General features: G+C 69.9%; 81 protein-coding genes, 3 tRNA genes and 3 pseudogenes. 54 read left to right on the top strand and 33 right to left on the bottom strand.

What is annotated here, in order from left to right; genetic code table 11:
* Positions 1–116 precede the first annotated feature (116 nt).
* Positions 117–1,463 (bottom strand): UDP-N-acetylglucosamine 1-carboxyvinyltransferase, encoded by a 1,347-nt coding sequence (gene murA / locus ACZ69M_RS41680; protein WP_067379861.1) that lies wholly within the window; start codon positions 1,461–1,463, stop codon positions 117–119.
* Positions 1,464–1,743: 280 nt separating this feature from the next.
* On the opposite strand from murA, the gene ACZ69M_RS41675 reads away from it, so the two are divergent.
* From ACZ69M_RS41675 to ACZ69M_RS41610, 14 genes are all read left to right on the top strand, one after another.
* The gene (locus ACZ69M_RS41675; protein ID WP_054229660.1) at positions 1,744–2,319 is read left to right on the top strand and encodes a YqgE/AlgH family protein; all 576 of its coding nucleotides are present in this window, start codon (positions 1,744–1,746) and stop codon (positions 2,317–2,319) included.
* A 30-nt stretch (positions 2,320–2,349) separates the two neighbouring features.
* Positions 2,350–2,646 carry a DUF3039 domain-containing protein gene (locus ACZ69M_RS41670; protein ID WP_075029065.1) on the top strand — a complete coding sequence of 99 codons (297 nt, stop codon included), beginning with the start codon at positions 2,350–2,352 and terminating at the stop codon, positions 2,644–2,646.
* A 253-nt stretch (positions 2,647–2,899) separates the two neighbouring features.
* The gene (locus ACZ69M_RS41665; RefSeq protein WP_470058333.1) at positions 2,900–4,219 is read left to right on the top strand and encodes an extracellular solute-binding protein; all 1,320 of its coding nucleotides are present in this window, start codon (positions 2,900–2,902) and stop codon (positions 4,217–4,219) included.
* Between the two features lie 4 nt (positions 4,220–4,223).
* Positions 4,224–5,168, top strand: a complete 945-nt coding sequence (locus tag ACZ69M_RS41660; RefSeq protein ID WP_470058331.1) for a carbohydrate ABC transporter permease — start codon at positions 4,224–4,226, stop codon at positions 5,166–5,168.
* Positions 5,169–5,170: 2 nt separating this feature from the next.
* Entirely contained in the window at positions 5,171–6,019 is an 849-nt protein-coding gene (locus tag ACZ69M_RS41655; RefSeq protein WP_373559073.1) for a carbohydrate ABC transporter permease, read from the top strand.
* Between the two features lies 1 nt (position 6,020).
* Entirely contained in the window at positions 6,021–7,697 is a 1,677-nt protein-coding gene (locus tag ACZ69M_RS41650) for a beta-N-acetylhexosaminidase (RefSeq protein ID WP_470058329.1), read from the top strand.
* A 280-nt stretch (positions 7,698–7,977) separates the two neighbouring features.
* Positions 7,978–8,871, top strand: a complete 894-nt coding sequence (locus ACZ69M_RS41645) for an FAD binding domain-containing protein (protein ID WP_352049009.1) — start codon at positions 7,978–7,980, stop codon at positions 8,869–8,871.
* Positions 8,868–10,487 carry a (2Fe-2S)-binding protein gene (locus tag ACZ69M_RS41640; RefSeq protein WP_470058327.1) on the top strand — a complete coding sequence of 540 codons (1,620 nt, stop codon included), beginning with the start codon at positions 8,868–8,870 and terminating at the stop codon, positions 10,485–10,487. The genes ACZ69M_RS41645 and ACZ69M_RS41640 overlap by 4 nt, the downstream gene beginning before the upstream one ends.
* The gene (locus tag ACZ69M_RS41635; RefSeq protein WP_470058325.1) at positions 10,484–12,790 is read left to right on the top strand and encodes a xanthine dehydrogenase family protein molybdopterin-binding subunit; all 2,307 of its coding nucleotides are present in this window, start codon (positions 10,484–10,486) and stop codon (positions 12,788–12,790) included. Before ACZ69M_RS41640 ends, ACZ69M_RS41635 begins: the two co-directional genes overlap by 4 nt.
* Positions 12,787–12,951 (top strand): hypothetical protein, encoded by a 165-nt coding sequence (locus tag ACZ69M_RS41630; RefSeq protein WP_470058323.1) that lies wholly within the window; start codon positions 12,787–12,789, stop codon positions 12,949–12,951. Before ACZ69M_RS41635 ends, ACZ69M_RS41630 begins: the two co-directional genes overlap by 4 nt.
* A gap of 194 nt (positions 12,952–13,145) precedes the next feature.
* On the top strand, positions 13,146–14,324 hold the full coding sequence (locus tag ACZ69M_RS41625) for an SUKH-4 family immunity protein (RefSeq protein WP_470058321.1): 1,179 nt from the start codon (positions 13,146–13,148) through the stop codon (positions 14,322–14,324).
* Positions 14,325–14,811: 487 nt separating this feature from the next.
* A complete protein-coding gene (locus ACZ69M_RS41620) occupies positions 14,812–15,420 on the top strand; it encodes a hypothetical protein (protein WP_470058319.1) in 609 nt (202 codons plus the stop codon).
* Between the two features lie 441 nt (positions 15,421–15,861).
* Entirely contained in the window at positions 15,862–16,320 is a 459-nt protein-coding gene (locus tag ACZ69M_RS41615) for a RusA family crossover junction endodeoxyribonuclease (protein ID WP_470058317.1), read from the top strand.
* Entirely contained in the window at positions 16,296–16,976 is a 681-nt protein-coding gene (locus tag ACZ69M_RS41610) for a hypothetical protein (protein WP_470058316.1), read from the top strand. The genes ACZ69M_RS41615 and ACZ69M_RS41610 overlap by 25 nt, the downstream gene beginning before the upstream one ends.
* 79 nt (positions 16,977–17,055) lie before the next feature.
* Here ACZ69M_RS41610 and ACZ69M_RS41605 read toward each other — a convergent pair whose 3' ends face one another.
* Positions 17,056–17,472 (bottom strand): hypothetical protein, encoded by a 417-nt coding sequence (locus ACZ69M_RS41605; protein ID WP_470058314.1) that lies wholly within the window; start codon positions 17,470–17,472, stop codon positions 17,056–17,058.
* Positions 17,473–17,540: 68 nt separating this feature from the next.
* Between ACZ69M_RS41605 and ACZ69M_RS41600 the strand changes: the two genes are divergently transcribed.
* The 4 genes and pseudogenes from ACZ69M_RS41600 (at position 17,541) to ACZ69M_RS41585 (ending at position 21,391) form a co-directional block, all read left to right on the top strand.
* On the top strand, positions 17,541–18,593 hold the full coding sequence (locus ACZ69M_RS41600; protein WP_470058312.1) for a YfjI family protein: 1,053 nt from the start codon (positions 17,541–17,543) through the stop codon (positions 18,591–18,593).
* A 289-nt stretch (positions 18,594–18,882) separates the two neighbouring features.
* The gene (locus ACZ69M_RS41595) at positions 18,883–19,101 is read left to right on the top strand and encodes an excisionase family DNA-binding protein (RefSeq protein WP_470058310.1); all 219 of its coding nucleotides are present in this window, start codon (positions 18,883–18,885) and stop codon (positions 19,099–19,101) included.
* A gap of 85 nt (positions 19,102–19,186) precedes the next feature.
* Positions 19,187–20,441, top strand: a pseudogene (locus tag ACZ69M_RS41590) (tyrosine-type recombinase/integrase).
* A gap of 101 nt (positions 20,442–20,542) precedes the next feature.
* Positions 20,543–21,391, top strand: a complete 849-nt coding sequence (locus tag ACZ69M_RS41585) for a competence protein CoiA (RefSeq protein WP_470058308.1) — start codon at positions 20,543–20,545, stop codon at positions 21,389–21,391.
* 197 nt (positions 21,392–21,588) lie between these two features.
* On the opposite strand, the gene ACZ69M_RS41580 is transcribed toward ACZ69M_RS41585, so the two are convergent.
* A tRNA-Cys gene (locus tag ACZ69M_RS41580) sits at positions 21,589–21,660 on the bottom strand.
* A 9-nt stretch (positions 21,661–21,669) separates the two neighbouring features.
* Positions 21,670–21,767, bottom strand: a tRNA-OTHER gene (locus ACZ69M_RS41575).
* A 218-nt stretch (positions 21,768–21,985) separates the two neighbouring features.
* Between ACZ69M_RS41575 and ACZ69M_RS41570 the strand changes: the two genes are divergently transcribed.
* From ACZ69M_RS41570 to dapE, 5 genes are all read left to right on the top strand, one after another.
* A complete protein-coding gene (locus tag ACZ69M_RS41570; RefSeq protein WP_470058306.1) occupies positions 21,986–23,428 on the top strand; it encodes an MFS transporter in 1,443 nt (480 codons plus the stop codon).
* A 256-nt stretch (positions 23,429–23,684) separates the two neighbouring features.
* A complete protein-coding gene (locus tag ACZ69M_RS41565) occupies positions 23,685–25,484 on the top strand; it encodes a DEAD/DEAH box helicase (protein ID WP_075029269.1) in 1,800 nt (599 codons plus the stop codon).
* Positions 25,485–25,923: 439 nt separating this feature from the next.
* Positions 25,924–26,568 carry an IclR family transcriptional regulator gene (locus ACZ69M_RS41560; protein ID WP_470058304.1) on the top strand — a complete coding sequence of 215 codons (645 nt, stop codon included), beginning with the start codon at positions 25,924–25,926 and terminating at the stop codon, positions 26,566–26,568.
* 202 nt (positions 26,569–26,770) lie between these two features.
* Positions 26,771–28,273, top strand: a complete 1,503-nt coding sequence (locus ACZ69M_RS41555) for an amino acid permease (RefSeq protein ID WP_470058302.1) — start codon at positions 26,771–26,773, stop codon at positions 28,271–28,273.
* On the top strand, positions 28,270–29,370 hold the full coding sequence (dapE, locus tag ACZ69M_RS41550; protein WP_470058301.1) for a succinyl-diaminopimelate desuccinylase: 1,101 nt from the start codon (positions 28,270–28,272) through the stop codon (positions 29,368–29,370). The genes ACZ69M_RS41555 and dapE overlap by 4 nt, the downstream gene beginning before the upstream one ends.
* Positions 29,371–29,533: 163 nt before the next feature.
* On the opposite strand, the gene ACZ69M_RS41545 is transcribed toward dapE, so the two are convergent.
* Positions 29,534–31,111 carry a PucR family transcriptional regulator gene (locus ACZ69M_RS41545; protein WP_470058299.1) on the bottom strand — a complete coding sequence of 526 codons (1,578 nt, stop codon included), beginning with the start codon at positions 31,109–31,111 and terminating at the stop codon, positions 29,534–29,536.
* A 111-nt stretch (positions 31,112–31,222) separates the two neighbouring features.
* Here ACZ69M_RS41545 and ACZ69M_RS41540 point away from each other — a divergent pair, with 111 nt between their 5' ends.
* Genes ACZ69M_RS41540 through ACZ69M_RS41530 form a run of 3 tightly spaced genes read left to right on the top strand, consistent with a single transcriptional unit; the run spans position 31,223 to position 33,918 of the window.
* Positions 31,223–31,996 (top strand): chorismate synthase, encoded by a 774-nt coding sequence (locus tag ACZ69M_RS41540; protein WP_470058297.1) that lies wholly within the window; start codon positions 31,223–31,225, stop codon positions 31,994–31,996.
* Positions 31,993–33,114: an o-succinylbenzoate synthase gene (gene menC / locus ACZ69M_RS41535; protein WP_470058296.1), complete on the top strand. Its 1,122-nt coding sequence runs from the start codon at positions 31,993–31,995 to the stop codon at positions 33,112–33,114. The genes ACZ69M_RS41540 and menC overlap by 4 nt, the downstream gene beginning before the upstream one ends.
* Before the next feature lie 15 nt (positions 33,115–33,129).
* Positions 33,130–33,918, top strand: coding sequence for a S16 family serine protease (locus ACZ69M_RS41530; RefSeq protein WP_470058294.1), 789 nt, complete (start codon positions 33,130–33,132; stop codon positions 33,916–33,918).
* Here the strand turns inward: ACZ69M_RS41530 and ACZ69M_RS41525 are convergent.
* From ACZ69M_RS41525 to ACZ69M_RS41495, 7 genes are all read right to left on the bottom strand, one after another.
* Positions 33,915–34,100, bottom strand: coding sequence for a hypothetical protein (locus tag ACZ69M_RS41525; protein ID WP_470058292.1), 186 nt, complete (start codon positions 34,098–34,100; stop codon positions 33,915–33,917). The two genes, ACZ69M_RS41530 and ACZ69M_RS41525, sit on opposite strands and share 4 nt — an antisense overlap.
* On the bottom strand, positions 34,097–34,699 hold the full coding sequence (locus ACZ69M_RS41520; RefSeq protein ID WP_470058291.1) for an ArsR/SmtB family transcription factor: 603 nt from the start codon (positions 34,697–34,699) through the stop codon (positions 34,097–34,099). The genes ACZ69M_RS41525 and ACZ69M_RS41520 overlap by 4 nt, the downstream gene beginning before the upstream one ends.
* Positions 34,700–34,776: 77 nt before the next feature.
* The gene (locus ACZ69M_RS41515; RefSeq protein WP_470058450.1) at positions 34,777–35,664 is read right to left on the bottom strand and encodes a glycine betaine ABC transporter substrate-binding protein; all 888 of its coding nucleotides are present in this window, start codon (positions 35,662–35,664) and stop codon (positions 34,777–34,779) included.
* A gap of 152 nt (positions 35,665–35,816) precedes the next feature.
* Positions 35,817–36,695, bottom strand: a complete 879-nt coding sequence (locus ACZ69M_RS41510; RefSeq protein ID WP_470058448.1) for an ABC transporter permease — start codon at positions 36,693–36,695, stop codon at positions 35,817–35,819.
* 101 nt (positions 36,696–36,796) lie between these two features.
* Positions 36,797–38,101: a betaine/proline/choline family ABC transporter ATP-binding protein gene (locus ACZ69M_RS41505; protein WP_470058290.1), complete on the bottom strand. Its 1,305-nt coding sequence runs from the start codon at positions 38,099–38,101 to the stop codon at positions 36,797–36,799.
* Positions 38,094–38,741 carry an ABC transporter permease gene (locus ACZ69M_RS41500; RefSeq protein WP_470058288.1) on the bottom strand — a complete coding sequence of 216 codons (648 nt, stop codon included), beginning with the start codon at positions 38,739–38,741 and terminating at the stop codon, positions 38,094–38,096. Before ACZ69M_RS41500 ends, ACZ69M_RS41505 begins: the two co-directional genes overlap by 8 nt.
* Before the next feature lie 19 nt (positions 38,742–38,760).
* A complete protein-coding gene (locus tag ACZ69M_RS41495) occupies positions 38,761–39,231 on the bottom strand; it encodes an Lrp/AsnC family transcriptional regulator (protein WP_470058286.1) in 471 nt (156 codons plus the stop codon).
* Positions 39,232–39,353: 122 nt separating this feature from the next.
* Here ACZ69M_RS41495 and hppD point away from each other — a divergent pair, with 122 nt between their 5' ends.
* Positions 39,354–40,499 (top strand): 4-hydroxyphenylpyruvate dioxygenase, encoded by a 1,146-nt coding sequence (hppD, locus tag ACZ69M_RS41490; protein ID WP_470058285.1) that lies wholly within the window; start codon positions 39,354–39,356, stop codon positions 40,497–40,499.
* 167 nt (positions 40,500–40,666) lie between these two features.
* Here the strand turns inward: hppD and ACZ69M_RS41485 are convergent, their stop codons facing one another.
* Entirely contained in the window at positions 40,667–42,250 is a 1,584-nt protein-coding gene (locus tag ACZ69M_RS41485; RefSeq protein ID WP_470058284.1) for a tetratricopeptide repeat protein, read from the bottom strand.
* 92 nt (positions 42,251–42,342) lie between these two features.
* On the opposite strand from ACZ69M_RS41485, the gene ACZ69M_RS41480 reads away from it, so the two are divergent.
* Positions 42,343–43,749: an FAD-binding oxidoreductase gene (locus tag ACZ69M_RS41480; protein ID WP_470058282.1), complete on the top strand. Its 1,407-nt coding sequence runs from the start codon at positions 42,343–42,345 to the stop codon at positions 43,747–43,749.
* On the opposite strand, the gene ACZ69M_RS41475 is transcribed toward ACZ69M_RS41480, so the two are convergent.
* Positions 43,746–43,982, bottom strand: coding sequence for a hypothetical protein (locus ACZ69M_RS41475; RefSeq protein ID WP_470058281.1), 237 nt, complete (start codon positions 43,980–43,982; stop codon positions 43,746–43,748). The genes ACZ69M_RS41480 and ACZ69M_RS41475 overlap by 4 nt on opposite strands.
* A gap of 227 nt (positions 43,983–44,209) precedes the next feature.
* On the bottom strand, positions 44,210–44,683 hold the full coding sequence (locus ACZ69M_RS41470) for an SsgA family sporulation/cell division regulator (RefSeq protein WP_470058279.1): 474 nt from the start codon (positions 44,681–44,683) through the stop codon (positions 44,210–44,212).
* Between the two features lie 255 nt (positions 44,684–44,938).
* Between ACZ69M_RS41470 and ACZ69M_RS41465 the strand changes: the two genes are divergently transcribed.
* Positions 44,939–46,522: an RDD family protein gene (locus ACZ69M_RS41465; RefSeq protein WP_470058278.1), complete on the top strand. Its 1,584-nt coding sequence runs from the start codon at positions 44,939–44,941 to the stop codon at positions 46,520–46,522.
* Between the two features lie 122 nt (positions 46,523–46,644).
* Entirely contained in the window at positions 46,645–47,322 is a 678-nt protein-coding gene (locus ACZ69M_RS41460; RefSeq protein ID WP_470058277.1) for an RDD family protein, read from the top strand.
* Positions 47,323–47,385: 63 nt separating this feature from the next.
* On the opposite strand, the gene ACZ69M_RS41455 is transcribed toward ACZ69M_RS41460, so the two are convergent.
* On the bottom strand, positions 47,386–47,715 hold the full coding sequence (locus ACZ69M_RS41455) for a hypothetical protein (protein WP_470058275.1): 330 nt from the start codon (positions 47,713–47,715) through the stop codon (positions 47,386–47,388).
* A 508-nt stretch (positions 47,716–48,223) separates the two neighbouring features.
* Here ACZ69M_RS41455 and ACZ69M_RS41450 point away from each other — a divergent pair.
* Together ACZ69M_RS41450 and ACZ69M_RS41445 are read left to right on the top strand one after the other, a co-directional pair.
* Positions 48,224–50,569: an immune inhibitor A domain-containing protein gene (locus tag ACZ69M_RS41450; protein WP_470058274.1), complete on the top strand. Its 2,346-nt coding sequence runs from the start codon at positions 48,224–48,226 to the stop codon at positions 50,567–50,569.
* Positions 50,570–50,690: 121 nt separating this feature from the next.
* Positions 50,691–51,032 (top strand): hypothetical protein, encoded by a 342-nt coding sequence (locus tag ACZ69M_RS41445; RefSeq protein ID WP_470058272.1) that lies wholly within the window; start codon positions 50,691–50,693, stop codon positions 51,030–51,032.
* 31 nt (positions 51,033–51,063) lie between these two features.
* Here ACZ69M_RS41445 and ACZ69M_RS41440 read toward each other — a convergent pair whose 3' ends face one another.
* Positions 51,064–51,648 carry an isochorismatase family protein gene (locus ACZ69M_RS41440; RefSeq protein ID WP_095854393.1) on the bottom strand — a complete coding sequence of 195 codons (585 nt, stop codon included), beginning with the start codon at positions 51,646–51,648 and terminating at the stop codon, positions 51,064–51,066.
* Positions 51,649–51,922: 274 nt separating this feature from the next.
* Entirely contained in the window at positions 51,923–53,251 is a 1,329-nt protein-coding gene (locus tag ACZ69M_RS41435; protein WP_470058270.1) for a nicotinate phosphoribosyltransferase, read from the bottom strand.
* Positions 53,252–53,370: 119 nt separating this feature from the next.
* Between ACZ69M_RS41435 and clpS the strand changes: the two genes are divergently transcribed.
* The 7 genes from clpS to ACZ69M_RS41400 all read left to right on the top strand — a co-directional run bounded on the left by clpS (position 53,371) and on the right by ACZ69M_RS41400 (position 58,414).
* Positions 53,371–53,688, top strand: coding sequence for an ATP-dependent Clp protease adapter ClpS (gene clpS, locus ACZ69M_RS41430; protein ID WP_054229692.1), 318 nt, complete (start codon positions 53,371–53,373; stop codon positions 53,686–53,688).
* Between the two features lie 97 nt (positions 53,689–53,785).
* Entirely contained in the window at positions 53,786–54,391 is a 606-nt protein-coding gene (locus ACZ69M_RS41425; RefSeq protein ID WP_470058268.1) for a DUF2017 domain-containing protein, read from the top strand.
* A 466-nt stretch (positions 54,392–54,857) separates the two neighbouring features.
* Positions 54,858–56,318, top strand: coding sequence for an amino acid permease (locus ACZ69M_RS41420; RefSeq protein WP_470058266.1), 1,461 nt, complete (start codon positions 54,858–54,860; stop codon positions 56,316–56,318).
* A gap of 77 nt (positions 56,319–56,395) precedes the next feature.
* Entirely contained in the window at positions 56,396–56,818 is a 423-nt protein-coding gene (locus ACZ69M_RS41415) for a M67 family metallopeptidase (protein ID WP_470058264.1), read from the top strand.
* Between the two features lie 125 nt (positions 56,819–56,943).
* The gene (locus tag ACZ69M_RS41410; RefSeq protein WP_312638615.1) at positions 56,944–57,045 is read left to right on the top strand and encodes a putative leader peptide; all 102 of its coding nucleotides are present in this window, start codon (positions 56,944–56,946) and stop codon (positions 57,043–57,045) included.
* 122 nt (positions 57,046–57,167) lie between these two features.
* A complete protein-coding gene (locus ACZ69M_RS41405; protein ID WP_381944211.1) occupies positions 57,168–57,446 on the top strand; it encodes a MoaD/ThiS family protein in 279 nt (92 codons plus the stop codon).
* A gap of 17 nt (positions 57,447–57,463) precedes the next feature.
* The gene (locus ACZ69M_RS41400; protein WP_470058262.1) at positions 57,464–58,414 is read left to right on the top strand and encodes a PLP-dependent cysteine synthase family protein; all 951 of its coding nucleotides are present in this window, start codon (positions 57,464–57,466) and stop codon (positions 58,412–58,414) included.
* A gap of 169 nt (positions 58,415–58,583) precedes the next feature.
* On the opposite strand, the gene ACZ69M_RS41395 is transcribed toward ACZ69M_RS41400, so the two are convergent.
* A complete protein-coding gene (locus ACZ69M_RS41395; RefSeq protein ID WP_470058260.1) occupies positions 58,584–59,054 on the bottom strand; it encodes a type II toxin-antitoxin system PemK/MazF family toxin in 471 nt (156 codons plus the stop codon).
* 260 nt (positions 59,055–59,314) lie between these two features.
* Here ACZ69M_RS41395 and ACZ69M_RS41390 point away from each other — a divergent pair, with 260 nt between their 5' ends.
* The gene (locus ACZ69M_RS41390) at positions 59,315–60,067 is read left to right on the top strand and encodes an MBL fold metallo-hydrolase (protein WP_470058259.1); all 753 of its coding nucleotides are present in this window, start codon (positions 59,315–59,317) and stop codon (positions 60,065–60,067) included.
* A gap of 79 nt (positions 60,068–60,146) precedes the next feature.
* Here ACZ69M_RS41390 and ACZ69M_RS41385 read toward each other — a convergent pair whose 3' ends face one another.
* Positions 60,147–60,308, bottom strand: coding sequence for a hypothetical protein (locus ACZ69M_RS41385; protein WP_470058257.1), 162 nt, complete (start codon positions 60,306–60,308; stop codon positions 60,147–60,149).
* Positions 60,309–60,382: 74 nt separating this feature from the next.
* On the opposite strand from ACZ69M_RS41385, the pseudogene ACZ69M_RS41380 reads away from it, so the two are divergent.
* Positions 60,383–60,484 (top strand): annotated as a pseudogene (locus ACZ69M_RS41380) (SDR family oxidoreductase); the annotation flags it as partial.
* A gap of 74 nt (positions 60,485–60,558) precedes the next feature.
* Here ACZ69M_RS41380 and ACZ69M_RS41375 read toward each other — a convergent pair.
* Complete coding sequence (locus ACZ69M_RS41375; RefSeq protein ID WP_054229704.1) at positions 60,559–61,824, bottom strand: PTS transporter subunit EIIC; 1,266 nt, start codon at positions 61,822–61,824, stop codon at positions 60,559–60,561.
* A gap of 221 nt (positions 61,825–62,045) precedes the next feature.
* Entirely contained in the window at positions 62,046–63,335 is a 1,290-nt protein-coding gene (locus tag ACZ69M_RS41370; RefSeq protein ID WP_470058255.1) for a PTS transporter subunit EIIC, read from the bottom strand.
* 174 nt (positions 63,336–63,509) lie between these two features.
* Between ACZ69M_RS41370 and ACZ69M_RS41365 the strand changes: the two genes are divergently transcribed.
* The 4 genes from ACZ69M_RS41365 (at position 63,510) to rdgB (ending at position 65,739) form a co-directional block, all read left to right on the top strand.
* Positions 63,510–63,743 (top strand): PTS sugar transporter subunit IIB, encoded by a 234-nt coding sequence (locus ACZ69M_RS41365; RefSeq protein ID WP_030569190.1) that lies wholly within the window; start codon positions 63,510–63,512, stop codon positions 63,741–63,743.
* Positions 63,744–63,850: 107 nt separating this feature from the next.
* Positions 63,851–64,585: a ribonuclease PH gene (gene rph / locus ACZ69M_RS41360; protein WP_470058254.1), complete on the top strand. Its 735-nt coding sequence runs from the start codon at positions 63,851–63,853 to the stop codon at positions 64,583–64,585.
* 124 nt (positions 64,586–64,709) lie between these two features.
* Complete coding sequence (locus ACZ69M_RS41355) at positions 64,710–65,102, top strand: hypothetical protein (RefSeq protein ID WP_099922434.1); 393 nt, start codon at positions 64,710–64,712, stop codon at positions 65,100–65,102.
* A gap of 34 nt (positions 65,103–65,136) precedes the next feature.
* Positions 65,137–65,739 (top strand): RdgB/HAM1 family non-canonical purine NTP pyrophosphatase, encoded by a 603-nt coding sequence (gene rdgB / locus ACZ69M_RS41350; RefSeq protein ID WP_470058252.1) that lies wholly within the window; start codon positions 65,137–65,139, stop codon positions 65,737–65,739.
* A 48-nt stretch (positions 65,740–65,787) separates the two neighbouring features.
* On the opposite strand, the gene ACZ69M_RS41345 is transcribed toward rdgB, so the two are convergent.
* From ACZ69M_RS41345 to ACZ69M_RS41330, 4 genes are all read right to left on the bottom strand, one after another.
* Positions 65,788–65,874 (bottom strand) — tRNA-Leu (locus ACZ69M_RS41345).
* A 457-nt stretch (positions 65,875–66,331) separates the two neighbouring features.
* On the bottom strand, positions 66,332–66,652 hold the full coding sequence (gene sugE / locus ACZ69M_RS41340) for a quaternary ammonium compound efflux SMR transporter SugE (RefSeq protein WP_470058251.1): 321 nt from the start codon (positions 66,650–66,652) through the stop codon (positions 66,332–66,334).
* 177 nt (positions 66,653–66,829) lie between these two features.
* Positions 66,830–67,132 carry a GroES family chaperonin gene (locus ACZ69M_RS41335; protein WP_187285621.1) on the bottom strand — a complete coding sequence of 101 codons (303 nt, stop codon included), beginning with the start codon at positions 67,130–67,132 and terminating at the stop codon, positions 66,830–66,832.
* Between the two features lie 84 nt (positions 67,133–67,216).
* Positions 67,217–67,555 (bottom strand): DUF3618 domain-containing protein, encoded by a 339-nt coding sequence (locus ACZ69M_RS41330; protein ID WP_470058249.1) that lies wholly within the window; start codon positions 67,553–67,555, stop codon positions 67,217–67,219.
* A gap of 145 nt (positions 67,556–67,700) precedes the next feature.
* Here ACZ69M_RS41330 and bcp point away from each other — a divergent pair, with 145 nt between their 5' ends.
* The gene (gene bcp / locus ACZ69M_RS41325) at positions 67,701–68,168 is read left to right on the top strand and encodes a thioredoxin-dependent thiol peroxidase (RefSeq protein ID WP_067379715.1); all 468 of its coding nucleotides are present in this window, start codon (positions 67,701–67,703) and stop codon (positions 68,166–68,168) included.
* 25 nt (positions 68,169–68,193) lie between these two features.
* Here bcp and ACZ69M_RS41320 read toward each other — a convergent pair whose 3' ends face one another.
* Complete coding sequence (locus ACZ69M_RS41320; RefSeq protein ID WP_470058247.1) at positions 68,194–70,689, bottom strand: transglycosylase domain-containing protein; 2,496 nt, start codon at positions 70,687–70,689, stop codon at positions 68,194–68,196.
* Between the two features lie 210 nt (positions 70,690–70,899).
* Between ACZ69M_RS41320 and ACZ69M_RS41315 the strand changes: the two genes are divergently transcribed.
* From ACZ69M_RS41315 to ACZ69M_RS41300, 4 genes are all read left to right on the top strand, one after another.
* Positions 70,900–71,700: an ABC transporter permease gene (locus tag ACZ69M_RS41315; protein WP_470058246.1), complete on the top strand. Its 801-nt coding sequence runs from the start codon at positions 70,900–70,902 to the stop codon at positions 71,698–71,700.
* Positions 71,701–71,806: 106 nt separating this feature from the next.
* Positions 71,807–72,610 (top strand): ABC transporter permease, encoded by an 804-nt coding sequence (locus ACZ69M_RS41310; RefSeq protein ID WP_470058244.1) that lies wholly within the window; start codon positions 71,807–71,809, stop codon positions 72,608–72,610.
* Between the two features lie 6 nt (positions 72,611–72,616).
* Positions 72,617–73,618, top strand: a complete 1,002-nt coding sequence (locus ACZ69M_RS41305) for an ABC transporter ATP-binding protein (protein ID WP_470058242.1) — start codon at positions 72,617–72,619, stop codon at positions 73,616–73,618.
* 10 nt (positions 73,619–73,628) lie between these two features.
* Positions 73,629–74,534, top strand: a complete 906-nt coding sequence (locus ACZ69M_RS41300; RefSeq protein WP_470058240.1) for a DUF1707 SHOCT-like domain-containing protein — start codon at positions 73,629–73,631, stop codon at positions 74,532–74,534.
* Between the two features lie 14 nt (positions 74,535–74,548).
* Here the strand turns inward: ACZ69M_RS41300 and ACZ69M_RS41295 are convergent, their stop codons facing one another.
* Positions 74,549–75,883 carry an SGNH/GDSL hydrolase family protein gene (locus ACZ69M_RS41295; RefSeq protein WP_470058238.1) on the bottom strand — a complete coding sequence of 445 codons (1,335 nt, stop codon included), beginning with the start codon at positions 75,881–75,883 and terminating at the stop codon, positions 74,549–74,551.
* Positions 75,884–76,179: 296 nt separating this feature from the next.
* Here ACZ69M_RS41295 and ACZ69M_RS41290 point away from each other — a divergent pair, with 296 nt between their 5' ends.
* From ACZ69M_RS41290 to ACZ69M_RS41280, 3 genes are all read left to right on the top strand, one after another.
* A complete protein-coding gene (locus ACZ69M_RS41290; RefSeq protein WP_470058236.1) occupies positions 76,180–77,607 on the top strand; it encodes a DUF445 domain-containing protein in 1,428 nt (475 codons plus the stop codon).
* A 94-nt stretch (positions 77,608–77,701) separates the two neighbouring features.
* Complete coding sequence (locus tag ACZ69M_RS41285) at positions 77,702–79,198, top strand: MFS transporter (RefSeq protein ID WP_470058234.1); 1,497 nt, start codon at positions 77,702–77,704, stop codon at positions 79,196–79,198.
* A gap of 112 nt (positions 79,199–79,310) precedes the next feature.
* The gene (locus tag ACZ69M_RS41280; RefSeq protein WP_470058232.1) at positions 79,311–79,817 is read left to right on the top strand and encodes a hypothetical protein; all 507 of its coding nucleotides are present in this window, start codon (positions 79,311–79,313) and stop codon (positions 79,815–79,817) included.
* A 19-nt stretch (positions 79,818–79,836) separates the two neighbouring features.
* Here the strand turns inward: ACZ69M_RS41280 and ACZ69M_RS41275 are convergent, their stop codons facing one another.
* Both ACZ69M_RS41275 and ACZ69M_RS41270 read right to left on the bottom strand, forming a co-directional pair.
* The gene (locus ACZ69M_RS41275; RefSeq protein WP_470058231.1) at positions 79,837–80,367 is read right to left on the bottom strand and encodes a levansucrase; all 531 of its coding nucleotides are present in this window, start codon (positions 80,365–80,367) and stop codon (positions 79,837–79,839) included.
* A 16-nt stretch (positions 80,368–80,383) separates the two neighbouring features.
* Positions 80,384–80,851, bottom strand: a complete 468-nt coding sequence (locus tag ACZ69M_RS41270; protein ID WP_470058229.1) for a hypothetical protein — start codon at positions 80,849–80,851, stop codon at positions 80,384–80,386.
* 277 nt (positions 80,852–81,128) lie between these two features.
* Here ACZ69M_RS41270 and ACZ69M_RS41265 point away from each other — a divergent pair, with 277 nt between their 5' ends.
* Entirely contained in the window at positions 81,129–82,148 is a 1,020-nt protein-coding gene (locus tag ACZ69M_RS41265) for a GlxA family transcriptional regulator (RefSeq protein ID WP_470058227.1), read from the top strand.
* A gap of 64 nt (positions 82,149–82,212) precedes the next feature.
* Here the strand turns inward: ACZ69M_RS41265 and ACZ69M_RS41260 are convergent, their stop codons facing one another.
* The 3 genes and pseudogenes from ACZ69M_RS41260 to ACZ69M_RS41250 all read right to left on the bottom strand — a co-directional run.
* Positions 82,213–82,515: a hypothetical protein gene (locus ACZ69M_RS41260; RefSeq protein ID WP_470058226.1), complete on the bottom strand. Its 303-nt coding sequence runs from the start codon at positions 82,513–82,515 to the stop codon at positions 82,213–82,215.
* Positions 82,516–82,613: 98 nt separating this feature from the next.
* Positions 82,614–86,732 carry a discoidin domain-containing protein gene (locus tag ACZ69M_RS41255; RefSeq protein ID WP_470058224.1) on the bottom strand — a complete coding sequence of 1,373 codons (4,119 nt, stop codon included), beginning with the start codon at positions 86,730–86,732 and terminating at the stop codon, positions 82,614–82,616.
* 321 nt (positions 86,733–87,053) lie between these two features.
* Positions 87,054–87,462 (bottom strand): annotated as a pseudogene (locus ACZ69M_RS41250) (hypothetical protein); the annotation flags it as partial.

The following is an 87,462-nucleotide window of genomic DNA, read 5'->3' as shown; positions in this document are numbered from 1 at the left end:
GGAGTTCGGCCTTCGCGTCGAGTTCCACGAGCTTCTTCATGCTGTGTCTGTCCGGGGGGTGACCCCTGGACCCCCAGCCGGGGGCAGCTGCCCGGGCCGGAGGGGAGAGGCTGAGGTCAGCCGAGCGCCTTGCCCGGGAGTTCGACCTTCGCGCCGAGCTCCACGAGCTTCTCCATGAAGTTCTCGTAGCCGCGGTTGATCAGGTCGATGCCGTGGACGCGGGAGGTGCCCTGGGCCGCGAGGGCGGCGATCAGGTACGAGAAGCCGCCGCGGAGGTCGGGGATGACCAGGTCGGCGCCCTGGAGCTTGGTCGGGCCCGAAACGACGGCCGAGTGCAGGAAGTTGCGCTGGCCGAAGCGGCAGTTCGAGCCGCCGAGGCACTCGCGGTAGAGCTGGATGTGCGCGCCCATCTGGTTCAGCGCGGAGGTGAAGCCGAGGCGGGACTCGTACACCGTCTCGTGGATGATCGACAGCCCCGTGGCCTGCGTCAGGGCGACCACCAGCGGCTGCTGCCAGTCGGTCTGGAAACCGGGGTGGACGTCCGTCTCCAGGGCGATGGACTTGAGCTGCGAGCCCGGGTGCCAGAAGCGGATGCCCTCGTCGTCGATCTCGAACGCGCCACCCACCTTGCGGTAGGTGTTCAGGAACGTCATCATCGAGCGCTGCTGGGCGCCGCGGACGTAGATGTTGCCCTCGGTCGCCAGCGCCGCGGAAGCCCAGGAGGCGGCCTCCAGGCGGTCCGGGAGGGCCGCGTGGGTGTAGCCGCCGAGCGAGTCCACACCGGTGATGCGGATCGTCCGGTCGGTGTCCATGGCGATGATCGCGCCCATCTTCTGCAGTACGCAGATGAGGTCCTCGATCTCGGGCTCCACGGCGGCGTTGGACAGCTCGGTGACGCCCTCCGCGAGCACCGCCGTCAGCAGCACCTGCTCGGTCGCGCCGACGGACGGGTACGGCAGCTGGATCTTCGTGCCGCGCAGCCGCTGCGGAGCCTCCAGGTACTGGCCGTCCGCCCGCTTCTCGATCCGCGCGCCGAACTGCCGCAGTACCTCGAAGTGGAAGTCGATCGGCCGGCCGCCGATGTCACAGCCGCCGAGACCCGGGATGAACGCGTGCCCCAGACGGTGCAGCAGCGGGCCGCAGAAGAGGATCGGGATGCGCGACGAGCCCGCGTGGGCGTCGATGTCGGCGACGTTCGCGCTCTCCACGTGCGACGGGTCGAGGATCAGCTCGCCCGGCTCCTCACCCGGACGGACCGTCACGCCGTGCAGCTGCAGCAGCCCGCGCACGACGCGCACGTCGCGAATGTCGGGGACATTGCGCAGTCGGCTCGGAGCGCTGCCCAGCAGGGCGGCGACCATGGCCTTCGGTACGAGGTTCTTCGCACCGCGGACACGGATCTCGCCCTCGAGCGGGGTTCCGCCGTGGACAAGCAGTACATCGTCAGAGCCGTTGACGGTCATGTATCTCGCGTTCCGATGAGTTGGGCAGGAGTATGCGTCGGCAGGCCGGTTGGGCGGGAGCCGAAGAGCAAGGGTAATCGCCGCCCACCCCCCTTAAGTAAGCCCAAGGACCACCCAGCAACGTCATAGCTTTGCCACAACACGAACCGTTCCGAATCGGGCACACGGGGTCACCGGAGACGGTGTGCGCGGGGGACGCTCCTCTGCGCCCTGAGCTGCATTCACCCGGGTACGGGTATTGGGTCCCCCTACCCGGGGAAGATGCGGGATCATGTCTGGCATGACCGAGGTGTCCTCGCTCACAGGGCGGCTGCTCGTGGCCACGCCCGCCCTGGCGGACCCGAACTTCGACCGCGCGGTGGTGCTGCTCCTCGACCACGACGAGGAGGGCTCGCTCGGTGTCGTCCTCAACCGGCCGACCCCGGTGGACGTCAGCGACATCCTGGAGGCCTGGGCCGACCTGGCCGGGGAGCCCGGCGTCGTCTTCCAGGGCGGCCCGGTGTCGCTGGACTCGGCGCTGGGCGTGGCGGTGATCCCGGGCGGCGTCGCCTCCGGGGAGCGCGCGCCACTCGGCTGGCGGCGGGTGCACGGCGCGATCGGCCTCGTCGATCTGGAAGCCCCACCGGAACTTCTCGCCTCGGCCCTCGGCTCCCTGAGAATCTTCGCCGGGTACGCGGGCTGGGGCCCCGGCCAGCTGGAGGACGAACTGACCGAGGGTGCCTGGTACGTGGTGGAATCCGAACCGGGAGACGTCTCCTCCCCGTCCCCGGAGCGCCTCTGGCGCGAGGTTCTGCGCCGCCAGCGCAACGAACTCGCGATGGTGGCGACGTATCCGGACGACCCTTCACTCAACTGATGTCCGTGACCTTCAGTACCCTTGGCTTTCATGAGCACTCTTGAGCCTGAGACCCAGCCCCAGCGAGGCACTGGGACGGGGACCCTCGTAGAGCCGACGCCGCAGGTGTCGCACGGCGACGGGGACCACGAGCGCTTCGCCCACTATGTCCAGAAGGACAAGATCATGGCGAGCGCCCTCGACGGCACGCCCGTCGTGGCCCTCTGCGGCAAGGTGTGGGTCCCGGGCCGCGACCCGAAGAAGTACCCCGTGTGTCCCATGTGCAAGGAGATCTACGAGTCCATGGGCGCCGGTGGCGACAAGGGCAAGGGCGGCCAGGACAAGTAACGGGCGCCGCCGAGCACCGGCGGCCCGACGATCACAAGGCCCTCGGGGCGCGTTCCGGCGCGCCCCGAGGGCCTTTGCGTCGTGTGTGCCGGCGGTCTTCGCGCCGGTTGCCGTTGCACAGGGTGCGCCCCGTGGTCACAGAGTGGTTGAGACCTCTTGTGGGCATGTCCATGTAGTCCATAGCCTCCGGTGTGTTGTGCAGAGCGAAACCGCCATTGCGTATGTTGCAACGCCCCCCATCGGAGGATGCTCGATGAAGCTCTCTGTGAAGCTGCCCGTGAAGCTCCCCGCCCGAACGGCCGTCGCCCTCGCCGCCCTTGTCGTCGCCACCGCCTGCGCCCCCCAGACCTCCGGCAACTCCTCCTCCGGAAAGGACGAGAAGACCGGCACGCTGCGGGTCTGGCTCTTCCAGGAGGTCAGCAACGGGCCCAAGGAGAAGGTCGTCGACGCGGCCGTCAGCACCTTCAAGAAGGCCCACAAGGACACCAAGGTCACCATCGAGTACATCCCCGTGGAGACCCGCGCCCAGCGCATGAAGGCCGCCTTCAACGACCCGAAGAGCGCCCCCGACGTCATCGAGTACGGCAACACGGACACGGCGGGCTACGTCAAGGACGGCGGACTCGCCGACGTCACCAGGGAGTTCGCCGACTGGAGCGAGGCCAAGGACACCGACCCGACCGCCAAGCAGTCCGTGACGGTGGACGGGAAGATCTACGGCGCCCCGTTCTTCGTCGGCGTCCGCGCCCTTTACTACCGCACCGACATCCTCAAGGGCCTCGGCCTCGAAGCCCCCAGGACCCAGGCCGAGTTGATCTCCACCGCCAAGAAGATCCGCGCGGCCGATCCCGGCCTCTACGGACTCGTGGTCGGCGGCGCCTACACATACGGCGCGATGCCCTTCATCTGGTCCCAGGGCGGCGAGATCGCCCAGGGCAAGGGCGGCTCCTACGCCGCGACCATCGACAGCGAGGCCGCCCGGAAGGGCATCAAGGCCTACACCTCGCTGTTCGGCGCCGACAACTGTCCCGCCGCCAAGTGCGCGGGCATGACCGGCAACGACACCGTCACCGCGTTCTCCTCCGGCAGGGCGGGCATGGCCATCGGCGGCGACTTCAGCCACGCCGCGATCGAGGCCGGGAAGATCAAGGGCAAGTACGCGGTCGTGCCGTTGCCGGGTGTGAAGCCGGGCTCGGTGGCCCCGGCGTTCGCGGGCGGCAACAACATCGGCGTCCTGAAGAGCACCTCGCACCGCGCCCTCTCCGTCGACCTGATGGAGCAGCTGGCGAGCAAGAAGACCCAGAGCGAGCTCTTCGACGCCATGGGGTTCCTGCCCACGTACAGCGACGTGCGGGACGCGGTCGCGAAGAAGCAGCCGTTCGTCGCGCCCTTCGTGAAGACCCTCGCCTCGGGCGCCAGGTTCGTGCCCGCCTCGGCCGCCTGGTCCCAGATCGACGCCTCGCTCGTCCTGCCGACGATGTTCCAGGAGGTCATCAGCGGCAAGAAGGACGTCGCGGCGGCCTCGAAGGACGCGGCGAAGAAGATGAACGACGCGTTCAGCTCCGTGGGGTGAGCGGATGACCACGCGAGAGGCCGTCGCCCGACCGGTCACGGTCGCGAAGGCCGCGGCCGGCGTCCCCGGCAGCCGGCGCGCCCGCTGGACCCCCTGGCTCCACCTCGCCCCCGCCCTCGTCGTCCTCGGCGCCCTGCTCGTCTACCCCATCTACCAGCTCGGCCTGATCTCGCTCCTGAAGTACACCCAGGCACAGGTCAGCGGCGGCGAACCGACCGCCTTCGAAGGGTTCGGCAACTACACCACCCTCTTCGCCGACGACCAGTTCTGGCAGGTCCTGATCGCCACGCTGGTGTTCGCGGCGGCCTGCGTGCTCTCCACCCTGGCCGTCGGCTGTGCCCTCGCCGTGCTCCTCACCCGCGTACGGGCCCTGCCGAGGCTCGCGCTGATGCTGGCCGCGCTCGGCGCGTGGGCGACTCCGGCGGTCACCGGGTCCACGGTCTGGCTGTTCCTGTTCGACCCCGACTTCGGGCCCGTCAACCGGGTCCTGGGAATCGGCGACCACTCCTGGACGTACGGGCGCTACAGCGCCTTCGCCCTCGTCCTGCTCGAAGTGGTCTGGTGCTCCTTCCCGTTCGTGATGGTGACGGTCTACGCGGGGATCCGGGCCGTACCCTCCGAAGTGCTGGAGGCGGCCGCCCTGGACGGCGCCTCGCAGTGGCGGATCTGGCGCTCGGTCCTCGCACCGCTGCTCCGCCCGATCCTGGTGGTCGTCACCATCCAGTCGGTCATCTGGGACTTCAAGGTCTTCACGCAGATCTACGTGATGACGAACGGCGGCGGCATCGCCGGCCAGAACCTCGTGCTGAACGTGTACGCCTACCAGAAGGCCTTCGCCTCCTCGCAGTACGGCCTCGGCTCGGCGATCGGCGTGGTCATGCTGGCAATCCTGCTGGCGGTCACGCTGGTGTACCTGCGGCTGCTGCGCAGGCAGGGGGAGGAACTGTGAGCCTGATACCCGGCTTCGTACGGCGTCCCCGGCGCCCCTGGCGGCTCGCCGCCGAGGCGTCCGCGCTGCTGATCGCGGTGGTCGTCGCCTTCCCCCTCTACTGGATGGTGCTCGGCGCCTTCAAACCGGCCGGGGAGATCGAGTCCACCGAGCCCCGGCCGTGGACGCTTTCGCCCTCCCTGGATTCCTTCCGGCGCGTCTTCGGGCAGCAGGAATTCGGCCGCTACTTCGTCAACAGCCTTGTGGTGGCGGGGTCCGTGGTCGTCGTCTCGGCGCTGATCGCGTTTCTCGCGGCGACCGCGGTCACCCGATTCCGCTTCCGTTTCCGGACCACCCTGTTGATCATGTTCCTGGTCGCGCAGATGGTGCCCGTCGAAGCGCTGACGATCCCCCTCTTCTTCCTGATGCGGGACTTCGGCCAGCTGAACACGCTGGGCTCGCTGATCCTGCCGCACATCGCCTTCTCGCTGCCGTTCGCGATCTGGATGCTGAGGGGTTTTGTGAAGGCGGTTCCCGAGGCGCTGGAGGAGGCCGCGTACATCGACGGGGCGAGCCGTACGCGATTCCTCTGGCAGATCCTTTTCCCGCTCGTCTTCCCGGGGCTGGTGGCCACGAGCGTCTTTTCCTTCATCTCGGCCTGGAACGACTTCCTGTTCGCCAAGTCCTTCATCATCAGCGACACCTCGCAGTCCACCTTGCCGATGGCCCTCCTCGTCTTCTACAAGCCCGACGAGCCGGACTGGGGCGGCGTGATGGCGGCGTCCACGGTGATGACGATTCCGGTGCTCATCTTCTTCGTACTCGTACAGCGACGCCTGGTCTCCGGCCTGGGCGGAGCGGTGAAGGACTGACGTGAACCATGTGATTCCGGCGCCCCGCGCCATCGAGGGCCCCATGCGTTGCGGGGTCGAACTCGACGCGGAGACCACCCTGTGGGCCGCTCCCGGCACGGACGCCACGGAGCGCTGGCTGCGCGCCGCGCTCGGCGCCGCGCTCGGCCTGCCGCTGCGACCAGGACCGCAGGACGCCCGCAACGCCGTACGGCTGCTCCTCGACGACACCCTGGAGCCGGAGGCGTACAAACTCAGCGTCGTCGTCAACTGGGGCATCGAGATCCGGGGCGGCGGCGCGGCCGGGGTCTTCTGGGGCGCGCAGACCCTGCGTCAACTCCTCGGCCCCGATGCCTTCCGCCGCGCCCCCGTCCGGCCGGGCAGGACGTACGGAATCGCGCACCAGATCATCGAGGACGCCCCTCGATTCCCCTGGCGCGGACTCATGCTCGACGTCTCCCGGCACTTCATGCCCAAGGACGGCGTCCTGCGTCACCTCGACCTCATGGCCGCCCACAAACTCAATGTCTTCCACTTCCACCTCACCGACGACCAAGGCTGGCGTGTCCAGATCAAGCGGTATCCGAAGCTGACGGAGGTCGGATCCTGGCGGGCGCGCACGAAATTCGGCCATCGTGCCTCGCCCCGGTGGGAGGAGAAGCCGCACGGGGGCTTCTACACGCAGGACGACATCCGCGAGATCGTCGCGTACGCGGCCGAGCGGCATATCAGTGTCGTCCCCGAGATAGACATCCCCGGGCACTCGCAGGCCGCCATCGCCGCGTACCCGGAACTGGGCAACACCGACGTCATCGACACGACCTCCCTGACCGTCTGGGACACCTGGGGCGTTTCCAAAAACGTACTCGCCCCCACTGACAACACCCTGCGCTTCTACGAGGGGGTGTTCGAGGAACTCCTGGAGCTCTTCCCGGCGGACGCCGGCCCGATCACGCGGTTCTCGCCGTTCTCGGGGTTCTCGGGCTTCTCGGGGTTTGTGCACATCGGCGGCGACGAGTGCGCCAAGGACCAGTGGAAGCAGTCGCCGACCGCGCAGGCGCGCATCAGGGAACTGGGGCTCGCGGACGAGGACGAGCTGCAGTCCTGGTTCGTCCGGCACTTCGACAACTGGCTCTCCGCGCGCGGGCGTCGGCTGATCGGCTGGGACGAGATCCTGGAGGGCGGGCTGGCCGAGGGTGCGGCGGTGTCCTCGTGGCGCGGCTACCAGGGCGGCATCAGGGCCGCCCGCGCCGGCCACGACGTGGTCATGTGCCCCGAGCAGCAGGTGTACTTGGACCACCGCCAGGCCGCGGGTCCGGACGAGCCGGTGCCGATCGGATATGTCCGCACCCTGGAGGACGTCTACCGCTTCGAACCCGTTCCGCCCGAGCTCACCGAGGCGGAGGCACGGCATGTGCTGGGCACTCAGGCGAACGTGTGGACCGAGGTGATGGAGGACCCCGCACGCGTGGACTACCAGACCTTCCCCCGGCTCGCGGCCTTCGCCGAGGTCGCCTGGAGCGCCCTGCCCGCCCCCGCCGAGCGGGACTTCGCCGACTTCGAGCGCCGGATGGCCGCCCACTACGGGCGACTTGACGCCCTGGGCGTGGCCTACCGCCCGCCCACGGGCCCCCTTCCGTGGCAGCGGCGCCCGGGTGTGCTCGGACGTCCGATCGAGGGGGCGCCCCCAAACGTGTGAGGTGACCCCCGACCGGCGTGTCCCGGCCCGTTCGCCCCGACGCAGTGGCCCCACAAGGCAAAAGACACCCAAGGGCCACCGAAGAGTGGCAATTCGTACTGACCGGCGATGCCGTAGGAAAACGGACCATCTCCCTGGTGAGGGGGCGAATGCCTCCTAGCGGACCCCCGCGTCGAGGGCCGGGGAAGATGTGCCAGAGTTGCCACGTCCGCCCTGTCAGCACGTACCGTACGCGCAACACAGGTGGGACCAGGTGGGGCAGCGGGAAGGGGCAGCCGGTTTGACCACGCACGCACCGCAGGCGGCGCAGGCCGTGACGCTGCCCGCCTCGCTGGACGAGGCAGTGGCGGCGCTGGCCGCCATGCCCGCCGCCGTCCCCGTGGCCGGCGGCACCGACCTCATGGCCGCCGTCAACTCCGGACAGCTGCGGCCCGCCGCACTTGTCGGCCTCGGCCGGATCAGCGAGATCCGCGGCTGGCAGTACCAGGACGGCCACGCGCTGCTCGGCGCCGGCCTCACCCACGCCCGCATGGGGCGCCCCGACTTCGCGGCCCTCATCCCGGCGCTCGCCGCCGCCGCGCGCGCCGCGGGACCGCCGCAGATCCGCAACGCGGGCACCCTGGGCGGCAACATCGCCTCGGCGGCCCCCACGGGGGACGCGCTGCCCGTGCTGGCCGCCCTGGAAGCCACGCTGATCATCGCGGGCCAGGGCGGAGCCCGCCGTGAGATCCCGGTGTCGCACCTGCTGGCGGGCATGGAGATGCTCCGCGGCGGCGAACTCATCGGCTACGTGCGGGTGCCGCTGCTGCACGCGCCGCAGGTCTTCCTGAAGGCGACCGGACGCACCGGACCCGGGCGCGCCATCGCGTCCGTCGCGCTCGTGCTGGACCCGGCGCGGCGCGGTGTGCGGTGCGCCGTTGGCGCCATAGCGCCGATGCCGCTGCGGCCCCTGGACGCGGAGGCGTGGGTCGCCCAGCTGATCGACTGGGACAACAGCCGGACGATCGTGCCGGAGGCGCTGAACGCCTTCGGGGAGTACGTCGCCGCGGCCTGCATCCCCGATCCCGTCCCGGCCGAGGACGGCTCCGTGCAACAGCTTCCGCCCGCCGTACTGCACCTGCGGCGCACCGTCGCCGCGCTGGCCCGACGAGCACTGGGGAGGGCACTGTCGTGACCGACGACCAGCACAGAGAGGGCACTCCGCGGACCAGCGGCAGGTGGGACCCCCTCCCGCAGGGGGACTACGACGACGGCGCCACCGCCTTCGTCAAGCTCCCCGAGGGCGGAATCGACGCTCTTTTGGCGGAACGTGAGACGCCTCTCGCGGCCCCCGGCCACGGCTATGTGCCCCCCCGGATCACCACGGCGCCCCCGGCGGCCGACCCCGGGGCCACGGGCACCTGGGCCACGCCGGCCGAGGCCGTCCAGTGGCCGGACCCCAACGCCGCGCACCAGGAAGCCGTACGCCACGAGTCCGGGCATCAGCAGGCCGCGCACGACGGGTTCTCGTACCACCCCGGCGCCACGGGGCAGTGGGACTTCGGCGAGGTCGCCCGGGAGGGCGCCCCCTCCGGTCATCACCCGGCCGACGCGCCCGGACACGACGTCACCGGACAGTGGTCGATTCCGGTCGCCGGAGGTGATCTTCCGGACGAATCGGGCGAGTTCACCACGTCGGCCCTCGTCGAGCAGTGGGGCGGCACGCCGCCCGCCACACTCCCGGGCGGTGCGGCAGCGCCCTGGGCGACCTCGGAGATCGGCGAGCCGTGGTCCGCCGCACCGCGCGCGGCGACCCCCGAGGCCCCGCAGGCCTCTGAGGGCCCGGTGGAGCCCGCGCGGCACATGCATGCGGAATCGGCCGCCGAGGCCGCCCAGACGGCCGCGCAGGCCGCTCACGAGGCTCCTGAGCCGGCCGCCGGGCCCACGCACGCGACGGCCGAGGCGTACGGGACCCCGGACGGGGCGGGACCGGACCACGACCCGGCCATGCGGACTGCTCCGGCAGCGGTCCCGGAGGACTCCTCGGAATACCTTTCGGAGCAGCTTCCCGAGCACCCTTCGGAGTACCCCGAGACCCCGGCGCCGGACGCCCCCGCCGCGGAGGCGGGCGACCCGGACACCTCGGCGCCGCCCCCGCACGACGAACACCCCCTGGCCTCCTACGTCCTGCGCGTCAACGGCGCCGACCGCCCCGTGACCGACGCCTGGATCGGCGAGTCGCTGCTCTACGTCCTGCGCGAGCGCCTCGGCCTCGCGGGCGCCAAGGACGGCTGCTCGCAGGGCGAGTGCGGAGCCTGCAACGTGCAGGTGGACGGGCGGCTCGTGGCGTCCTGCCTGGTGCCCGCCGTCACCGCCGCGAGCAGTGAGGTGCGTACGGTCGAAGGCCTCGCCGCCGAAGGACAGCCCTCGGACGTGCAGCGCGCCCTCGCCAAGTGCGGCGCGGTGCAGTGCGGATTCTGCGTCCCGGGCATGGCCATGACCGTGCACGACCTCCTCGAGGGCAACCCGGCCCCCACCGAACTCGAGACCCGCCAGGCACTGTGCGGCAACCTGTGCCGCTGCTCCGGCTACCGCGGAGTCCTGGACGCCGTACGCGAGGTCGTCGCCGAACGCCAGGCGCACAACGCGGCCGCCGCCGAGGCCACACCGGACGCGGACGAGCCGCGCATCCCGCACCAGGCGGGGCCCGGCGCGGGCGGCGTCAACCCCTCGGCGTTCGAGGACCCTTCTCCGTACGACTCCCAGGCGCCGCATGAGCAGCCGTACGGCCAGGACGGAGGCCAGGCGTGAGCAACGAGACCGCGACCGCGACTCCCGCGGCACCCGACACCGGCCCCGAGCCGCTGCCCCACGGGCTCGGCGTGTCGCTGCCCGCCGCGGAGGCCCGCGCCAAGACGGAGGGCACCTTCCCGTACGCGGCCGACCTGTGGGCCGAGGGCCTGCTGTGGGCGGCCGTGCTGCGCTCGCCGCACCCGCACGCGCGCATCGTGTCCATCGACACCAGCCACGCGCGCGAGATGCCCGGCGTACGGGCGGTCATCACCCACGAGGACGTGCCCGGCTCCGCCCTGCACGGCCGCGGCCGCGCGGACCGCCCGGTGTTCGCCTCCGAGGTCGTACGCCACCACGGCGAGCCCATCGCGGCCGTCGCCGCCGATCACCCGGACACCGCGCGGATGGCCGCCGCGGCCGTCATCGTCGAGTACGAAGTACTCGACCCGGTGACCGACCCTGAGCAGGCGTTCGAGGCCGAACCCCTGCACCCCGACGGCAACCTGATCCGGCACATCCCGCTGCGCCACGGCGACCCGGACGCGGTCGGCGAGATCGTCGTCGAGGGCCTGTACCGCATCGGCCGCCAGGACCCGGCCCCGATCGGCGCCGAGGCCGGACTCGCCGTGCCCCGCCCGGACGGCGGCGTCGAGCTCTACGTCGCCTCCACCGACCCGCACACCGACCGCGACACCGCCGCCGCCTGCTACGGCCTGGAGCCCGAGCGGGTGAAGGTCGTCGTCACCGGAGTGCCCGGCGCCACCGCCGACCGCGAGGACCAGGGCTTCCAGCTCCCGCTCGGCCTGCTGGCCCTGCGGACCGGCTGCCCGGTGAAGATCACCGCGACCCGCGAGGAGTCCTTCCTCGGCCACGCCCACCGGCACCCCACCCTCCTGCGCTACCGCCACCACGCGGACACCGAGGGCAGGCTGGTGAAGGTCGAGGCACAGATCCTGCTCGACGCGGGCGCCTACGCCGACACGTCCGCCGAGTCGCTGGCCGCCGCGGTCTCCTTCGCCTGCGGTCCCTACGTCGTCCCGAACGCCTTCATCGAGGGCTGGGCCGTGCGCACCAACAACCCGCCCTCCGGCCATGTGCGCGGCGAGGGCGCCATGCAGGTCTGCGCCGCCTACGAGGCGCAGATGGACAAGCTCGCCAAGAAGCTCGCCATCGACCCCGCCGAACTGCGCCTGCAGAACGCGATGGCCACCGGGGACGTGCTTCCGACGGGCCAGACGGTGACCTGCCCGGCCCCGGTCGCCGAACTGCTCCAGGCCGTACGCGACTACCCCCTGCCCGCGCTCCCCAAGGACACCCCCGAGGACGAGTGGCTGCTCCCGGGCGGCCCCGAGGGCGCGGGCGAACCCGGTGCCGTACGCCGCGGGGTCGGCTACGGCCTCGGCATGGTCCACATGCTCGGCGCCGAGGGCGCGGACGAGGTCTCCACGGCCACGGTCAAGGTCCACGACGGCGTCGCCACGGTGCTGTGCGCGGCCGTCGAGACCGGCCAGGGCTTCACCACCCTGGCCCGCCAGATCGTCCAGGAGACCCTCGGCATCGACGAGGTGCACGTGGCGCCGGTCGACACCGACCAGCCGCCCGCGGGCCCCAGCTGCCGGGGCCGCCACACCTGGGTGTCGGGCGGAGCGGTCGAACGCGCCGCGAAGATGGTCCGTACGCAGCTCCTGCAGCCCCTGGCGCACAAGTTCGGCATGTCCACGGAGCTCCTCCAGATCACCGACGGCAAGATCACCTCCTACGACGGTGTGCTCTCGACCACCGTCACGGAGGCGATGGACGGCAAGGAGCTGTGGGCCACCGCGCAGTGCCGCCCGCACCCGACCGAGCCGCTGGACGAGGCGGGCCAGGGCGACGCCTTCGTGGGCCTGGCCTTCTGCGCGATCCGCGCGGTGGTGGACGTGGACATCGAACTGGGCTCGGTGCGGGTGGTGGAGCTCGCGCTCGCCCAGGACGTCGGCCGGATCCTCAACCCCGCCCAGCTCACGGCCCGCATCGAGGCGGGCGTCACCCAGGGCGTCGGTGCCGCGCTCACGGAGAACCTCCGCACCGCCCGCGGTCTGGTCCGCCACCCCGACCTCACCGGTTACGCCCTCCCGACGTCCCTGGACGCCCCCGACATCCGCATCGTCAAGCTCGTCGAGGAGCGCGACGTCGTCGCCCCCTTCGGCGCGAAGGCGGCCAGCGCGGTGCCGGTCGTGACGTCCCCGGCGGCCGTCGCGTCCGCCGTACGGGCGGCGACGGGCCGCCCCGTCAACCGTCTCCCGATCCGTCCGCAGGCCGCCGTGGTGACCACGTCATGAGTACCCCCGAGCCGACGACCCACGACCCCGAGCCGTCGGCCCACCTTCCCGAGCAGCCGCGCTACGAGCCCCCGCCGAGTGTCGGGAAGCTGGCGCTGTGGGTATTGCTGTTCGTCGTGGCGGCCGTGGTGGTCGTCCTGGGCGGCGTGTACTTCACCTGAGACGGCTGACGGCCGCGGCAAGGCGCCCCGATGGCTTGAACCCGCGTGTTTCCGGGCCGTACGTCCTGCGTGCCTGCGGGTTTCCGGCGTTGTCAGTGGGGCGGCGTATGGTTCTCGGTCAGTGGGGAATTGCCGCTGGGCGGCGGCGAGTTCCCCACGGGAAGCACATATGCGTTCACATGCGCGGGGGAGCCATGAGCACGACTGACACCGATGTCGTCGGCGCGATCACGCTGACCGAGGACGAGCTGGATCCATACATCACGCACACGGACACACGGCAGTGGCTGACGGGGCCCGGGCTGCCGGCCGAGGGCACGCTGCTGGCCTTCGGCGCACTGCGGGAGCACGGGCTGCGCAGGGTCGCCGACCTGGCCGGTGACGCCGACAAACTCGCCACGGAGCTCCAGGACCAGCTGGTCGTGGGAGCCCTGCGGACCTTCGACCGGGACCTGGAGTCGATCGTCCTGGACGGGGTGACGGGGCAGGTCGCCACGACGTACTTCTTCTCCGACCCGGCTCTGATGGACCTCGCGCCACTGGCCCCCTCCCTGGAAGCCCTGGTGCGTTTCTCGGCGGCGACGGAGGAACTGACGGCGTCCCGCGGACGGTTCGCCTCCCACGAGGGCCGGTTCGGCCCCAAGGCGGTCACGGAGGCCTCCGAGTCCCTCGCCGCGGTCTTCGCGGCGGGCGCGGGCGGCGAGGTGGCGCCGTACTGGCGGATGGCCGCCCTGATCCGCCCCCTCGCCCGGATCGCGGGCCCCGGCGAGGGCCTCGTCCTCGACCTGCCCAAGCGACTGCTGGACGAGGAGTTCGGCGCGGGCGCGATCATGCGCTTCGAGGACGTCGACTTCCCGCCCGCGCTCGTGCACGAGCCGACCCGTCGCTTCCTGCGCGAGACCGGCCTGCCCGAGGACGGCTTCCTCTTCCAGCTGGACACGGAAGTGCCCCTGCCGGCCCTCGCCGACTACTACGCGGACCAGCGCCCCGACGACTTCTCCGCCGACGAACTCCCCCCGACGGCCGACCGCCTGATACGCCTCGGCTACCTCATCGAGGACACCAGCCTCGTGGTGGACGGCACCACGGGCGCGGTCCTCGCCTGGAGCGAGCCGGACATCACCCTGCGCCCCCTCAACGCCGACATCTCCACCCTCGCCTTCACCCTCTGGCTGCTCCACCGCGAGAGGGCCCTCGACGCGACCCACGACCTCACCGACTCCTACGAACAACTGGCCGCGACCATGGCCCAGACCCTCGCCACGGTCGACCCGATCGCCTGCGACCCCACGCCCACGCTGGAGGGTGACGACGGCTGGCGCTACTGGCCGGAGATATTCGAGGACGAGGCGGGCGGCACCCTCCACGGCTAGCCACCGGCCGACGACACCGCCCACACCGCCCACACCTCCCGCACAGACAGATCGGCCGCCCCCGGTCACGGGGACGGCCGACCGATCTCACCAGAGGCCGTGGCGGGAATTGAACCCGCGTAACTCGCTCTGCAGGTTTGTCTGTGCTGGTCAGAGCATGGTCCGCACGTGTTCGACGGCGTTCGTCGCCGTACATGCACAGTGATCGCCCGAGCCACATGAATAGCTCTGGACCGCCGCGTACGGCCATGAACGAGACGGAAAATGAGACGGGCGGTGTGGACGTGGCCAAGGCGTACTCAGGTCCTCAGGGGCCAGAGAACTCAACATCCTTCCCTGACGTATCGATGGCACCTGGGGGCGCTCAGCACAGGACCGAGCCCTCAACACGTGTCGCAGGGGCCGAGCGGGCGACCGGGCCGGGGCATACGGGCGAATCGGGCGCGTCTCGCAGTCATCATCGGGCGGTTGCTGGCATCTAGTACTTATGGAAGACGACCAAACGGGCGAGACCAGTGGACAGCGGCGCAGGACGCTATCCCGGCAAGTCGCTGGATGGATCGGCGTTGCCGCGGGTCTGGCAGGTATTTTGGCGGCGGTGTTCTTCATCAAGGATCGTTATTTTCCGCCAAGCTTCACGCTCACGAAATGGACAACGCGGGCCAACTCGGTTTGCGACGAGCATTATACCGACCTAATGGCTGCGATAAATAAAGCAAACGAGTCCATGGATACTCTACTTTCCGCTGCTGGCAAAATCGGGAAGCCGTCGGCGCCCACTTCCGATGAATTGAATACTCTTCTGCATGCTGCTGCGGACGACTTGGATGTTTTGGTGGGTCGTGAGCGCGGGATTGAACAGGATTTCGATAAGATTGAGCGCCCCGTGGGGTATCAAAAAAAGGTGGACACTCTGATCCTTGATATTCATCAGGTGAGCCAGACGGATGCCGATTTCGCGCAGGATACGCGCGATGCCGTGAGTAGATCAGGGAACGGTAAAACCTACAAGGAATATACCGGTCAACGTAATAAGCAGATGGGCAAGGTGAGAAAGGATCTCCAGGCCTTGGGTGTTACCAAATGCCTTTCTTAGCTCAAGTTCCTACGGTCTCCCTTCAAGCGGATAGTAGCCAGGCATCCGTGCTGCCCACTCTGGGGACCGCCCGGCGTGGGCCGAGGAGCCGACTGGGAGGGAAACTGAGACGGGTGGGGGCCGGAGAATACGAGATTCGAACTCGTGAGGGGTCCCCCCCACGCTTTCCAAATGTCCGCGCGGCCGTCCGGGGGCGTTCGTAGGGGTTCACCGGGCAGGTCCGAGCGGGTGCGCGTACTACGGTGAACGGTGGCGGCCGTCGGCGCACTAGACAAAGACCAGGACAACGAGCGGTGCCAAAACCCTCAGCTCAGACGCGAGGGGAGACGCCGTCCACCGCATGCGTAGTCTCCGAGGGTGCGCTGTGAGCCTGGACCCCTGCGCGGTGAGCCGTCTCCGCTGCTACCAACGACGTGAGCCAACGCGTAGGCTGACGCCGAGGTGGCGGACGTGCAACCAGGGAGGGGAAATGGTTGGATGATATGGGAATTTGTGGTTCCCGGAATTCCGCTCTCGGTCAATTCCAAAGATTCAAAGAAGAAGCAGCGATGGATTGATCACGTGCGGGCTTGCGCCACAAAACAGCTTCCGGAAGATGGATTCCCGCTTGTTGAGGATGTTTCCGTATCGGTTACATACTTCCATGTGGGGCCGACAGACGTAGACATCGACAACATTTTGAAGCGCATCATCGATGGAATGTATCCGGAAGTTATGGTGGATGATGCACAGATTCAAGATGTTTCGGCATCTAGGAGAGACGTCCTGGATGGTTCGTTCAGGAATCCGTCATCGATCATCCTTCCGTACCTGATCACTGGCGAGCCGTTTGTTTATGTGACCGTATATTCAGCTATGCCGCAGGAGGAGTTGCCGTGGCTTGGCAAAATGCAACGATGAGTGCGCTCCGTGAACGCGCGGAAAGGCTTCCTCCTGGATGGAAAATGTACATCGGCGTAGTCGGTGGCGAACATCTACCGGAAGGGTTTGCATCCGGCGCTCGCGAGGAGTTTGACGCTGTTGCTGTCGGCCCCGATGGTGGCATCATTTTTGAAGTTGTCCAGCAGAGGGCCGCTAGCTCGCAGGCGAAGATCGCTCGTATTGAGATGATTCGAAAGCGACTCCACCGGCTTAGCGGTTGGGACGTGGAAGTCATCGTCCTCCCTCAAGCATCACGTCTGGCGCAAGGGGGCGAGATTGAAAATAGGCTGCGGGCTGTTTCTGAGCTTGTGGAATACGGAGAGTCTTCGGGTGACAGGGAATTCTTGCGCGCTGCGTTCGTCCTAGCCTTTTCAGTCCTGGAATGGACTTTGGCGCGGCATTTTCGGGATGCTCCGGAAGGTCGCGCTCTGAGTGTCCGACAGATGGCTGAAAAGATGGTTTCGGAGGGTCTTCTATCGGAGGACATCTACCGGGAGATTCGCGAACTTCAGGCGGTGCGAAGTGAAATCGTTCACGGTCTTTCGGTGACCGCAGCAATTGATGGTGACACGGTTCGGTACATCAGGCAGGTGGCGGAAACAGTCAACGCCGAACTTTCGAAAGTTCAGACGTGACGCGAGGCCGGTATTTCTTCTCGAAAACAAGACGGGCGCGGCCTCTATTGGAGGTCGCGCCCGCTTTTCTGTTTAGCCGTCAGGAAGGCAGGAATCCCGGCTTCTCCCTGCCCAGGTCTTGCAGGTGATTCAGGTAGTCCTGTGCAGCCGGTTCGGTGCTGTAGCGCTGCCTCATGACGGCCGCGAGTTCTCGACTGGTCATGACCAGGGACGGGACAGATTGACGCTCACCCTGTAGGGCGCGCTCGCCGTGGATGAGGGCTTGTTCGAGGTCGCCCTCTCGCGCTGCGGTGACCCCCAGGGTTACCCGCGCTTCGGCGTTCCGCATGGGTGACCGCTCCGTGCCGTCGAAGTCAGTTCCCGCGCGCAGAACCTCTTCCGCGAGTGTTCGCGCAAGTCGGTCTTCCCCAACCAGTCGGTAGCAGTCCATCGCGTAGAAGTCGAACTTGGCGGGGTCGACGACGAAATGGTTGTCCAGGTTCTCGGGATACGGCATCCCCTCTAGCAGCCGGCGTCCCTTGTCGAGGGCTACCTCAACCTGCCGACGGTCCCCGAGTCGCGCCCATGCCTTGGCCTCCTGGCCTGGCCGAACCCCTGCTGTTGGCGGATGACTACACACCCGAGACGGTCACCTCGCTCATCGCGGAACAGGGCGGCCGGTTGTCGGTGATGAGCGATGAGGGCGGGATCTTCGACATCATCGCCGGTCGCTACTCGGGCAGTCCCAACATGGAGGCCTTCCTCAAAGGTCATGCCGGGGGACGCCTGCGGGTCAACAGGCAGACCCGCCGTGAGTACGTCGACGCCCCCGCCCTGACGATGGGACTGGCAGTGCAGCCCGATGTGCTGGTGGACATGGGGAAGATCAAGGGCGGGAAGGGGCGCGGTTTGCTGGGCCGCTTCCTGTACTCGCTGCCGGTGTCGACGGTCGGCGAGCGGAAGGTCATCACCGATCCGGTCCCCGAGCAGACGGCCGCCACCTACGCCGCGAGGGTCATCGACCTCGCCCTGTCGCTCGCGGACTGGACCGACCCGGCCGTCATCCAGCTCACCCCCGAGGCGGACGCGGCCCTGATCGCCTATCAGCAACGGGTCGAACCGCGGCTCAAGGAACGCGGCGGGAGGCTGGGCCACATCAACGACTGGGCCGGGAAACTCGTCGGCGCGACCGCCCGCATGGCCGCGCTGCTGCACCTCGCCGAACACGGCGGCAACGGCTACGTCCATCCCGTCACCGAAGCGACCATGAACGCGGCCATCGAGCTGGGGGAGTACTACACCGCCCACGCCCTCGCCGTGTTCGATGCCCTGGGCGCCGATCCGGTCCTGGCCCGCGCCCGCAGCGTGCTGGACGCGCTGAGGGGCAACCAGTGGGAGGACGTCAGCCGACGGGACGTCTTCAGCGTCCTTTCCCGCAGCGAGGTCCCCACCGTCGCCGATCTCGAACCCGCCCTCGCCCTGCTGGAAGACCATGGATACCTGCGGTCCTACCAACCCGAGCGCACCGCCAAGCGCGGACGCCCCCCGCCTACAGGCCCACCCCGCTTTGCGCCACGGCGCCCGGTGACCCGACCGTGCCCCCAACCCCTCCCGCACAAACCGCAAAATCCGCAATAACCCCCGGACAGCCTGCTGACCTGCGACGAGACCCCCGCCCCATCCCGACCGGGGGCCCGTCGCACAATCCCGCGAAATTCCGCAAAAAACCGAGCCCCACCCCGCCCACCGGGGCCGGTCACCGGTCGCCCCTGATTTTTGCGGAATATCGCGGATTTTTGCGGGGCACCGCCCACCGCCACCCGCACACCACATCACCGCAGGTCAAGGGCTTCCCCCGGTATTTCTGCGGATTTTGCGGTTTGTGCGGCGGCACCTGGCCCTGAACTCAGCCCCACAGGAGTGAGCCGTGGACGAACACGACACCCCCGCCGACGACGACCCGACCCTCGTTTTCCTCAAGGTTGAAGAGGCCGCCCGCCGACTCCGCATCGGCCGGACCACCTGCTTCGCGCTCATCCGCACCGGCGAACTGGAGTCCGTCATGGTCGGCGGACTTCGCCGGGTCCCGGTCGACGCGCCAGCCGCGTATGCGACCCGTCTCCGCATCGCCCAACGCGCCGCTTGACGACGCCCGGGGCGGCGGCACTCCCGGACAGGACAGCCCGCCGCCCCGGTCCCCATCCCGACACGCAAGAAACTGGAGCCTGCCTGTGGCAGAGGACAAGAAGAAGCGCACCCGACAGCCGAACGGCCGATGCTCGATCTACCTCGGTAAGGACGGCAAGTGGCACGGCCGCGTCAGCGTGGGCGTCCGCGACGACGGCACGCCGGACCGCCGCCATGTCGAGCGCAAGACTCGCGCCGAAGTGACCGCCGCTGTGAGCGAGTTGGAGAAGCAGCGTGACGCCAAGACCGTGCGCAAGCTCGGCAAGGCGTGGACGGTCAAGGCGTGGCTGACGCACTGGGTTGAGAACGTTGCGCCTCTCGCCGTCAACGACAACACGATGGTCGGGTACCGCGTGGCCGTCCGGAAGCACCTCATTCCCGGCGTGGGGGCTCATCGTCTCGACAGGCTCAAGCCCGAGCACATCGAGGTGTTCTACGCCAAGATGCAGGCCACGGCAGCAAGCCCGCGACCGCTCACCAGGTGCACCGGACCTTCCGCACCGCGCTCAACGAGGCAGTGCGGCGGGTGTATCTCGGCAAGAACCCGGTGCAGTTGGCCAAGGCGCCCAAGACGGGGGATCACGAGGTGGAGCCCTATACCGTCCAAGAGGTACAGCGGTTGTTGAAGGCTGCTGACCGGCAACGCAACTCCGCACGGTGGGCCGTCGCCCTCGCGCTTGGTCTGCGCCAAGGGCAGGTGCTGGGATTGCAGTGGGTGGACGTGGACCTTGACGGTGGCTTCCTCGTGGTCCGCCGTAGTCGCCACCGTCCGCAGTACGCCCACGGATGCCCCGAACCTTGCGGACGCAAGACCGCTGGGTACTGCCCGCAGAAGCGACGGACCAATCCCGAGTTGTCCGTTACCAAGTCGCGGGCTGGCCGTCGCGCGGTTGGCCTTCCCGAACAGCTCGTTGACCTACTTCGCGCGCACCTCAAGGCGCAGGAAGAGGAGAGGCAGGCCGCGGGGAAGCGGTGGGTTGAGAACGGCCTGGTGTTCCCGGACGAACACGGCCGTAGCCCGTCCCACCGGCGGGACTGGTCCGAGTGGAAGGCGCTTTCGATAGAGGCGAAGGTGCGGGACGGACGTCTCCACGACGCCCGCCATACCGCCGCCACGGTTCTGCTGATCCTCGGAGTTCCCGAGCGCGCCGTCATGGGCCTTATGGGGTGGTCAACAACGGCATGGTGGATGCCGTGCGCGCCGACGTCGCGAGGCAGGTCGACGGTCTGATCTGGAAGACCGAGACTGACCGGCCGGACGATGACGGCTTGGCCGGCGATCGCGGTTCACGGGACTGAGAGGCGATTAGAACGAACAATCGATCACGCGGTGCCGTCCTGGCAGCGCGTGAGTTCTGTCCGGCTATTTCATCAGGTAGTCGGCGCGCGCCGACTACCTGATGCTACACAGGGATCAAGTAGGCAAAGCGCGGCTCGCTGGTCTGGGCACGTGCGACGCCAGTAGCCGATCTACCCCATGCCTCGGAGGTAAGTTGCTGATAGCCGAGCAGCCCGACGGTTCACGTGTTGAAGCATCACGAGACCTCGGCCAAGACACGTACTTATGCCCAATGTGCGGATCGTCGGTGATCCTCAAGCGAGGTCGAAAGGTAGCCGCTCACTTTGCCCACGCTCCCAACTCCGACTGTCCCGGAGCGGAGTCCGAGAGCTGGCGGCACCTGTTGGCAAAGCGTGTCCTGATGGACGAGTTCACGGCGCTGGGCTGGGCCGCCCAGATGGAGGTCCCGCATCAAGCGGCCGGTCGCCGTGTTGATGTCGGTGTGAAAGTGCCCCATCCTCGCGGAACTTGCTACATAGCTGTAGAGGTTCAAGACTCTGCCATTCAGGTGGACACAATGAAGGCCCGTGTCGCGGCAGACAAGCGAATCGGATATCACGCCACAGCCTGGCTGTTCACCAGCCATCGGGCCGCAGCACTCATGTATGCGGAGCCGGACCATGAGGTGCGCGTGCCAGACGAGATGCTGTGGGTTGCCAACCGCTATGGCCAAGGCATTCCGATCATCGATCCTGAGGCGCGCGCGGTCTGGGTTGCGTCGCCCGGATCAATCCACCGCGATGGAGAATCTCGCGAGTGGTACACCGAGGGCGGTGAGCTGACTGGAGTTGACTATCCCGGAAGGACGCTCCGAAAGACGAAGTCAATCGTGCGCACCCTCGGGGGCTTCCACCTTCGCCTCGTTCCCGGAAAGTTTGGCGACTCTTGGGCGGTCTCCTTCGCCTGCTGATGCATGCCGGCGTCAGTTGGGATGAGTCGCCGTGGCCGGGGCGGCTGCGCCCCCCGTGAGACGCGGATTGCACTTGTGTGATCTGCCGATGAGGGACGCGTCTGAACGGCCAACTGAGACGGCAACTGAGACGGAGGACCAAAAGGGCGACACCCAACTGGGGTGTCGCCCTTTCCTTTTGCCTGGTCAGGCACTTGAGGCCGTGGCGGGAATTGAACCCGCGTAACTCGCTTTGCAGGCGAGCCCCTGAGCCACTCGGGCACACGGCCAAGCATGAACGGCCGTAGCGGGGATTGAACCCGCGTAACTCCCCGCGGGCGGAGCCCGCTGATGGATGCGGCGCGGGCGAGCCCCTGAGCCACTCGGGCACACGGCCGTTCTCAGGTGCGGCACGGCTCACTCGTTCCGAACCTGATGGGTCGAACGTAGGCGGGGCGGAGGGCGGGCTCAAGGGGTGCGGGAGCGCTGCAACGGGACTGCCATACGCCGTTCATGAATGCCGGTTCCCGGACCTGTGGCGTACGACCAAAGGCCCAGGCGATCACGGTCTTTGGACAGGAGTCACTGTCGGTCGTGGCCCTTACGCTGGCGGTCATGACAGCGCTGGAAGCACGTGATGCCGCGACCGCCCCGCCCGGGGGCAAGGGGGAGGGAGGTGTGCTGAGCCGTCCCTATCGGGCGCTCAGCATCGGGATCGTGTTCGTGGAGCTGCTGATCGCCTTCGAGGCGACGGCCGTCGGGACGGCGATGCCCGTCGCGGCGCGGGAGCTCGACGGGGTGTCGTTGTACGCGTTCGCGTTCTCGGCGTATTTCACGACGAGTCTGTTCGGGATGGTGTTCGCCGGGCAGTGGGCGGACCTCGACGGGCCGTTCGCGCCGCTGACCACGGGGATCACGGCCTTCGCGGCGGGACTGCTGCTGTCCGGGACGGCCGGGACCATGTGGCTGTTCCTGCTCGGACGGGCGGTGCAGGGGCTCGGCGGCGGGCTGGTCGTCGTGTCGTTGTACGTCGTCGTGGTGCGGGCCTACCCGGAGCGGCTGCGCCCGGCGATCATGGCGGCGTTCGCGGCGGGCTGGGTGATTCCGTCCGTGGTGGGACCGTTGATCGCGGGCACGGTCACCGAGCACCTGGGCTGGCGCTGGGTGTTCACCGGGATACCGGTGCTGGTCGTGTTTCCGCTGGCGCTCGCGCTGCCGCGCATACGACGGCTGTCGTCCGGGCGGTCGGCGGACGCGGGGACCGCCGGTCGCGAGCCCTTCGAGCGGCGGCGCATCCGCCTCGCGCTCGGGATCTCGCTCGGCTCCGGACTCCTCCAGTACGCCGCCCAGGACCTGGACCTGTTCTCCCTCGTCCCCGGCCTCGCGGGCGCCGCGCTGCTCGTCCCTGCCGTCCTCGGGCTGCTGCCGCGCGGCACCTACCGGGCGGCGCGCGGGCTGCCGTCCGTGGTGCTGCTGCGCGGGCTGGCGGCCGGTTCCTTCATCGCCGCCGAGTCCTTCGTGCCCCTCATGCTGGTCACCCAGCGCGGGCTGTCGCCGACACTCGCCGGGTTCTCCCTCGCGGCGGCCGGCGGGACCTGGGCGCTGGGGTCGTATGTGCAGTCGCGGCCACGCACGGAGCCGTACCGGGACCGGCTGATGTTCCTCGGGATGGTGCTGCTCGCGGCTGCCGTCGCCACCGTGCCCAGCGTGCTGAACCCCGCTGTGCCCGTGTGGACCGTCGCCGTCGCCTGGGGGTTCGGCTGCTTCGGGATGGGGCTGGTGACCGCCTCGACCAGTGTGCTGCTGCTGCGCCTCTCGACGCCGGAGGAGGTCGGCTCCAACTCCGCCGCGCTCCAGATCTCCGACGGCCTTTCCAACATCGTGCTCCTCGCGGCGGGCGGCGCGGCGTTCGCGGCGCTGGGCGGCGGCAAGGTCGCGGAGACGGCCACCTCGACGGCCGGCGGTTCCCACCCCACCGCGTTCGCCGCCGTGTTCCTGCCGATGGCCGGGGTGGCGTTGGTGGGGGCCTGGGTGACGACGCGACTGCGAGAGCGGTGATCCGAAGAGAGAGCGGCGCTCCGGTTCGGGCGAGTGCGGGCCCCGTGCACCGGTCGGCCGCGTACTCCCTGGTCATGGACGTGGCGGCCGGTGTGGAGCACGGCATCGGGGTGATCGGTGGGCGGTTGCGGGGTTTGTGAGGTGGGTCCCATCCATGGGTGACCCGGCGTCGTCCGCGCGTTGACAGCTCCGGGGCGCCGGTAGGGTGGCCCGGTTGTCATACGTAGCCGAGCCGCTCGACCAAACCACGGAGACCGTGACTACCACCGCCGCCAGCGCATCCACCTCGCACCATCTCTCACCCGCCTTCCCCGGCCGCGCCCCCTGGGGCACCGCCAGCAAGCTGCGTGCCTGGCAGCAGGGGGCGCTGGAGAAGTACATCCAGGAGCAGCCCCGCGACTTCCTGGCCGTCGCCACGCCCGGCGCCGGCAAGACGACGTTCGCGCTGACGCTCGCGTCCTGGCTGCTGCACCACCACGTCGTGCAGCAGGTGACCGTGGTCGCGCCGACCGAGCACCTGAAGAAGCAGTGGGCGGAGGCCGCCGCGCGGATAGGGATCAAGCTGGATCCCGAGTACAGCGCCGGTCCGCTCAGCAAGGAGTACCAGGGCGTCGCCGTGACGTACGCGGGTGTGGGCGTGCGGCCCATGCTCCACCGCAATCGGGTCGAGCAGCGCAAGACCCTCGTCATCCTCGATGAGATTCACCACGCCGGTGACTCGAAGTCCTGGGGCGAGGCCTGCCTCGAAGCGTTCGAGCCCGCCACGCGGCGGCTCGCGCTCACCGGTACGCCCTTCCGGTCCGACACCAATCCGATCCCCTTCGTGACGTACGAAGAGGGAAACGACGGGATTCGCCGGTCCTCCGCCGACTACACCTACGGGTACGGCTCCGCGCTGGGGGACGGGGTCGTGCGGCCTGTCATCTTCCTCTCCTACAGCGGCAACATGCGGTGGCGCACGAAGGCGGGGGACGAGATCGCGGCCCGGCTCGGCGAGCCGATGACCAAGGACGCCATCTCGCAGGCCTGGCGCACCGCGCTCGACCCGCGCGGCGAGTGGATGCCCAGTGTGCTGCGCGCCGCCGACCAGCGGCTGACCGAGGTCAGGAAGGGCATCCCGGACGCGGGCGCGCTCGTCATCGCCTCCGACCAGGACTCCGCGCGCGCGTACGCCAAGCTCATCCGTGAGATCACCGGGACGAAGGCGACCCTCGTCCTGTCCGACGACACCGGGGCGTCCAACAGGATCGACGAGTTCAGCCACAGCGAGGACCGGTGGATGGTCGCCGTCCGCATGGTGTCCGAGGGCGTCGACGTGCCGCGGCTCGCCGTCGGTGTGTACGCCACCACCATCTCCACGCCCCTCTTCTTCGCGCAGGCCGTCGGCCGTTTCGTACGGTCCCGGCGGCGCGGCGAGACCGCCTCCGTCTTCCTCCCGACCGTCCCCGACCTCCTCGGCTTCGCCAATGAGATGGAGGTCGAGCGCGACCACGTCCTCGACAAACCCAAGAAGGAGGGCGAGGAGGACCCGTACGCCGAGTCCGAGCAGGAGATGGACGAGGCGAACCGGGAGCAGGACGAGGACACCGGCGAGCAGGAGCAGTTCTCCTTCGAGGCGCTGGAGTCCGAGGCAGTCTTCGACCGAGTGCTCTACGACGGCGCCGAGTTCGGGATGCAGGCCCACCCGGGGAGCGAGGAGGAGCAGGACTACCTCGGGATTCCGGGGCTGCTCGAACCCGACCAGGTGCAGCTGTTGCTCCAGAAGCGGCAGGCGCGGCAGATCGCGCACAGCCGCAAGAAGCCCGACGAGGAGGCCGACCTCCTCGAACTGCCCGCCGAGCGGCGGCCCGTGGTCTCGCACAAGGAGATGCTGGAGCTGCGCAAGCAGCTCAACACCATGGTCGGCGCCTACGTCCACCAGAGCGGCAAACCGCACGGCGTGATCCACACCGAACTGCGCCGCGTGTGCGGGGGGCCGCCGAGCGCGGAGGCGACGGCGGGGCAGCTGCGGCAGCGGATCGCCAAGGTGCAGGAGTGGGCCACCCGTATGCGGTGACGCTGGGCGGTGTGCCTGGACGGTCGCGGTTCGTGGGGCGTTGGTTGTGGTTCGGCTGCGGACCGGCTGTGGCTGGTCGCGCAGTTCCCCGCGCCCCTTCGGGGGCGCGCTCGTGTGTGCGCCGCGTGTGTGGGGGGCGTGTGCGATGCGTGGTGCGCGCCGCGCTTATCAGGACAAAGGCCCGGCAAAGGGCAGGAGTCCGTACCAGGCCATGACCGGATTCTGGACGGAGACTTCCGCTGAGCGAACCGGCTCGCTACTGTCCCGCTACGCACACGCCCCGTGGCAGCGCCGCCGCGGAGCGCAGCCGTGTAGCGACTCCGCCCGGGAAGAGCCCGGGTCGTCAGCCGACGGCGGCCTCTGAAGCGCGTCGCCGACGGGACTCGGAGACGCAACCGCCGCGAGGGGCCGCCGACCTCACCACTAAGGAGTGGGCGTCGTGACCGCGGAGACCTCTCAGACGCTCGACCGGGGACTGCGTGTCCTCAAGCTGCTCGCCGACACGGACCACGGGCTGACCGTCACCGAGCTCTCGAACAAACTGGGCGTCAACCGGACCGTTGTGTACCGCCTGCTCGCCACGCTGGAACAACACGCGCTCGTACGCCGGGATCTGGGCGGCCGCGCCCGGGTCGGCCTGGGGGTGCTGAGGCTGGGGCGCCAGGTGCATCCGCTGGTACGGGAGGCCGCGCTGCCGGCGCTGCGCGCGCTGGCCGAGGACATAGGGGCCACGGCCCATCTCACGCTCGTGGACGGCACCGAGGCGCTGGCCGTCGCCGTCGTGGAGCCGACGTGGACGGACTATCACGTCGCCTACCGCGCCGGGTTCCGTCATCCGCTGGACCGGGGCGCCGCGGGCCGCGCGATCCTCGCCGCCCGGCAGCCCGGGCAGCCGGACGCCCCGGGATACACACTCACGCACGGGGAGTTGGAGGCGGGCGCGAGCGGGGCCGCCGCTCCCCTGATAGGGGTGACCGGGGTCGAGGGCAGCGTCGGTGTCGTCATGCTCGCGGACTCCGTGCCGGAACGGGTGGGCCCGAGGGTCATGGACGCCGCGCGAGAGGTCGCGGAAGCACTGCGCTGAGACCCCGGGGCCGCACGGTGCCGAGTTGACGCCTCGTACCGCGTCGCGCTGACAGCCGTTGTTTCCCGTCACCCCCTGGCTTTGGCCGACCCGCCAAACCGTCCCCGCCATCTCTGGCCGATGCTCCCACCGTCCACCGCCCCGCCCTCCGCATGATCAGGGCACTGAAGGCGGAACGGTGAACGGCGCAGGGAGACAAGGCATGGAGACGGAGACGGTACGTACTCGGCCGGACGTCGGCCGAGGAGGCGGACGGGCGGCTCGGCTGACCCGGCGTCAGGGCGTCGGATCGCTGGTCGCCGAGGCCGCAGGGAGCCCGCTCAGGCGGACGATGGGCGTCGGGCAGCTCACCCTGCTCAGTGTGGGCGCCACGCTCGGCACCGGCATCTTCGTGGTCCTGGGCCAGGCGGTGCCGGAGGCCGGTCCCGCCATCGTCGTGTCGTTCGTCCTGGCCGGTGTGACCGCGCTGTTCTCCGCGCTGTCGTACGCCGAACTGGCCGGCATGATCCCGGGCTCCGGCTCCTCGTACAGCTACGCGTACGCCACTCTCGGCGAGCTCGTCGCCTGGGTGTGCGGCTGGTGTCTGATCCTGGAGTACGGGGTGTCCGTGGCCGCCGTCGCGGTCGGCTGGGGGCAGTACGTCAACGAACTGCTCGACCTGACCGTCGGGGTCACCCTCCCCGACACGCTCAGCGCGCCGCCCGGCGTCGGCGGTGTCCTCAACATCCCCGCCGCCGCCATTGTCGTCCTCGCCATGGTCGTGCTGCTGCGCGGAGCGAAGGAGAGCGCCGTCGCCAACACCGTCATGGTCGGCGTGAAGATTGCCGCCCTGGTGATGTTCTGCGCGGTCGCCTTCACCGCCTTCCGCGCCGGGAACTTCCACCCCCTCTTCCCGCTCGGCACCGCCGGCATGAGCGCGGGCGCCGCCTCGCTCTTCTTCTCCTACATCGGCTTCGACGCCGCCTCGACGGCGGGGGAAGAGGCGAAGAACCCGCAGCGCGACCTGCCCCGCGCGATCATCCTCTCCCTCGTCCTCGTCACCGCCCTGTACGTCCTCGTCGCGGTCGCCGCGCTCGGCGCGATGCCGTGGAAGAGGTTCGAGGGCACGGAGGCCACGCTGAGCGAGGTGCTCGTGCAGTCCGTCGGCGGCGGCAGCCTGTGGCCGATCCTGCTCTCCATCGGGGCGGTCGTCGCCACCACGAGCGTCGTGCTCACCGTCCAGTACGGGCAGATCCGCATCCTCTTCGCGATGTCGAGGGACGGGCTCGTGCCGCCGCTGTTCTCCAAGGTGCACCCCACCACCGGGGTGCCGCGCGCGGGCACGGTCATCGTCTCCGCCTTCATCGCCGTGCTCGCCGCGCTCGTCCCGCTGGGCGCGCTCGCCGACGCCACCAGCATCGGTACGCTCTTCGCCTTCATGCTGGTCAACCTGGCGGTCGTTCTGCTGCGCCGCCGCAGCCCGGAGGCACCCCGCTCCTTCCGGGTGCCCTTCTCGCCGGTGACGCCGATCCTGGGGGTGGGCTTCTGCGTCTACATGCTGTTCAGCCTGGGGCCGGACACGTGGGCCGCGTTCGGCGCGTGGATGGCCGTCGGCCTGGTGATCTACTGGCTGTACGGGATCAAGCACTCCAAGCTTGGCGACCCCCTCGGCTCGGGCGACCCCCTCGGCTCCGGCGACAAACTCGGCGACAAGGACGCGGCGTGAACACCCTCGACCACCCCCTCGACCACCCCCTCGATCTCACCGCCGACGTCGTCGACCTCACCCGCGCCCTCGTCGACCTCCCCTCCGAGAGCGGCGAGGAGGACCGGCTCGCGGACGCCGTCGAGGCGGCCCTCGCCACCCTCCCGCACCTCACCGTGGAGCGGATCGGCAACTCGGTGGTCGCCCGCACCGACCTCGGGCATCCCGAACGGATCCTGATCGCGGGCCACCTGGACACCGTGCCCGCCGCCGGGAACCTGCCGTCCGTCCTGCGGGGCGACCTCCTGTACGGGCTCGGCGCCTGTGACATGAAGGGCGGTGTCGCCGTCGCACTCCGGCTGGCGGCGACGGTCCCCGAGCCCACCCGCGACCTCACGTACGTCTTCTACGAGTGCGAGGAGGTCGAGGGCGACCGCAACGGGCTCGGCCGGATCGCCGCCGTACGGCCGGAGTTGCTGAACGCCGACCTCGCGATCCTCATGGAGCCGTCCGACGCCGGGGTCGAGGCGGGCTGCCAGGGTGTCCTGATGGCCGACATCACGGTCCGCGGCGAGCGCGCGCACACCGCGCGGGCCTGGCGGGGGGTGAACGCCGCGCACCGCGCCGGGGCCGTCCTCCAGCGCCTCGCCGACCACACCCCGGAGCGGGTCGTGATCGACGGCCTGGAGTACCGGGAGGGGCTGAACGCCGTCGCCGTACGCGCGGGGGTCGCGGGCAACGTCGTCCCCGACGAGTGCGTGATCACCGTCAACTCCCGTTTCGCGCCGAGCCGTTCGGCCAAGGAGGCGGAGCAGTACGTACGGGATCTGTTTCCCGGGGACGAGTACGAGGTCGACGTCACGGAGGTCGTGCCGGGCGCGCTGCCCGGGCTCGACCGGCACGCGGTCGCCTCGCTCGTCCGCGTGCTGGGGTCCACGCCCCGTCCGAAGCTGGGCTGGACGGACGTGGCCCGTTTCGCCGCCCTCGGCACGCCCGCCCTCAACTACGGCCCCGGCGACCCGGTCCTCGCCCACACGGCGGGGGAGTACGTCCCCGTGGCGCAGCTGCGGGCGTGCGAGGAGCGACTGGCGGGGTGGCTCAGGCGGGCAGGGCGCTGAGCTCCCGCAGGAACTCGGTGAAGACGTAGGGCTGTTCCGTGTTGGCGTAGTGGGCGGTGACCTCACCGACGCGGACGTGGAGAGGTGTGTACGCGTGCTGACGCGCATGCCGGAGGTCTTCGAGGACGTGGACGTCAACTGACGGCCGGGCCCGAAGGGCGGCTCAGTGGCGGCTGCCGAGCCCGCCCAGCGTCCTCAACTGGAGCCACAGCACCAGCCGTTCGTCGGGATCGTCGAGGTCGATGCCGAGCTGCTGACGGGCCTGCCGGAGGCGGTAGCGGCAGGTGTTGGCGTGCACGGCGAGCAGCCGCGCCGCGCCCGCCATGTCGCAGCCCGCGTCCAGCCAGGCGACGAGGGTGCGCGCGTACTCGGTGCCGTGCTCGGTGTCGTGCGCGAGGACCCGCCGCCACCCGCCCTCGCTCAACTCCCGCCGCTCGCCCAGGACTTCGGCGAGCCGCAGCAGGGTGACGCGCGGCCTCACCTCCTCCACGGTCGCCACCGGCAGCTCAGGGCCCAGCACCCGCAGGACGAGGTCGGCGTCGTCCCGGGAGGCCCGCACCTCCGCGAGCCCGCCGACCACATCCCCCAGCCCGGCCCGCACGGGCACCCGCAGCGCCTGTCCGGCCCGCCCCACGATGTCCTCCGCCAGCCCTCTGTGGCGCGCTCCGCCACGCTCCCCGAACGCCGGCAGCAGCGCGTACACGACCCCGTCGACGAGAACGCCGGCGTGCCGCCCGTAGCGCGCCTCGCACTGCAGGCGTACGAGATCCAGGAGCCGTAGCGCGGTCTGTTCGACGTCCGCCGCCGAGACGCTGGAGTCCAGGACGAAGGCGGCCACGCGCACGGGCGCCGGGCTTCCGTCCGGGCCGAGGCCCATGCCCAGGCGGTGGGCGGCGCCCGCCGGGTCGGCGGTGCCGTCGAGCAGGCGGCGCAGCAGGTCGCCGTTCTGGTGGCGGGCCAGCTCCTGCGCGGCGCGGGCCCGCAGCAGGAGCAGCGCCGCCGTGGACGCGCCCTGGGCGAGGGCCTCCTCGGCGTCCGGCGCGAGGCCACCGTCGTCGACGACCCAGAGCGAGCCGAGGGTCTCGCCGCCCGCCCGGACGGGGACGGCGAGCCGCGGCAGGTTGTCGCTGCCCTCCAGCGCGGGCAGCCGGACCACACCCTCGGCCGCGAACAGCACCCGGTACTGCTCCGAGTTCGCGGGGCTCCCGGGCACCTGGAGGCCGAGGATGCCCGTGCGGCGGTCCTCGTCGACCGGCTGCCCCGGAACCGTCGAGTAGGCGAGGATCCGCTGCCGCGGGTCCTCGATCGCGGTGGCGCCACCGACGGCCGCGGCCACCGCGTCGGCCAGCGCGAACAGGTCCCCCAGACCGCTCCCGGCGGCCGACGGCCGGGCGCCGATCGCGGAGGCCAGCAGCAGATGTACGTGGTGCCACGCGGCGTCCTCGTCCACGGACAGCAGGGCCACACCCGCCGACTCCGCCTCCGCGAGCGGGCCGTCCGCGCCGCGTACGACCAGCCCGCTCATCCCCGCCTCCGCCGCCGCCCGCGCCAGCGGCCCCGCCGCGGACGCCCGCACCCCGACCGCGAGCAGCAGCGCCCCGGGCGCACGGGTCAGCGGCGCGTGGGCGTCGTACAGCAGCGCCTCCGTGACGGGCACGGCGAGCCCGGCGGGCGCGGTCCGCAGCCGTACGGAGGGGCCGCCGACGACGTCCAGCAGGTCACCGAGGGTGCAGGCGTCCACGCGGCTCCTTCCCGAGGGGATGGCACGGTTGGCCGATCTCATCAGGAACGTACGCGCGTGTTGTCCTGATGTACAACGTGGGCGCCGCCGCGAGCTTCGACACTCGGTTCCATGACCGAAGAAGTGAGCATCCGTACCGTTCACGACGTCGCCGGGATCGCCGCGGTGGCCGACCTCTTCAGCGACGTCTGGCAGACGCCCCGCAGCAGCCCGCCCTATCCGGCGGAGGTGCTGCACAGCCTGGCGCACGCCGGGGGCGCGGTGCATGCCGCGTACGACGGGACACGGCTGGCCGGAGCCGCCGTCGCCGTGTTCGGGCAGCCGGGGCGGCAGGACACGTACTCCCTGGTCGCCGCGGCCGATCGCGGGCTCGGGTACGCCGTGAAGCAGGCCCAGCGCGCCTGGGCCCTGGAACACGGCGCCCGCACCATGCGCTGGACCTTCGATCCGCTGGTCGGCCGCAACGCCCGCTTCAACCTGGTCAAGCTGGGGGCCACCGGCACGGAGTACCTGGTCGACTTCTACGGGCCCATGGCGGACGGGGTGAACGACGGGGACGAGAGCGACCGGCTGACGGTGACCTGGGATCTGACCGCCCCCCGTACGCCCCAGGAGACAGGCGACCGTGACGCCGCGCCCGCCACCCACCTCGCCCCCGACGGCGCCTTCCTCGCCCGCCGCGACACCTCCGACCTGCACATCTGGTGCCGGGTCCCGGACGACATCGTCAAGCTGCGCGCCGCCGACCCGACGCTCGCGCTGCGCTGGCGCCACGCCGTCCGCGCGGTCTTCACGGAGGCCTTCGCCGAGGGATACGCCGCCACCGCGATGTCCCGCGACGGCTGGTACACCCTCACCCGCCCCGCCACGGAAGGCGCCGCATGAAACTCGAACGCGTCGAAGTCGTCCACATCGCGCTGCCCCTCGTCACCCCCTTCCGTACCTCCTTCGGGACCATGACGACGAAGGACACCTTCCTCCTGCACGTCGTCACGGACGCGGCCGAGGGCTGGTCGGAGTTCGCCGCCGACCCCGAGCCGCTGTACTGCTCGGAGTTCGTGGCCGGCGCCGAGATCGTGCTGCGCGACTTCCTGCTGCCGCGCGTGGCTGCCCTCCCGCACCTCACGGCCGCCGCGCTCGCCCCCGCGATGGCGAAGATCAAGGGGCACGAGCTGGCCAAGGCGGCCCTGGAGACGGCCGTCCTCGACGCCGAGCTGCGCGCCCACGGCATGTCGCTCGCGACCTACCTCGGAGCCGTCCACGACCGCGTGCCCGCCGGGGTGTCGGTCGGCATCAAGGACTCCGTCCCGGCACTCCTCGACGATGTCGAGCGCTACCTCGCCGAGGGGTACGTCCGGATCAAGCTGAAGATCGAACCCGGCTGGGACCTGGAGCCCGTACGGGCCGTGCGCGAGCGCTTCGGCGACGCGCTGCCGCTCCAGGTGGACGCCAACACGGCGTACTCGCTCGCGGACGCCGAGCACCTGCGCCGGCTCGACGCGTTCGGACTGCTGCTCGTCGAGGAGCCACTGGAGGAGAACAACCTCCACGCGCACGCACGGCTCCAGCAGCGCATCGCCACCCCCGTCTGCCTCGACGAGTCCCTGCACAGCGCCCGCGACACCGCCTCCGCGATCGCCATGGACGCCTGCCGGGTCGTCAATGTGAAGCCCGCCCGGGTCGGCGGCTACCTGGAGGCGCGCCGCATCCACGACGTCGCCCACGCGCACGGCGTACCGGTCTGGTGCGGCGGCATGCTGGAGACGGGCATCGGCCGGGCCCCGAACCTGGCCCTGGCGGCCCTGCCGGGCTTCACCCTCCCCGGAGACACCTCCGCCTCCAGCCGCTACTTCGCCGAGGACATCACCGAGCCCTTCGTCCTTCAGGACGGACATCTGCCGGTGCCGCGCACCCCGGGCATCGGGACCGAGCCGCTGCCGGAGGCGCTGCACCGCTTCACCACCGCCCGGCGGGACCTGTACGGAGGCCGCGCCGAACGGTGACGTTAGATTGATCCTGTGCTCTCTCGCCTCACACGCCTCCAGGCCATCACCGTCTGCGCCGCTCCCGTCGTGGCCCTGCTCGCCACGGCGGCGTTCGCGCCGCTGCCGTTCTCCGTGGCGCAGCCCGGGATGACGGCGAACGTCCTGGGCGAGAACAAGGGCGACCCGGTGATCACGATCAGCGGAGCGCCCACCCGGCAGACGAACGGGCAGCTGCGGATGACGACGATCGAGGCGACCGGGCCGGACGCGAGCGTCAGCCTGGGTGACGTGATCGACGGCTGGTTCCGTACGGACCGGGCCGTGATGCCGCGCGGCTCGGTCTACCCGAGCGGGAACTCCGTGAAGGAGATCGAGCAGCACAACGCGGACGAGATGAAGAAGTCCCAGGACACGGCCACCGAGGCGGCCCTGGCCTATCTGCACGAGAAGAACGACGTGAAGGTCACGCTCAAGCTGGCCGACGTCGGCGGGCCCAGCGCCGGACTGCTCTTCACGCTCGGGATCATCGACAAGCTGGACGGCGACGGCAGCGGCGGCGACCTCACGGGCGGTCGCACCGTCGCGGGTACGGGGACGATCGACGCCGACGGCAAGGTCGGCGCGGTCGGCGGGGTCGCCCTGAAGACGCAGGCCGCCCGGCGCGACGGCGCGACGGTCTTCCTGGTCCCGAAGGCGGAGTGCTCGGACGCCAAGTCGGAACTGCCCAAGGGGCTGCGACTGGTTCCGGTGACCACGCTCAAGGGCGCGGTCGACGCGCTGGTGTCCCTGGAGAAGGGGAAGGGCTCGGTTCCGAGCTGTTAGGCGACCGCCGGCTTCGGTGCGGCGGCGAGGCGCAGGCCGACCTCCACGAGGGTCCAGCCGAGGCGCGTCCGCAGTTCACCGGGGCGCCGGGCGGAGACGGCCAGGCGGTGGGTCTCGGCCTGGGCCCGGAGCTCGGCGGCGCGGGTGTGATGCAGGGCGAGGTGGGTCTCGGCGTGCGTCATGGGTGCGTCTCCGTTCGGTCCTGCGCGATGGGGAAGGCGTGGGTGTGGATGCGGACCTGCGCGGCGTCGGGGTCGTCCTCGGGGCGGGCGAGGGGCCGGTAGCTTTCGAGCAGGTCGTGCATCTTCTGCACGAGCTCACGGGTGAGCTCGGGTGTCAGCCGTAGCGTCTCGCTGCTCATGTCCCAGACGTCGGACCATTCCTCCGGCCACTGGGTCCGGTTGCCCAGCCAGGTCGACAGGTCCCGGGTGTGCCGGGTCGCGACCTCGTGGAGGTACAGGTCGGCGGCCCCGCGCACGACCGGGTCGGTGTCCGTGAGCAGAGAGTCGTCGAACCTCAGGCCCCGGTGGGTCGCCTTCCACCACCGCTCGCGCCCCTTGCCCCGCTCCGGGGCGTCCTCGACGAAGCCGTGGGCGGCGAGTTGTCGCAGGTGGTAGCTGGTGGCACCGCTCGACTCGCCCAGCTTCTCGGCGAGCTGGGACGCGGTGGCCGGACCGCCGACGCGCAGAGCGTCCAGGAGCTGCATGCGCAAGGGATGTGCGAGCCCGCGCAGGGAGCGGGCGTCGAGATTGTGGACCTGGGGATCCTGGGGCTCTTCCATGCATCCAAAGCTAGCGTTGCAAAGAAGTGGTTGCAAGGGTTTCTTTGCATCCACTTCTTTGGAAGCCGTCGCCCCGCTCACCCTCCCTTGACGAACCCCTCCTGCTTCATCCAGTCCAGCGCCACCTGATGCGGATCCTGCCCGTCGACGTCCACCTTGGAGTTCAGGGTCTGGGCCACGTCGTTGTCGAGCTTCTTGGTGATCGGGTCCAGGACCTGGGCGATCGCCGGGTACTTCTTCAGGGCCTTGGAGTTGATCACGGGCGCCGCGTTGTAGTTGGGGAAGAACTTCTTGTCGTCCTCCATCACCGCCAGGTTCATCGACTTGATGCGCCCGTCGGTGGTGAACACCTCCCCGTACGTGCAACTCCCCTTGGCCACCTGGGTGTAGATGATCCCGGTGTCCATCTGCGTGATGTTCTTCGCGGGCAGACTCATCCCGTACGCCTTCTCCATGCCCGGCAGCCCGTCGGCCCGGTTGGCGAACTCGCTCTCCACGCACAGCGTGACCGCGCCCGGGTTCGACCTGGACAGCGCGGCCACGTCGGAGAGCGTCTTGGTGCGGTACTTCTTGAAGTTGGCCCGGTTCATGGCGAGCGCGTACGTGTTGTTGAGCGCGGACGGCGGCAGCCAGCTCAGCCCGTTCTTCAGGTCGGCGTCGCGCACCGCCTGCCACTGCTGCTGCGGGTCGGGGATGGGCCTGCTGTTGCCGAGGTACGTGATCCAGGCAGTGCCCGTGTACTCGTACATCCCGTCCGCGTCCCCGCTCTTGACGGCCTCCCGCGCGCCGATCGAACCCTGGATGCCCGTCCGGTCGAGGACGTCCGCGCCGGCCGCCTGGAAGGCGATGCCCATCATCGCGCCGAGGATCAGCTGCTCGGTGAACTCCTTCGACGTCACCGTCAGATGAGCGCCCTTGAGCGGCTTCCCCTGCCCGATCGAGCCGGGCGTGACGTTGTCGACCATGGGGGAGCCGCTGGTGAGCCCGCAGCCGGCGGCCAGGACCAGCGCTCCGGCCAGCGCCGGAGACGTACGTCGCGCGGCGGACGCGGGGCCCGTACGTCGCGGGGCGGGCGCGCGGTCCGTACGTCTTGCGACGGGTGCGGAACCCGTACGTCTCATGAGCCCGCCTCCAGTCCGTGCGGCCTGAGCAGCAGTTCGACCAGGGAGGCGAGCCAGTCCACGAGCAGGGCCAGTGAGATCGTGAGGACCGAGCCGAGGACCAGGACGGGCATGCGCTGGGTGGTGATGCCGGTGGTGATCAGGACACCGAGGCCGCCGCCCCCGCCGAAGGTGGCGAGGGTCGCCGTGCCCACGTTCAGGACCAGCGCCGTCCGTACGCCCGCGAGGATCAGCGGCACGGCCAGCGGGAGTTCGATGCGGGTCAGCACCCCCAGAGGGGACATCCCGATGCCGCGGGCCGCCTCCAGCAGGGTCGGGTCGTTGGCCTTCAGGCCCGCGATCGTGTTGGAGAGGACCGGAAGGATGGCGTAGACGGTGATGCCGATCAGGGCCGCCCGCTGGCCGGTGCCCAGCCAGATGACCAGCAGCGCCAGCAGGCCGATCGCGGGCGTGGCCTGCCCCATGTTGGCGAGCGTCATCGCGACCGGGGTCGCCTTCCGGAACGCCGGCCGGGTGAGCAGGATGCCCAGGGGGATCGCGATGATCAGCACGAAGAAGGTGGAGATCGCGGTCAGCCGGATCTGCTGCCACAGGGCCTTCGGCACCTGGCCGTTCGACAGCGCGTTCTCGGAGATCGGGTCCAGCCGGGCCTGCTGGAACCAGAGCCAGGTGGCCAGCAGCACGGCCGCGAGGACCAGGGGCAGGAAGGTCAGCTTCTGCCAGCTGATGCGGCGCTTGAGGACGACCTTCGGATGCGGCGCCTCCCCCTCGGCTCCGCCTTCACCGTCCCCGGGAAGGCCTTCGGGAAGGTCCTCGGGGAAGTCCCCGGAGTCCGGGGAGAACTCGCCGTCGTCCCGGAACGCGAGCCCCTTCACCTCGTGCTCGCCCTCGGGCCGCTCCCTGCGCTGTGCCTCGCGCCGTTCCTTGGGCCGTTCCTCGGGCCGTTCCTTGGGCCGCTCGTCGGGCGGGGGAGTGCTCACGCCTTCGCCTCCCCGCCGCCGACGCCCTCCTGCTCGAAGTGGGTCTGCTGGGCGCGCGCCTCCTCCAGCTCGTGCTGGTGCTCCATCGCCTCCAGCCGGTCCGCCTCCAGCAGCTCGTGCACGGAGTTCATCAGCGTCTCCATGTCGACGACACCGGTGAACTCGCCGCGCCGCCCGGTGACCGCGACCCGGCCGGTGTTGTCGATGAGCACCGCCTCCAGCGCGTCCCGCAGCGTGGCGTCCCGGGTCACCGTGTCGTGCACCAGCGTGCCCGCCCGCGCCAGCGAACCCCGGGCCCGCATCAGGTCGCCGCGCCGCAGCCACTTGTACGGGCGGCCCCGCCGGTCGAGCAGCAGGATCTCGTTCGTGCCGCTGCTTCTGAGCTTGTTGAAGATCTCCTGGAGCGGGTCGTCCACGGTGACCGTCGGACAGTCGGTGATCTCCACATCCCGTACCCGGGTGAGATTGAGCCGCTTCAGCGCCGCGCCCGCGCCCACGAACCCCGACACGAAGTCGTCGGCCGGGTTGGTGAGGATCGCCTCCGGGGTGTCGAACTGCGCGATGTGCGAGTGCTCGCGCAGCACCGCGATCCGGTCACCGAGCTTGATCGCCTCGTCGAAGTCGTGGGTGACGAAGACGATCGTCTTGTGCAGCTCGCGCTGGAGCCGGATCAGCTCGTCCTGGAGGTGGTCGCGGGTGATCGGGTCCACGGCGCCGAAGGGCTCGTCCATCAGCAGCACGGGCGGGTCGGCCGCGAGCGCCCGGGCCACGCCCACGCGCTGCTGCTGGCCGCCGGAGAGCTGGCGCGGATAACGTCCCTGGAACTCGCCCGGGTCGAGGCCGACCAGGTCCAGCATCTCCTCGACGCGCGCCCTGATCCGCGACTTCGACCAGCCGACCATCTTCGGTACGAGGGCGATGTTCTGGGCGACCGTCATGTGCGGGAAGAGACCGGACGCCTGGATGGCGTAGCCGATCTTGCGGCGCAGCTTCACCGGGTCCATGTCGGTGACGTCCTCGGCGTTGATGCGGATGCGGCCGCTGGACGGTTCGATCAGCCGGTTGATCATCTTGAGCGTGGTGGACTTGCCGCATCCCGACGGACCCACGAAGACGACCAGCTCGCCCGCCTTGATCTCCATGTTGACGCTGTCCACGGCCGGTTCCCGGCTGCTGGGGTAGCGCTTGGTGAGGTTCTCCAGCTCGATGGTGGCGCCGGTCGTGGAGGTGTGCGCGCCCTTCGTGCCCTCCCCGCCCTTCGTGCCCTCCGGTGGCTCCGCGACCTCGGTCGGCTCAGGCACGGATCCCCCTCGGAATGGTCAGCCGGCCGATGAGGACGTAGGCGGCGTCGAACAGCAGCGCGAGGATGATGATCCCGATCGTGCCCGCGAGTACCTGGTTGAGCGCGTTCCTGCTGCCCAGGGACGCGAGGCCGCGGAAGATCTCGTTGCCGAGGCCGGGTCCGGAGGCGTACGCCGCGATCGCCGCGATACCCATCAGCATCTGCGTGGAGACCCGGATACCGGTGAGGATCGGCGGCCAGGCCAGCGGCAGCTCGACCTTCAGCAGCCGGGCCGGCGCGGACATGCCGATGCCCTTCGCCGCGTCGACCAGCGCGGGGTCGACCCCGCGCAGGCCCACGATCGCGTTGCGCACGATCGGCAGCAGCCCGTACAGCGTCAGCGCGATCACCGTGGGCGGCACGCCCAGGCCCACGAGCGGGATCAGCAGACCGATCATGGCGAGCGACGGGATGGTCAGGATGGTGGAGGTGGTGGTCGTGGCGACGCCGCCCGCCCAGCCGCTGTGATAGGTGACGACGCCGATCACCACACCGATGAGCGTCGCGACGACCATGCACTGGAAGACCACGCTGGCGTGCTGGTACGCGTCCGTGAGCAGCTGCTGATGGCGGCTGCTCAGGTACTGCCAGAAGTTCACGCCACCTCCCGGTCGTCGGTCAGTGCTCGGTCGCCGCCTGCTCCACCAGCGGGATGATCCGCAGCGGAACGGGGTTCTCCATGACGATCGCCGTGGAGGCCCGGACGATGCCATCAAAACCGACGACCCGGTCGATCACACGTTGGAGATCGGCGTTCGAGCGGGCCACCAGGCGGCACAGCATGTCGCCGCTGCCGGTGGTCGTGTGCAGCTCCAGCACCTCGGGGACGGTCGCCAAGTGCGCCCGTACGTCGGTGCCTTGTCCCTGCCTGATCTGCAGCGTCGCGAAGGCCGTGACGGGGTAGCCGAGCGCGGCCGGATCCACCTGCGGTCCGAATCCCCGGATGACTCCATTCGATTGAAGGCGGTCGAGCCGGGCCTGCACGGTGCCGCGCGCGACCCCGAGCCGCCGGGACATCTCCAGTACGCCGATGCGTGGCTCCTCGGCCAACAGCACGATGAGCCGGCCGTCCAGGTGATCGATTCCCATGCCGCCCTCCCGGGTGGTCATCATGTACAGAACGCCCGCTCACATGGACGTTTTGCTGAGCACATTGTCCAGCTCTCCCACAAACTATTGCGCACCTTGTGGAACGGAGGGAGTCTGCGGCCATGACGCAGACCACAGACCTCACTCCCGACACCGCCCGGCAGGCAGACCCCTTCCCGGTCAAGGGAATGGACGCGGTCGTCTTCGCCGTCGGCAACGCCAAGCAGGCCGCGCACTACTACTCCACGGCCTTCGGCATGCGGCTGGTCGCCTACTCCGGACCGGAGAACGGCAGCCGCGAGACGGCGTCGTACGTCCTCGAGAACGGCTCGGCACGCTTCGTCCTCACCTCCGTCATCAAGCCCACCACCACCTGGGGCCACTTCCTGGCCGAGCACGTGGCCGCGCACGGCGACGGGGTCGTCGACCTCGCCATCGAGGTCCCGGACGCGCGCGCCGCGTTCGCGTACGCCGTCGAGCACGGCGCCCGCCCGCTCGCCGAGCCCTACGAGCTCAAGGACGAGCACGGCACGGTCGTCCTCGCCGCGATCGCCACGTACGGCGAGACCCGGCACACGCTTGTCGAACGCACCGGCTACGACGGCCCGTACCTCCCCGGGTTCACCGCCGCCGCCCCGATCGTCGAACCGCCCGCCCACCGCACCTTCCAGGCCATCGACCACTGCGTCGGCAACGTCGAACTCGGCCGCATGAACGAATGGGTCGGCTTCTACAACAAGGTCATGGGCTTCACGAACATGAAGGAGTTCGTGGGCGACGACATCGCGACCGAGTACAGCGCGCTGATGTCGAAGGTCGTCGCCGACGGCACGCTCAAGGTCAAGTTCCCGATCAACGAGCCCGCCATCGCCAAGAAGAAGTCCCAGATCGACGAGTACCTGGAGTTCTACGGCGGCGCGGGCGTCCAGCACATCGCGCTGAACACCAACGACATCGTGCAGACCGTACGCACCATGCGCGCGGCCGGGGTCCAGTTCCTGGACACGCCCGACTCGTACTACGACACCCTCGGCGAGTGGGTCGGCGACACCCGGGTCCCCGTCGACACCCTGCGCGAGTTCAAGATCCTCGCCGACCGCGACGAGGACGGGTATCTGCTGCAGATCTTCACCAAGCCGGTCCAGGACCGGCCGACCGTCTTCTTCGAGATCATCGAGCGGCACGGCTCGATGGGCTTCGGCAAGGGCAACTTCAAGGCGCTCTTCGAGGCGATCGAGCGGGAGCAGGAGAAGCGCGGCAACCTGTAGGAATCATCTGCGGAAATCTGTCAGCTGATATCCGTCATCTGATATCTGATAGCCGTCAGCCGTCAGCCGTCAGCCGTCAGCCGTCAGCCGTCAGCCGTCAGCCGTCAGCCGATATCTGTCAGCGGCTATCTGCCGACGGTCAGCGGTTATCTGTCAGCGGCCCTCGGTCATCGCGACGCCGTGCGCCGCGGTGCCGGCGCCGATGCGTGTGGCCCGGGTCGACGGGTCGCCCTCGGGGCCGCCGGGTTCGCCGGATTCACGGCGGTGCCCGGCGGCCCCGCCGCACCCCCCGGTTCCGCCGGGGTCTCGTCCTTCGGCTCGGGCGGCGGCTCCGCGGGCGGTTCGCCGAGGGCGGCCAGGTCGTGCCGGGCCTGGGGGGCGAGGACGGGGGAGAAGTACGGGTTGATCTGGAGGGACTCCGCGATGTGGCGGCGGGCGGGCGCGAGCAGGCCCAGCTCGCGTTCGATCTGCCCCCGGTGGTAGACGTACAGCGCGCTGCGGACGCCGCCGCCCTTCGTCTTGTCCGTCGCCTTCGCCGCGAACTTCAGCGCCTCCTCGTCCTCCTCCGCCCGGTGCAGCGCCCACCCCAGCGCGTCCGCGACGGCGACCCCGGGCTGGCGCGCCCACTCCTCGCGCAGCCGGCGCACCGCGCCCTCCGGATCGCCGTGGTCCGCCTCGAACAGCCCGAGGACCAGTTCGTCGTCGACACCGGCCGCGGCGTCGGTGCGCACCCGCTCCCGCAGCAGGGCGTACTGCGTCTGTGCCGCGTCGCGCACTCCCAGCGTCTCGTACAGCTCGCCCAGCTCCAGCGCGTACCGCGGATCGGGCTCCTGGGCGAGCGCCGTCTGGTACGCACGCAGCGCCTCCGCGTTGCGCCCGAGCGCCGCCAGCGCACGCCCCTGTCCGGCGAGCGCGCCGTACTGGTCGGGGTCGATGCTCAGCGCGGCCTCGTAGTAGCGCAGCGACTCCTCGCGGTCCCCGCGCTCCCACGCGAGCCAGCCCGTCTGCGCCAGCCAGGTCGCCCGCTCGGCCGGAGTGGTGGCACTCGCCGCCGCGTCCGCGAGGGAGGCCACCGCGTCCTCGCGCCAGCCGCGTTCCCAGTACACCTGGGCGGCCTCGGCCAGCACCGGCGGCCCGTGGTGCAGCCCCTGGAGTTTCTCCAGCGCGCCGCGGCTCGCCTTGTAGTCACCGAGGCCGCTGCAGGAGGCGATCAGCAGCGGATACGCCGTCCACCGCTTCGGGGCCAGCTTCAGCGCCTCCTCGGCCCACTTCCGCCCGGTCCGGAAGTCGTTGCGGGCGTTGGCGAGCGCGGCCAGCCCCTCCAGCGCCGTCAGGTTCCCCTTCGGTTTCGTCTCCAGCGACGTGCGCAGCGCCTGTTCGGCCTTCGGGAAGTACGCGGGTGTGGCCGTTCGCCGCCCCTGCTCCACGTAGGCCGCGCCGAGCACCGCCCACGACCGCTCGTCACGCGGATGGGCGCGCAGATGGGCCTCGTGGTCGCCGATGAGCGCCAGCAGATCGGGCAGAGCGGCGGGCACCCCGGCCCCCACCGCCGTCGCCGCCCGCGCCGCCGGACCCGCCGACGGCGGCGCCGCGGTCCGCCGCTGCGAGGGCAGCAGCACCAGCACCCCGCCGAGGACGACAGACCCCGCCACCAGGCCGATCAGCACGTGCTTGGCGACGGAGGGACGCCGCCCGGAGGGCCCCTGAGGCGTGAGCCCCGTGAGCACCGGCTGTCGCTCTTCGATCTCCATGCGGCTCACTGTGCGTCAATACGAAGACCACACCCCGGCACGCCAAGCCCCGCGCGGATGGGGTTCACACCGATGGCCCCGAGTGCGACGCTGTGATCATGAGCCGTATCGAAGCCCCGCGCGACGAAGTCACCGGCAACCTCGCGGACCGCCTGCGGAGCGGCCTGCCGGCCGAGGCCGTCCTCATCGACCCGGACGTCACGGCCTCGTACGCGAACGACATGGCGAGCTTCTGCGAGGCGGGCACCCCCGCCCTCGTCGTCCTGCCCCGTACCGTCGAACAGGTCCAGCACGTCATGCGGATCGCGACCGAGCTGCGTGTCCCGGTCGTCCCGCAGGGCGCCCGCACCGGCCTGTCCGGCGCCGCCAACGCCTCCGACGGCTGCATCGTGCTGTCGCTGGTGAAGATGGACCGCATCCTGGAGATCAGTCCGGTCGACCGGATCGCCGTCGTGGAACCCGGCGTCATCAACGCCACCCTCTCCCGCGCCGTGAACGAACACGGTCTGTACTACCCGCCGGACCCCTCCAGCTGGGAGATGTGCACGATCGGCGGGAACATCGGCACGGCCTCCGGCGGCCTGTGCTGTGTGAAGTACGGGGTGACGGCGGAGTACGTCCTCGGCCTCGACGTGGTGCTGGCCGACGGACGGCTCATGTCCACCGGCCGCCGTACGGCGAAGGGGGTCGCCGGGTACGACCTCACCCGCCTGTTCGTCGGATCCGAGGGCTCGCTCGGCATCGTCGTACGGGCGATCCTGGCGCTCAAGCCGCAGCCGCCCCAGCAGTTGGTGCTGGCGGCGGAGTTCGGGTCGGCGCGGGCCGCCTGCGACGCCGTGGTCCGGATCATGGAGGGCGGGCACGTCCCCTCCCTCCTCGAACTCATGGACCGTACGACGGTCAAGGCCGTCAACGACCTGGCCCACATGGGCCTCCCGGAGAGCACCGAGGCGCTGCTCCTCGCCGCCTTCGACACCCACGACCCGGCCGCCGACCTGGCCGCCGTCGGTGCCCTGTGCGAGGCCGCGGGCGCGACGCAGGTGGTCCCCGCGGAGGACGCGGCGGAATCCGAACTGCTCCTCCAGGCACGGAGGTTGTCGCTCACCGCGCTCGAAGCGGTCAAGGGCACCACGATGATCGACGACGTGTGCGTGCCGCGCTCCCGGCTCGGCGACATGCTCGAAGGCATCGAGCGCGTCGCCGAGAAGTACTCCCTGACCATCGGTGTCTGCGCACACGCGGGCGACGGCAACACCCACCCCACCGTCTGCTTCGACGCCGACGATCCCGACGAGTCGCGGCGCGCCCGCGAGTCCTTCGACGAGATCATGGCCCTGGGTCTGGAACTCGGTGGCACCATCACCGGCGAACACGGCGTCGGAGTCCTGAAGAAGGAGTGGCTGGCCCGCGAGCTCGGACCGGTGGGCGTGGAGATGCAGCGCGGCATCAAGGCCGCCTTCGACCCACTGGGCATCCTGAACCCGGGCAAGGTGCTCTAGGCCCTGTCACCCCCGTCCCCGCCCCGGTGAAGACGGTCCAGGAGGGCCGGTTCGTCCTCGCTCAGCCGCAGGGCGCCGACGGCGTCGGCACCCCGCGCACCCGCCGTGCGCCCGGCCCCGGCGATCGCGTGGAACGGGACGAACGCGATCGCCTGCTCGCCGCAGGTCCCCACGAACCCGTCCTGGTCCGGCCGTACGCCGATGCGGTACGGGTTCTGTTCAACGAGCTGCACCCGTTGGTGAGCTGGGACGACAGTGCGTTGCGGCTGTCGCGCGAAGGGCGCCCGCCGACCCGGGTGACACCCCCGGAGCTGCCCCGACTGGCCTATCCGGCACGGGGTGTCGGCACCCTTCGGGAACCCCGGCCGCCGGCCGCGGCCCGCCCGTAGGACCGCTTCCCGTGGGGCCACTACCGCGGCCACCACCGCGGCCGGTATCGGGGACAGGGGCGCGAACGGGTTCACTCGCCGTCCTTCGACTCGTCCGACGGCCACGGGTCGCGCAGCCACAGGTCGTCGGCCGGGGTCGGGGCCAGCAACTCGGCGAGGCCCTCGTCGATGCCGAGCTGATCGGCCTCGAAGCCCGGCGGGACCGCCCGCAGGGTGCGCTCCAGCCAGGTGGACACCTGCGCGGTGGGCGCCTCGAGGAGGGCGTCCCCGTCCGGGGAGCTGAGCGCCATCAGGACGACGCTGCGGCCCTCGACCTTCGTCGGCCACACCCGTACGTCGCCGTGCCCACACGGCCTGAACACCCCCTCGACGAGCAGTTCACGGGCGAAGGTCCAGCCGACGGGATGGTCGGAGCCGATGTGGAAGGTGATGTGGACGGCGTACGGGTCGTCGGAGCGGTAGGTGAGCCGGGCCGGTACGGCGATGCTGCGTTCGGGCGACAGGACGAGGTTGAGCTCGAGTTCGCGTTCCACCACGGTGTGCATGTCGATGCGCTTCCTTTCGGGTACGGGGCCCTCAGGGCGGGCCCGTACGAGTGGAGAGCGCGATCACGCGGAACCATTACGCGGGTTCGAAGAAGTTTTTTGGCGGGCGTTCCGAGACCGTGTTCCGGGCGGCGACCGCTTGTGGCGGAACCTTGCCCGAAAGAGGTGGGTACGGCGGGAGCGCCGCTGACAGGCGCGCCCGTCTGATAGATGTGGAGCCCCCAAAAACCCCCGAGCAGATACGGGACGACGGACATGAGCGCCCCAACCCCGGCCCCCGGTGACGACCGGCCCCGTGAAGGGTATTACCCGGACCCCTCCATTCCTGGATATGTCCGGTACTGGAACGGTGCCTCCTGGGTACCGGGTACGAGCCGTCCCGCGCCCTCCGACGGCGTACCGCTCGCGCCGCCGTCCGGTACCCGGCCGACGGCCTCCGTTCCCGCGCCCGCTCCGGCCCCCGCCGAGGAGACCGGCCCGCACTTCTTCGACGAGGACCCGGCCCCCGCCGCCGAGCCGCGCCGGGTGAGCCCGGCCGAGGCGCAGCACGGCAACAGGCCCGAGCCCGCGGCCGCGTGGGGCGCCGACCGCTCCCAGCAGTCGGGCTTCGGTGGCGAGCAGGACCGCCGGGTGTCCTGGGGCTCGCCCCCGACGGCCGATCCGCGGCTGGCGCGCGCGGTCGAACCGGGTGACGCCGTCGTCCAGCCGGACGGTGAGTCCGCCCGCGCCGACGGCACGGCGACGATCCCGCCCGCCGATGCGGGCGGCGTCGCGCAACCTCCCGCGTCCGGCGGCACCGTGGTGTTCCGTCGCCCGACGGGACCGGCGCGGGCCACCGGCGCCGAGGGCGCGTCCGCGGCCCCGGCGAGCGGCGCGCAGTTCGCCGGCACCGGTCTGCCCGACGGTGCCGCGGAACCCGCCCCTTCCGAGGGCACCATGATCTTCCGCCCGTCCGCCCCGCGCACGGGGCCGCAGCGCGGGGCGCAGGCCGGGAGCACGGTTCCGGCCACCGGCGCACCGGGGGCGGACACGCCCGCGGCGGGTGGCCCGGCCGGGGCCGGGGGAGGCTTCGGCGCCGGGCAGGCCGCCCAGGCCGCGGCGGAGGCGGCGGCCCAGTCCGCCGCCGCGCGGCAGCCGGCCACCCCCGCACCCTCCGCCCCCTCCGCCCCCTCCGTGCCCCAGCAGTCCTCCGGCCCGGCCGCCACGCCCCTCACCAGTGGTCCCGGTGGGGGACAGCCGTCCTGGGCCCAGCAGGTGCACCGGCTCGCGGGTGACCCGGGGGCCGACGGGCAGCCCGTCGTGCCGTGGAAGCCGCCGGTGGACGATGTGTTCCAGGCCGCCGCCCGCAGACAGTCCGAGGCGCGCCCGGCGAGCCTCGGCAGGCGGCTGCTGGCCCGGATCGTGGACACCGCGGTCCTGGCGACCGTCACCGCGGTGGCCGCCGTACCGCTGGGCACCAAGGCGATCGACCACATCAACGAGAAGGTCGACGCGGCCAAGCGGTCCGGCCAGACCGTCACGGTGTGGCTGCTCGACGGCACGACCACGGGCTACCTCGGGATCGTGCTGGCCGTCCTGCTCCTCTTCGGCGTCCTCTACGACGCGCTGCCCACCGCCAAGTGGGGCCGCACCCTCGGCAAGAAGGTGTGCGGCATCGAGGTCCGGGACATCGAGGGCCACGAACCCCCGTCCTTCGGACGGGCCCTGCGCCGCTGGCTCGTGTACGCGGTCCCCGGCGTCCTCGTCATCGGTGTCGTCGGCGTCCTGTGGTGCCTGTTCGACAGGCCCTGGCGCCAGTGCTGGCACGACAAGGCGGCCCACACCTTCGTGGCCGGGTAGCCGCCCCGTACGCCGTCGTGGTGGCCTGACTCCCCGCGCGGCGGCGCGGCCGCCGGGAGCCCGGTCCCCCGGACGGCCGCTCGCCGGATGCGCGGTGGCGGGGTTCGCGGTCGACTCGGGCCATGAGCAGCGAACCGCCGCCCCCGGGTTCGGGTCAGCCACCGGACGAGGATCCGTTCAAGAAGCAGCCCCCGCCCGCCGAGGGCGGCGGCTCCCCCTACGACGGCCCTTCGCCGCCCACACCGCCCCAGGGCTCCCCGTACGACTCCCCGTACGGCGGCCAGCCCCCTCCGCACGGCGGCGGCGACCCGTACGGCCCCGGCGGCCCCTACGGCGGCGACCCGCTGGCCGGCATGCCCCCGCTCGCCGACAGCGGCAAACGCACGGTGGCGAGGATCATCGACATGATCCTGGTGGGCATCGTGGTGTGGCTGCTGTCCTGGGCGTTCGGGGTCGTGGAGTACAACATGAACGCCGACAAGATCGAGTACAGCAAGGGCTTCGGGCAGTCCGTGATCGCCGCGGTGCTCTACACCGGCTACGACACCATCATGATCAGCAGGTCGGGGCAGACCCTCGGCAAGAAGCTGTTCAACCTGAGGGTGGCCAACCTCGACAACGGCTCCACGCCCTCCGTGCAGACCACGCTGGTCCGCTCGCTGGTGCTGTGGATCCCGTTCGCGTTCTGCTGCGCGTGCATTTGGACCGCGATCGCGGGCGGTTGGAGCTACTTCGACAAGCCCTACAAGCAGGGCCTGCACGACAAGGCGGCCAAGACGGTGGTGGTCAGCACGGGCTGACATACGCGATCAGCCGCACTCCATGAGGAGACGGCTGATCGGGAGAGCGGCGGGTTCGTGGAATCACGGGCCCGCCGGTTCGCGTACGGCGGAGACAGATGCCGACGACACGGACGACACGGATGCGGCGACGGACGCGGTCTCGCGCTGTGCGGGCACCCGCTCCTGAACGGGGGCCGGTGCGGGAGCGGGTACGGCGGCCACGGAGCCGGAACGCACGCGCTTCGGCAGCGGAACCGTTACGGCGACGAGCAGTCCGAGAGCGAGTGCCGAGAGGGTGATCACCGCGATCCCCAGGCCCGAACTCGTCTGAGACAGCAGCAGCATGGCGAGGGTGGAGAAGATCACGGTGCAGGAACCGTAGGCGAGCTGTGCGGCGGTCGGACGAGGCATGGCGATTCCTCGGGGTGGGGGTACTCCCCCCGTGCCTCTCGCGATGGGGGAGGATGCGGACAACAACGGGACCGGACGGCGACCGGGACGATCGACAACGGGAGTGGAGCCGCCGGTCCGGGTGGGGCTGCGAATCGTGGGACGACAACGGTGTCGACTTGTCAATCCGTTGACATTCCAACGTTCCGCCAATCGACTCTATTCGCCTGCATGCCCGAGTGGAACGTCCGGTAAGCGTGACCTTACCCACGGTGCCGGAGCACAGGGGGCGCACGGAGTCATCGCGTCCACCAAGTGGACGGACGGACGCGCCCGTCGAGAGGGCCGATCACGGTTCGGATACCGAACTGCCGCTCCGCATAATGCAGTTGCCAGGTTCAAGTCAAGATCTGTTTTTTCTTTGGTAACTCCGGTCAAATGTCGTCACTTGACACGCGTATACGCGCGCGGACCTCCATCACCCCGGGATTCCCCCCATCCGCGCGACGGACGCAGGGGAGGACTTCAAGTGAGCAGCAGACCATGGACGTTCAGAGCGGCCGCGGTGGGTGTCGCCCTCGCGGCGGCCACCGCCACGTTCTCGACGTTCGCCGTTGCGCAGGCGGACGATGCCGCATCGGCGGCGGCCTCGGCGAGCGCGAACCGCCACGAGCCCCAGCCGGCCGGCAACAAGGCCGAACACGACCTCGACGGCCCGCTCAGCAAGACCCAGGAAGCACAGCGCGAAGAGGCCCTGAACCAGGTCATATCCGGGGACGCGAAGGTCCAGGACCGGAACGGTTCGCAGGTCGTCAAGCTCAAGGGCAAGAACAAGTACGTCGAGCTCGGCCGCGAGAAGACCGACAAGATCTTCACGATCCTGGTCGAGTTCGGCGACCAGGTCGACAGCCGCTACGGCGGCACCGCGGGCCCGCTGCACAACCAGATAGCCGCGCCCGACCGCACCCAGGACAACAGCACGGCCTGGCAGGCGGACTACAACCAGGCGCACTTCCAGGACCTCTACTTCGGCACCGGCAAGAACACCGAGTCGCTGAAGAAGTACTACGAGAAGCAGTCCTCGGGCCGCTACTCGGTCGACGGCGAGGTCACCGACTGGGTCAAGGTCCCCTACAACGAGGCCCGTTACGGCTCCAACAAGGCGTCCACGGGCGCCTGGTACGCGGTCCAGGACGGTGTCACCGCCTGGGTCGCCGACCAGAAGGCGGCCGGCAGGTCCGACGCGGACATCAAGGCGGACCTGGCCAAGTACGACCAGTGGGACCGCTACGACTACGACGGCGACGGCAACTTCAACGAGCCCGACGGCTACATCGACCACTTCCAGATCGTGCACGCCGGTGAGGACGAGTCCGCGGGCGGCGGCGCGCAGGGCGAGGACGCGATCTGGGCGCACCGCTGGTACGCGTTCGGCACCGACGCGGGCGCCACGGGTCCGGCCGGCAACAAGCTCGGTGGCGCCGCGATCGGCGACACCGGCATCTGGGTCGGCGACTACACCATTCAGCCGGAGAACGGCGGACTCGGCGTCTACGCGCACGAGTACGGCCACGACCTCGGTCTGCCGGACGAGTACGACACCACCAACTCGGCCGAGAACTCCACGGGCTTCTGGACCCTGATGTCCTCCGGTTCCTGGCTCGGCACCGGCAAGAACGCCATCGGTGACCTGCCCGGCGACATGAACGCCTGGGACAAGCTGCAGCTCGGCTGGCTGAACTACGACACGGCCAAGGCCGCGACGAAGTCGAAGCACAAGCTGGGTGTCGCCGAGTACAACACCAAGAACAAGCAGGCCCTCGTGGTCTCGCTGCCGGACAAGGCGGTCACCACCGAGATCGTCGCCCCGGCGCAGGGCTCGACCCAGTGGTGGAGCGGCAGCGGCAACGACCTCAAGAACACGCTGACGCGTTCCGTCGACCTCACCGGCAAGTCGGCGGCCGCCCTCACGCTCGACGGCTGGTACGACATCGAGGCCGACTACGACTACCTGTACACCGAGGTCTCCACCGACGGCGGCGCCAACTGGACCCCGATCGACGGCACGGTGGACGGGCAGCCGATCCCGCGCGACGGCAGCGGCAAGCCCGCGCTGACCGGCACGGTGGACGCGTACAAGAAGCTGTCGTTCCCGCTCGACGCCTACGCGGGCCAGAAGATCGACCTGCGGTTCCGTTACCAGAGCGACGGTGGCGTGGCGCTGAAGGGCTTCGCGGCCGACGAGATCGCCGTGACCGCGGACGGTTCGGCGCTCTTCTCGGACAACGCCGAGACCGCGGACGCCGCGTGGACCGCCGCCGGCTTCTCCCGCGTCGGCGCGTCCTTCACCGACGACTACCCGCAGTACTACATCGCGGAGAACCGTCAGTACGTCTCGTACGACAAGACCCTCAAGACCGGTCCGTACAACTTCGGCTTCTCGACGACGCGTCCGTCCTGGGTGGAGCACTACCCGTACCAGAACGGCCTGTTGATCTGGAAGTGGGACACCTCGCAGAAGGACAACAACGTCAGCGCGCACGCGGGCTCCGGGCTGATCCTGCCGGTCGACTCGCACTCCACCGCGCTGAAGTGGTCCGACGGAACGCTGATGCGCAGCCGGATCCAGTCGTACGACTCGCCGTTCAGCCTGTACCGCACGGACGGTCTGACGCTGCACAGCGCGGACGTGGCGACGAAGATCCCGTCGAAGCCGGGGGTGCCGGTCTTCAACGACCACACCAGCACCTACTACGACACGACGGCCCCGACCGCGGGTGTCAAGATCACTGACACCAACACCAAGATCAAGATCGCCAAGGAGGCCCGTGACGGGTCGACGATCTCGCTCGAAGTGGGCCCCGCGGTGAAGTAACCGGTATTTCCGCAGGTCAGAAGCGTATCGGCGGCGACCCCCTGGCGGGTTGCCGCCGATCGTGTTTAGGTGCGTCCTGTGGATTTCTTATTGACACCGGCGCGCACGGGGGTGTGACTGCATGGCCGCAGGAGGTTTTTGCAAGCTGCCGAACGGCAGCGTGGTAGTGGCCCTGAACCTGCCCAGTCCGGCGGGCCCGGGTCCCGGCTGCGTGCGCTTTCTGGTCCTGGCCCAGAACCGTGCCCGCGCCCTGACACGCCTGCGCAACCTCGGCCTGCGCGCGGTCTACCTCCGCGGGAACGCGGCCCCGCCCACCCCCGACGAGATCACCGCCGTCCTGCACCACCCCGACGGCCTCATATGGCGCACCACCCCGGACAGTGGCGTCCAGGGCCCCGACCTCACCCAGGAACTGTGGCGCCCGTTCAAATCCCTCGTGAGGTGCCCGGCCCCCCAGGCGTGACCGGCGAGGGTCGGCCAGAAGGGCCGGAAGGCTAGACGACCGGCTTTCCTGTCAGGTCCACGCCTGCTGCTCGGAGTTCTTCGAGGGCACGGTCCGTGGTTTCCTCGGAGACTCCGGCCGTGAGGTCCAGGAGGACCTGGGTCCGGAAGCCGTTACGGACGGAGTCCAGGGCGGTGGCGCGGACGCAGTGGTCGGTGGCGATGCCGACCACGTCCACCTCGTCGATCTCACGGGCGCGCAGCCAGTCACCCAGCGCGACCCCGTTCTCGTCGGCGCCCTCGAAACCGCTGTACGCCGCCGCGTACGCGCCCTTGTCGAAGACGGCGTCGACCGCGCCGGAGGCGACCGCCGGAGCGAAGTTCGGGTGGAACCCGACCCCCTCCGTGCCGGCGACACAGTGCGCGGGCCAGGAGTGGACGAAGTCGGGGTTGTCGGCGAAGTGGCCACCGGGAGCGATGTGGAGGTCACGCGTGGCGACGACATGCCGGTAGCCGGCGGGCGCCTGCCCGATCAGCTCCGTGATGGCGGCGGCGACATCGGCGCCTCCGGCCACCGCGAGGCTGCCCCCCTCGCAGAAGTCGTTCTGCACGTCTACGACGATCAAGGCGCGGCGCATGGTCGGTGTCCTTCGACGGTGTCGACTATGGGGTCGGTGAATGTGGCAGGAGGTGTGCGGGACCGGCCTGTGGTGCCGAGCCTAGAGATTTCGGGTGCGGCGCGGGAGGGGGCATTCGGTTACGGCCCGTTGCGGCGGCCGGTGCGGTGTGCGTGTTGCCGTTGCATTCCCGCTGACCGCCCGTTCATTCGTGTTTGCCCAAGGGTGGCCGGAGCCGGCCGGAGCGCCGCCCGCGCGCGCTCCGGCGCACCCCGCGCACACCGAAGGGTCTGTATCAGATGTATTCCGTCGGAATGACCGGTTCCCCGCGCGAGAGCTGGGTCGCCGACAACGGCAGGTTGGCGCGGGAGGCCGCGTGCCGGTCGCGTACGACGTCGAGGGGCTCGCGGGAGAGGACCTGGCCGCCCTTGACGAGCTCCACCAGCAGTTGTCGGTCGGTGAGCGCCACGGGGACCGCCCCGGTACCGATCACCTCGGCCTCGGCGACCCCCCGCTCGTCGAGCCGGCGCGCGGCCCACTTGCGCCCGCCGATCGAGGTCTTGCCGCCGGTGGACCTCTTGGCCACGGGCTCCAGCGGAGCCTTCGGGTCCGCCGACTCGGCGCGGGCGACCAGCTTGTAGACCATCGAGCAGGTGGGATGGCCGGAACCCGTCACCAGCTGCGTACCGACGCCGTACGCGTCGACGGGCGCCGCCGCCAGCGAGGCGATCGCGTACTCGTCCAGGTCCGAGGTCACGATGATGCGGGTGTCCCTCGCGCCCAGCTCGTCCAGCTGCTGCCGCACCCGGTGCGCGACCAGCAAGAGGTCCCCGGAGTCGATCCGCACGGCCCCGAGCTCGGGCCCGGCGACCTCGACCGCCATCCGTACCGCCTCCGCGACGTCGTACGTGTCCACGAGCAGCGTCGTCCCCCGGCCCAGCGAGTTCACCTGGGCCTGGAAGGCGTCCCGCTCCCGGTCGTGCAGGAGGGTGAAGGCGTGTGCGGAGGTGCCGACGGTCGGGATGCCGTAGCGGAAGCCCGCCGCCAGGTCGGAGGTGGTCGTGAAGCCCCCGACGTACGCGGCCCGCGCCGCCGCCACCGCGGCCAGCTCGTGCGTCCGCCGGGCGCCCATCTCTATCAGCGGCCGGCCCCCGGCGGCGGAGGCCATCCGGGAGGCGGCGGCCGCGATGGCCGAGTCGTGGTTGAGGATGGAGAGGATCACCGTCTCCAGGAGCACGCACTCCGCGAAGGACCCCTCGACCCGCAGGATCGGCGAGCCCGGGAAGTACACCTCGCCCTCGGGATAGCCCCAGATGTCCCCGCCGAAGCGGTACGAGGCGAGCCACTCCAGGGTCGGCTCGTCCACGATGGCGTTCTCGCGCAGGAAGCCGAGGACATCGGCGTCGAAGCGGAAGTTCTCGACGGCGTCGAGAACCCGCCCGGTGCCCGCGACGACGCCGTAGCGCCGCCCCTCCGGCAGCCGCCGCGTGAAGACCTCGAAGACCGAGCGTCGCTCGGCGGTCCCCGCGGCCAGTGCGGCCTGCAGCATCGTCAGCTCGTACTGGTCCGTGAAGAGCGCCGTCGAGGGAACGTCCACCGGCAGCCCAAGGTCCGCTGTGTTCATAAGCCTGGATGGTACCCCCATCTCGTCACTCTGACGATTTATGGCGGCCCTTGTATTCCGGTTGTATCCCGTTGTATTCCGGGGGTCCATTTGTGCGGGCCCCCCTCTCTGGTGGCAGCATGGGCCGTGTGACCGCTCCCGCACCCCTAGAGATCGAAAAGACCGAGTCGGCGGAGGAGGTCTTCGCCGTACCCGAGCCCGACGTCCCCTGGGTCACCATCGTGCACAACGACCCGGTCAACCTCATGAGCTATGTGACGTATGTCTTCCAGACGTACTTCGGCTACACGAAGGACAAGGCCACCAAGCTCATGCTCGACGTCCATCACAAGGGCCGGGCGGTCGTCTCCAGCGGCACGCGCGAGGAGATGGAGCGCGACGTACAGGCCATGCACGGCTACGGTCTGTGGGCCACCCTTCAGCAGGACCGGAAGTAGCGGGCCGGAAGTCGTCGGACCGGCGGCCGTCGGACCGGCAGCAGCCCGAGCCCTCCCTGTAAACCGCGAGCAGGACCGGAAGTAGCGAACTCACTCCATGCCAGGACACTTCGAACCGCTCCCCGGCGGCGGCGCGGCCGTCGCGCTCGACGAGGTCGAGATCTCCATCATCCGCTCCCTCGCCGTACAGCTCCTGGAGCTCATCGGGCCCGGCCCCGCGGAGAACGCCCCCGACGACCCGCTCGCCGAACTGTTCGCGGAGGGCCCCAGCGAGCCCCCCTCCGACCCGGTGCTCAAGCGCCTCTTCCCGGACGCCTACGGCGGCCCCGACGTCGAGGCGTCCTCGCCGGAACAGGCGGAGGAGCAGCGCGCGTACTCCTCCGAGTTCCGCCGCTTCACCGAGAACGACCTGCGCGCCGGCAAGCGCGAGAACGCCCTCGCGGTGATCCGCTCGCTGGACGCCCTCACCACGGCGGGCGACGGCGGCGCGGTCCTCAAGCTCTCCCCCGGGGAGTCCGAGCAGTGGCTGCGCGCCCTCAACGACCTGCGCCTGGCGATCGGGGCCCGGCTGGACGTCGTCGACGAGGAGGACACCGACCTCCTCTACCGCCTCCCGGACGAGGACCCGCGCAAGCCGATGGTGATGGCGTACCTGTGGCTGGGCGGTCTCCAGGAGACGCTCGTCGAGACGCTGATGTCCTGATCGTCCGTCTGGATGCCCCGATCGGGCGCGGAGATGCTCCGATCGGGCGCGGAGATGCTCTGATCGGGCGGTGAGCGGGGAACGGTCGTACGCCCCGATCGGGCGCTGAACATGTAAGTACCGGAAAGCCCTGATCAGGGGTTGGTTCAGGGTTCAATCGGTGTTCGCTCAGAGGACGCTCAGATCCGGATAACGATCCCGTCACCGTCGTGGCCTGCTATGTCCGGGTGAGTGCTGTTTGTCCGCTTCTCCCTGTGGCATGCCTTACATCACCCGCAGTCTGCCCATGTTGCGGCCGTGATAAATCTTCACGACCGCCCGACAGGACACCACCCATGTCCGGTCGGGTGCGCCACCGAGTCGGCGACCGCCGGCCAGGCACAGCTCCATCACATCCGGGGGGACCGGAACCCGATCCGAAGCCAAGGCACTGGCTCGGACCGGCATGGAGAAAGGCGCACCACACATGACCTCATCGCAGGTCGACAAGACCGACGAGCCGCGTACCGGCAGTGAGGCCGTGGGCGGCGACGCCCCCGAAGAGGGGTACGAGCGCGGGCTCGGCAGTCGCCAGGTCCAGATGATCGCGATCGGCGGCGCCATCGGCGTCGGTCTCTTCCTGGGTGCCGGGGCGAACATCGCCAAGGCGGGGCCCAGCCTCATCTTCATGTACGCCCTCGCGGGCGTGATCATCTTCTTCATCATGCGGGCGCTCGGCGAGCTGCTCCTGTACCGCCCGGTCTCGGGCTCCTTCGCGGAGTACTCCCGCGAGTTCCTCGGCCCGTTCTTCGGCTACTTCACCGGCTGGACGTACTGGCTGATGTGGGTGGTCACCGGCATGGCGGAACTCACCGCCGCCGCGATCTACGTCCACTACTGGTTCCCGTCCATCCCCCAATGGGTGACGGCGCTGGTCTTCCTGATCGTCCTCTTCGTGGCGAACCTGATCTCGGTGAAGCTCTTCGGAGAGATCGAGTTCTGGTTCTCGATGGTCAAGGTCACCGCCCTGATCGGCATGATCGTGATCGGCCTCGGCGTCCTCACCTTCGGCTTCAGCTCGGCCGGTGACACGGCCTCCGTCGCCAACCTCTGGCAGTTCGACGGCTTCTTCCCCAAGGGCATCGGCTCGTCCCTGATGACCCTCCAGGGCGTCATGTTCGCCTACCTCGCCGTCGAGCTCGTCGGCGTCACGGCGGGCGAGTCCGAGGACCCGGAGAAGACCCTCCCCAAGGCGATCAACACCCTCCCGTGGCGCATCGCGCTCTTCTACGTCGGCGCGCTCACGGTCATCCTCTGCGTCGTGAAGTGGACGGAGTTCGCCCCGGGCGTCAGCCCCTTCGTCGAGGCCTTCGCGAAGATCGGCATCCCGGCCGGCGCCGGCATCGTCAACTTCGTGGTCCTGACCGCCGCCCTGTCCTCCTGCAACTCCGGCATGTACTCCACGGGCCGCATGCTGCGCACCCTGGCGGACAACGGCGAGGCCCCCAGGGTCTTCAGCAGGCTCTCCTCGACCAAGACCCCGGCGATCGGCATCACCGTCTCCATGCTCTTCATGGGCATCGGCGTGATCCTGAACTACGTCGTCCCGGAGAAGGCCTTCGGCTACGTCACCTCCGTGGCCACCGCCGCCGGCATCTGGACCTGGCTGATGATCCTGATCAGCCACATCCTCTACCGCCGCGCGGTGGACGCCGGACGCCTGCCCGCCTCCTCCTTCCCGGCCCCGGGCGGAGCGAAGTGCAGCTGGATCGCGGTCGCCTTCCTGCTGTTCGTCACGGGCCTCATCGCGTACGACGCCGACTCCCGCGTCTGCCTGTACGTGATGGCCGGCTGGGCCGCCGCCCTGGCCATCGGCTGGTGGGTGCTCAAGGCACGCAACCCCCAGGTCACCGAGCGCCGCGAGCCGGCGTTCGAGAAGGTCGGCTGACCTTCCCCCTTTCAGCATGTGGGCCGCTCCGTACCACCCCTCGGTACGCAGCGGCCCTTCTGCTTATCCTGACCGACATGCTGACCATCACCCAGGCCCTCGTCGACCAGATCGTCGCCCACGCGCGCCAGGACCACCCCGACGAGGCGTGCGGCGTCGTCGCGGGCCCGGCGGACTCGGGACGCCCCGAGCGCTTCATCCCGATGCTCAACGCCGCCCGCTCGCCCACGTTCTACGAGTTCGACTCCGGCGACCTGCTGAAGCTGTACCGCGAGATGGACGACCGCGACGAGGAGCCGGTGATCATCTACCACTCCCACACGGCGACCGAGGCATACCCCTCCCGCACCGACATCTCGTACGCCAACGAGCCCGGCGCGCACTACGTCCTCGTCTCGACGGCGGACACGGACGACGCGGGTCCCTTCCAGTTCCGCTCGTACCGGATCGTCGAGGGAGAGGTGACGGAGGAGGAGGTCACCGTCGTGGACGCGTACTGACGCCGCCCCGACCGCGCCCCGATCCTTTGCTCCGGCTCCGCTCCGATCCCGGACTTCGGGCAGAATTCATCCACCATCTGAGATCACACTCCGGGACCCGGACCGGGAATCGATACGATGAGCCCATGGTTTCCCAGGACGTGAGCGACAAGACGCCGGGCATGCTGCTCGTGGCGCGGCTGCACGTCGACCTGTGCAGGCTGCAGAGCGCCATCTGTACGCGCTGAACCCTGCCGCCGTACGGCCGTGAGCCACGGCTGCGCGGGGCCACCACCGGCGTCCCCCCGCCCTTCCCGCGCCGCCGCGCGCCCACCGACCTGACTCTTCCTTCCGACAGGAGCCCGCAACCATGGCCATCGAGGTCCGCATCCCCACCATCCTCCGCACCTACACCGGCGGCGAGAAGGCCGTCGAGGGCGGCGGCGCGACCCTCGCCGAGCTCTTTGCCGACCTCGAGACCCGGCACGCGGGCATCCAGGCCCGGATCGTCGACGAAGGCCAGCTGCGCCGCTTCGTCAACGTGTACCTGAACGACGAGGACGTCCGCTTCCTCGACGGCATCAACACCAAGCTCACCGACGGCGACAACGTGACGATCCTGCCGGCCGTGGCCGGCGGCATGGTCTGATCGGCTGCTGATCGCTGATGCGCTACGACTCCCCGCTCGCCGCGGTGGGCAACACCCCTCTGGTGCGCCTGCCACGCCTTTCGCCGTCCGCAGACGTCCGGATCTGGGCGAAGCTGGAGGACCGCAACCCGACGGGATCGGTCAAGGACCGCCCGGCCCTCCACATGGTCGAACAGGCGGAGAAGGACGGCCGGTTGACGCCGGGCTGCACGATCCTGGAGCCGACGAGCGGGAACACCGGTATCTCGCTGGCCATGGCGGCGAAGCTCAAGGGCTACCGCATGGTGTGCGTGATGCCGGAGAACACCTCTCAGGAGCGGCGGGACCTGCTGGCCATGTGGGGCGCGGAGATCATCTCCAGCCCCGCGGCCGGCGGTTCCAACACCGCCGTGCGCGTCGCGAAGGAACTGTCGGCCGAACACCCCGACTGGGTGATGCTCTACCAGTACGGGAACCCCGACAACGCGGGCGCCCACTACGCGACGACGGGCCCCGAGATCCTGGCGGACCTCCCCTCCATCACGCACTTCGTCGCAGGGCTCGGCACGACGGGCACCCTGATGGGCGTCGGCCGCTACCTCCGGGAGCACAAGCCGGACGTGAAGATCGTCGCCGCGGAGCCGCGCTACGACGACCTCGTGTACGGCCTGCGCAACCTGGACGAGGGGTTCGTTCCCGAGCTGTACGACGCGTCGGTCCTCACCTCCCGTTTCTCGGTCGGCTCCGCCGACGCGGTCACCCGCACCCGTGAGCTCCTCCAGCAGGAGGGCATCTTCGCGGGCGTCTCCACCGGGGCCGCGCTGCACGCCGCGATCGGCGTCGGCAAGAAGGCGATCGCCGCCGGGGAGTCCGCCGACATCGTCTTCGTCGTCGCCGACGGCGGCTGGAAGTACCTGTCGACGGGCGTCTACACCGCCGCGACCACAGAAGAAGCCATCGAAACCCTCCAGGGCCAGCTCTGGGCGTAGGCGGCAGGGGCGACGGCCCGGACGTTTCCCGCCCCCGCCGCCCCTACCCGTCCCATCCTCCTGGGGCTCCGCCCCGGACTCCGAGGGGTGGTCTTTCGGCTGCGGGCCGGTGGGGGCTGGTCGCGCAGTTCCCGGCGCCCCTCAAGACCCGGGGCGGCGAGGGACGGGCTCAGCCTGCCAAGTAGCGGACCTGATCCCAAAGGACCGGGTCCACCACCCCCACCCGCCGCCGAAACTCCCACAAGGGCACCTCGCGCAGCTCATCCGTCTCCAGGAAGCTCGCCCGCCCATGGGCATCGCCGACGGCACCCGGCGGCAACGGAATCACCCCGGCCCGCTCGTCGTGGTACTTGCTCGTGATCTTCGCGACGGTCACCCGTTCGCCCCGCACGGCCAGCACCAGACACGGCCGGTCCTTCTCCCCGGGCCCGTCCTCGTACGGAACCTTCGCCCACCAGATCTCCGCCGGGCGCGGCCGGGGTATGCGCGGCCGCTCCCGCCGCCCGGGCGGCCGAGTCCGACCGGCGGCCCGGTCTCCGCGGCGCTCTCGGCGCCCGCGGCGCCCCCAGCCGTCCACCAGCGTCGCGACCAGCGCGAGCAGCACCACGGCCGCCAACGCGAGCCACCAGGACGTGTCCATACCAAAGAAGGTACCGGCGCGCACTCCGCCCCGCCCCCCGCCCGCGGAACCCAGGCATCCGACCTCCGGTCGACCATCCATCCGAACCGGTGACACCACAGGTGAGTTCGCCCACAACAGCCCCTGGCGGAGGAGCGACCCGCCCTTTTGCGCCTTACGCTCGACGGACCGCACGACCCCCGTTCCCGTATCCGCAGCCGAGTACCTGCACCCCGCATCTACTCTCTGCACTTCCTGTCAGCGCGGAGGTTCCAGCTCTTATGAAGCTCACCGTCGTCGGCTGCTCGGGGTCGTTCCCGTCCGCGGAATCGGCCTGCTCGAGCTACCTCGTCGAGGCCGACGGCTTCAGGCTGCTTCTCGACATGGGCAATGGTGCCCTTGGCGAGCTGCAGCGCCACTGCGGTCTCTACGACCTCGACGCGATCTTCCTCAGTCATCTGCACGCCGACCACTGCATCGACATGTGCGCGTACTTCGTCGCGCGCTACTACCGCCACGACGGCGGCCGCTGCGACCCGCTCCCCGTCTACGGACCCGAGGGCACGGAACAGCGACTGACCACCGCGTACGCGGACACTCCCACCGCCTCCTCGATGAGCGAGGTCTTCGACTTCCACACGGTCAAACCGGCCACGTTCGAGATCGGCCCGTTCACCGTGCACACGGAGCGGGTGCGCCACCCCGTGGAGGCGTACGCCATCCGCATCGAGCACGGCGGGAAGTCGCTGACGTACTCCGGGGACACCGGTGTCACCGACGCGCTGGACGAACTCGCCCGGGACACCGACCTGTTCCTGTGCGAGGCCGCGTTCACGCACGGCAAGGAGAAGATCCCCGACCTGCACCTCAACGGCCGCGAGGCGGGCGAGAGCGCCGACCGCGCCGGCGCCCGTCGCCTGCTGCTCACCCACATCCCGCCGTGGACGGACCCCGCCGTCAACCTCGCCGACGCACGCGAGGTCTTCGACGGTCCGGTGGAACTGGCGGTGCCGAGGGTGACGTACGAGGTCTAGATCCTGGGGGCCCCGGTCCGTACAGGCGTTCCGCGCAGGCATCCCCAGGATCTGTCCGGCAACGGGCATCGGGCAACGGTCAGTCGTGGACCGTCATTCCGAAGCCGCCGTCGAGGCGCATCGACTCCATCAGCATGAAGGCGTTGCTCTCGGTGAGGTCGGGGCTGGGCGGCTTCCGGACGGTCGACTCGGAGATCCGCCGCGCACTCACCACGGTCGAGGCGACGCCGTACTTCGTCACGTACGGCAACAACGCCTGGGCCGCGGTGAAGACGTAGGCACTGCCCTGTCCCCTCGTCCCCCCGTCCCCTCGTCCCCGAGGACGTCGCGGCGGCCGTGGGTTTCCTGGCCTCCGAGGCCGCGGAGGCGCTGACCGGCCAGGTCCTGACCGTGGACGGCGGCAGCCTGCTGCGATGAGGGCGCAGGCGTGACGAAGGCCCCCGCAGCCCGGCGATCGCCGGGCTGCGGGGGCCTTCGGTCGTGCGCGGGGGCTACTTGGCCTCCGCCTTCAGCAGCTCCGCCAGTTCCTCGTCGGACTCGCGGCCCGGCGTGGGGAGGTTCCACTTGATGATCGCGAAGCGGAAGACCGCGTAGTAGACCACCCCGAAGCACAGGCCCACCAGGACCAGGCCCCACGGGTTGGTCGCGATGCCGAGGTTCAGGCCGAAGTCGACCGCGCCCGCCGAGAAGCCGAAGCCGTCCTTCATGCCGAGCGCCCAGGTCAGCGCCAGCGAGACACCGGTGAGGACCGCGTGGATGGCGTACAGGACCGGCGCGATGAACATGAACGTGAACTCGATCGGCTCGGTCACACCCGTCACGAACGAGGTCAGCGCGATCGAGAGCATCATGCCGCCGATGACCTTGCGGCGCTCGGGGCGGGCGCAGTGCACGATCGCCAGGCACGCGGCCGGGAGGCCGAACATCATGATCGGGAAGAAGCCGGTCATGAACTGGCCCGCGGTCGGGTCGCCGGCCAGGAAGCGCGCGATGTCACCGCTCTTGCCGTGGTAGTCGCCCGCCTGGAACCAGGGGTAGGAGTTCAGCAGGTGGTGCATGCCGATCGGGATCAGCGCACGGTTGGCGACACCGAAGATGCCGGCGCCGACGGCACCCGAACCGACCAGCTTCTCACCGAAGCTGTGCAGACCCGTGCCGAGGACCGGCCAGATGTAGCCGAAGACGATGCCGATCAGCAGACCCGCGAACGCGGACAGGATCGGGACGAGCCGGCGGCCGCCGAAGAAGCCCGCCCAGTCGGGCAGCTTGGTCCGGTAGAACTTCTGGTACAGCAGGGCGACGACTATGCCCATCACCACACCGCCCAGGACCTTGGCGTCCACGGGGGCGTTCACCATGACGACCTTGCCGTCGACGGCCGTGGCCACCTTCGGCAGGTTCTTGTCGGTGAACGTCGCCAGCACGTTCTTGAACACCAGGTAGCCGACCACCGCGGCGAGCGCCGTCGAGCCGTCCGACTTCTTTGCGAAGCCGATCGCGATGCCGACGGCGAACAGCAGCGCCATGTTGTCGAGGATCGCGTTGCCGCCGGCCGTCATAAAGCCGGCGATCTTGGTGAAGAACGTGGGGAAGGACGGGCGTCCCAGCATGTCCGTGTTGCCGAGACGCACGAGGAGCGCGGCGGCGGGCAGTACGGCGACCGGCAGCATCAGGCTGCGGCCGATGCGCTGCAGGACAGCCATCGCGCCGGAGCCCTTCTTCTTGTCGGCCGCGGGAGCGGCGCTGGCCGTGGTCACAACTTCCTCCAGTGGACAAGGCGCCGCCCAGAGGACAAGGAAGGTGGGTGGGGACGGCGTGGTCTACACCACTCAGTGGTGTAGACCTGTTGTAGCACGGTGAAGGTGAGATAAGGAACCCGCGAATTTTGTGGCCCGGATCATAAGGGGACGAACCGGTTCCGGACGCGCCGAAGCCGCGCGACCGGCCCCCACCGGCCCGCGGATCATGAACGAACCGCCTACGCCTTGGTCGTGTCCTCGTGCTCCTCCTCCGACTCCCGCCCCGGAGTCCTCAGATCGAACTTCGTGATCGCGAACCGGAAGATCACGTAATACACGATCGCGAAGCACAACCCGATCGGCACGATCGCCCACGGCCTGGTTGCCAGATGCCAGTTGATGACGTAGTCGATCAGCCCCGCGGAGAAGGTGAAGCCGTCGTGCACGCCCAGCCCCCACGTCACCGCCATCGACACCCCCGTCAGCAGCGCGTGGATCACGTACAGCACCGGCGCGACGAACAAGAACGAGTACTCGAGCGGTTCCGTGATGCCCGTGACGAACGAGGTCAACGCGACCGACAGCATCAGCCCGCCGATCTCCTTGCGGCGCTCGGGCCTCGCGCAGTGCGTGATGGCCAGGGCCGCCGCCGGCAGCGCGAACATCATGATGGGAAAGAACCCGGACGTGAACTGCCCGGCGTTCGGATCGCCCGCCAGGAACATGTTGATGTCGCCGTGCACGACCGTCCCGTCCGGCGTGGTGTAGCTGCCGAACTGAAACCAGACGGGCACGTTCAGGAACTGGTGCAGACCGATCACCAGCAGCGCCCGGTTCGCCACCCCGAAGACACCGGCACCCCAGTAGCCCAGCCCCACCAGCCAGTCGCCGAAGTGCTCAAGACCCCGCCCCACCGGCGGCCAGACCCACAGACACAACGCCGCGAAAGCGACGGCCACGAACGCCATGATGATCGGCACCAGCCGCCGCCCGTTGAAGAAGCCGAGCCAGTCGACCAGCCTGGTGCGGTGGTAACGCTGCCAGAAGTACGCGGTCATCAGCCCCATGACGATGCCGCCGAACACCCCCGGATTCTGGTACGTGAACGGCGCCACCGAAGAGTCGGCGGCCTGGCAGCCGATGTTCGTGAGCACCTTCGCCCCGCCCGGGCAGCTCACCGGGAACTGGCGCAGCACGTTGTAGTAGACGAGGAAACCGGCGACCGCCGCGAGCGCCGTCGACCCGTCCGCCTTCTTCGCCATACCGATGGCCACGCCCACGCAGAACAGCAACGGCAGCCCGAGCGACCCGTCGAGCAGCGCGCCGCCCGCACCCCGCATCACCTTGGAGACGTTGTCCCAGCCGAGCCCCTCGGCGCCGAACACGCCAGGCTGGCCGAGCCCGATGAGAAGGCCCGCGGCCGGCAGCACGGCGATCGGCAGCTGGAGGCTGCGGCCCATCTTCTGCAGCCCCTGGAACAGCTTGTTCCAGCGGGCCCGTGCGGGCGCGGGGGCGCTGTCGGCACTCATGGGCGTCCTCCGGACGGGGCCGGGTTGGCGACCGCCCGCCCACTGGTGTAGACCAGTCGACGAACGGTTGCGCTGTCGTGAACGCCATCATTCGGTACGCGCGACATGGCCGCTCGCAAAGATGGGCCAACTGTGGGTTACTGCGACAAAGCGGTTCTGATCAGGGAGTAGGACATGGCCACGAAGGCTGAGAAGATCGTCGCCGGGCTCGGCGGCATCGACAACATCGAAGAGGTCGAGGGCTGCATCACCCGCCTGCGTACCGAGGTCGTGGACCCGAGCAAGGTCGACGAGGCCGCCCTGAAGGCCGCCGGCGCCCACGGCGTCGTCAAGATGGGCACCGCCATCCAGGTCGTCATCGGCACCGATGCCGACCCCATCGCGGCGGACATCGAAGACATGATGTGAACCGATGTGAGCGAAAGGGGCACCCTTGAGCCCCCTGCCTCACCTTTGAGGGGCCGCTTCCGCAACCGGAGGCGGCCCCTCAGCCGTATGCGGCTAGGCTCAACGTCATGTCTCGAATCGACGGCCGCACCCCCGAACAACTGCGCCCCATCACCATCCAGCGCGGCTGGAGCAAGCACGCCGAGGGCTCCGTCCTCGTCTCCTTCGGCGACACCAAGGTGTTCTGCACCGCCTCCGTCACCGAGGGCGTCCCGCGCTGGCGCAAGGGCAGCGGAGAGGGCTGGGTCACCGCCGAGTACTCCATGCTTCCCCGCGCCACGAACACCCGCGGAGACCGCGAGTCGGTCCGCGGCAAGATCGGCGGCCGTACGCACGAGATCTCCCGCCTCATCGGCCGCTCCCTGCGCGCCGTCATCGACTACAAGGCGCTCGGCGAGAACACCATCGTCCTCGACTGCGACGTCCTTCAGGCCGACGGCGGCACGCGTACGGCGGCCATCACCGGCGCGTACGTGGCGCTGGCCGACGCGATCACCTGGGCGCAGGCCAAGAAGCTGGTCAAGCCCGGCCGCAAGCCCCTGACCGGCACCGTCTCCGCCGTCTCGGTCGGCATCGTCGGCGGGATCCCCCTCCTGGACCTCTGCTACGAGGAGGACGTGAAGGCCGACACCGACATGAACGTCGTCTGCACCGGCGACGGACGCTTCGTCGAGGTCCAGGGCACCGCGGAGGCCGAGCCCTTCGACCGCAAGGAGCTCAACGCCCTGCTCGACCTCGCCGTCACAGGCTGCGACGAGCTCGCGGCGATCCAGCGGGCGGCCCTCGAGGCAACCGCGGAATAACCCTTCGCGTTCTAAGGGGTACGGGCGTACGGTCCAGCCGTGCGCCCCCGTCGGCCCCCGCACGGGCCGAGCCGACCGCGCCACGGGGTCGACCACATGTTTGTCCACGGGGAGGGACCGTTCCATGGCCGCGCGCCACCGACGCCGCACAGCCGCATTCGCCGTCGCCGCCGTACTCGTCGCCCTGCCGGCGGCCGTGGGCTGCGACGCCGTCAACAAGGCCCTGGACTGTGTCCAGACCGCCGACTCCATCGCCGACAGCGTCACCAACCTCCAGCAGGCCGTGGAGAACGCGGCGAACGACCCGACGCAGACCGACGAGTCCCTCAACGCGATCGAGAACAACCTCGACAAGATCGGCGACAAGACGGACAACGCCGACGTCAACAAGGCGGTCGACGACCTGAACAAGGCCGTCGGCAACGTCCGTACGGCCATCAAGAACGGCGACAACACCCCCGACGTCAGCCCGGTCACCGACGCGGCCGGAGAATTGACGAAGGTCTGCACGCCGTGACGAGCGGCTCTTCGGCCCCTGGATACTGGTCCTCATGACCCGCCTGATCCTCGCCACCCGCAACGCCGGAAAGATCACCGAGCTGAAGGCGATCCTCGCCGACGCAGGTATCACCCACGACCTCGTCGGCGCGGAGGCCTACCCGGACATCCCCGACGTCAAGGAAACCGGCGTCACCTTCGCCGAGAACGCCCTCCTCAAGGCCCACGCCCTGGCCCAGGCCACCGGCCTGCCCGCCGTCGCCGACGACTCCGGCCTCTGCGTGGACGTTCTGAACGGCGCCCCCGGCATCTTCTCCGCCCGCTGGGCAGGACGGCACGGGGACGACAAGGCCAACCTGGACCTCCTCCTCGCCCAGCTCTCCGACATCGACGAACTCCACCGGGGCGCCCACTTCGCCTGCGCGGCGGCGCTGGCTCTCCCCGACGGCACCGAACGAGTGGTCGAGGGCCAACTGAGGGGCACCCTGCGCCACGCCCCGACCGGCACGAACGGCTTCGGCTACGACCCGATCCTCCAGCCGGAGGGGGAGAAGCGGACGTGCGCGGAGCTCTCTGCCGAGGAGAAGAACGCGATCAGCCACCGGGGGAAGGCGTTCCGGGGGCTGGTGCCGGTGGTTCGGGAGTTGTTGGGCTGAGGGCAGACACAAGAACGGCCTACGTATCTCTCGATCGCAGGCCGTTCATGGTGCGGCGGAAGGGATTCGAACCCTCAAGCCGTTTCACGGGCCACAGATCCTAAGTCTGCTGCGTCACCTCTGCGCCACCGCCGCTAGCCGCCTGCCATCGTACCGGGAGTCGCCCGCTGCTTTCTGCCTCCCCTGCACCAGGTGCTTGTGATCGCGTGACAGTTGGGACACGGCAAACGGAGGCTCTCCGGCCGATCGTCGCTCCAGTCTCCGTTGATGTGCTGGATCAGAATGTCCTCCGGCCGTTCGGCAGGCGACGTCGCCCGTTTGAGCCGGTCGCTCGGGATGCGCCGGGCATGACCAGCCGACTGCTCGACGAGCAAGGCCTCCGGCGTCCGAGGTCGTCTGGTCTCCCCACGTCGGGTTGGGACTTGGAAGTGGGAGGTGTCCACGCCGAGCTTCTTCATCCGCTCAAGGACGTACCGCCGCGTTGAACTCTTCGGATCCACCCCCGGTTTCCCCAACGCCCTCGTACGGAGTGACGAACCGTCTATCGGATGGTCGCGTCCGGCTTTCGGTGCTGTGCTGCGGAGGGGGTGCCTCAGTGCCCCGACGTCACCTTCAGGCCCACCACCGCCACCAGGAGCAGACAGACGAAGAAGATGCGGGCGGCGGTCGCCGGTTCGCCGAGGACGAGCATGCCCAGTACCGCCGCGCCGGCCGCGCCGATGCCGACCCAGACGCCGTAGGCGGTGCCGATGGGGAGGGACCTGGCGGCGTAGGAGAGCAGGACCATGCTCGCGATGATGCCCGCGCCGGTGAGGACGCTGGGGACGAGGCGGGTGAAGCCGTCGGTGTACTTCATACCGATCGACCAGCCGACTTCGAGCAGACCGGCGACGAGCAGCAGGATCCAGGCCATGAGAGGCACCTCCGTGAGTGATCAACAGGGGTGCGTCGTCTTTGCCTGGGAGCCTTTTCGCTCTCCGCCCGGTACGGCGCGTCTCGTCGGGGTCCTTCCAACGCCCTCCACGGTAGCAAAGCACAGGCAAAAGGGGCTGGTGACCATGGTCACCAGCCCCGTCAGATCCGCTACGCCCTACAAATACAAGCCGGTCGAGTCCTCGGAGCCCTCGAAGCGGTCCGCCGCCACGGCGTGCAGATCGCGCTCGCGCATCAGCACGTACGCGATTCCCCGCACCTCGACCTCGGCCCGGTCCTCGGGGTCGTAGAGGACACGGTCGCCCGGTTCCACCGTCCGTACGTTCTGTCCGACCGCGACGACCTCGGCCCAGGCGAGGCGCCGCCCGACGGCCGCCGTCGCGGGGATCAGGATGCCGCCGCCGGAACGCCGCTCGCCCTCGGCGGCGTCCTGCCGCACCAGCACGCGGTCGTGCAGCATGCGGATGGGCAACTTGTCATGGTGGGGGGTCTGCTTGTCCCGATTGGCGCTCACGTCCAGAACCTACCTGCCTTTGAGCCGTTGTCAGCGCTTGCGTCGTCGTGAGCCCGCCACCACCAGGCCCACGACCCCGACCGCGACGAGCGCGAGGGGCACGATGCGCTCAAGGCGTGGCGCGCCGTCCTCGGTGACGAACTGCCCCTTCACATCGCCGACCACCCGGTTGACGCCGACGTAGGCGCGGCCGAGCGTGTGGTCGATCTGGGAGGCGACCTTGGCCTTGGCGTCCCCGACGATCGTCTTCGGGTGGACGCGCACGCCGATCTCGTCGAGCGTCTCGGCGAGTGTTTCGCGGCGGCGCTTGATGTCCGCCTCGATCTGCGCCGGAGTCCTGGTATCCGACGTCCTCGACGTATCCGACACCGCGCTGCCTCCGTGGTCGTGTTCCGATCTTTGTCTCTGTGCCGCCGACAGTCTGTCAGCTCGGGCCGCCGCTCACCCCTCGGCACCCCCATTACGCTCGTTCCCGTAGTTCCGTAAGCATTCACCCCGGCCACGTGAGGTACCGATGAGCGAGCGACTCCAGCCCGGCGACACCGCCCCCGCCTTCACCCTGCCCGACGCCGACGGCAACGAGGTCTCCCTCGCCGACCACAAGGGCCGCAAGGTCATCGTCTACTTCTACCCGGCCGCCCTGACCCCCGGCTGCACGAAGCAGGCCTGTGACTTCACGGACAACCTCGACGTGCTGGCCGGTGCCGGGTACGACGTCATCGGCGTCTCCCCGGACAAGCCCGAGAAGCTCGCCAAGTTCCGCGAGAAGGAGTCCCTGAAGGTCACCCTGGTCGGCGACCCCGACAAGACCGTCCTGGAGGCGTACGGCGCCTTCGGCGAGAAGAAGCTGTACGGCAAGACGGTCGTCGGCGTCATCCGCTCCACGGTGATCGTGGACGAGGAGGGCAAGGTCGAGCGGGCGCTGTACAACGTCAAGGCGACCGGTCACGTGGCGAAGATCATCAAGGATCTGGGGATCTGAGCCCCGGCGAGGGTCACTGCGCGGGTCACTGTTTTCGTGACGTCAGTGCGCCCAGCGGCCCCGCTCCCGCGGTCGTCCCCGCCGTACCGCCGCCGTCCGTGGTCCCGCCCGACGGGGCGGCGGTGTCGCCGCCGTCGGTGGTGGTGCCCGCGTCCGTCGTGCCGCCGGTGGTCGTCCCGTCGGTCGTGCCGCCCCCGGTGGTGGTGCCGCCGTCGGTCTGGCCCTGCGTCTGCCCCTGGGTCTGACCTTCCGTCTGGCCCTGGGTCTGGCCGTCGGTCTGCCCCTGGGTCTGGCCCTGCGTCTGATCCGAGGGCGGGCTCTGGGAGGCCGTCCCGCCGGTGGTCTGGCCCCCGTCGTCCTGGCCGCCGGTGCCGGGGGTCTGGTCGGTGGGGCCGGTGCTCGGGAGCTGCTGCTCCTCCGCGCCCGGCTGGAGCCGCAGGTCGAAGTCCTTCGCGCTGCTGCCCTTGAGTGCGGCCTTCGTGTACTGCGCCCAGATCTGCGCGGGGTAGCCGCCGCCGTTGATGCGGGGCTGGCCGAGGGCGCCGTAAAGGGACTCGTGGGTGCCGGTGTCGGGGTCCTGGCCCATGACGGAGACGACGGTGGCGAGGTCGGGGGTGTAGCCCGCGAACCAGGCCGCCTGGTCCTCCTCCGCGGTGCCGGTCTTGCCCGCGGCGGGCCGGCCGGCGGCCAGCGCCGCGGTACCGGTACCGCCCTCGACGACGCTCTGCAGGATGGACGTCGTGGTGTCGGCGGCCTCCCGGGGCACCGCCTGCTCGGTGTCCTGCGCGGGCAGGCTCACGGCCGACGTGCCGTCCTTGGTGACCTTCTCGACGAGCGTGTACGTGCCGTGCTTGCCGTGGTTGGCAAGTGTCGCGTACGCCTCCGCCATGTCGAGGACGCTGGCCGTGGACGGGCCGAGCGCGATGGACGGGGTGCCGGTCAGGTCGGGGGTGGTGGAGGGGATGCCGAGGGCTTCGGCGGTCTGCTTGACCCTGCCGGGGCCGACGTCGACGGCCATCTGCGCGTACACGGCGTTGACCGACTTGTCGGTGGCGGTGCGTACCGTGATGGGCCCGTACGAGATCTTGTCCTCGTTCTCGGGCGCGTACGAGCCGCCGTTCCAGCCCTGCACGGGGCGCTTGTTGGTGCCGTCGTAGACCGTGTTCGGGGTGATCGTGCGGCCGTCCTGCGTCTGCGAGCCGTTCTGCACGGCCGAGGTGAAGACGAACGGCTTGAAGGTGGAGCCGACCTGGTAGTCACGGCGTGTCGCGTTGTTGACGTACTGCTTGGTGTAGTCGATGCCGCCGTACATCGCGACGACCTTGCCGGTGGCCGGGTCGATGGAGACGCCGCCGGCGCGGACGTACCGGTCGACCTTGCGGTTCTTCTTGTCGAGGTTCGACATCACCTGGTCGTCGACGGCCTTCACGAAGGCGTTCTGCCGGGACTTCTGGAGAGTGGTCGTGATGCGGTAGCCGCCGGTGGTCAGGGTGTCCTCGTCGATGATCTTGTTCGAGACGAGGTAGTCCTTGACCGCCTGCACCAGGTAGCCGCGCTGGCCCGACATGGCGGCGGCGACCACTTCCTGCTTGGGCTGCGGGAACGTGACCTTGGCCCGGTCCGCCCGGGTCAGCCAGTTCTTCTTGACCATGCCGTCGAGGACGTAGTTCCAGCGGGCGACGGCCGCGGACTTGTTCTCGGGGTGCGCGACCACGTCGTACTCGCTCGGCGCGTTCAGGAGCGCGGCGAGGTAGGCGCCCTGACCGATCGTCAGGTTCTTGGCGTCGACGCCGTAGTACGCCTGGGCGGCGGCCTGGATGCCGTACGCGTTGCGGCCGTAGTAGCTGGTGTTGAGGTAGCCCTCGAGGATGTCGTCCTTGCTCTTCTGGCGGTCGAGCTTGATGGAGATGAAGAACTCCTTCACCTTCCGCGTGGCGGTCTGCTCCTGGCCCAGGTAGTAGTTCTTCACGTACTGCTGGGTGATCGTCGAACCGGACTGCCTGCCCTTGCCGGTGGCGGTGTTCCAGCCGGCGCGGATCATCGCCTTGGGGTCGACGGCCGACTCGGTGTAGAAGTCGCGGTCCTCGGCGGCGAGCGCCGCGTGCTGGGCGTCCTTCGAGATCCCCGCGAGCGCCACGTTCTCGCGGTTGACCTCGCCGTCGCGGGCGAGCTGGCTGCCGTCCGCGTACAGGTAGACGTTGCTCTGCTTGGTCGCTGCGGCGTTCGCGGGCGGGATCTTGACCAGGTAGTAGCCGAGTGCGAACAGGCCGATCAGGAGCAGTATCGCGCCGATGAGCGTGCCGAGCACCATCCGCCAGGTCGGGATGAGCCGCCCCCAGCCCGTCCGCTTCTGCCTGGGCTTCTTCCCCGGCTTGTCCGGCGTCCCCGGCGTGTCCGTCCCGCCCGGACCGTCCGGTGTGCCGTCGCTGTCCGGCCCGCCCGGTGCCGCTTGAGGCACCGGTTCCGGCTCCTTCGGGGCCCAGCCCTGGCTGCTCTGCTGCGGCTGCGGCTTGTCACTCATCTGTTCGCCGGACTCCTGTTTCGCATCGTACGTTCCCGTACGCCCTCATACGCCTGGTGCGCCCCCTGATGAAGACTGTCGCACCAAGCGTTCCGTTCCCGGATCCCGGCACGTGTCGCGCCTGAAAATGCCTGGCAGGCGAAGCCGGGCGGGGCTAGGCTCCTGCGCTTCGGCCACAACGGCCCTTTTTGACGCAAGGAGGACATCCTCGTGGGGACAGGGCGGTTGTACACGGCCGTCGCGGTGGGCGGGTTCCGGCGCTACGCCACTTATCGGACGGCGACGGCGGCGGGGGTGTTCACCAACACCGTCTTCGGGCTGATCCTGGCGTACGTCTTCATGGCCCTGTGGGACGAGAAACCGCACCTCGGCGGCTATGACCAGGCCCAGGCGCTCACCTATGTGTGGCTCTCCCAGGCGCTGCTCATGGCGATGGCGACGATGGGCGGTGGCTTCGAGGACGAGTTGATCGAGCGCATCCGTACGGGTGACATCGCGATCGACCTGTACCGGCCCGCCGACCTCCAGCTGTGGTGGCTGTCCCAGGACGCGGGGCGGGCCATGTTCCATCTGCTGGGGCGCGGAGCGGTGCCCCTGGCGTTCGGCGCGCTCTTCTTCCAACTGGCCCTTCCCGCCGACCCGCTGACCTGGATCGCGTTCCTGATCGCGGTCGCGCTCGGAACAGTCGTCAGCTTCTCGCTCCGCTATCTGGTGGCCCTGTCCGCGTTCTGGCTGCTCGACGGGGCGGGCGTGGCGCAGATGTCCATGATCGCGGGTGTCTTCTGCTCGGGGATGCTGCTGCCGCTGAACGTCTTCCCGGGCGCGCTGGGCGAGGTCGTACGCGCCCTGCCCTGGTCGTCCCTGGTCCAGGGCCCCGCGGACGTCCTGCTCGGCACCGCGGACCCCCTCGGCACGTACGTCTTCCAGGCGTCCTGGGCGCTGGGGCTCCTGGCCCTGGGCCGACTGATCCAGTCAGTGGCGACACGGAGGGTGGTGGTGCAGGGTGGCTGACTCGGCGGAGGCGGCGGAAACCGCACGGGGCTCAAGGGACTTGGGCTCCTCCAGGGAGCCGGCGGCTTCGGAGGTGCTGGGTGCGCCGCAGGGGACGTATGCCCGAATGCGGGACGGATTCCGCGCCTACCGGATGATCGCCGGGATGTGGATCCGCTCCACGATGGCCTACCGCGCCTCCTTCGTGATGACCACCTTCGGGAACTTCGCGGCGACCGCCCTCGACTTCGTGGCCGTCCTGCTGATGTTCTCGCGGGTCGACCGGATCGGCGGCTACAGCCTGCCCGAGGTCGCCTTCCTGTACGGCATCTCGGCCACCTCCTTCGGGATCACGGACCTGGTGGTCGGCTCGATGGACCGGCTCGGGCGCCGGGTGCGCGACGGCACCCTCGACACGCTCCTCGTACGCCCCGTCCCCGTACTCGCCCAGGTCGCCGCCGACCGCTTCGCGCTGCGCCGTCTCGGCCGGGTCACCCAGGGGCTGCTGGTCCTCGCGTACGCGATCGCCGTGCTCGACATCGACTGGACGCCGCTCAGGCTGCTCATGGTCCCGCTGATGCTGCTCTGTGGCGCCGCCATCTTCGCGGCCGTGTTCGTGGCGGGGGGAGCCTTCCAGTTCGTCGCGCAGGACGCCTCCGAGGTGCAGAACTCCTTCACGTACGGCGGCACCACGCTCCTGCAGTACCCGCCGACCGTCTTCGCCAAGGACCTGGTGCGCGGGGTCACCTTCGTGCTCCCGCTGGCCTTCGTGAACTGGCTGCCCGGGCTGTATGTGCTGGGCCGGCCCTATCCGCTCGACCTGCCGACCTGGATCGCCTTCACCCCGCCCCTGATCGCGGCGGGCTGCTGCGCGCTGGCGGGGGTCGCCTGGCGGGCGGGACTTCGTTCGTATCGCAGCACGGGGAGTTGAACCGACATGGAAACAGGCCTGATGACGGACCCGGTCAGGGATCCGGTGGGCGCCTTCATCGAACTCGACGGCGTCGAGAAGGTCTTCGACGTCCGCAAGAAGACCGGCTTCCTGCGCAGCGAACGGCGCCAGGTACGGGCCGTGGACTCCCTCTCCTTCACCGTGGCGCGCGGTGAGATGGTCGGCTACATCGGCCCGAACGGCGCGGGCAAGTCGACCACCATCAAGATGCTCACCGGCATCCTCACCCCGAGCGCCGGCCGGCTGCGGGTGGCGGGCATCGACCCGTCCCGCGAGCGCACCCGGCTCGCGCGGCGCATCGGGGTCGTCTTCGGGCAGCGTACGACCCTGTGGTGGGACCTTCCGCTGATCGACTCCTACCGGCTGATGCACCGCATGTACCGGATCCCGGACGCCCGTTACCGCGAGAACCTCGACCGCTGTGTCGAACTCCTGGACCTGGAAGCCCTGTTGGACGTGCCGGTGCGCCAGCTCTCGCTGGGGCAGCGGATGCGCGGCGACATCGGGGCGGCGCTGCTGCACGACCCCGAGGTCCTCTACCTCGACGAACCCACCATCGGCCTCGATGTGATCAGCAAGGCCAAGGTCCGTTCCTTCCTGCGGGACCTGAACGCCGAGCGCGGTACGACGGTGCTGCTGACCACGCACGACCTCACCGACATCGAGCAGCTGTGCCGGCGGGTGATGGTCATCGACCACGGGCGGCTGATGTACGACGGTCCGCTGACCGGGCTGCACGAGGTGGGGGAGAGCGAGCGGACCCTCGTGGTCGACCTGGAGCGGGAGCTTCCGCCGATCGAGGTGGACTCGGCGCGGGTGGTGAAGGTGGAGGGGCCCCGGCAGTGGCTCGCCTTCCCCGCGGCGGCGTCGGCGGCGGAGCTGGTGGCGCGGATCGCGGCCGAGTTCCCCCTGGTGGACCTCTCGGTGCGGGAGCCGGACATCGAGGCGGTCATCAGCCGCATGTACGCGGAGAAGGCTCTCTCGTAGGCTGAGTCCCATGACCGAGGATGCGCCTTCCAGGGGAAGCGACGACCAGCGACCGACGCCGCCGGACCCCGGATCCCCGAGCCCGGAGCTCCGGGCCTCCGACGCCGATCGTGAACGAGTCGCCGAACAGCTGCGGGACGCCCTCGCGGAGGGCCGCCTCGACATGGAGGAGTTCGAGGAGCGGCTGGAAGCGACGTTCAAGGCACGGACGTACAGCGAACTGGCGCCGCTCACCCGCGATCTGCCGGGCGCGCACGCCGCGGCCCCGGTCTCCATGGTCAAGCAGCCCGAGGAGAGCGGGAGTTGGGCGGGGCGGATCGTCGGCGGCGAGGGCTCGTCCTCGTGGGGTGTCGCGATCCTGTCGGGCTTCGAGCGCAAGGGCCGCTGGACGGTTCCGAGGCGCTTCAACTCCCTCGCCTTCATGGGTGGCGGTGAGATCGACCTGCGCGAGGCGAACTTCGCGGACCGCGAGGTCGTCGTCAACGTCGTCGCCGTCATGGGCGGCGTGAACGTCATCGTGCCGCCCGGCGTCGAGGTCGTCGTCCGCGGCATCGGCATCATGGGCGGCTTCGACCATCGCGAGGAAGGACGGCCCGGGGACCCCGGCGCCCCGCGCGTGATCGTCACGGGGTTCGCCTTCTGGGGCGGCGTCGGCGTGGAGCGCAAGCTGACCCGTGCCGAGCGGCTGCGTCTGAAGGAGGAGCGCCGCCAGGAGAAGCTGGAGCGCAAGAGCGCCCGCAGGGAACTGGAGGGTTCACGCAGGGACGGCCTCGGCGACATGTTCGACGCCCTGGACGAGGCCCACGACCTCATCCGCGAACGCCACGAGGAACGCAGGGAGCGTCAGGAGGAGCGCCGGGAACGGCACCGGGAGCGCAGGGACGAGCGGCATCGGCGCAGGCACGGCGGCTTCTAGTTTCCGCAGGGCCTCTACAGCTCCGCCGGCGCCGCCCCCTTCAGATCCCCGAGCTCGAACACCTCCGCCATCCGCTTGTACCCCTTGTCGCTGGGGTGCAGATGGTCCCCGGAGTCGTAGTCGGACCGCAGCCGCCGCGGGTCGTACGGATCCCGCAACGCCTTGTCGAAGTCGACGACGGCGTCGTACACCTTCCCCGCCCGGATCTCCGCGTTGACGGCCCGGCGTACGGCGTCACGCGAGCGCGAGTACCCGCGGTGCCCCCCGAAGGGCGTCAGCGTCGCCCCGACGACCCGCAGCCCGCGGGCATGCGCCCGCCGCACCAGCTCCCGCAGTCCGTCGGTGACGGTGCGTGGATCGACCTCGCCCTGGTTGCGCAGGATGTCGTTGACGCCGAGGTCGATGACCACGGCCTTGACGTTCGTGCGGCCCAGCACGTCGCGTTCCAGACGGTTCAGGCCGCTCGGGTTGGAGGCGGGCCGGCCGAGCCCTTCGGCCAGGACCTGGTTGCCGCTGATGCCCTGGTTGACGACGCTGTAGCGGGGCGCGTCGCCGTCGCCGGCCGCGGCGCGCAGCCGGTCGGCGAGGACGTCCGTCCAGCGGTGGTTGGCGCCCTCCGTGGATTTGCTGCCGTCGGTGATCGAGTCGCCCAGGGCGACGACGGTGCCGACCGATTCGTCGCTCAGCACGTCGAGCGCGGTCAGATAGCGCCAGTACGGGGTCTGCTCGGTGTACGCGGTGGCGTTCACGTCCTCGGTGCGGTCGCCCTGGGCGGCGTAGGAGATCTGCCGTGCGAGCGAGTGGTAGGTGACCGGGCCGGACGGGGTCGGGGAGTACGTGGTCACCAGGACGTCGGAGTCGCGCGGGATGCGCACGCGCACGGCGTCGCTCATGATCTGCTGTCCGGCCGGGACGATCACGCTGGTGCTGCCGGAGAAGGTGAGGCGGCGCATGGTGTCGGCCACCGCCGTCGCGTCGTTCTCGGCCGCGGCGACGGCGATCGAGGCGTGCGTGATGTTCAGCGGCTGATGTCCGTAGAGGTTGGACAGGGTGATGCGGGCTTCGCTGCCGCCGGCGTCCGTGTGCACGACGTTGCGCAGGGAGCGGCCCGCCATGCCGTTCGTCTCGGTGCCGGGCTCGGCTCCGGCGGGGGAGGCCGACCAGGTGCCGACCCAGGTGCCGGCGGAGGCGGGGGCGGCCCGGTCGCGCGAGGCGCGGTTGTCGGCGGTGGCGTTGCCGGTGCCGCCGGTGCCGTCGTCGGCGGCGACACCCACGTATATGGCTCCGGATATGGCCACGATCACGGCGATGACGGCGGCCAGCAGGGCATAACCATGACGCTTGGTCATGCGGTGCGTGTCTCCTCGGGCGAGGGGAGCCCGAGGCTCCGAAGTGATGATCACATGATGGGGTACGGGGTGGGGAGGAAAACGACGGGACCCCCCTCCCGCGGCCTCGAACGACCCGCAGGCGCCCCCGAGGTGCCCCTGAGGCGCCCCCGAGATGTCCCGGAGACAGCCCCAGGATTCCCCTGAGTTCCCCCCGTCCGAACAGACGCAGGGAACTCCTGTTCCGTTCCGGGAGTCGGTCAGGAAGGGACAATGTGTACGGAGCCCTCGGACGGCTCGGCGAACGGGTGGAGTGAATGGAACGAACAGAACCGGAAGACGCGGGCGCCGAAGGGCGGTCCGCCCTGCCCGGCGCCCCCGGCAACCGCACGACGACCGCCGTCGACCAGGCCGAACGCACGACGGCCGGCCCCGGCCGGGAGCGGCGCGCGGGGACCGTCCCCGGCCCGACGAACCGCGCGATGACCTCGTTCAGCCCCGCCGACGAGGAGAAGCGTCGCGGTGTCCGCCAGATGAAACTGACGGCCACCGGCCTGCTGCTCTTCGTCGCCCTCGTCTACGTCCTCGCGACATGGGCGTCCCACGAGGGCGCCGGAGCCTGGGCCGGATATGTCGCGGCGGCCGCCGAGGCCGGCATGGTCGGCGCGCTCGCCGACTGGTTCGCGGTCACGGCCCTCTTCCGCCACCCGCTCGGCCTGCCCATCCCGCACACAGCGATCATCCCCACCAAGAAGGACCAGCTGGGCGTCTCGCTCGGCGAGTTCGTCGGCGAGAACTTCCTCTCCTCCGACGTCGTCCGACAGCGCCTGCGCGCCGTGGGCATCGGCAGCCGTCTCGGTGCCTGGCTCGCCGAACCGGAGCACGCCGACCGGGTCACCGCCGAGCTCGCCGCCGCGCTCAGAGGCGCCCTGACCGTGCTGCGCGACTCCGACGTGCAGGCGGTGGTCGGAGAGGCGATCACCCGCCGCGCCGACGCCCAGGAGATCGCGCCCGGCATAGGGAAGATGCTGGAGAAGATCGTCGCGGACGGCGGCCACAAGCGGGTCGTGGACCTGATCTGCATTCGCGCCCACGACTGGCTGGTGCTCCACGACGAGCAGGTCATGGACGCGATCCAGGGCGGCGCGCCCGGCTGGACCCCGCGCTTCGTCGACAAGAAGGTCGGCGAGCGGGTCTACAAGGAGCTGCTCCGCTTCGTCACCGAGATGCGCGACGCCCCCTCCCACCCGGCCCGCGGCGCCCTCGACCGCTTCCTCACCGACTTCGCCTCCGACCTCCAGTCCGACACCGACACCCGCGCGCGCGTGGAGCGCCTGAAGGGCGAGGTGCTCGGCCGCGGCGAGGTCCAGGACCTGATCGCCTCCGCGTGGACGGCCGTACGGTCCATGATCGTGTCCGCGGCGGAGGACGAGCGCAGTGAGCTGCGGCTGCGCGTGCGGGCCTCCCTGCTCTCGCTGGGTGCCCGCATGGCCACCGATCCCAAGCTCCAGGCCAAGGTGGACCGGTGGGTCGAGGGTGCGGCGGTGTATGTGGTGACGACGTACCGGACCGAGATCACCTCCCTCATCACCGACACGGTGGCCGGCTGGGACGCCGAGCACACGACCAGGAAGATCGAGGCCCACATCGGCCGTGACCTGCAGTTCATCCGGATCAACGGCACGGTGGTGGGCTCGTTGGCCGGCTTGCTGATCTACACGGTGTCGCGGATCGTGGGGGCGTAGATCCCTCGCGGGAGGGTGTGACCGCACTCGGGCGGGCGTGGGCCGTGCTCCGGAGGGAACCCGGGCAGGCGTCGCTCGACGAGGAGGGAGCCTCATGTCCACCGTTGAGGAGAAGGGCCGGGGGGAAGGCCGGGATCAAGCCGGGGGCCGGGTCACCACCGCCGTTCCCGCCCGTCTCGACCGCCTCCCGTGGTCACGCTGGCACTGGACCGTGGTGATCGGCCTCGGCACGGTGTGGATCCTCGACGGCCTGGAAGTCACCATCGTCGGCAACATCGCCGGACGCCTCTCCGAGCCCGGCAGCGGCCTGCCGATCACCTCCGCGCAGGTCACCGGCACCGCGGCCGCCCTCTACGTGGCCGGTGCGTGCGTGGGGGCGCTGTTCTTCGGCCGCCTCACCGACCGCTTCGGCCGCAGGAAACTGTTCATGGTCACCCTGGCGGTGTATCTGGGGGCCACGGCCCTGACCGCCGTCTCCTTCGAGCCCTGGTGGTTCTTCACCTTCCGCTTCCTCACGGGCTTCGGCATCGGCGGCGAGTACGCGGCCATCAACTCCGCGATCGACGAGCTGATCCCCTCCCATTACCGCGGCCGGGTCGACCTGATCATCAACGGCAGCTTCTGGCTGGGCGCGATCGGCGGCTCCCTGCTGTCGATCGTCGCGCTGGACACCGCCCTCTTCCCGGCGAACATCGGCTGGCGGCTGACCTTCGCCCTCGGCGTGGTCCTCGGCCTGGTCATCCTCGTCGTCCGCCGCAATGTCCCGGAGAGCCCACGATGGCTGCTGATCCACGGCAGGCAGGAGGAGGCCGAGCAACTGGTGGCGTCGGTGGAGGAACGGGTCCGCGCCGACCTCGGCGGCCGCGAACTGCCGCCCCCCGCCGCGGAGATCACCATCCACCAGCGCAAGACCATCGGCTTCCTCACCATCGCCCGCACGGTCCTCGCGACCTACCGCAAACGCGCCGCGCTCGGCCTCTCCCTCTTCATCGGCCAGGCGTTCCTCTACAACGCGATCACCTTCGGCTTCGGCGCGATCCTGACCAAGTTCTACGACGTCCCGGCGGGCTCCACCGGCTACTACTTCGCCGTGATCGCACTCGGCAACTTCCTCGGCCCGCTGCTGCTCGGCAAGCTCTTCGACACGGTCGGCCGCCGCCGGATGATCTCGTCGACGTACCTGCTCTCCGGGCTGCTGCTGTTCGGCACCGCCTGGCTGTTCGGCCGGGGCTCGCTGAGCGCGGTGACCCTGACGGCCTGCTGGTGCGTGGCCCTCTTCTTCGCCTCGGCGGGCGCGTCGAGCGCCTACCTCACGGTCTCCGAGATCTTCCCCATGGAGACCCGCGCGATGGCCATCGCCTTCTTCTACGCCATCGGCACGGCGGCCGGAGGCATCAGCGGACCGCTGGTCTTCGCGGACCTCACCCAGTCCGGCGTGGTCGGCGACACCGTGCTGGCCTTCCAGATCGGCGCGGGCCTGATGTGCGCGGCGGGCCTGGTCGCCGCGTTCCTGGCGGTGAACGCCGAACGGCGCTCACTGGAGAACATCGCGCCCCCGCTGTCGACGGTGGCACCGGCGGACTCCGCCTGAGCGCGGGACCCGAGCGCGGGACCTGAGCACGACCTGAGTACGGGGCCTGAGTACGGGAACCTGAGTACGCGTACTCTGTCGGGCCGCCGCCCGGGCGGGAACCCTCGTACGCATGACCGAGAAGCTGTTAGGCCCTCTGCGAACGCGCCCCTGGCCGGAACGCTGGCTGACGCGCGTGCTCGGCGCCGCCCTCTCCGGCGCGGCGTACCTCCTCTGCCTCCCCTGGGACCTGCGCAACCGCCCCGGGGCGACCGGGTCGGTCACCGAGACGACCTCGGTGACCGTCCTCGGCGCCGTCCTCCTCGGCGTGGCCCTGCTGCTCCTGGCCGCCTACCTCGGCCGCCGGGACGCGCTGGCCTGGCCGTTGCTGCTGGTGGCGGGACCACCGGCAGCACTCATGTACCTCTCCTTCCACTCCCACCCGGAGTCCCCGGACGCGGCGGTCTGGCCGCTCACCTGGGCGTTCTTCACGCTGGTGGTCGCGGCGGGGGTACTGATCGCGACGGCGGTGGCGAGGCGGTACCGGGCGGCGGACTGGGCGAAGTCCGCGGGCTCCTGGGACTCCAGGGACTCCAGGGACTCCTCGGACGAGGCGCTCAGCCTCGCGCAGTGGTGGTGAAACGCCGGGCGGGGACCGCTCACGCGCCGTAGAAGTACCGCGAGCCCTTCTCGATGAAGTACCCGGCGTAGACGCGCCCGAGGGCAGGCTTCCCGCGGTACATCCCCACGTAGGGCCGCGCACTGTCGACGACGACAGGCCGCGTCATACAGGCGAACCGGACCCGCTGGCGCTCCTCCGCCCACCGTACGGCGGCCGGGTCGACGCGGTCGCTGACCAGTACGGGGAAGGCGCCGACCCCGTTCTGCAGACCGACGGGCAGGCCGCCCTTGGTGTCCTTGGCGTACTTCGTCACCTGTTCGGTGAAGCCCTCGACGACGGGCACGGTGATCTCCGCAACCGCCGCGGCCACGGTGAACAGATGCAGCTTCGTCGCCATCCAGCGCAGCCGGAAGTCCGCCCGTCGCCCCACCAGCACGGGCACCCCGGCCCAGTCCTCCCAGCGGGTGGCGCACCCGTCGGCTGCCAGCCGGCCCTCCACGGCGGCGAGGTAGGCCGCCGGGGCCGAGGGCGTCGACGGATCGTGCGGTCCGTTCACCTGTCCATGCATGAGCCGGATCCTAGGGCTAGGCGCCCGTGGTGGACCCCGGTCGGACGATCATCAGGATCGTGACGGTGGCCCAGAGAAGGTTGAAGAGCCCGGTGAACATGGCGAGCCGGGCGGTGGCCCGGGCACTCACCGTGCCGGCGTCGCGCTGGATGCCCTCCACGATCGCGGTCTGTCGGGGCAGGACCAGCGCGGCGAGCACGACGGCGGCCAGGGCCGTCAGCGCGATCGAGACGATCAGCCAGGTGTCGCCGAGCACGCCCATGTTCTTGGCGGTGGCGAACCCGAACACAGGCACGGCGACGCCGACCGTCGCGTACACACGGCAGATGCGGTGCAGCACCCGCACGGTGGACAGGGCCTGGCCGTCCCCTGGCTCGGCGAGCGCCTTGCGCGCACTGGGCGGGAACATGCTGGCGGCGACGGTGACGGGCCCGACGGCGACGATCGCGGCGAGGACGTGCACGGCGAGGAGGAACTTGTTCACGGGCTGACGCTAGGGCGGCGCGCGATCTTGCAGAAGCGGCACTTCTGCCAGGGGCCAACGGATTCTCGCCAGCACCGTCGCGTCGCAGGAAATCGGCGGCCCGGACACAGTCACGAGGCGGCCCGAACGCAGCCGTACGAGGCTGTGGGAGCCCTGCCTACGAGGCTGCGGGCGCGCCCTGCGAGGCCACAAGGCCGCGAAAGCCCCAGGAGGCCACGAGGCCACGAGGGCGTGGGTGGCGCTTGGCCATAATCCGCCGTATGCCTACGCTCTGGCCATGCACACCGTGGCCGTACTGGCGCTCGACCAGGTCATTCCGTTCGACCTCTCCGCCCCGATCGACACCTTCGGCTGGGCCCGGCTGCCGGACGGCCGGGAGCCCTACCGGATCCGGGTCTGCTCGCCCACGGCGGACGCGGAGGTGAGCGCGGGCCCGTTCACGATCCGCGCCCCCTACGGCCTGGAGGCGCTGGCCGAGGCCGACACGATCATCCTGCCCGGCGTCGCCAACCCGGACGCCCCGCTCCCGCCGGGCGTGACGCAGGCGCTGCGCGCGGCGGCCGCGAACGGCACCCGGATCGCCTCGATCTGCGTGGGCGCCTTCACCTTCGCCGCCACCGGCCTGCTGGACGGGCTGCGCGCCACCACCCACTGGGTCGCGGCGCAGAACCTGGCGGCCAGGTACCCCGCCGTGACCGTCGACCCGAACGTCCTCTACGTCGACAACGGCCAGTTCCTCACCTCGGCGGGCGCGGCCGCCGCCCTCGACATGTGCCTGCACATGATCCGCAACGACCACGGTTCGGCGGTCGCCGCGCACGCGGCCCGGATGTCGGTCATGCCGCTCGAACGGGAGGGCGGCCAGGCCCAGTTCATCATCCACGACCAGCCGCCGGTACCGGCCGGCACCACGATGGAGCCCCTCCTCGCCTGGCTGGAGGAGAACGCGGAGCGTGAGCTGACCCTGGAGGACGTCGCCGCCCACGCCGGCATGAGCACCCGTACGCTCAACCGCCGCTTCCGCGACCAGACCGGCACCACACCGCTCCAGTGGCTGCACCGCGCCCGGGTCCGCCGCGCCCAGTACCTCCTGGAGACGACCACGTACCCGGTCGAACGCATCGCGACCCAGGCGGGGTTCGGCTCACCGACGGCGTTCCGGGAGCGGTTCAAGCGGGTGGTGGGGACGAGCCCGAACGCGTACCGCCGGGCGTTCCAGAGCACGGGACCAACCCGGGTTCCGGTCCCAACCTCAGTTCCGGTCCCGGAATCCGTGTCCGCTGCCGCGGCCTCGTAGGCCCTCAAGCCGTCAGACCCGTAGTGCTCTGTACTTGCTCAGGCCCGTAGCGCTCTGTACTCGCTCAGGCCCGCCGGTCGGCCACGGCCCACGAGGCGAGGGCCACGGCACCGGCGACGCCGAACACGGAGGGCCAGGCGCCCACCTTCTTGGCCAGCGGGTGGGACCCGGCGAAGGCGGCGACGTACGCGACGGTCAGCGCACCGGCGGCCGTCCCGCCGGCCTGCCGCCGCCACTGCTGCGCGGCCGTGGCCCCGGCGGCCGCCAGCACCACCCCGCCGAGCTGCCGCTTCTTGGTCCACCGGGCCACGCCGTACCCGCCGATGAGCCCACCCGCGGCCACCGCCGCGGCCGGTACCTTCGCCATTGCTGCCTCCCGCTCCTGCCTGCGTCTGTCGAACAAACCGAGGCTAACGCGCACGAACGGACGCCCGACGACCGCCCCGCCTCGGCCCCACCTCCGCCCTACCCCCGGGCGACCGTGCGGGGACTGTTGTAGGCGGACACGCTGAGCGCCGGACGGTTCGACGGCAGCGCGTGAGCCGGCCAGGACAGGGTGACCGTCCGCGACTCGCCGGGCAGCAGCCAGAGGTAGTTGTCGCTGTACAGCGTCGGCAGGACGCGCTCACCGCTGTGATCGTCCAGCAGCGACAGCCGGACCATCGCGGCGAGGGCCGACCCACGGTTCTTGACGACAGCGGTCAGTTCACGTCGGTCACCGGCGCCGGTACCGGCGTGCGACACGCGGGTGATCGAGGCCGAGAGCCCGACCCGTGGGAGGTCGTTGAGTGCCTTCATCGCGGCCGGGGTCCGATGGCGCCAGTAGGTGTTGGCCGAGAGCGTACGACCCGTGCGGTCCTCGAGGGTCAGGCGCAGCAGATGCAGATCGGGCAGGTCGTCGGTCCAGTCCACGGCGAAGGCGGGTGTGGTGGAGGCCGGCGCGACATCGACCACGGCTTTCCTGGTCCAGCCGATCCGGCGGCCGGCAAGGTCGTGGAGCCGGGCGGTGACCGTCGCGCCCTCGACCTTCCCGCGCGTGTGGTTCACCACGAGGAGCCGCCATTTCAGCGGGTCGGCCTGGACGTGCAGGGGCTCGCAGGCGGTGCGGGCACCGTAGTAGGTGCCGTTGACGTCGAAGTCGTAGTCGTAGGTCTGCCAGACGGTGCTGTGCCAGGCGGGGTGGGACATCCACAGCATGAGGCCGCTGGCGTCGTCCCACAGGTGGGCGTTCCACGCCTCGAACATGCTGCGCGCGTTCTCGTAGTTGACGAACTGCGCCTTGCGGGCGAAGTCGTCGAGGCCCGTCGCGGTGCCCAGGCGCGCTTCGATCGCCGCCCGGTACTGCTGCGGAGCCTGATTCCCGTGTTCGCTCCAGTCGTGGTAGTACCACGCTCCGCCGATCGGCCACTCCTGCTCGTCTCCCACCAGATTGCGCATGCTCTCGGCGGTGGAGACGACCGGCATGCCGATCTCGGTGTGGAACCCGAAGCTGTTGCTGCCGTAGGTCGACGGGTCGTAGTACTTCTCGGGCTCGACCCAGTTGTAGGGGCCGCCGCCGGTGATGATGCCTCCGGCGGAGTTGTTCTGGTAAAGGATGCCGGGGGCCTGCCGCTCGACGGCGTCGCGCATGCCCTGGTCGATGGCGGCCGGCGGATCGCCCTCGTTGGCGCCGCACCACACCACCACACAGGGGTGGATGCGGTAGCGCAGCACGGTGTCGCGCGCGATCGCGTTGAACGCGCCATGGTCCGGCGGGTCCATGGCCCAGGCATTGGGGAAGTCGTTCCACACCAGGATGCCGTGTTCGTCGCAACTGGCGTAGAACTCCTCGCGGTTGACGCTGCCGACCCAGTTGCGGATCATCGTGAAGTTCATGTCGCGGTGCATGCGCACCGCCGCGTCCATCCGCTCGGCCGGCATCCGCCGCAGCAGTTCGTCCCAGCCCCAGTTGCCGCCCCGGGCCAGCACCCGTACACCGTTCACGCTGATCTTCAGCGGCACCGGGCTGTTGTCCACGGACTTCACGTCCGTCCAGGTGTCACCGTCGGGCGACACCTGGATGACGTACGACTTCGGATAGGCCTGCTCCCACAGGATGGCCACGCGGTCGAAACTCTGGGCGGAGCCGAGGTCGACCTGGATCCACTGGTGGTCCTCGTACTGCGACGACCACCGGCTGTCGGGGCTGCCGTCGGTGGCGGCGGCGGCCGGATGGTCGGACTCCTCCGTGGAGGCCGTGGCCGCCTTGTGCAGCGCCAGATCGGTGCCCGGACGGGAACTGTCGATCACCGAAAGGGACCACAGGGAGTTGCCCCAGCTGGTGTGGCGCACACCGCAGCTGATCCGCACGAAGCGGGCCGTACGGGCGGTGAAGTCCTCCACCTGCAGGCTCGCCCGGTCGGTGTTGAACGGCAGCGGTACGGCGGTGTTGTCGACGGACTTCACGTCCGTCCAGGTCGAGTCGTCCGTGGACACCTGGACCACGTACGTCCGGGCGTAGGCCTGCTCCCACACGAGGTCGACGCCGTCGAAGGACTGCGAGGAGCCCAGGTCCACGCGGATCCACTGATCGTCCTGGTAGGCCGAGGACCAGCGGGTGCCGGGGTCACCGTCGGTGGCGTTGCCGGGGCCGTGGTCGTCGCCGTCCGTCGTGGAGGAGGTGGCGCTCGCGCGCAGGGCGAGATCGGTGCCCGGCCTGGCGCTGTCGGTCACGGACAGGGTCCACAGGGAGCTGCCCCAGTCGGTGGCCCTGGTCAGGCACCTGACCCGCACATACCGGGCCTGCTGCCTTCCGACCTCCAGCGACTGGGCGCAGGCGTCGCCGGACGAGGTGAAGGGCAACGGCACGTCGTATTCGTAGCCGAACTGGCGGATACCGAAGCGGGTCGTGCGCCGGTCGCTCTCCGTCCCGTCGACCGAGGCGGCCAGGGTGAGGTCGTGAAGGGTGGGGCTGCCGAGCCCGTTGGGCCACCACAGTGCGGGGTCGCGCAGCCGCAGCCGGCTGAAGGCGTCCGGGGTGAAGGTGACGTCGACGCTCCGGCCGGCCGGGACGGTGACGGCCTTGGAGACACGTATGCCGCCGAACGACGCGGAGACGGTCGTGGTGTGCTCGGCCGCGTCGGCGTTGCGGACCGGGACGGTGAGAGTGAGTTCGGCGACGGAGGTGTCGGGCAGCTCCGGCAGAACCGTGTCCACCCGGGGGTCGCCGATGACCACGGGCCCCGTGGATCTCAGCCGGACATGGTTCCAGATCCCCGAGACCCGGTCCCGTACGGCCGGCATCCAGTCCCACCCCGAAGCGGCGAGATACGTGGGCGAGTTGAGGTTCATCTGACCCGCACCCGCGTCCACCCAGGACTCCCCGGCGGGCCCCTTGTCACCCGGGCTGCCGGGGACGGGCATCGGCGTGATCTTCACCGCCAGCGCGTTGCGGCCCTTCGTCCCCTTCTCGGCGAGCAACTCCGTCACGTCGTGGGCCGAGCGGGCGAACGGGTAGGTGAGCCCTCCCACCTGATGCCCGTTGAGCCAGATGTCGGCCTGATGGTTGATGCCGTCGAACTCCAGCCAGACCCGGCGGCCATGGCCGGTGCGCAGACCGGACGGCAGGTCGAAGTCACGCTTGTACCACCAGGAATGGCGGGAGAGCGCCTCAGGGATGTGCAGATTGTTCAGACCGGCGACCGGGTCCGGGAGCTTTCCCTGATCGACGAGTGAGGCGAGGACCGTGCCGGGCACGGTGGCGGGCAGCCAGCCGCTGGTGTCCACGCCAGGCTTCGACAGGTCGGGGCCCTCGCCGTCGGCCCAGTCGTCCAGGGTCAGCCGCCAGCCGGACTCCAGCGGCACCGTGCCGTCCGCCGCGACGGCCAGCCCGGGAGCCTCGCCGTGGTGGGTTCCCCAGTCGGTCCAGCCGGTGACCGCGGGACGCCGCCCGCCTGCCGTGCCGTACACCTCGAAACCGTTCAGCCCGAGCGAGTTGGGACTGGACCGCCGCTGAGCCGTCATCCGCACCCACCGCGCCGTCACGGACCGGGCCAGGGGAATGTCCACCACCCCACCCGTACCGGCGGTCGTGCGGTACACACTCGTCCAGGAGCCGCCGTCCGTGGACGTCTCGACCACGAAGGCGAGCGCGTAACTGGACAGGATCTCCTTGCCGGTGGTGCCATCCGCCTTGTTGCCGGTTGCGGGCGGCGTGAAGACCGGATCGCTCGCATCGGCCTCGAAGGTGAGCCGGACCCGCGTCACCTGGCAGTCGGCCTGGAGATCGACCGAGATCCACTGCGGATCGCCCCCCGCCGCCGCGCGCCATCCGCTTCCCCGGACCCCGGGCGACGCGAGACGGTCGACCACGAACTCGCCCGGAGTCGGCGCGTAGTCCGTCGAGGAGACCTCGACGGGGCGGTAGACGGCGAGTTCACCGGACGGCGCCGCCGCGGTGAGCGCGTCACCGCGCCCGGCGGCCGTGCTCGTCGCCGGGAACAGAGCGTTCAGACCGAACCCGCCGAGAAGAGTCGAACCCGTAGTGACCACCGACCGCCGGGAAGGACCGGAAGGATCCCGCGGCGCATGTGACTGACCTGCCATGAACGTAAGTCCCATCAGAAAACAGCGCGGCCGACGAACACGCGGAGGCGCCGGAGCCGGGGCGTGACAACGTTGCCAGAGTGGTTGACAACGTTGCCAAAGGTGGCTGCGCGCCCAAGCTCCTGTCAAGACCTCGCACACGATCACTGTTGCTCCGACGCGGTCACGGCCCATTGAGCGCAAGTCGCCCCAGGGGCGGGGGAGTCATGAAGCAAGTCGCGGAACTTCCGGCGTGCCGACTCAAGGCGCGGCCTCCACTGGAAGCTGCCCGCCGAACCGGCGAACCGGAACGGTTGAACACTGAGGCTTCCCCACGGAAGATCATTTCCAGTTGCCGTTGAGGGCAAGGGCGGCCCGCGCTATGTCGCCGATCCGGCTCGGGCTGAGCGTGACGCGCTTGAGTGCGCGCCAGCGTTCCTTGGGCTCGGCGGCGGTGCGCTCGCCCAGTGCGCGCAGGTCTCTGAATGCGGCCTGGCCATGCGCCCGGATGGCAACACCGGGCAGATGCGCTCCCAAGCGAACGGCCGGAGGGATTGACTTGCTCCTCGGGCTGAAGCCCGAGGATTCTGGCCTTCTCGTCCGTTGCTGTGCCACTACGCGGCACGGGCTTCGGGAGGGAATCCGTGGCTTCCTGTTTCGTTGCGCTGTGCCAGAACGGGTTCTGGTCTTGTCGGCGCTCCACAGGCCGATACCGCCAGTCCGGCGGCCTTTTTCACGTTGCGTGCGGAGT

The sequence above is a fragment of the Streptomyces sp. NPDC107454 genome (assembly GCF_055582885.1).
This window is presented reverse-complemented; position numbering and strand designations above follow the sequence as displayed.

Bases quoted from the DNA above. Each gene is read 5' to 3' on its own strand.
- murA (WP_067379861.1), bottom strand. From the start codon at position 1,463: ATGACCGTCAACGGCTCTGACGATGTACTGCTTGTCCACGGCGGAACC.
- ACZ69M_RS41675 (WP_054229660.1), top strand. From the start codon at position 1,744: ATGACCGAGGTGTCCTCGCTCACAGGGCGGCTGCTCGTGGCCACGCCC.
- ACZ69M_RS41670 (WP_075029065.1), top strand. From the start codon at position 2,350: ATGAGCACTCTTGAGCCTGAGACCCAGCCCCAGCGAGGCACTGGGACG.
- ACZ69M_RS41665 (WP_470058333.1), top strand. From the start codon at position 2,900: ATGAAGCTCTCTGTGAAGCTGCCCGTGAAGCTCCCCGCCCGAACGGCC.
- ACZ69M_RS41660 (WP_470058331.1), top strand. From the start codon at position 4,224: ATGACCACGCGAGAGGCCGTCGCCCGACCGGTCACGGTCGCGAAGGCC.
- ACZ69M_RS41630 (WP_470058323.1), top strand. From the start codon at position 12,787: ATGAGTACCCCCGAGCCGACGACCCACGACCCCGAGCCGTCGGCCCAC.
- ACZ69M_RS41625 (WP_470058321.1), top strand. From the start codon at position 13,146: ATGAGCACGACTGACACCGATGTCGTCGGCGCGATCACGCTGACCGAG.
- ACZ69M_RS41620 (WP_470058319.1), top strand. From the start codon at position 14,812: ATGGAAGACGACCAAACGGGCGAGACCAGTGGACAGCGGCGCAGGACG.
- ACZ69M_RS41605 (WP_470058314.1), bottom strand. From the start codon at position 17,472: ATGCCGTATCCCGAGAACCTGGACAACCATTTCGTCGTCGACCCCGCC.
- ACZ69M_RS41600 (WP_470058312.1), top strand. From the start codon at position 17,541: ATGCCTTGGCCTCCTGGCCTGGCCGAACCCCTGCTGTTGGCGGATGAC.
- ACZ69M_RS41585 (WP_470058308.1), top strand. From the start codon at position 20,543: ATGCTACACAGGGATCAAGTAGGCAAAGCGCGGCTCGCTGGTCTGGGC.
- ACZ69M_RS41570 (WP_470058306.1), top strand. From the start codon at position 21,986: ATGACAGCGCTGGAAGCACGTGATGCCGCGACCGCCCCGCCCGGGGGC.
- ACZ69M_RS41555 (WP_470058302.1), top strand. From the start codon at position 26,771: ATGGAGACGGAGACGGTACGTACTCGGCCGGACGTCGGCCGAGGAGGC.
- ACZ69M_RS41540 (WP_470058297.1), top strand. From the start codon at position 31,223: ATGACCGAAGAAGTGAGCATCCGTACCGTTCACGACGTCGCCGGGATC.
- menC (WP_470058296.1), top strand. From the start codon at position 31,993: ATGAAACTCGAACGCGTCGAAGTCGTCCACATCGCGCTGCCCCTCGTC.
- ACZ69M_RS41525 (WP_470058292.1), bottom strand. From the start codon at position 34,100: ATGACGCACGCCGAGACCCACCTCGCCCTGCATCACACCCGCGCCGCC.
- ACZ69M_RS41520 (WP_470058291.1), bottom strand. From the start codon at position 34,699: ATGGAAGAGCCCCAGGATCCCCAGGTCCACAATCTCGACGCCCGCTCC.
- ACZ69M_RS41515 (WP_470058450.1), bottom strand. From the start codon at position 35,664: ATGGTCGACAACGTCACGCCCGGCTCGATCGGGCAGGGGAAGCCGCTC.
- ACZ69M_RS41495 (WP_470058286.1), bottom strand. From the start codon at position 39,231: ATGGGAATCGATCACCTGGACGGCCGGCTCATCGTGCTGTTGGCCGAG.
- hppD (WP_470058285.1), top strand. From the start codon at position 39,354: ATGACGCAGACCACAGACCTCACTCCCGACACCGCCCGGCAGGCAGAC.
- ACZ69M_RS41485 (WP_470058284.1), bottom strand. From the start codon at position 42,250: ATGGAGATCGAAGAGCGACAGCCGGTGCTCACGGGGCTCACGCCTCAG.
- ACZ69M_RS41470 (WP_470058279.1), bottom strand. From the start codon at position 44,683: ATGCACACCGTGGTGGAACGCGAACTCGAGCTCAACCTCGTCCTGTCG.
- ACZ69M_RS41465 (WP_470058278.1), top strand. From the start codon at position 44,939: ATGAGCGCCCCAACCCCGGCCCCCGGTGACGACCGGCCCCGTGAAGGG.
- ACZ69M_RS41460 (WP_470058277.1), top strand. From the start codon at position 46,645: ATGAGCAGCGAACCGCCGCCCCCGGGTTCGGGTCAGCCACCGGACGAG.
- ACZ69M_RS41455 (WP_470058275.1), bottom strand. From the start codon at position 47,715: ATGCCTCGTCCGACCGCCGCACAGCTCGCCTACGGTTCCTGCACCGTG.
- ACZ69M_RS41445 (WP_470058272.1), top strand. From the start codon at position 50,691: ATGGCCGCAGGAGGTTTTTGCAAGCTGCCGAACGGCAGCGTGGTAGTG.
- ACZ69M_RS41440 (WP_095854393.1), bottom strand. From the start codon at position 51,648: ATGCGCCGCGCCTTGATCGTCGTAGACGTGCAGAACGACTTCTGCGAG.
- ACZ69M_RS41435 (WP_470058270.1), bottom strand. From the start codon at position 53,251: ATGAACACAGCGGACCTTGGGCTGCCGGTGGACGTTCCCTCGACGGCG.
- clpS (WP_054229692.1), top strand. From the start codon at position 53,371: ATGGGCCGTGTGACCGCTCCCGCACCCCTAGAGATCGAAAAGACCGAG.
- ACZ69M_RS41425 (WP_470058268.1), top strand. From the start codon at position 53,786: ATGCCAGGACACTTCGAACCGCTCCCCGGCGGCGGCGCGGCCGTCGCG.
- ACZ69M_RS41420 (WP_470058266.1), top strand. From the start codon at position 54,858: ATGACCTCATCGCAGGTCGACAAGACCGACGAGCCGCGTACCGGCAGT.
- ACZ69M_RS41415 (WP_470058264.1), top strand. From the start codon at position 56,396: ATGCTGACCATCACCCAGGCCCTCGTCGACCAGATCGTCGCCCACGCG.
- ACZ69M_RS41410 (WP_312638615.1), top strand. From the start codon at position 56,944: ATGGTTTCCCAGGACGTGAGCGACAAGACGCCGGGCATGCTGCTCGTG.
- ACZ69M_RS41405 (WP_381944211.1), top strand. From the start codon at position 57,168: ATGGCCATCGAGGTCCGCATCCCCACCATCCTCCGCACCTACACCGGC.
- ACZ69M_RS41400 (WP_470058262.1), top strand. From the start codon at position 57,464: ATGCGCTACGACTCCCCGCTCGCCGCGGTGGGCAACACCCCTCTGGTG.
- ACZ69M_RS41395 (WP_470058260.1), bottom strand. From the start codon at position 59,054: ATGGACACGTCCTGGTGGCTCGCGTTGGCGGCCGTGGTGCTGCTCGCG.
- ACZ69M_RS41390 (WP_470058259.1), top strand. From the start codon at position 59,315: ATGAAGCTCACCGTCGTCGGCTGCTCGGGGTCGTTCCCGTCCGCGGAA.
- ACZ69M_RS41370 (WP_470058255.1), bottom strand. From the start codon at position 63,335: ATGAGTGCCGACAGCGCCCCCGCGCCCGCACGGGCCCGCTGGAACAAG.
- ACZ69M_RS41365 (WP_030569190.1), top strand. From the start codon at position 63,510: ATGGCCACGAAGGCTGAGAAGATCGTCGCCGGGCTCGGCGGCATCGAC.
- rph (WP_470058254.1), top strand. From the start codon at position 63,851: ATGTCTCGAATCGACGGCCGCACCCCCGAACAACTGCGCCCCATCACC.
- ACZ69M_RS41355 (WP_099922434.1), top strand. From the start codon at position 64,710: ATGGCCGCGCGCCACCGACGCCGCACAGCCGCATTCGCCGTCGCCGCC.
- rdgB (WP_470058252.1), top strand. From the start codon at position 65,137: ATGACCCGCCTGATCCTCGCCACCCGCAACGCCGGAAAGATCACCGAG.
- sugE (WP_470058251.1), bottom strand. From the start codon at position 66,652: ATGGCCTGGATCCTGCTGCTCGTCGCCGGTCTGCTCGAAGTCGGCTGG.
- ACZ69M_RS41335 (WP_187285621.1), bottom strand. From the start codon at position 67,132: ATGCTGCACGACCGCGTGCTGGTGCGGCAGGACGCCGCCGAGGGCGAG.
- bcp (WP_067379715.1), top strand. From the start codon at position 67,701: ATGAGCGAGCGACTCCAGCCCGGCGACACCGCCCCCGCCTTCACCCTG.
- ACZ69M_RS41320 (WP_470058247.1), bottom strand. From the start codon at position 70,689: ATGAGTGACAAGCCGCAGCCGCAGCAGAGCAGCCAGGGCTGGGCCCCG.
- ACZ69M_RS41310 (WP_470058244.1), top strand. From the start codon at position 71,807: ATGCGGGACGGATTCCGCGCCTACCGGATGATCGCCGGGATGTGGATC.
- ACZ69M_RS41305 (WP_470058242.1), top strand. From the start codon at position 72,617: ATGGAAACAGGCCTGATGACGGACCCGGTCAGGGATCCGGTGGGCGCC.
- ACZ69M_RS41300 (WP_470058240.1), top strand. From the start codon at position 73,629: ATGACCGAGGATGCGCCTTCCAGGGGAAGCGACGACCAGCGACCGACG.
- ACZ69M_RS41295 (WP_470058238.1), bottom strand. From the start codon at position 75,883: ATGACCAAGCGTCATGGTTATGCCCTGCTGGCCGCCGTCATCGCCGTG.
- ACZ69M_RS41290 (WP_470058236.1), top strand. From the start codon at position 76,180: ATGGAACGAACAGAACCGGAAGACGCGGGCGCCGAAGGGCGGTCCGCC.
- ACZ69M_RS41285 (WP_470058234.1), top strand. From the start codon at position 77,702: ATGTCCACCGTTGAGGAGAAGGGCCGGGGGGAAGGCCGGGATCAAGCC.
- ACZ69M_RS41280 (WP_470058232.1), top strand. From the start codon at position 79,311: ATGACCGAGAAGCTGTTAGGCCCTCTGCGAACGCGCCCCTGGCCGGAA.
- ACZ69M_RS41275 (WP_470058231.1), bottom strand. From the start codon at position 80,367: ATGCATGGACAGGTGAACGGACCGCACGATCCGTCGACGCCCTCGGCC.
- ACZ69M_RS41265 (WP_470058227.1), top strand. From the start codon at position 81,129: ATGCACACCGTGGCCGTACTGGCGCTCGACCAGGTCATTCCGTTCGAC.
- ACZ69M_RS41260 (WP_470058226.1), bottom strand. From the start codon at position 82,515: ATGGCGAAGGTACCGGCCGCGGCGGTGGCCGCGGGTGGGCTCATCGGC.
- ACZ69M_RS41255 (WP_470058224.1), bottom strand. From the start codon at position 86,732: ATGGCAGGTCAGTCACATGCGCCGCGGGATCCTTCCGGTCCTTCCCGG.